The 82758-nt window shown below is 69.7% G+C and carries 77 protein-coding genes and 5 pseudogenes; 39 read left to right on the plus strand and 43 right to left on the minus strand.

Annotated features, from left to right (window positions below; genetic code table 11):
* Window positions 1-2016, minus strand: a 2016-nt coding sequence (locus tag BM085_RS44800; protein WP_483883305.1) for an nSTAND1 domain-containing NTPase, incomplete at its 3' end; no start/stop codon positions are given.
* Window positions 2017-2164: 148 nt separating this feature from the next.
* Window positions 2165-2677 (minus strand): hypothetical protein, encoded by a 513-nt coding sequence (locus tag BM085_RS31230; RefSeq protein WP_143121141.1) that lies wholly within the window; start codon window positions 2675-2677, stop codon window positions 2165-2167.
* Between the two features lie 725 nt (window positions 2678-3402).
* Here BM085_RS31230 and BM085_RS31235 point away from each other — a divergent pair.
* From BM085_RS31235 to BM085_RS45405, 7 genes and pseudogenes are all read left to right on the plus strand, one after another.
* Window positions 3403-4755 (plus strand): hypothetical protein, encoded by a 1353-nt coding sequence (locus BM085_RS31235; protein ID WP_218158872.1) that lies wholly within the window; start codon window positions 3403-3405, stop codon window positions 4753-4755.
* Between the two features lie 38 nt (window positions 4756-4793).
* The gene (locus tag BM085_RS31240; RefSeq protein ID WP_218158873.1) at window positions 4794-4976 is read left to right on the plus strand and encodes a hypothetical protein; all 183 of its coding nucleotides are present in this window, start codon (window positions 4794-4796) and stop codon (window positions 4974-4976) included.
* Window positions 4977-5082: 106 nt separating this feature from the next.
* Window positions 5083-5244 (plus strand): annotated as a pseudogene (locus tag BM085_RS31245) (alpha/beta hydrolase); the annotation flags it as partial.
* Between the two features lie 100 nt (window positions 5245-5344).
* A complete protein-coding gene (locus BM085_RS31250; RefSeq protein ID WP_143121142.1) occupies window positions 5345-6094 on the plus strand; it encodes a hypothetical protein in 750 nt (249 codons plus the stop codon).
* A complete protein-coding gene (locus tag BM085_RS31255; protein WP_093890439.1) occupies window positions 6094-7281 on the plus strand; it encodes a sensor histidine kinase in 1188 nt (395 codons plus the stop codon). The genes BM085_RS31250 and BM085_RS31255 overlap by 1 nt, the downstream gene beginning before the upstream one ends.
* Window positions 7272-7919 carry a response regulator transcription factor gene (locus BM085_RS31260; protein WP_281249885.1) on the plus strand — a complete coding sequence of 216 codons (648 nt, stop codon included), beginning with the start codon at window positions 7272-7274 and terminating at the stop codon, window positions 7917-7919. Before BM085_RS31255 ends, BM085_RS31260 begins: the two co-directional genes overlap by 10 nt.
* An 87-nt stretch (window positions 7920-8006) precedes the next feature.
* The gene (locus tag BM085_RS45405; RefSeq protein WP_218158874.1) at window positions 8007-8165 is read left to right on the plus strand and encodes a hypothetical protein; all 159 of its coding nucleotides are present in this window, start codon (window positions 8007-8009) and stop codon (window positions 8163-8165) included.
* Window positions 8166-8374: 209 nt separating this feature from the next.
* On the opposite strand, the gene BM085_RS31265 is transcribed toward BM085_RS45405, so the two are convergent.
* Window positions 8375-9256 carry a cation diffusion facilitator family transporter gene (locus tag BM085_RS31265; RefSeq protein ID WP_245789801.1) on the minus strand — a complete coding sequence of 294 codons (882 nt, stop codon included), beginning with the start codon at window positions 9254-9256 and terminating at the stop codon, window positions 8375-8377.
* Window positions 9257-9548: 292 nt separating this feature from the next.
* Between BM085_RS31265 and BM085_RS31270 the strand changes: the two genes are divergently transcribed.
* Window positions 9549-9869 carry an ArsR/SmtB family transcription factor gene (locus tag BM085_RS31270; protein WP_245789802.1) on the plus strand — a complete coding sequence of 107 codons (321 nt, stop codon included), beginning with the start codon at window positions 9549-9551 and terminating at the stop codon, window positions 9867-9869.
* 59 nt (window positions 9870-9928) lie between these two features.
* Here BM085_RS31270 and BM085_RS47005 read toward each other — a convergent pair whose 3' ends face one another.
* The 3 genes and pseudogenes from BM085_RS47005 to BM085_RS31280 form a co-directional block, all read right to left on the minus strand.
* A complete protein-coding gene (locus BM085_RS47005; RefSeq protein WP_281249887.1) occupies window positions 9929-10051 on the minus strand; it encodes a hypothetical protein in 123 nt (40 codons plus the stop codon).
* Between the two features lie 29 nt (window positions 10052-10080).
* A pseudogene (locus tag BM085_RS46300) lies at window positions 10081-10140 on the minus strand (hypothetical protein); the annotation flags it as partial.
* The gene (locus tag BM085_RS31280; protein ID WP_093890443.1) at window positions 10137-10328 is read right to left on the minus strand and encodes a hypothetical protein; all 192 of its coding nucleotides are present in this window, start codon (window positions 10326-10328) and stop codon (window positions 10137-10139) included. The pseudogene BM085_RS46300 and the gene BM085_RS31280, both read right to left, overlap by 4 nt.
* Window positions 10329-10580: 252 nt before the next feature.
* Between BM085_RS31280 and BM085_RS31285 the strand changes: the two genes are divergently transcribed.
* The gene (locus BM085_RS31285) at window positions 10581-10997 is read left to right on the plus strand and encodes a hypothetical protein (RefSeq protein ID WP_143121143.1); all 417 of its coding nucleotides are present in this window, start codon (window positions 10581-10583) and stop codon (window positions 10995-10997) included.
* Window positions 10998-12349: 1352 nt separating this feature from the next.
* On the plus strand, window positions 12350-13654 hold the full coding sequence (gene aspS, locus BM085_RS31290) for an aspartate--tRNA(Asn) ligase (protein ID WP_093890445.1): 1305 nt from the start codon (window positions 12350-12352) through the stop codon (window positions 13652-13654).
* 179 nt (window positions 13655-13833) lie between these two features.
* Here aspS and BM085_RS47010 read toward each other — a convergent pair whose 3' ends face one another.
* Window positions 13834-14061 (minus strand): ATP-binding protein, encoded by a 228-nt coding sequence (locus BM085_RS47010; RefSeq protein ID WP_281249886.1) that lies wholly within the window; start codon window positions 14059-14061, stop codon window positions 13834-13836.
* A gap of 60 nt (window positions 14062-14121) precedes the next feature.
* On the opposite strand from BM085_RS47010, the pseudogene BM085_RS47535 reads away from it, so the two are divergent.
* Window positions 14122-14949 (plus strand): annotated as a pseudogene (locus BM085_RS47535) (tyrosine-type recombinase/integrase); the annotation flags it as partial.
* Window positions 14950-15970: 1021 nt separating this feature from the next.
* The gene (locus tag BM085_RS46310; protein ID WP_245789804.1) at window positions 15971-16651 is read left to right on the plus strand and encodes a site-specific integrase; all 681 of its coding nucleotides are present in this window, start codon (window positions 15971-15973) and stop codon (window positions 16649-16651) included.
* 198 nt (window positions 16652-16849) lie between these two features.
* Here the strand turns inward: BM085_RS46310 and BM085_RS31310 are convergent, their stop codons facing one another.
* From BM085_RS31310 to BM085_RS31320, 3 genes and pseudogenes are all read right to left on the minus strand, one after another.
* Window positions 16850-17089: a helix-turn-helix domain-containing protein gene (locus tag BM085_RS31310; RefSeq protein ID WP_093890496.1), complete on the minus strand. Its 240-nt coding sequence runs from the start codon at window positions 17087-17089 to the stop codon at window positions 16850-16852.
* Window positions 17089-17676, minus strand: a complete 588-nt coding sequence (locus tag BM085_RS31315) for a DUF2975 domain-containing protein (protein ID WP_093890446.1) — start codon at window positions 17674-17676, stop codon at window positions 17089-17091. The genes BM085_RS31310 and BM085_RS31315 overlap by 1 nt, the downstream gene beginning before the upstream one ends.
* Window positions 17677-17914: 238 nt before the next feature.
* Window positions 17915-18100: pseudogene (locus BM085_RS31320) on the minus strand (ATP-binding protein); the annotation flags it as partial.
* An 84-nt stretch (window positions 18101-18184) separates the two neighbouring features.
* On the opposite strand from BM085_RS31320, the gene BM085_RS31325 reads away from it, so the two are divergent.
* The 8 genes from BM085_RS31325 (at window position 18185) to BM085_RS31355 (ending at window position 24268) form a co-directional block, all read left to right on the plus strand.
* A complete protein-coding gene (locus tag BM085_RS31325; RefSeq protein ID WP_342742911.1) occupies window positions 18185-18574 on the plus strand; it encodes a hypothetical protein in 390 nt (129 codons plus the stop codon).
* Between the two features lie 318 nt (window positions 18575-18892).
* Entirely contained in the window at window positions 18893-19285 is a 393-nt protein-coding gene (locus BM085_RS31330) for a GntR family transcriptional regulator (RefSeq protein WP_245789805.1), read from the plus strand.
* Window positions 19282-19737 carry an ATP-binding cassette domain-containing protein gene (locus tag BM085_RS47225; protein ID WP_342742909.1) on the plus strand — a complete coding sequence of 152 codons (456 nt, stop codon included), beginning with the start codon at window positions 19282-19284 and terminating at the stop codon, window positions 19735-19737. Before BM085_RS31330 ends, BM085_RS47225 begins: the two co-directional genes overlap by 4 nt.
* Complete coding sequence (locus BM085_RS47230; RefSeq protein WP_425443285.1) at window positions 19671-20171, plus strand: AAA family ATPase; 501 nt, start codon at window positions 19671-19673, stop codon at window positions 20169-20171. Before BM085_RS47225 ends, BM085_RS47230 begins: the two co-directional genes overlap by 67 nt.
* The gene (locus tag BM085_RS31340) at window positions 20168-21214 is read left to right on the plus strand and encodes an ABC-2 transporter permease (protein ID WP_093890448.1); all 1047 of its coding nucleotides are present in this window, start codon (window positions 20168-20170) and stop codon (window positions 21212-21214) included. Before BM085_RS47230 ends, BM085_RS31340 begins: the two co-directional genes overlap by 4 nt.
* Entirely contained in the window at window positions 21211-22629 is a 1419-nt protein-coding gene (locus BM085_RS31345) for a S41 family peptidase (protein WP_093890497.1), read from the plus strand. Before BM085_RS31340 ends, BM085_RS31345 begins: the two co-directional genes overlap by 4 nt.
* A gap of 12 nt (window positions 22630-22641) precedes the next feature.
* Window positions 22642-23481 (plus strand): alpha/beta hydrolase, encoded by an 840-nt coding sequence (locus BM085_RS31350; protein WP_245789806.1) that lies wholly within the window; start codon window positions 22642-22644, stop codon window positions 23479-23481.
* Between the two features lie 400 nt (window positions 23482-23881).
* Entirely contained in the window at window positions 23882-24268 is a 387-nt protein-coding gene (locus tag BM085_RS31355; protein ID WP_093890449.1) for a DUF190 domain-containing protein, read from the plus strand.
* A 61-nt stretch (window positions 24269-24329) separates the two neighbouring features.
* Here the strand turns inward: BM085_RS31355 and BM085_RS31360 are convergent, their stop codons facing one another.
* From BM085_RS31360 to BM085_RS31400, 9 genes are all read right to left on the minus strand, one after another.
* A complete protein-coding gene (locus BM085_RS31360) occupies window positions 24330-24524 on the minus strand; it encodes a hypothetical protein (protein WP_093890450.1) in 195 nt (64 codons plus the stop codon).
* Window positions 24525-24632: 108 nt separating this feature from the next.
* A complete protein-coding gene (locus BM085_RS31365) occupies window positions 24633-25196 on the minus strand; it encodes a cysteine hydrolase family protein (protein WP_093890451.1) in 564 nt (187 codons plus the stop codon).
* A 253-nt stretch (window positions 25197-25449) separates the two neighbouring features.
* On the minus strand, window positions 25450-27039 hold the full coding sequence (locus BM085_RS31370) for an AMP-binding protein (protein ID WP_093890452.1): 1590 nt from the start codon (window positions 27037-27039) through the stop codon (window positions 25450-25452).
* Window position 27040: 1 nt separating this feature from the next.
* Entirely contained in the window at window positions 27041-28399 is a 1359-nt protein-coding gene (locus BM085_RS31375) for a carboxylesterase/lipase family protein (RefSeq protein ID WP_177245366.1), read from the minus strand.
* Complete coding sequence (locus BM085_RS31380; protein WP_093890454.1) at window positions 28396-29706, minus strand: M28 family metallopeptidase; 1311 nt, start codon at window positions 29704-29706, stop codon at window positions 28396-28398. Before BM085_RS31380 ends, BM085_RS31375 begins: the two co-directional genes overlap by 4 nt.
* The gene (locus BM085_RS31385; RefSeq protein WP_093890455.1) at window positions 29703-30512 is read right to left on the minus strand and encodes a carbohydrate ABC transporter permease; all 810 of its coding nucleotides are present in this window, start codon (window positions 30510-30512) and stop codon (window positions 29703-29705) included. Before BM085_RS31385 ends, BM085_RS31380 begins: the two co-directional genes overlap by 4 nt.
* The gene (locus BM085_RS31390) at window positions 30509-31390 is read right to left on the minus strand and encodes a carbohydrate ABC transporter permease (RefSeq protein ID WP_143121144.1); all 882 of its coding nucleotides are present in this window, start codon (window positions 31388-31390) and stop codon (window positions 30509-30511) included. Before BM085_RS31390 ends, BM085_RS31385 begins: the two co-directional genes overlap by 4 nt.
* Before the next feature lie 38 nt (window positions 31391-31428).
* Window positions 31429-32682, minus strand: a complete 1254-nt coding sequence (locus BM085_RS31395) for an extracellular solute-binding protein (protein WP_093890457.1) — start codon at window positions 32680-32682, stop codon at window positions 31429-31431.
* A 10-nt stretch (window positions 32683-32692) separates the two neighbouring features.
* Window positions 32693-33550, minus strand: coding sequence for a poly(ethylene terephthalate) hydrolase family protein (locus tag BM085_RS31400; RefSeq protein WP_093890458.1), 858 nt, complete (start codon window positions 33548-33550; stop codon window positions 32693-32695).
* 66 nt (window positions 33551-33616) lie between these two features.
* On the opposite strand from BM085_RS31400, the gene BM085_RS31405 reads away from it, so the two are divergent.
* On the plus strand, window positions 33617-34303 hold the full coding sequence (locus BM085_RS31405) for a TetR/AcrR family transcriptional regulator (RefSeq protein ID WP_093890459.1): 687 nt from the start codon (window positions 33617-33619) through the stop codon (window positions 34301-34303).
* On the opposite strand, the gene BM085_RS31410 is transcribed toward BM085_RS31405, so the two are convergent.
* The 3 genes from BM085_RS31410 to BM085_RS31420 all read right to left on the minus strand — a co-directional run bounded on the left by BM085_RS31410 (window position 34273) and on the right by BM085_RS31420 (window position 38840).
* Window positions 34273-36159 (minus strand): hypothetical protein, encoded by a 1887-nt coding sequence (locus BM085_RS31410; RefSeq protein WP_218158877.1) that lies wholly within the window; start codon window positions 36157-36159, stop codon window positions 34273-34275. The genes BM085_RS31405 and BM085_RS31410 overlap by 31 nt on opposite strands.
* Before the next feature lie 20 nt (window positions 36160-36179).
* A complete protein-coding gene (locus BM085_RS31415; RefSeq protein WP_093890461.1) occupies window positions 36180-37760 on the minus strand; it encodes a hypothetical protein in 1581 nt (526 codons plus the stop codon).
* A gap of 69 nt (window positions 37761-37829) precedes the next feature.
* Window positions 37830-38840 (minus strand): LacI family DNA-binding transcriptional regulator, encoded by a 1011-nt coding sequence (locus BM085_RS31420; protein WP_093890462.1) that lies wholly within the window; start codon window positions 38838-38840, stop codon window positions 37830-37832.
* 167 nt (window positions 38841-39007) lie between these two features.
* Here BM085_RS31420 and BM085_RS31425 point away from each other — a divergent pair, with 167 nt between their 5' ends.
* From BM085_RS31425 to BM085_RS46315, 6 genes are all read left to right on the plus strand, one after another.
* On the plus strand, window positions 39008-40297 hold the full coding sequence (locus BM085_RS31425; protein WP_093890463.1) for an ABC transporter substrate-binding protein: 1290 nt from the start codon (window positions 39008-39010) through the stop codon (window positions 40295-40297).
* On the plus strand, window positions 40291-41145 hold the full coding sequence (locus BM085_RS31430; protein WP_093890464.1) for a carbohydrate ABC transporter permease: 855 nt from the start codon (window positions 40291-40293) through the stop codon (window positions 41143-41145). Before BM085_RS31425 ends, BM085_RS31430 begins: the two co-directional genes overlap by 7 nt.
* Complete coding sequence (locus BM085_RS31435; protein ID WP_093890465.1) at window positions 41142-41960, plus strand: carbohydrate ABC transporter permease; 819 nt, start codon at window positions 41142-41144, stop codon at window positions 41958-41960. The genes BM085_RS31430 and BM085_RS31435 overlap by 4 nt, the downstream gene beginning before the upstream one ends.
* Complete coding sequence (locus BM085_RS31440) at window positions 41957-42946, plus strand: serine hydrolase domain-containing protein (RefSeq protein WP_093890466.1); 990 nt, start codon at window positions 41957-41959, stop codon at window positions 42944-42946. Before BM085_RS31435 ends, BM085_RS31440 begins: the two co-directional genes overlap by 4 nt.
* Window positions 42943-45561 carry an alpha-L-rhamnosidase gene (locus tag BM085_RS31445; protein WP_143121145.1) on the plus strand — a complete coding sequence of 873 codons (2619 nt, stop codon included), beginning with the start codon at window positions 42943-42945 and terminating at the stop codon, window positions 45559-45561. Before BM085_RS31440 ends, BM085_RS31445 begins: the two co-directional genes overlap by 4 nt.
* Window positions 45562-45627: 66 nt before the next feature.
* A complete protein-coding gene (locus tag BM085_RS46315) occupies window positions 45628-45792 on the plus strand; it encodes a hypothetical protein (protein ID WP_245789807.1) in 165 nt (54 codons plus the stop codon).
* Window positions 45793-45795: 3 nt separating this feature from the next.
* On the opposite strand, the gene BM085_RS31450 is transcribed toward BM085_RS46315, so the two are convergent.
* On the minus strand, window positions 45796-46266 hold the full coding sequence (locus tag BM085_RS31450; protein ID WP_093890498.1) for a GNAT family N-acetyltransferase: 471 nt from the start codon (window positions 46264-46266) through the stop codon (window positions 45796-45798).
* Window positions 46267-46814: 548 nt separating this feature from the next.
* On the opposite strand from BM085_RS31450, the gene BM085_RS45415 reads away from it, so the two are divergent.
* Window positions 46815-48071, plus strand: coding sequence for a DUF305 domain-containing protein (locus tag BM085_RS45415; protein ID WP_218158878.1), 1257 nt, complete (start codon window positions 46815-46817; stop codon window positions 48069-48071).
* A 209-nt stretch (window positions 48072-48280) separates the two neighbouring features.
* On the opposite strand, the gene BM085_RS31465 is transcribed toward BM085_RS45415, so the two are convergent.
* Window positions 48281-48793, minus strand: coding sequence for a GtrA family protein (locus tag BM085_RS31465; RefSeq protein WP_245789808.1), 513 nt, complete (start codon window positions 48791-48793; stop codon window positions 48281-48283).
* A gap of 859 nt (window positions 48794-49652) precedes the next feature.
* Here BM085_RS31465 and BM085_RS31470 point away from each other — a divergent pair.
* The gene (locus BM085_RS31470; protein WP_093890469.1) at window positions 49653-52103 is read left to right on the plus strand and encodes a heavy metal translocating P-type ATPase; all 2451 of its coding nucleotides are present in this window, start codon (window positions 49653-49655) and stop codon (window positions 52101-52103) included.
* 78 nt (window positions 52104-52181) lie between these two features.
* Here BM085_RS31470 and BM085_RS43605 read toward each other — a convergent pair whose 3' ends face one another.
* From BM085_RS43605 to BM085_RS31510, 7 genes are all read right to left on the minus strand, one after another.
* Window positions 52182-52316, minus strand: a complete 135-nt coding sequence (locus BM085_RS43605) for an SHOCT domain-containing protein (protein ID WP_218158879.1) — start codon at window positions 52314-52316, stop codon at window positions 52182-52184.
* Window positions 52317-52541: 225 nt separating this feature from the next.
* A complete protein-coding gene (locus BM085_RS31475; RefSeq protein ID WP_218158880.1) occupies window positions 52542-52754 on the minus strand; it encodes a carboxymuconolactone decarboxylase family protein in 213 nt (70 codons plus the stop codon).
* 146 nt (window positions 52755-52900) lie between these two features.
* Window positions 52901-53251 carry a DUF3703 domain-containing protein gene (locus BM085_RS31480; protein WP_093890470.1) on the minus strand — a complete coding sequence of 117 codons (351 nt, stop codon included), beginning with the start codon at window positions 53249-53251 and terminating at the stop codon, window positions 52901-52903.
* The gene (locus tag BM085_RS31485; protein ID WP_093890471.1) at window positions 53248-53976 is read right to left on the minus strand and encodes a cation efflux transmembrane domain-containing protein; all 729 of its coding nucleotides are present in this window, start codon (window positions 53974-53976) and stop codon (window positions 53248-53250) included. Before BM085_RS31485 ends, BM085_RS31480 begins: the two co-directional genes overlap by 4 nt.
* Window positions 53973-54449, minus strand: a complete 477-nt coding sequence (locus BM085_RS31490; protein ID WP_245789809.1) for an ArsR/SmtB family transcription factor — start codon at window positions 54447-54449, stop codon at window positions 53973-53975. Before BM085_RS31490 ends, BM085_RS31485 begins: the two co-directional genes overlap by 4 nt.
* Window positions 54450-54652: 203 nt before the next feature.
* On the minus strand, window positions 54653-54787 hold the full coding sequence (locus tag BM085_RS31500; protein ID WP_245789810.1) for a MerR family DNA-binding transcriptional regulator: 135 nt from the start codon (window positions 54785-54787) through the stop codon (window positions 54653-54655).
* Window positions 54788-55294: 507 nt separating this feature from the next.
* On the minus strand, window positions 55295-58663 hold the full coding sequence (locus BM085_RS31510) for a PDZ domain-containing protein (RefSeq protein WP_093890472.1): 3369 nt from the start codon (window positions 58661-58663) through the stop codon (window positions 55295-55297).
* A gap of 106 nt (window positions 58664-58769) precedes the next feature.
* On the opposite strand from BM085_RS31510, the gene BM085_RS31515 reads away from it, so the two are divergent.
* On the plus strand, window positions 58770-60965 hold the full coding sequence (locus tag BM085_RS31515; RefSeq protein ID WP_093890473.1) for an alpha-L-fucosidase: 2196 nt from the start codon (window positions 58770-58772) through the stop codon (window positions 60963-60965).
* Window positions 60966-61354: 389 nt separating this feature from the next.
* Here BM085_RS31515 and BM085_RS31520 read toward each other — a convergent pair whose 3' ends face one another.
* Window positions 61355-62080, minus strand: a complete 726-nt coding sequence (locus BM085_RS31520) for a VOC family protein (RefSeq protein WP_245789812.1) — start codon at window positions 62078-62080, stop codon at window positions 61355-61357.
* A 266-nt stretch (window positions 62081-62346) separates the two neighbouring features.
* Between BM085_RS31520 and BM085_RS31525 the strand changes: the two genes are divergently transcribed.
* Both BM085_RS31525 and BM085_RS31530 read left to right on the plus strand, forming a co-directional pair.
* Complete coding sequence (locus BM085_RS31525; protein WP_245789813.1) at window positions 62347-63183, plus strand: alpha/beta fold hydrolase; 837 nt, start codon at window positions 62347-62349, stop codon at window positions 63181-63183.
* A gap of 9 nt (window positions 63184-63192) precedes the next feature.
* Window positions 63193-64068, plus strand: a complete 876-nt coding sequence (locus BM085_RS31530; RefSeq protein WP_245789814.1) for a helix-turn-helix domain-containing protein — start codon at window positions 63193-63195, stop codon at window positions 64066-64068.
* Window positions 64069-64292: 224 nt separating this feature from the next.
* Here the strand turns inward: BM085_RS31530 and BM085_RS31535 are convergent, their stop codons facing one another.
* Window positions 64293-64952 (minus strand): hypothetical protein, encoded by a 660-nt coding sequence (locus BM085_RS31535; RefSeq protein ID WP_143121146.1) that lies wholly within the window; start codon window positions 64950-64952, stop codon window positions 64293-64295.
* Window positions 64953-65338: 386 nt separating this feature from the next.
* On the opposite strand from BM085_RS31535, the gene BM085_RS31545 reads away from it, so the two are divergent.
* Window positions 65339-66667, plus strand: coding sequence for an SWIM zinc finger family protein (locus tag BM085_RS31545; protein ID WP_093890477.1), 1329 nt, complete (start codon window positions 65339-65341; stop codon window positions 66665-66667).
* Window positions 66664-69873 carry a DUF7824 domain-containing protein gene (locus tag BM085_RS31550; RefSeq protein WP_093890478.1) on the plus strand — a complete coding sequence of 1070 codons (3210 nt, stop codon included), beginning with the start codon at window positions 66664-66666 and terminating at the stop codon, window positions 69871-69873. The genes BM085_RS31545 and BM085_RS31550 overlap by 4 nt, the downstream gene beginning before the upstream one ends.
* On the opposite strand, the gene BM085_RS46320 is transcribed toward BM085_RS31550, so the two are convergent.
* The 6 genes from BM085_RS46320 to BM085_RS31580 form a co-directional block, all read right to left on the minus strand.
* Window positions 69843-70124, minus strand: a complete 282-nt coding sequence (locus BM085_RS46320; RefSeq protein ID WP_245789815.1) for a hypothetical protein — start codon at window positions 70122-70124, stop codon at window positions 69843-69845. The two genes, BM085_RS31550 and BM085_RS46320, sit on opposite strands and share 31 nt — an antisense overlap.
* Before the next feature lie 251 nt (window positions 70125-70375).
* Entirely contained in the window at window positions 70376-70786 is a 411-nt protein-coding gene (locus BM085_RS31560; RefSeq protein WP_093890479.1) for a RidA family protein, read from the minus strand.
* A gap of 479 nt (window positions 70787-71265) precedes the next feature.
* Complete coding sequence (locus BM085_RS31565; protein ID WP_093890480.1) at window positions 71266-71910, minus strand: TetR/AcrR family transcriptional regulator; 645 nt, start codon at window positions 71908-71910, stop codon at window positions 71266-71268.
* Between the two features lie 70 nt (window positions 71911-71980).
* Complete coding sequence (locus BM085_RS31570; RefSeq protein ID WP_093890481.1) at window positions 71981-72805, minus strand: SDR family NAD(P)-dependent oxidoreductase; 825 nt, start codon at window positions 72803-72805, stop codon at window positions 71981-71983.
* A gap of 234 nt (window positions 72806-73039) precedes the next feature.
* Window positions 73040-74701 (minus strand): SulP family inorganic anion transporter, encoded by a 1662-nt coding sequence (locus BM085_RS31575; RefSeq protein ID WP_177245370.1) that lies wholly within the window; start codon window positions 74699-74701, stop codon window positions 73040-73042.
* Between the two features lie 68 nt (window positions 74702-74769).
* A complete protein-coding gene (locus BM085_RS31580; protein ID WP_093890502.1) occupies window positions 74770-75111 on the minus strand; it encodes an ArsR/SmtB family transcription factor in 342 nt (113 codons plus the stop codon).
* 599 nt (window positions 75112-75710) lie between these two features.
* On the opposite strand from BM085_RS31580, the gene BM085_RS31590 reads away from it, so the two are divergent.
* On the plus strand, window positions 75711-76487 hold the full coding sequence (locus BM085_RS31590) for a neutral zinc metallopeptidase (protein ID WP_177245367.1): 777 nt from the start codon (window positions 75711-75713) through the stop codon (window positions 76485-76487).
* Window positions 76488-76553: 66 nt separating this feature from the next.
* A pseudogene (locus BM085_RS46325) lies at window positions 76554-76694 on the plus strand (IS5/IS1182 family transposase); the annotation flags it as partial.
* A 183-nt stretch (window positions 76695-76877) separates the two neighbouring features.
* On the opposite strand, the gene BM085_RS31595 reads toward BM085_RS46325, so the two are convergent.
* Both BM085_RS31595 and BM085_RS31600 read right to left on the minus strand, forming a co-directional pair.
* Complete coding sequence (locus tag BM085_RS31595) at window positions 76878-78212, minus strand: serine hydrolase domain-containing protein (protein WP_093890485.1); 1335 nt, start codon at window positions 78210-78212, stop codon at window positions 76878-76880.
* 205 nt (window positions 78213-78417) lie between these two features.
* Window positions 78418-78822: a hypothetical protein gene (locus BM085_RS31600; protein WP_093890486.1), complete on the minus strand. Its 405-nt coding sequence runs from the start codon at window positions 78820-78822 to the stop codon at window positions 78418-78420.
* Between the two features lie 553 nt (window positions 78823-79375).
* On the opposite strand from BM085_RS31600, the gene BM085_RS31605 reads away from it, so the two are divergent.
* On the plus strand, window positions 79376-79627 hold the full coding sequence (locus BM085_RS31605; protein WP_218158881.1) for a hypothetical protein: 252 nt from the start codon (window positions 79376-79378) through the stop codon (window positions 79625-79627).
* Window positions 79628-79701: 74 nt separating this feature from the next.
* On the opposite strand, the gene BM085_RS31610 is transcribed toward BM085_RS31605, so the two are convergent.
* The gene (locus tag BM085_RS31610) at window positions 79702-80055 is read right to left on the minus strand and encodes a beta/gamma crystallin domain-containing protein (protein WP_093890487.1); all 354 of its coding nucleotides are present in this window, start codon (window positions 80053-80055) and stop codon (window positions 79702-79704) included.
* 593 nt (window positions 80056-80648) lie between these two features.
* Between BM085_RS31610 and BM085_RS31615 the strand changes: the two genes are divergently transcribed.
* Together BM085_RS31615 and BM085_RS31620 are read left to right on the plus strand one after the other, a co-directional pair.
* Complete coding sequence (locus BM085_RS31615) at window positions 80649-81191, plus strand: RNA polymerase sigma factor (RefSeq protein ID WP_093890488.1); 543 nt, start codon at window positions 80649-80651, stop codon at window positions 81189-81191.
* Complete coding sequence (locus tag BM085_RS31620) at window positions 81188-82081, plus strand: hypothetical protein (protein ID WP_093890489.1); 894 nt, start codon at window positions 81188-81190, stop codon at window positions 82079-82081. The genes BM085_RS31615 and BM085_RS31620 overlap by 4 nt, the downstream gene beginning before the upstream one ends.
* 412 nt (window positions 82082-82493) lie before the next feature.
* Here the strand turns inward: BM085_RS31620 and BM085_RS44805 are convergent.
* Window positions 82494-82758: hypothetical protein (locus BM085_RS44805; RefSeq protein WP_177245368.1), on the minus strand; the 265-nt coding region annotated here is incomplete at its 5' end.

Below are 82758 nucleotides of genomic sequence, written 5' to 3' on the forward strand. Positions count from 1 at the left end.
GTCCCACAGCCGCACCGTCCCGGCGCGGTCACCGCTGGCCAGGGTGCGGCCGTCCGGTGCGAACGCCACCGAGGAGACCGCGCCCTGATGGCCGGTGAGCTTGCCGATTCCAGGGCGGGTGGCTGCGGCCTTAAGGGTGTAGGCGGCCTGTTGCGCGGCGGGGCTGTTATCGCTCAACGAGTCGTCGCTGATATTACTGGCGGCCATGCTCAGCAGCTTGGCCTGGACGGGGTCGCTATCGTCCGTGTTTTCGCTCTGGCTGCTGAGCAGGGCGACGATGGAGGTGTCGCGTTCGCGCACGGCGTCTTGCTGGCTGCGCTGGAGGAAGATCGTGGCGGTGGCCAGGAGCGCGACCAGCACCACCAGGAGGGTGGTGCTGGCGCGGCGGCGGCGGGTCCGGCGCTGCTGGGCGCGGGTGCCGGCGGCCAGGAAGTCGCGTTCGGCGGAGGCCAGGGGCAGGGGGAAGGCGGGGTCGGCGAGGCGTTGCGCGGCGGTTTCCAGCAGGCTGCCGGTGTACAGGTAGGACGGGTCGCGGGTGGGGGCCCATTCGGCGGCGGCGGCGCGCAGCCGGGTGTGGAGCAGGCGGTCGGCGTGGGTTTGGGCCAGCCATTGCTCTGCCAGCAGCGGCCAGGCGCGCAGCAGCACTTCGTGGCTGATCTCCACGGTGCCGGCGGCCAGGGTGAGCAGGCGTTCGGCGGCGAACGCCTCCAGCACCGCCGCCACCTCGCATACATGCTCAGGAGCTTGGCCGTCGGTCAGGGCGGCGCGGGGGACGCGGTCGGCGGTGTCGGTGCCGTCGCTGCCGGTGGTGGCCAGGCGCAGGAAGATCTGCCGGGTGAGGTCCTGCTGGGCGGGGGTGAGCCGATCGTAGACGCGTTGCGCGCTGTCGGCCACCGCGCCTTCGATGCCGCCGGTGCGCTCGTAGTCGGCCAGGGTCAGCATCCGGCCGGTGCGGTGGCGCCAAGCCTGGTCCAGCGCGTGCGACAGCAGCGGCAGCGTCCCGGCGCCGCCGGCCGCCGCGGTGGCCGACGGGCCGGTGGAGGACGAGCTGGGGGCTGCGGGCCGGCGGGTGCGGATCTCGCGCAGCAGCGTCTGGGTCAGGTCGTCCTCCACCTCCGAGCCGGCTTGGCGGGCCGGTTCGGTGATGGCCAGGCGCAGTTGCCGCTCGGTCATTCCGGTGAGCAGGTGACGGTCCTGGACCGCCTGGGCCAGCGGCGGGTAGTCGGCGCAGCGGGCCTCGAAGTCGGCCCGGACCACCAGCACCACCAGCGCCGCCGGTGCCTGGTCGGGGCCGTGCCCGACGGTGGCGGCGGCGTGCAGCGCGGTGATGAACGCGGCGCGCTGGCCGTCGTCGGCGCACTGGGTGAACAGCTGCTCGAACTGGTCGATGAGCAGGACCAGCCGCCGCTGCCCGTCCGGCTCCTGGGCGGCCGGATCTGGTGCCGGCGGGTGTGGCGCGGAGGGGGTTGGTGTTGGGGGGCCGGGTGCGGCGCCGGCGTGCAGGGCGGCCTGGCGGGCGGTCAGGGCGAACCCGGCCGGATCCTGGGTCAGGGCGTGCCGGACCGTGCCGGCGTCGGTCCCGGCCAGGGCCGCGATCCGGACCGCCAGTTCCTCCAGCGGGGTGCGGGTCGGGGTGAACAGCAGGCAGGGCCAGCGGGTCGCGTGCGGTGCGCCGTCCAGACCGCTGCCGCGCAGCCGGGGCAGGATCCCGGCGCGTAGCACCGAGGACTTGCCCGCGCCGGACACCCCGGAGACCATCAGCAGGCCGCCGGTCTCCGCCTGGCGGGACAGGCGGGCCATGAGCCGGCCGGTGACCTGCTCGCGGCCGAAGAAGTAGGCCGCGTCACGTTCCTGGAAGGCGTTCAGTCCGCGGTAGGGGGAATCGACCACGCCGCGCACGTCCGCCAGCGGCGGCACACCCGCCGAGTCGCTCCAGGTGAAGCGGCCGTAACTGTAGATGATCTGGGTGTTGCCCTCGCCGATCTGCACCCCGGTCGCGGTACGCGCGTCGACCACGTACCGCCGACCGTCCCCGGACGGCTCAGCATCCGACTCGACACCCGGCTCGGCGGTCGACTTTTCGGACGGCCCGGCGGAAGGTGTGGGCCGGTCGGGAGCGGGCTGCGGGTCCATAGGGGCCTCATGTCGGCGGAGTCAGATCGAATCAGGCGGGATCAGTGGGCGAACCGAAGACGTTGTGCTGGGTGAGGTGCTCACCGACCTGGACGCCGTGGGCCTGCCGCAGGTCCACCACGTACTTGCCGGTGCCGGTGGACGACTCATCGGTGTTACCGGGCTGGGGGGCAGGGGCGTCGGCCGGTTCGGGGACCGACCGTTCGCCTTCGGCCGCCACCTGCGGGGCCCGCTGCTCGGCTGCTGCCGTCTCGGGCGGGGCGGTACCGGCCGGGATGCGGTCGGCGCGCGTCTGCGCGCGCAACGCCATCACCGCGACCACGAACCCGGCCACGCCCAACAGCATGCCGGCGAACATGCCGATCACGCTGGCTCGCTGGTCCAAAGTGTCCAGCAGTTGCGGAGGCAGGTTCAGCGGGTCGGCGAAGAACCACAGCAGTCCCGCCGCCAGAGAGGCCGCCAGCACTACGAGCGCGATGATCGCGGCGCCGTGCCACAGCCGCGAACCCGTCACTCGCCCCGCCTCGGGCGTCGTCTTCGACATGCCTCCAGGGTGCTCCCGAACCGGCGCCAGTGGGGCCGAAAGCAGCGAAGCGTTACTTCACGACCGTCGTTTTGCGGACAGCGCCAGCAGTACTGACGGTGACCGCGTTCCCCGCCGGAACGCACCCAGGCGGCCATGAACCAACCTCGCCCGGCGGCTCTCCGAGCACCAAAGCCTTCGCCTCATCACCGCCGAGGACCGCATCCGACGGCTCATCGTCCGGCCTGACGTCCTCGACGGCCTGACGTCCTCGACCCCGATGCCCGCACACGGCTTCAGCAACTCGCCTACCAGCGACAAGACCCCTGACCGGAATGACCCTCATCGCCTACCGCGCCGGGCACCGCGACCGCCGACGCATCCGCGAGGTACTGCTCTGACCTGCGAGAAGAGGCCAAGAACCACAGATAACATCGCGGCGTGCACCGCGACGCAGAACACATCGCCGCCCCGCTGGCCGCCCACGCTGGCGGCGCCCTGGCCTCCTACGGCCTGTAGCGCGGGATGCGCAGGCGGCCGCGCTGCCGCCCGCTCCCGCTGTCCGGCACGGGCCGCCGACACCGACGAGGACGGGGTGATGGACGCGCTGGACGCGGGCGTCATCGCCGGGCTTCTCGACGAGCCCGGCCCAGGCCTCATCCGCTTTGTCCACGCCCTCGTCAGGGACACGCTCGACGTCAGCAGATTGCGTGCTACCCGGATGCACGCCCGGATCGCCGTCGCTCTTGAAGGCACCGACGACATCGCGGCGCTGGCCCACCACTACGCGCGCCGGCTCACCGAAGGCCGTCGGCTACTGCGTCCAGGCCGCCGAGCTTGCCGAGGCCCGCTACGCCCACGACGTGGCGGCCGCCCTCCTCACCGATGCCGTCACCAACTCGACCGGACCGGACGAACGCGTCGAATTGCTCGGCAGGCTGCTGCGCGCGCAGATCCGGGCGGGAGCCGTCGCAGCCGCCCGCGAAACACGACGTGAAGCCGTGGAGTACGCGGAGTCCCTGGGCCGCGACGATCTGATGGTCGCCGCATTCACCGCGTGGACAGAGCCGACCCCCTGGCAGGCCCGTACGTACGGCACGGTGGACCGGCCCATCGTCGACCGCCTGAGCCGCCTGCTGAAGCGCGACCTGAACCCTTCGGTGCGGTCCCGGCTCCTGACGGCGTACGCGCACGAACTGGTCGGCGAGGACGACCCGACGGTTGTAGAGGCAGCGCAGGAGGCACTCGACCTCGCCACCGGACCCCGGTTGCGGGCCGCGGCACTCGGGATCCTGGCCGAAGTCCACGGCGACGCCGAGCTCTGCCGGGAGCTCGTGGAGATCGGCACCGAGCACGACCTGCCGGTCTACCGCGTCACTGGACTGCTCAATCATGCCGGCGTCGCCGCCGCCGCCAATGACCCGGTGACCATGCACCAGGTGATCACCGAGGCCCTGGAACTCGCGCGTACCTACCGAATGCGCGAGGCGATCGCCGTCGCCGAGATCACGCTGGCGAGCCTGGCGCTCATCGAAGGCCGATTCGTCGACGCCGAGCTCCTCTACATCAAGGCCGACGAGGGCATGCGGCGCATCGGATCGGTGCACACGGGCTTTCTGCAACTCGCCCTGGCCACGATCTGGCTGAACGAGGGCACGCTCGGTGCGCACCTGGACGACGTTCGCGCCCTCCACGCCGTGCTTGGCCCCATGGTCTCCGACCTGCTCGCGCTCGCCCTCCACGCCAACGGCCTGGACGCCGAAGCCCCCGAGGTCCGCGCGTCACCCAGCCCGATCCGCTCCGACTTCTTCTTCACCTTCCTCACCACGTTGCGCGCGATGGCCATCGTCGCCTTGAACGACCGCGACGCCGCCGAGGAGATCTACGCGACGCTGCTTCCGCATCGCAACGGCCCCCCGGCGGGCGCCGCGAGCCTGTCGTTGGCGCTGCGCCCGGTCGCTCACACCCTCGGCGAGCTGGCCGTCTTCCTCGGCCGCACCGACGAGGCCGCCGCCCACTTCGCTCGGGCCGCCACCATCGCCGACCGGTGGAACACACCTCATTGGGCCGCCGAGGCCCGGTCGCGAACGACCACCTAGCCTCTGCCCACGGCGCCGCGCATCTGTGACACAGAACGTTGCAGCATCTCGCGCAGGCCGGACGGACCGCCCCGGAGTTGCAGGCCAAGAGCCGCCACCAGCACCTGGCCGGCCTCGGCCGCTACGTCCGCCTGGGCGAGGAGACCTCCGCGCGTATCACCGCCGAAGCCGACCCCGTGGCGCGTCACCGAGAGGGCATGGGCGCATGGTCTGGGCCCTGAGGCAGTCAGTGCAAGCTGCCGGTGGCCAATCCGTCGCGCCCGCTGCTCACGCGGTCTGCCGCCGTTCCTGATGGTCGGCACGACGTGATTCGACTACGCATCGACCGAGAGCTCCACCAGCATGATCCAGGGATCGGTGACCGTCGCCTACGACGGGCCCGGTCACGTCATGTACCTGTCGGGCAAGCAGTGCCCGATCCGGCACGCCATCACATGCCTGACCAACCTGACGCTCCCCGAGCCGGGCACCGTCTGTCCCGTCGAATGATCAGCGCTCACCCGAAAGTTACCGAGGTAGAAGAACCTCTACCCCTGATCGGTAAGCAGCCCTATCGTCAACCACCAAGGCAGCTAAGATCATCGAAGGCATGGATGCATCACTGGAAATCGTGAAGGTCGAGCGGCAACTTCGGCGGATGCGGGTTTGCCTGATCACCGCAGTGGCCGCCGCGGTCGCCACGGCGGCGATCATGGCCAACAGCGGGGAGGCCGTCGCGCAGGACGGCGGTAAGGCCAAATTCGACGAGATCGAGGTCCAGCGGATCAACGTGGTGGAGCCGGACGGCAAGCCGCGCATGGTCTTGAGCAACAAGGAGAGGTCGCCGGGCGTGGTCGTGAACGGCGTCGATCTGGGCAACGCCGGCACGCGGCCGGGTATGACGTTTTACAACGGTGAGGGGGACGAGTCCGGCGGCCTGGGTACCGACAACGGTGTCAACGACGGAAAGCCGTGGGCGGTCGGGCAGCTCTCCTTCGACCAGTACAAGCAGGACCAGACCCTCGTTCTCCGGTACATGGAACAAGAGGGCGTCCGAGGCGTCGGCCTAGCGGTCAACGACCGGCCCGAGGCGCCCCTTCCGGAGTCCTTCGAGGAGTACAAGAAGATCGAGCAGATGCCGCCCGGCCCGGCACGGGACCAGGCGATGGCCGCGTACCGGAAGAAGTACCCGAGCCCGCAACGGGTCTTCATCGGTAAGAACCCCGACAAGTCATCGGCGGTGACGCTCGCCGACGGCAAGGGCACGCCGCGCATCGTGATGCGGGTCGATCAGGACGGCAACCCCCGGATCCAGTTCCTGAACGCCAAGGGCAAGGTCACCCGGACGATCAAGGGCTGATGACGGACGTCACCTCCCTCTGGCAGTCGATCACGGGGAACCCGCTGCGGTTCCTCGGGTCGCCATGGCCCTGGCGGGCGCTCGCCTACCTGCTGACCAGTCTGCCCGGCGGCGCTGCGGTGGCCGTGGCGGCCGCCTTCGGACGGCAGACCGCGCTGCTGATCGCGATGATCACATTGTTGATCGTCGCCGTCGTGCTGAGCGGCCCGATCGCCTCTCTCGAGCGCCGGCGGCTGAGGCTGATCGACCCGGCGGCGGTCCCCACGCCGAAGCCGAGAACACCGATCTCCTTCGCGAACCCGACCGCCTGGCGCGAGATCGGCTACGTGCTGCTGTGGGCGACGATCCTGCCTGCGGTCAACGGCCTCGTCATCTCTTTGGCGGCGTTGACCGTCTTTTCCTACGCCTCGGCTCTCCCGTCTGGCGGCTCACCGCTGATGGTGTTGCCGGCCGTCGTCGTGGTGCCGGTCGGGCTGGCCGGTTGCGCGTACCTGTTCACGGTGGTGGCCGCGGCGCAGGGGGCGCTGACGCGGGGTCTGCTCGCCGCGCCCCCCGAGGAGCGGATGATCGAGTTGACCCGGTCGCGGGCCCGGTTGGTGGACGCCTTCGAAGCCGAGCGGCGGCGCATCGAACGGGATCTGCACGACGGCACTCAGCACCAGCTCACCGCCGTGCTCATGCAACTCGGCCTCGCCCAGCTGGACGTACGGGAAGACCCGGAACGTACGGCGAAAGCCATCAGCCTGGCCTACGACCACACGCAGGCCGCGCTGGACGAGTTGCGCCGCGTCATCAGAGGCATCCACCCCTCCACGCTCACCGACCGGGGGCTCGGGGTCGCCGTCACCGACCTGGCCCGCCACTGCCCCATCCCGGTGACCCTGGACCTCGACCTACCCCGCCGCCCGCCCGCGGGTGTGGAGGCGGCGGCCTACTTCTGCATCTCGGAAACCCTCACCAACGCGATCAAACACAGCAAGGCACAGAACATCACGATCAAAGCGAAGCTGTCGGACCATCTTCTCGCCCTCGACGTGCACGACGACGGGATCGGCGGAGCCGACGCGGCGAAGGGGAGCGGGCTCACCGGGCTGGCCGATCGGATCGGCGTGCTCGAGGGCACCCTGTCGCTCAGCAGCCCGCAGGGAGGGCCCACGGCGATCCGGGTGAAGCTGCCATGCGGTTGATGATCGCCGAGGATTCGGTGCTCCTGAGGGAGGGGCTGACCGGCATCTTCACCCGGTTCGGCTGCGAGGTGGTTGCCGCCGTGGGCAGCGCCGACGAGCTGCTGCGCGCCATCGCCCGAGACCTGCCCGACGTCGTCGTGGTGGACGTCCGCATGCCGCCGAGCTTCCACGACGAGGGGCTACGGGCCGCCATTCGGCTACGTGGCGAGCATCCCCGGCTCGGCATCCTCCTCCTGTCGCAGTTCGTCGAGGCGGCCGCGGCCGGGGAACTGCTGGAGGCCGGCACGCGCGGCGTCGGTTACCTGCTCAAGGACCGGATCGGCGCGATCAGCCAGTTCGTGGAGGCGGTACGTGAGGTCGCCGCCGGGGGTACGGTCATCGATCCTGACGTGGTCCACCAGCTGCTGGTCCACCATCGCGCGCACGATCCGCTGAACGCGCTCTCGCCACGCGAACGCGAGGTGCTCGCGCTGGTCGCCGAGGGTCGGTCGAACAGTGCGATCGCCCAGCGTCTGTACGTGTCGGAGGCCGCCGTGGCCAAGCACGTCACCGGCGTATACACCAAGCTGAACCTCGGCCCGGACGCCGACGACCACCGCAGAGTGCTCGCCGCGCTGACCTTTCTCCGCTCACGCTGACCTCGATCATCCCCACCGGCAGGCGCAAGGGGCAGAACCCCGGCCTGGCCGGCATCTACCGGGCGCTCGCCGAGCACTGTTCTTGAGGTGCTGGTCGAAGAAGGCCGCGACGTAGGCGCGGGTGAGCGCTGTTCCGCGTTCGGCGGCGATGGTGCCGGGAGCCGACTGGCCGGCCTTGCTCTTCGGGATGGCCAGGTCGGTGAAGCTGTTGTGCTCGGCCTGGGCGACGGTGAGCCGGCGCCGTGACCCCGAACAAGGCCGGCGCCACCGCGGCCAGCTCAGGTCCCGTCAGCACCGCCAGGAACGACAGGGTGTAGGCGCCGAGCGCGTTGAGGATGCGTACCCACACCAGCGTCCTGGCCGCCACCGGCAAAGATCTCAGCATGCGCCGTCCCCCTGAATCGCCGGCGCGTCATCCTGGCACAAGCTACCGACAAAACGACCCTTACCTGGTATTACCGGTGGGCGAGAAGAACGGCGTGGTGATCGATACCGGCCGGGCCGTCCGGGTCGGCATGCACCGTCGCCGCACGAAGCCGCGGCAGCTCGTGCATCAGCCGGTGCTCGGCCGCCACCGCCACGCCGTGCGCCTCGATGAGCGAGGCGTCATGTCGCACGCCGATCTCGACCTCGGCCCGCAGCGCGTGACCGACCCAGCGCAGCCGTACCGCCCCGACACGCTCCACACCGGGCACCGTCGCCAGGATCTCCTCCGCCTGGGTGATCAGCTTGGGGTCGACCGCGTCCATCAGCCGGTGGTAGATCTCGCGGGCGGCGTCGCGCAGCACGAAGCAGATGGCCACGCTGATCAGCAAGCCCACGATGGGATCGGCCAGCGGGAACCCGAGCGCCGCCCCACCGGCCCCCAGCAGCACCGCCAGTGAGGTGAAGCCGTCGGTGCGAGCGTGCAGACCGTCGGCCACCAGCGCGGCCGAGCCGATCTCCCTACCTACCTTGATCCGGTAGCGGGCGACCCACTCGTTGCCGAGGAACCCGACCACACCGGCGGCGGCCACCAGACCCAGCGCCTGCATGTCGGCCGGGTTGATCAGCCGATTGACCGCCTCGTAACCGGCCAGCGCCGCCGACGCTCCGATCAGCACTACGATGACGACCCCGGCCAGATCCTCCGCCCTGCCGTAGCCGTAGGTGAAGCGGCGCGTGGCCGCGCGCCGTCCCAGCGAGAAGGCGATCGCCAGCGGCACCGCGGTCAGCGCGTCGGCGAAGTTGTGCAGTGTGTCGCCCAGCAGCGCCACCGACCCGGACAGCATCACGATGACCGCCTGCACGAGGGCGGTGGCCGTCAGCGCGGCAAACGAGATGGCCAGGACACGCATGCCTCGGCTGCTGGACTCCAGCGCGGTGTCGGTCTTGTCCGCGCTGTCATGACTGTGCGGGGTGACGGCATGACGGGCTTTCGCCAGCAGCCGCCTGAACCCGCCACCCCGCCTTCCGCCATGCCCATGACCGTGTCCATGCGCATGGCCGTGCCCGTGTTCGTGCCCGTGTTCGTGGCCGTGCTGAGGGGAATTTGGATGCGCCATTCGCGTGCCTCACTTGCCTTCAACCCGTTTCGCCGGATTATATGTAGTCATGTACGCACGCGACAACGAATCAGGTGCGAGCCCTGTGCAGGAACAACCCACCGGCGCTCAGGTGGAAGCCGCGGTGGAGGCCTTTCGCATGCTCAGCGACGCCACCCGGCTACGGCTGATGTGGCTGCTGACGACCGGCGAGTTCGACGTCGGCTCACTAGCCGCCGCGGTCGGCGCGGCCAGGCCCTCGGTCTCCCAGCACCTGGCCAAACTCCGCCTGGCCGGGCTCGCGCAGACCCGGCGCGACGGCCGTCGCGTGCTGTACCGGGCCCGCGACGCACACGTCCGCGCCCTCATCGGCGAGGCGCTCTACCACGCCGATCACGAGGTCTCCGGTATCCCCCGCCACGACTGACCGGGCCGGGTGGTGCCCCCGCGGGTTCGGGCGCCCCCGCACGTCGATGTCGACCCGGGTCAGCTCGGCTCGTGGCCGCCGTCGTGAAAGGGCCGCAGGCCGCCGGCCACGTCGGCGCGGGCGAAGACGTAGCGGCCCGGGAAGTTGATGTGGTCGTATGGATCGGCGACAACCGCGCGCACATCTCATCGGTGACCGGGAAGCCCTGCTCGCGCAGGTGCTTGACGGCCGCGTCCAGATACAGGCTGTTCCACCAGATGACCGCGTTCAACGCCAGCCCCAGACTGCCCAGCTGATCCTCCGGTTTCTAGCGCCAAATCCCGGTCCGATCCTCCCCGAAGGCCTGTGCGTGAGGTTGATGAACTCGTCGACGGTCTCCTCCAGCCTCTCCCGGATGGCATAGAGGGTGCCGGCCACGTCGCCGGACAGCTCGCTGCGCTCGCCGGGCGCCTCGCGCACGTCGATCAGGTGGGCCCTCCATGCGGAACAGCCGCACGCCTCACGGGCGTCGGCGGGCAGTTCGTCGCGCGCGGCCGCCAGCGCGGCGGTGCTGACATAGGCGGCCGGCGTCTGCCCGTCGGCCCTTCCACGGGGGGAGAGTCAAGGGGCAGCTCCTCCAGCAGTCGCGCCGACACATGCTCAACACCTCCTCAACATGCGGCGGCCTACATTCCCGCTGTCAACCCTTTCAACGAGCGAGAAGAGGAGCTCATGCCACCCACCAGAAGGTTGGCTGCGGTCGTACTGACGGCCGCCATCCTAGGTATTGGCGCGCCAGCGACTGCTCACGCGGGTACGGCAGCACCGTCGATCCATGCCGCAACCGCAAACGTCGTGTCCGAGAAACCCGCCACCTCGATGGCCGTGACCGTCCTCACGACCGGATCGACTTCCAGCATCGCCGCCATGGGCACATGCAGCCGAGTCAAGGGCTGGAAGGTGCGGCTGGCCTGCGAAGCCGTGGTACGGGCAGGCGGCGCATGGGTGTGGAAGAAGCTGGAGAAGGGCGCCCGTGCGGGCTGGAGAACCTACTCGCAGATCTTCGAGAAGGACGTCCCCTCCGTCTATCGCAAGATCATCAAGAAACTCAAGCACCCCATCTACTGCAGCATTTCCCGCGCATGCTAATGACGGCATAGCCCGCTAAGGCGGGAGTGGTGGCCTGCCCGGCGCGGCAGCATGGTCAGGTGCGCTGGTCGCGCAGGGTCTGCAGCAGGTCGGCAGCCCGCGTCTCGGCGGCTTCCGCCTGCTGCCGGGCCGGCTCCGGGTCCGCCTTCCAAGGGGGCGCCGGCGTGGGGTTTTCGCCCCGGCCATATCGGCGCGGGGCGCTGATACCTAATGCCTCCGTACGGCCCCGAGTCCACCGACTCAGGGCTCACCCCACTGACGCCGCGCCTACCGGAGCGTGACTCCTCATCGCAGGCAGGCGCCGCGAGGATGAGCGGCCAGCGGGTGGTGGTCGACGGGGGCCGAGTGAACGCCTGTGCTGATACCGGACTGCGAGTCCTCTGCTAAGGCCGGGCGCCTCGGCCCCTTTCGACCACCACCCGCTGGCTGTCCTCTTTCGCCAGGATCATGACGTGAGTCAGCCGCAGGAGACACCGCTCGCATTGACCGGGGCCGTCGAGTCCTTGCGCAGCGCGCGGGCCTGCGGCCGGCTGAGGTCACGAACCGCTGATCGGATGTCGAGCCGTCGAGCTCTCTCGTCAAGGCGTGGCGTGCCCCTGTGCGACTCACCTGGGCAACGAGTGATGAAGGAGGCGCCGGTGACGGGGTGACATGCGAATCGACTGGAGCGAGAAACACCACGACGTCGCCCCTCGTCGACGAAGGCGGCAAGCCGCTGGCCAAACGACGCACTGCGGCGGGTGGCCGGCCTGGACGACTGCTGGTTGCCCTACCCTCCCGCCGTCACGGACTACGCCCGCCAACGAGCGGCCTGTTGGTTCTCGGCTTCGGCCAGAGACTGATGGGGGTGTTGGTAAGGAGCGTGTCGCCAGCCGCCAAATAGTTGATTTTGAGTGGTGGTGTGGTGGTGATAGTCCAGAATCTATGCTGGTGTCCCGTTAGGGATTGTTCACCGGGTTCCTCGGGGGCGCCGTTCGGCGGTACTGCGCCGCAAGTCAGTAGTCCCCGCCTCGCCGAAATCAGCGGCAATAATTCAGTATGAGCTGGGCGCGACCCGGGTAAGATGACGCCCAACAGCGACGACGGAGCCGAGTAGCACCTCGATCACCGGAGTTGGAGAGAGCCGCCGGCAGCTGCGAAGGCGGACTCCGACCGGGGCGTGAAGACCCTCCTGAGCTGCGGGGAAGAACGGCCTTCGGTCTAGTAGAGTCCCGCCGAATCGCCCACGTCAAGGGTTTGCAGAGGCTACGCCGCACAAATTGGTGGCGTAGTGAAGGTGTGGTGGTACCGCGAGGATCCCGCTCGCCCACGCCTCTCAGGGGACGCGTTGCGAACCAGAGGAGGCCACTACCATGCAACGCATCCTGTCCACCCAGCTGTCCGCACACGTCGGTGAGACCGTACGCATCGCGGGCTGGATTCATCGTCGCCGACTGTTGAAGTCGGTCGCTTTCCTGATTCTGCGCGACGCCGCCGGCCTGACCCAGATTGTCGTGTCCGAAAAGGCCGCCCGCGCTCAGCTGGAGACCCTGCCGGAAGAGACGACGGTCGTCGTCGTCGGCACGGTCACTGTCGAGCCGTCCGCGCCGGGCGGCGTCGAGATCACCTCGCCGGTGATCGAGGCATTGACCGACCCCGCCGAGCCGGCTCCGTTCGACCTCTACCGGCCCGACCTGCGCGCGAGCCTGCCGGCAATGCTCGACCACGCGCCGGTCGCGCTGCGCCACCCGAAGCTCGCCGCCACCCACCGCATCAGCGCGGCCGCGGTCGGCGGGTTCCGCACGGCGCTCGAAGCGATGTCGTTCGTCGAGATCCATACCCCGAAGATCGTGGGCGCGGCGACCGAAAGCGGCGCCAACGTCTTCAAGCTCGACTACTTCGGCCGTCCAGCGTACCTGGCGCAGTCCCCTCAGCTCTACAAGCAGATGATGGTCGGTGTCTTCGAGCGGGTCTACGAAGTCGGACCGGTCTTCCGCGCCGAGCCGAGCGACACCGCCCGCCACCTCGCGTCGTACACCTCTCTCGACGCCGAGATGGGCTTCATCGAAGACCACCGTGACGTCATCGCCACCTGCCACGCGACGGTCGGGGGCATGCTGGCCAACATCCACGCCTCGGCCGGTCCCTCACTTGAGCTTCTCGACGTCACCATGCCCGAGCTGACGGAGAAACCCGTGGTGGTGCACTTCGCCGACGTACTCGAGATGATCAGTATGGCGACCGGCCAGGACGTGACCGCCGAGCCTGACCTAGCGCCGGCGCATGAGCGTTGGATCGGCGAATGGGCCTTGCGCGAGCATGGCTCTGACTTCGTGTTCGTCGAGGGCTACCCGACCGCGCATCGCGCGTTCTACACACATCCGGACCCGGCACGGCCCGGCTACTCACGCGCGATCGACCTGATATTCCGTGGCCTGGAGCTGGTCAGCGGCGGCCAACGGATGCACCGGCACGCCGACTACGTGCGAACACTGACCGCACGCGGCGAAACCGACCTGTCGGCATACTCGGGATACCTCGACGCGATGCGCTACGGCATGCCGCCACACGGTGGCTTCGCCTTCGGGCTGGAACGGTTCATGGCACGCCTACTCGACGTGCCGAACGTACGCCAGGTCACGCTATTTCCCCGCGACCTGCACCGGCTCGCGCCGTGAACGAAACCGGTGAAGCCCTCGCGGATCGTTTCGCTGAAGACCCGCAGGCGCAGCGACGACTGGACACCGGCTCACGGGCGGGCATCGCTGCCACTTGGGTTGAGACCGAGGCAGGCGGTTGGCACTGACGGTGATGTTGGTGCGCTCATTCTGACCGGTTGGGTAACTGTGGTTGCCGGTCAGCTGGCGTTGGCGTCGCTGCGTGCTCGGGTCTGGGCCAGCCGGTAGGAGTCGGTGCCGGTCTCGATGATGTTGCCGGCGAAGGTGATGCGGTCAACGAGGGCGGCGCAAAGACGCGGGTCAGTGAAGGTTTTGGTCCAGCCATCTGGGGCTCGTACTTGTTTGTCTTGCGGGATTGCGGCTTGTGCCTGGGATCTTTCGTTCTTCCTCGTTTCACCGATCGTCAAGGTGTAGCCACGCTATGTTAGGTGCTGCCTTAATCCTTCAGGTGCGAGGAAGGTGTGCCGATGACGCGGTCGCGATTACAGATCGTCCAGGGCGGCGGCATCCCGCAGGAGCCGATCACTACGGACCCGTGGCAGTTCCAGGCCGAGTGCGTCGAGGCCTTCGTGGCCTCGTGGCGAGCCCGCGGGTTCAGCCCGGTGACGATCGACAACGACACCGGCCTGCTGGAGCGGACCCTGACCGCCCTGGGGCGTCTGGCCTGGGAGGTAACTCCTGAAGGCATCGACCGAATCGTCGGGGACCTGGCGGTGGCCGGCCGGGCGACCTCCGCCCGCCGCGATTACGTGCAGATCTTCAAAGGGTTCCATCGATTCCTGCAGGCCCGCAAGGCGGCCCAGATCGAAGCCGCGTTCGGGGTCCGCCTGGTCTGCCCGGTCGATGAGTTCAACGCCTCCCGCCATGTCGGCGATGATTCCCCGGCCCAGCTGCCGCCGCCGACCCCGGAGCGGGTGACGGAGTTTTTCGACTTCCTCAAGACGCGGATCGCCACCGCCCGCAAGTACGCGCCCGCGGCGCGGGACTACGCGCTGTTTCGAACGCTGTATCACGCCGGTCTGCGCTCGGAGGAATGCGCGCTGCTGGATCAAGCCGATGTGCACTTCGGCCGGGGCCCGTTCGGCAAGCTCCATGTCCGCTTCGGCAAAGGCGCCCGCACCTCCGGGCCCCGGCCCCGCTGGGTGCCGATGCTCGACCACCTGGACCTGGTGCTGCGCTGGTTCCTGGACGATGTACGCGGCAAGTTCCCCGACTCGCCGGTGCTGTTCGCCGACGAGTCCGGCGGCAGCCTGCATCCAGGAACGATCCGCAACCGGCTGCGCTATCTGATGGAGCTGGAGGGCCGCCCGGCCGTCGAGCGGTTCAGCCCGCATGCGCTGCGCCGAGCGTGCGCGATGGGCAAGCGGCAACGAGACTGCGTCGACTGCGGCGGCTCGGTCGGCCTTCGCGATCCCGATCGGCAGCACTGCAGCCGCTGTCGACGCCGACTGGCCGAGGAGGCGGCGAAGGACACCTGTCCGGGCTGCGGCAAACGGCGCATCTTGCAGGCCGGCACCGGAGTGTGCATCCGCTGCTCACGGGCGTGCACCAGGTGCGGACATCTGGTGCGGACCCAAGAGGCGCCCCTGTGTCGCGACTGCCGGCGCCGAGCCGATCGGCAAGCCGCCCAGCTCCCATGTCCGCGCTGCGGCCGGCCCGGCTATCTGCGCCAGGACACCGGCTGGTGCGGTCACTGCTCGCGCGTCCGGCAGTCCAAACAGCCGCCACGCGCCTGCGCCGGATGCGGCCAGGTCCGCCGTCATGCCGGGCTGGGACTGTGTTCGCCCTGCTGGCAACGCCACCCCGACCGGCCCGTCATCGCCGGCGACAACCTCATCGCCCGCCTGACCGAGCCACCGCCCTGGCTTGGCGACCTCATCGCGCAGCTGGCCGCCCGCTATAGCGTCGGGCGCGCCTGCACCATGATCAGCAGCCTCGGGCGACTGCTGGAAGACGAGCACCCCAACCACCCTCAGGCCCTTCTGGAGCGCGCCCGGCGTCCGGGGCGCTCCATGGGCTCCCTCGCTCGGCTCCTGGAGGACTACTTCACCGACCACGGGCTGGCGCTGCCAGCAGACCAAGCAGCGCGACTGGCCGAGGGACGGCGCAGGCGCCGCATCGACGCCGCTCCTGCGCCGCTGCGCCCGGCCGTGGAGTCCTTCGCGACCTTCCTGCTGCGCTCACGGGAACGAGCCCGCAGGGCCGGGACTCTGCCCCGCAGCGACGTCACCATCGACGCGGTGCTCTCGACCGTGCGTGACCTGGCCGGGTTCTTGAACGATGAGCGGGGCAAGCAGGACTGGGCCCTGGCCCGATGTGCACGACATCGACGCGTTCCTGGCGGTGCTGCCCAAGGGCCGGGCGCGGCGCCTGACGATCGTCGGGCAGTTCTTCCGCTTCGCCAAAGCCCACAAGATCGTGCTCGTCGACCCGGCTCGTGGCCTGTCGGCCAAGACGCCCAAGGGCTTCACCGGCCAGACCATCACCCTGGAGCAGCAGCGTGTGCTGTTTCGCCGATGGACCACCGACCCGTCGGTCCACCCGCACGAGGCCCTGCTCGGAATTCTCGCCCTACTGCACGGAGCCTCCAGCAACGAGGTCCGCCGCCTGCGCGCGACCGACATAGACCCGGTCAACCGGACGATTCGGCGGGGAGAGCGGCCCCACCCGGTGCCGGTGGACCCCGCCAGTTGGAGCATCCTGCAACGCTGTCTGGCGCACCGCGAGACTCAGCGCACCGACAACCCCCACGTGATGGTCACCAAGGGCACCAAGGCTGGACGTGGCCCGGCGTCCACCGCCTATGTCAGCCACGTCCTGGACCCGTGTGGCGTCCCGCCTCGGATGCTCCGCTCTACCCGGCTGGTCGATTTGGTCAACACCCTGGATCCCAAGCTGGTCGCTGCTGCGTTCGGCATGAACCCCGAAGGCGCCATGTTCTATCTCGCCGATCACATCGACGACGGGAGACTACCGATCAGGCTGTGGCCTGGGTGAATTCTGCTGTTCACGCCCGCGATCAGCCTCCAGAATGCTGATCAAGCGGTTCTTGGTCTGTCTCCGATGTGCGCCATGAACGAGACCTGGCGCCCATGGCCGAGGTTGCCGCTCAGGCTCGGTCTACTCTGGCCGCCTTTAGCGGCGGCTTGTCGCATGGCCGGCGCGATGGGCGAGCGGCGAGGACAACGCGGCCGCTCATCGTTCTTCCCCAGGGTGATAGCCGAGTAGGTCACCTGGCTGGCAGCCGAGGACTTCGCAGATCTTGGTCAGCGTGGTGAACCGGATGGCCTTGGCCCTGCCGTTCTTCAGGATGGACAGATTGACGACGGTCACCCCGACCCGGTTGGCCAGTTCGGTGAGCGTCATGCCGCGCTCGGCCAGGAGCCGGTCGAGATGGACGGTGATGTCGTGGGTATCCGTCTCGGCGGGCGACATCAGACGGTTCCTTCCAGATCGTCGCGCATCCGCACCCCGTCGCGCAGGATGCCCGCCAGCGCCAGCAGCCCTAGCGCGACGAGCGGCACGACCAGCGGGATCTCCCCTAGCAGGTAGTTGGCCTCGCCCACGGCCATCGTGTCCAGCAGCCTCATCCTCGCGAAGCGCTCGATTTGGGGAGCCAGGAGACCACCGACCAGCAGCCACCAGCCCAGGAGACGCACCTGACGCGCGACCTGCGGAATGTAGACGCCGCTGCGGGCGCGCCACAGCAGCCGCCACAGCAGGAAGAACGCGCCGGAGGCCACCACGAAGCCCGGGAAGGTGGTCAGAGCCTGCCAGAGGTACTGGCCGGTGTCGGGGGAACCGTCGATGAATTCGAGGCCGTTCGCCGAGGCCATGACACCTGGCCGGGCCATCTGCGTGAACGCCGGGTGATCGAGAGGGATGCCGTAGCCATTGGGCGACTGGGCCGCTATGACGGAGTAGGTCAGGCCGAAGAAACCGGCCCGGGAGTAGAGCACCATGCCGGTGATTACCCCGGTCACTAGGACGAGGACCGCGAAGACCGCGGGTTGGCGCGCCACTCGTCCGATCGTGCTGTGCGGTGTTGCCATCAGGTCGCCTCCAAGGCATATCGTTTTTCGATGTATCGATAAACGTAGCCATTGAAAATCGATATGGCAAGCGAGCCTCGACCGACGGGGCGCCCACCGAACCCGTGAGGTTTCGGCGCGACCCTGCACACGTCCATGCGAACATGTGCGCTTTGGAGAAAGACTCGTTGGAGGCGATCGTGACGCTGCTTTTCTCCTCACGCTCGGTTAGAACCTGAAACAGCAGCTCAGCGCCGTGACGATCGAGTTCCATGTATCCAAGCTCATCGATGCAGAGCAGGTCGACGCGGCCGTAGCGGTTGATGGTCTTGGTGAGTTGGCGGTCATCGGCGGCCTCGACGAGTTCGTTGGCGAGTTTGGAGGCCAGGGTGTAGCGGACTCGGTAGCCCTTCATCGCGGCCTCGGTCCCCAGGGCGATGAGGAGTTCGCCATGGTCGTCCGGCGAGCGTTCCAAGCCGAGCAGGATCCGTGGGACGGGATGGCCGCGGGCTGCCGGGCCCTGCTGGAGGCGTCCCTGGAACCCGCCGTACGCAAGCTCACCCTGGTCGAAGCGCCGGGCGCGCTCGACTGGTCCACCATGCGCAACATCCAGGCCGGGTGCAAGGAGCAGATGCGGCGCGGACTGGTCATCGCGATCGAGGCCGGATGCATCCCCGATCGGCCGCTGGAACCACTCACCTCGCTGCTGTACGGCGGGATCTGCGAGATCGCCCTGGACCTCGCCGATGCCATCGACCAGCACGCCGCCCTGGAGGACTCATCTGTTCTCCTGCCTGACGATCGAAGGCCTCGGCGGCCACGACGACCCCCGCACGGTAATCCGGCTGCGCGCCGGCATCAACGCAGCGTGCCGCGTGGCCGCGGGTGACCGGCGAACCGGCTACCACGCCACCGACGAGCGCATCACGATCGGGCTCTCCGCGCTGTCACAGTAAATGCGTACACCTCGGCCTTGGTCGCCGAGAGAAGTACTCCAGGTCAGCATGGCCGCGATCATGGGCTTGCCGCAGTAAATCCGGTGTTCACTCCGGCAGCCATTTGGCGAGGCAGAGGAAAGATCTCCCCGGTGTAGGGCTGAGCGACGGACCGCTTCGGGCGCCCCGGGCGAGGCCTGTACAGCGCTCCTTATGATCCTTTAACATCTGGGACTCTAAAGTACTAGCAGGCTAGATAAATGGAGAAGCCGGTGATCGAGTTCCATCTGGACGGCAGGTCGGGTGTTTCGCCGTACCTGCAGCTGGTCCAGCAAGTACGGCATGCGCTGCGGCTCGGCGTGCTGCGCGAGGGCGACCAGATGCCGACCGTCAAGGAGGTCGTGGCGCACTTGGCGATCAACGCCAACACCGTTCTGAAGGCCTACCGGGAGCTCGAGCACGAGGGCCTGGTCGCCGCCCGGCCGGGGGTGGGGACGTTCGTGACGGCGACGCTCACCAACGCCTCGCTGGCCGCGCACGGCCCCCTGCGGCTGGAACTGCGGCGCTGGCTGGCCAAGGCCCGCCGGGCCGGCCTCGACGACGAAAGCATCGAGGCCCTCTTCATGACCACCTTTCGGACCACCGCTCAGGAGGACATAGCGTGAACACTGTCCTGCAGGCCCAGGGACTGGGCAGGAAATACGGCAAGCGCTGGGCGCTGCGTGAGCGCACCATCGACATCCCGGCAGGCCACGTCGTGGGGTTGATGGGGCCCAACGGAGCCGGCAAGACGACGCTGCTGAAGCTGGCCAGCGGCCAGTTGGAGCCGACGGCGGGCGGCATCACCGTGCTGGGCGGCCGTCCCGCCGGCAGCCCGGCGCAGTTGGCCAGGGTGGGGTTCGTCGCCCAGGACACCCCCGTCTACGCCGGGCTGAGCGTCGCCGATCACCTGCGGCTGGGAGCGCGGCTCAACCCCCCCGCTGGGACGCCGCCATGGCGCGGGACCGGATCGCGCGACTCGGTCTCGCCCCCGCCCGGCGGGCAGGCCGGCTGTCGGGCGGCCAGCGTGCTCAGCTCGCCCTCACCCTTGGCCTGGCCAAGCGGCCCGAGCTGCTGATCCTGGACGAGCCGGTCGCCTCGCTCGACCCGCTGGCCCGCCGCGAGTTTCTGCGGGGGCTGATGGAGGCCACGGTCGAGCACGAGTTCAGCGTGGTGCTCTCCTCCCACCTGGCCTCCGACCTGGAACGGGTGTGTGACTTCCTGATCGTGCTCGTCGACTCTCGCGTCCAGGTGGCCGGGGAGGTCGACCGGCTGCTGGCCACCCATCACCGGCTCACCGGCCCGCGCCGCGATCCCGACCGGCTCCCCGCCGACCAGCACGTGGTCTGCGCGCGCCACACCGACCGGCAGAGCACGTACGTGATCCGCACCGACGCCCCGATCCACGACCCCGCCTGGACGGTCACCCAACTCACTCTGGAGGACCTCGTCCTGGCCTACATGGACAAGCACACCGCGGACCGGCGAGTCGCCCTGGAGGTGCGGCGATGATCTGGCTGACCTGGCGCCAGTTCCGCGGCTCGGCCGCGATGATGGCCGCCCTGCTCGTCATCCTCGCCGCCGCCCTGCCCCTGACCGGCCCCGGCTTGGCCTCCGACTACTCCGCCGGGATCGCAGCCTGCACCCAGGACAACACCTGCGACCGCTTCTACGACCACTTCTTCGGCGGGCACGAGACCTCGTTCACGGCCCTGACTCTCGTCGTGCTGCTCCTGCCCGCCCTCGCCGGGCTCTTCTGGGGAGCACCGTTGATCACCCGCGAGCTGGAGGCGGGCACGCACCTGATGGTGTGGAACCAGAGCATCACCCGCGGCCGCTGGCTGGCGGTCAAGCTCGGGCTCGTGGGCTTGACCGCCGTGGCCGTCGCCGGCCTGTGCGGCCTCATGGTGACCTGGTGGTCCGACCCGCTGGACAGATCAGCCGCTGAGAACCTGGCCCTGATGGCTCCCCTGGTGTTCGGCGCGCGCGGCATCGCCCCGATGGGGTATGCGGCCTTCATCTTCGTCCTCGGCGTGACCGTGGGCATGCTGGTGCGCCGCACGCTGCCCGCCATGGCCCTCACTCTGGCCGTCTTCGCCGCGTTCCAGCTCGCCATGCCGCTGCTGGTCCGGCCCCACCTGATGCCCCCGATCACCTCGACCTTCGAGCTCGGCACGACGAACGTGGACGGCATCGGCATAAACCGGGAACGAGGCGGACATGTGGAGATTCGCCTGAGGTCGGCCGTTCCCGGCCACGCGGGCGCCTGGGTCCTGTCCGCCGACCTGGTCGATCCGTCCGGACGTGCGCTCGGCACCGATGGCGGCTTCGCCGCCGTCCGGGTCTCCACCACGTCGGGCCCCTGCGCACCGTCGGCGGGCGCCGGGGACGGCTGCATGGTCGAGATCAACCGGCTCGGCTACCGGCAGCAGGCGACCTACCAGCCTCTTGAGCGCTTCTGGCCCTTCCAGTGGATCGAGACCGGGATCTACGCCCTGCTCACCCTCGGCCTGTCGTGGTTCTGCTTCTGGTGCATCCGCAGGCGCCTGTCATGACCATCATCAGGATCGCGGCCGCCGGGCTCGCCCTCGCGGCGGCGGCGGCCTGCACGGCACCGACGCCACCGCGCGGCGAGGCGAGCACGGCAGCCGGTACGGTCTGCGCAGCGCCCCAGGGAGCTCCCGGGGCGGAGACGGCCACCACGATCGACGTCATCGAGCAGGCCTACTTCTGCATCCTCGGCAACTACTACAGCGGCGCCACGCTGGACGCCCGCTCGCTGCTGAGCGCCGGATTCGTCGCCCTGACGCAGGAGCTCAACCGCAACGGCCGCGACGTGCCCGAGGCGGGCATGCCGGCGCTGACCGGCGACCGCAAGACCGACTGGACCGCCTTCGAGGCCGCCTACCGCACGACCACCGATCAGGTCCCCGACCTGCGCGACAAGCTGGCCGTCGTCACCCTCGAGGCCATCGTGGCCGGCCTCGGCGACAACCACGCCCGCTGGGCGCACGACGTCAAGCAGCCGCCCGACCACTACGACGGCGACGGCTACGGCCTGGGTCTCCAGGCGAACGTCAACGGCCCGCAGGTGGACGGCAACCCCGGCGTCGCCCTCCCCCCGCTGTTCGTCACCACCGTGCAGGGCGGCGCGGCGCAAGCGGCCGGGCTGCGCCCGGACGACATTGTCGAATCGGTCAACGGATCGGCGCCCTTCATCGACGGGAAGGCCACTCCCGCGATCGCCGCCCTCTACCCGGGGTACCCGGAGGCGCGCCCGGTCCGGTTACGGCTCCTGCGGCAGAGCACCGGCCGCCGCTGGAGCGCGACGCTCAAGCCCGGCCTCTACCGACGGGATCTGACCGCCCTGCAAGTGGTGACCTCGAAGCTGCTGGACAACGACATCGCCTATGTACGGCTGCGCGGGTTCGCTCCCGACTCCGCGGACAGGGTCTTCAAGGCGATCTCCAGACTGCGCACCGGCCGGACCCTGTCCGGCGTCGTGCTGGACCTGCGCGGCAACGGCGGCGGCAGCCCCGTGGAGGCGACCCGGCTGGTAAGCGCGTTCGGCCACGGCAAGGTCACCGCCTACCAGTGCACCGTGGACGGCAAGTGCGAGACTTCGCGGACCGACGACACCGTCGAGCTGCTCAACCTGCCGCTGATGGTGCTCACCGACCGCAGTTGCGCCTCGGCGTGCGAGCACTTCAGCTCCGCGGTCAAGGACCTGCGCCTCGGCCGGCTGGTCGGCACCAGAACCGCCGGCGTCATCTCCGGCCCGGCGCAGCCGTACCTGCTCGGCAACAACACCAGCCTGAGCTTCCCCGCCAAACACCACCTCGGGCCCAAGCGCGAGGTGATCGACCGGATCGGCGTGCCGCCCGACCACCACGTGCCCCTGACCCCGAAGGACGCGGCCGCCGGGCGCGACCCCGCGCTGGCCAAGGCCCTGACCTTGCTGGACAAGTGAATGGACCTCTCGATGAGACAGATCCTGGCAGCCGCCACGGGACTGGTCGTCCTGGCCGCGTCCGCCTGCTCCGCGCCCACGCCGCCCCGGTCCGCCGCCCCGTCGGCCACGCCGACCGGCCCCGCCACCCTGCCCGCCCCCACCGGCGCCCATCTGGTCGGCACCACCGCCCTGTATCTGAAGGACGCCTCCCGCCCCGATCCCTGGAACCTCGACGTCGACGCCAGGGAGCTCAAGGTCACCCTGTGGTATCCGACCGAGCAGCGAGGCGGGCAGCGGGCGCCGTACATGACGCCGAAGGAATCGGAGCTCACCCTGAGGCGCTTGGGGATCGGGGGCGTGCCGAACGACACGCTCAGCAAGACGCGCACCAACACCGTCAAAGACGCCGAACCCGCGGGCCGGAACCTGCCGCTGGTGGTGATCTCCCCCGGCTTCACCAATCCGATGATCACTCTCACGTCCCTGGCCGAGGACCTGGCCAGCCGCGGGTACGTGGTGGCCGGGATCGACCACACCTACGAGAGCTACGCCACGACCTTCCCCGGCGGGCGGGTCGCCGAATGCCTCGCCTGCGACAGCGACACCGACCCGGGTTTCGGCACGGGGGTGGTCGCGGGACGGGCGGCCGACGTCTCCTTTGATGGCCGGCGCCCTCGGTATCACGCCCGCCTCCAGCGTTCTGCCCGCGGCGCGCGCCGCCGAGCTCACCCGCTCCTACGTGGCAGCCTTCCTCGACCGGCACCTGAAGTCCAAGCGGCAGCCCCTCCTGGACAAGCCGTCCTCGCGCTACCCCGAGGTCGAGTTCTGCCCCGCGACCTGCGGCCAGTCCTGAGGCCCTGCGAGCCCTGACGCCATCAGGGGATGCTGACATCTTGGGCAGGGAGCTCTGAGGCCCCACCGGCCGACACCCCGGAGCGGTTCAACGCGGCTGGTGGCCCCGGCCCAAAGCAGCCGGTGAATCCGGAGAACAGCCCACCAGGCCGCACCGAAGGCGGCGCCGGCGGCCACGTCGCTGGGCCGGTGCACGCCCAGATACAGCCCGCTCGCCCCGGCCACGCCGCCGACAGCGGCCACCACGACGGGCGCCACCCGGCTCGCCCGCTATATAATCGCAGGTGAAACCCGGTTTTCCGGGCTGCGGCGGTGGGGCCCGCCGCTCCCTCCTGCGGGCGGGACAACCACGAAGGAGTCTCTTCGTCAACGGTCCCTACCAGTGGTGCTCCGTCTAGGTAGCTGGTAGGAGGCGGCCATGAAACTCCACGGCCCGGCACTACGGTTGACGATCCTGGTGTGCGAGAACGACATCTGGCACCACAAGCCCCTGTACTACGAGATCGTGCACCGCGCGCACCGCAGCGGCCTGGCCGGCGCCAGCGTGATGCGCGGCATCGAGGGCTACGGCTCCTCCTGCCGCATCCACACCGCCCGCATCCTGTCACTGTCGGACGAACTGCCGGTCACGGTCACCATCATCGACTCCGAAGAGCGGATCCGCGCCTTCCTGCCCCAGCTGGACGAGCTCATGACCGAAGGACTGGTGACCATCGAACAGGTCGAGGCGATCCACTACGTTCGCCACCCCGTCCAGCAGGCCCCACTCGACACTTCGATGGCCGACAACGCCTTCCCGCGCTAGACGGGGTTTCCGCAGTAGCCGCCTGGGCCGCCCCGGCCGGCGGAGGTTGGCGGCTGCGGGGTCAGTGGCTGCCGGTCAGCTCGCCGGACAGGGTGCCGTGCATGCGGGCGCTGGGCGGGTTGAGCCCGACGATGCGCACGCTCTTGCCGCGGGCGGCGTATTTGGCTTCGACGGCGTCCAGGGCGGCGACACGCCGACCGGCCGTCGACGACGCGTGAACGCCGCCGCGCCTTTCACCTTCTCGATCGGCCCGCACGAGCGGCGATCAGCCAGCCGGACGTATCCGCCAGACCGCCGGCCAGGCTCGCGGCGGTGAACACCGCCAGGCCCGCGGCGAAGACGCGCCGATACTCCTGCCGGCTGGTCACAGGCGGGCGGTCCACTCGTGGCTCGTGAGGACGTCAGCACCCCTGGCCGGGAAGACGCGGTTGATCAGGAAGTCGTGCACGTCCGGCTCCCCGTCGGCGCAGGCGTCGCTGAGCACGGTCAGACGGTAGTCGCGATCGGCGGCGTCGTAGAGCGTGGCGGCGACCATCGCCCCGGTCGCGACACCGGTCAGCACGATCGAGTCGATGCGCTGGGCGCGCAGGAGCAGATCGAGGTCGGTCCCCGCGAACGCGCTGGCGCGGCGCTTGAGGACGACGACCTCGCCCGGCAACGGCGCGATGCGCGGGTGCACGAGCGTCTCGGGGGATTCTTCGTGGAACAGCGTCCCCGCCCTGCGCAGGGCGGTGACCAGTGGGTTTCCCGCTGCCGCATCCAGGCCTGAGGTCCGCAGACCGGTACGTATGAAGATCACGAGGATTCCGGCGGCCCTGGCCGCCGGCAGAATTGTCTCCTCCATGACGGGCAGCATGTCGGCGACGAAGGGGTGTCCGTCGACGATGCCGGCCTGCAAGTCGCCGATGATGAGCGCGGTGGTGGTCATGGCTTCCTGTCCGGACGGCGCGCCATCCGCCGTCCTCCACGGTCGTGTCCTTGGCGTTGTTGTCGTCGATCCGGTACGACGATAGTGGGACAGGTCCGGGTACGGTTGGCGATCGGACCGGCTCCGCCGGCCGGCCGATTCGGCCGGGACGGAAACCGCTGTTGCGCGCCGCCCCGAGGGGCCGTCGCCAGACCTCGTCACACGACCTGCCGTCGCACGTCACCCCGGCCTGTCCCCACCCAACGAAGTGCTCCTAGCCGAGCCCGAGCAGGCGCACGCCCTCCTCGCGCATCTCGACCTTGCGGATCTTGCCGGTGACCGTCATCGGGAACCCGTCGACGACATGGACGTAGCGCGGGATCTTGTAGTGGGCGAGCTTGCCCGCGCAGAACTCCCTGACGGCCTCGACGGTCAGGGGTGTGCCGCCCTGGCGGATGACGACCCAGGCCATGAGCTCCTCGCCGTACTTCTCGTCGGGCACGCCGATCACCTGCACGTCGGCGATGTCGGGGTGGCGGTAGAGGAACTCCTCGACCTCGCGCGGGTAGACGTTCTCGCCGCCCCTGATGACCATGTCCTTGATCCGGCCGACCACGTTGACGTAGCCGTCGGCGTCCATGGTGGCCAGGTCTCCGGTGTGCATCCAGCCGGCGGCGTCGATGGCCTCGGCCGTGCGCTCCGGCTCGTTCCAGTAGCCGAGCATCACCGAGTAGCCGCGCGTGCACAGCTCGCCGGGCTCGCCGCGCGGCACGGTCAGCCCGGTCTCCGGGTGCGTGATCTTGACTTCGACGTGCGGCATCACCTGTCCGACGGTCTCGGTGCGGCGCTCCAGACCGTCGTCGGACCTGGTCATGGTGGAGACGGGCGAGGTCTCGGTCATGCCGTAGCAGATGGCGACCTCGGCCATGTTCATCTCGGTGACGACGCGTTTCATCACCTCGACCGGGCAGGGCGAGCCCGCCATGATGCCGGTGCGCAGGCTGGACAGGTCGTACTGCCCCGCGAGGGTGAGCTCGGCGATGAACATGGTCGGCACGCCGTACAGGGAGGTGCATCGTTCCTGCTGTACGGCCCGCAGCGTCGCCTCGGGGTCGAAGCCGGGCGCGGGGATGACCACGCACGCGCCGTGGGAGGTGGCGCCGAGGTTGCCCATCACCATGCCGAAGCAGTGGTAGAAGGGCACCGGCAGGCACACCCTGTCGTGCTCGTCGTAGTGGATGAGCTCGCCGACGAAGAACCCGTTGTTGAGGATGTTGTGGTGCGAGAGCGTGGCGCCCTTGGGGAAGCCGGTCGTGCCGGAGGTGTACTGGATGTTGATCGCGTCGTCGGCGCTCAGCGACGCCATGCGCTCGCGCAGCCGCTCCTCGGGGGCGGTCAGCGCCAGCAGCCGGTGCCAGCCGGGTTCGCCGAGGTAGACGACGTCGGCGAACCCGATCTCCTCGACCATCGCGCGGTAGTCGCTGCCCTTGTGCGTGAGCGCGCTGATGAGCAGGCGCAGGCCCGACTGCCTGACGACGTAGTCGAGCTCGTGGCCGCGGTAGGCGGGGTTGACGTTGACCAGGATCGCGCCGATCTTCGCGGTGGCGTACTGGACGATCATCCATTCGGCGCAGTTGGGCGCCCAGATGCCGATCCGGTCGCCCTTGGCGATGCCGGAGGCGAGGAGCGCGAGGGCCAGCCGGTTCACCTCGGCGTCGAGCTCGGCGTAGGTCCAGCGACGACCGGAGGGCACGTCGACGAGTGCCTCGCGGTCGCCGAAGCGCCGCACGGTCCGCTCGAAGTTGTCGCCGATGGTCTCGCCCAGCAGCGGGGTCGCCGCCACCGCGCTCGAGTAGGACTGCATGTCACAACCTCCGGTCGGTGGGTTCATTGAAGACCATGGTGTGCCCCAGTGGCCAGCCGGGATCGCCGGTGCGGGCGAAACGCACCCAGGCGGCGTGCATCGCGTCGGCCACGGCCTGCGGCGCGTCCGGCCCCGCGGTGCGTTCGACGCCGGGCGCGTCGAGCACGTCGAAGACGAAGGGCAGGTCGAGGTTGTGCACCGCGCCCACGCGTCCGCCGCCGACCGGGCTCTCGACGGGCGACTCCCACCGGAACTCGTAGGCGTAGGCGGGCCTGGCCTCGCGGATCCAGCGCGTCTCGCGGGTGAACAGGTGCTGGGTGACGGCGCGTCCGACGCGCTCGGCGGGTGTGAGGCCGGGTCCGTCGACCTGGACGCCGAGGTGGTCGAGCGCGGCCTGCGCGGCGACCTCGTCGAGGCCGGCGGCCAGGCGGCGGACGAACACGTCGGCCTCCTGGGAGGTGCAGCCGACCAGCAGCGGCAGGTGCCCGCTCGCGCCTGCGCGCAGGGCGGCCAGCGGGACGGCCGGGATCAGGTCACCGTCGACGACCGGCTTGACCGGCACCGACTCGTTCAGCCCGCCGGCGTCGCCGGTCAGCGGCGGCGGCTGTTCGGCGACGAGCGCCTCGGGGGGCAGCCCGGCGAAGGAGGACCTGGTCGGGTCGATCCCCAGCCGGGTGGCGAGCGTCTTGGCGTAGTCGCGCGCCTCCTGCTCGGTGGCGACCAGGTTGGCCGAGCCGCTCATCACGATCGCGCGCCGGAACAGCCCTTCGGCGCGGGGCATCGTCAGCAGGGTGGCGACGGCGGCGCCGCCCGCCGACTGCCCGGCGATCGTCACGTTGCCGGGGTCGCCGCCGAAGGCCGCGATGTTGTCGCGTACCCATTGCAGCGCGGCCAGCCAGTCGAGGACGCCCCGGTTGAGCGGGGCGTCCTCCAGGGCCAGGAAGCCCTCGAAGCCGAGCCGGTAGTTGACGGCCACGCAGACCACGCCGTCACGGGCGAAGCGGGTGCCCTGGTGCCAGGCCGCCCCGTTGCCGCCGATGGCGAACGCGCCGCCGTGGATCCACACCAAAACGGGCAGCCCGGCCCGGCCGGTCTCAGGGGTGCGCACGTCGAGGTTGAGGCAGTCCTCGCCGACCTCGAAGACGTCGGGCGCGTACAGGCCGATGTCCTCACCGGCCGCCTGCGGGGCGGCGGGGCCCCGCGTGACGGCGGACCGTACACCCTCCCACGCGGGTGGCGAGACGGGCGCGCCGAAGCGGTGCTCGCCGAAGGGCGGGGCGGCGTACGGCACGCCGAGGAAGGCGAGCACCCCCTCCTCGGCCCTGCCCTCGACCAGCCCGGCAGTGGTTGGCACGATCATGCGCGACGCCATCCGGCCGTCCCTTCGACGATTCTGATCGCCGCCCGGGTGAGCGGCTCAAGGCCGGCCTCGTGCACCTTGTCGAGGGTGTCGGCCGAGTCGAACAGGTACATGGGCGCCGACAGGAAGTGCACGAGCGGCACCCCCTCGGGGTGGAAGAAGGCCCCGTCGGTGGGCGGCATCGGGGAGAACACGTCCGGCGGCAGCACGAAGGAGCGCCTCAGGTCCTCCGCGACGAGGGCCGCCGCCACCAGGCTCTCCAGCTCCGGCTTCCTGGTGGTGAACCACCAGCCGGGTTCGGGGTCGCCGGTGGGCACCAGCTCGCCGTCCACGACCACGCACCGCCGGGCGGCGTGCTCCAGGTGGAGCTGGAGCACGACGTCGCCCAGCAGGCCGCGGTTCTCCTCGATGAAGGCCCGGGTGCCCGCGGCGTGCGCCATGTGACCCGCGGTCAGCAGGAAGAGAAGGTTGTGCGGCCGGTCCCGCTCGGGCACGCCCGCCCAGTACTGGGCGGCGGCCAGCACCAGCGCGATCCCCGAGGCGTCCTCGACGGCCGAGGCCCAGGGCGCGTCGTGGTGCGAGCCGATGATCACCCACTGGCCGGAGCGGCCGGGGAGCGTGCCGATCACGTTGTGCGAGAGGGCCGGGCCCGTCTCCGACTCGACGGTGAGCGTGCCCGTGCAGGGGCCCTCGTCGACCAGGTCGAGCACCCGACGCGCGTCGCCGCCCGACAGCCAGACGGCCGGAAGGTCGCGGTGCACGGCGTCGTAGGGCACGTAGTAGTCGCGGGTCTCCCACGGCACCCCGGTCAGCGCCCCCGCGAAGGCGGCGGCGCCGCCGTCCATGACGCCCTGGATGACGTCGAGGTAGTCGAGCTGGAACGGCAGCGTCTGGACCAGCTCGTCGAAGACGCCCTCGGGGTCGTGCACGGCCGTCGCCAGCTCCCTGAGGTAGGACTGCGGCAGCTCGGTGAAGGTGTACTCGGGCACGACGATCGCGCCCGGCACGACCTCGCGGCTGACCGGCGCGCGCACGGTCGCCTTCGGCGTGGTGTACGGCAGGGCGGACGCCGCCACCCGCACGACTCTCGACGGGTCGGCGTCCAGGCCCACCACCAGGGCCGCCGTCACCGGCCGCCAGACGGGCAGCTCGACCGGCGCCAGCCGTACGTCGTGCAGCCCGAACTCGGTGAAGCGCTCGGCGGCCCACGCGGCGGTCCAGTCGTCGGCCGGGTAGCCGGGACGCCTGATGCCCCGCGAGGTGACCGTCTCGATCCACTCCATCATCCTCGCGGTGTCCGGGATCATCGTTTCAGCCCTCCGAAGGTGAGTCCCGCCACGTAGTAGCGCTGCAGCGCCACCATCAGGATGAACGGCGGCACGGCGGTGACCAGTGCCGCGGTGGTGGTCAGGTGATAGGTGAAGCCGACCTCGCTCTGGAAGTTGGCCAGCCCCACCGGCAACGGCCACAGCTCCTGCTCGTTGGCCACGATCAGCGGCCAGAGCAGGTTGTCCCACTGCGCCAGGAAATGCACGAGGAACAGGGTGATGAGCGCGGGCTTGAGCAGCGGCACGGCGACGCGCGCGAAGATGCGGAACTCCCCCGCGCCGTCGACCCGCGCGGCCAGCAGCAGCTCCTTCGGGATGCCGAGGGCGAACTGCCGCACCAGGAAGACGCCGAACGCGCTGATCATGCCGGGCACCATCATGCCCTGGAAGGTGTTGACCCAGCCGAGCTCCTTCACGATGAGGAAGACGGGGATGACCAGGACCATCGGGGTGAGCGCGAGCGTGCCGACCACCAGCGCGAACAGGACGCGGCGGCCGGGGAAGGACAGCTGGGCCATCGCGTATCCGGCGGCGGCCGAGAAGATCACGTCCAGGACGCCGGTGCCGACGCACAGGATGAGGCTGTTGCGCAGGTAGGTGGGCAGGTTGCCCTCGCCGAACAGCAGCCTGATGTTGTCGGGCAGGTGGAAGCCGTTGAAGACCAGCCCGCGCAGGTCGGTGTCGTCGGGCGCCGAGGCGACGACGAGCATGGCGTAGACCGGCAGCAGCATGAACCCGACCGCGACGATCAGCCAGACGGTGCGCAGGACGGTTCCCGCTCTCATTCGTCGCCTCCCTTCAGGAACCCGAACTGCAGCGCCGAGACGATCACCATGGCGACGAGCAGCACCATGCCCATCGCGGCGGCGTAGCCCATGTGCTCGTAGGGGAAGGCGTTGGCCCAGATGTAGTACGGCAGCACCTGGGTGGCGTCGGCGGGCCCGCCGCCGGTGAGCAGGAAGGCGGGCACGAACGCCTGCATCGATCCGGCCACCGAGATGACCAGGACGAACAGCAGGGTCCTGCGCAGCAGCGGGAGCGTGATCCGGGTGAACGTGGTCACCGCCCCTGAGCCGTCGATGGCGGCGGCCTCGTACACCTCGCCGGGCAGCGCCTGCAGCCCGGCGGTCAGGATGATCACGAACAGCCCCATGCTCTTCCAGACGACCATCACGACCAGGGCCCAGATGGCCAGGTCGGAGCTGGTCAGCCAGGACTGCGGACCGATCCCGACCAGGCCGAGGAGGGTGTTGGCCAGGCCCCGGTCGGAGTAGATGATCACCCAGACCATGGACGTGGCGGCGAGCGGCATCACGGCCGGAATCATGACGAGCGCTCTGAGCCCGCGGTTGAGCCGTCCCGGCTTGCTCAGCGGCACGGCCACCAGCAGGGCCAGCACGATCGTCGGGACGACCGTGCAGACCGTGTAGACGACGGTGATCCACGCCGAGTTGAGGAAGCCGGGGTCGGCGAACATGCGCTCGTAGTTGGCCAGGCCGATCCAGTTGGGCGTCCCCGCCATCTCGTAGTCGGTGAAGCTGAGATAGATGGCGGCCAGGAACGGGACGAGCCAGAACACGACGAAGAAGACGGCCACCGGGAGGGTCAGCGCCACGCCCGCCGCGGCCTGGGGCCGGGCCCTGCCCCTGCCGAGCACGCTCACAGGGCCATGGGGCCGGGCTCTGACCCTGTCGAGCACGCTCACAGGGCCAGCCGCACGGTGGAGTCGAAGGTCGCCGCGGCCTGGGCGGGGGTCGACTTGCCGTGGGCGACGGAGTCGACGGCGCCGGCCGCGGCCTTCGCCAGTTCGAGGGTGCCGGGGATGATCGGGCCGAAGTCGACATGCGGGAGGCTGTCGGCGACGATCTTCATGATCTCGGACTTGCCGCGCGGCCCGGCGTCGCGCCAGCCCTTGGTCGGGATGATGATGCCGTTGTCGAGGTTGGCGGTCACCGACGGGGCGCCCTGCAGGTAGTTGACGAGGTGCCAGGCGGTGAACTGGTTGGGCGAGTCCTTGGCCACGCCCCAGCCCCAGGTGTAGGCGGGAACGACGGGCGGCCCGCCGGCCCAGGTGGGCATGGGCGCGACGCCGTACTGCTTGCCGAAGGTGAGCTTGTCCTTGCCCAGCTTCTCCAGCGCGGGGCCGAGGAAGGCGCCGCTGACGACCATGGCGGCCTCGCCGGAGTAGAACAGGCCGAGCGCGCCCAGCGGGTTGGAGAGCTTGGGGTTGCCGATCCCCGACATGTATGTCAGGGCGTCGATGCCCTGCTCGGTGGCCAGCGACGCCTTCGCGCCGCCGGCCGCGACGAGCTCGCCGCCCTTGCCCCGGACGAGGGCGGTCAGCGTCATGAGGGCCCACTGCGGGTCGCCGTAGAGCCACTGCAGGCCGACCCGCCTGCGGTCCTTCGAGGTCAGCCTGGCGCTGTGGTCGGCGATCTCCTCCCAGGTCGCCGGGGGCTTGTCGGGGTCGAGTCCGGCCTCCTCGAACCGGTCCTTGCGGTAGTAGAGCATGCAGGGGTTGAAGTCGACGGGCACGCCGTAGGGCACGTCCTGGTAGGTGAGCGGGGTGGTCGTGCCCGGCTCGTAGTTCTGCAGCGGCAGCGCCTTGGTGTCGACGGGCGCGAGCCGCTGCTTCTTGGCGTGCGCGGGGAAGCTCCAGTGGCCGATCTTGAAGACGTCGGGCGGGGCGCCGCCGCTGAAGGCGGTCAGCAGTTTGGCGTCGAGCTGGCCCACGGGCAGGTAGAGCAGCTTCACGTCGACCTTGAACTCGGCGATGTAGCGGTGCACGAGCTCCTGGAACTGCCGGCCGGTGTCCTGCGAGCCGTGCAGCCAGACGGTGACCTCGCCGTGCGGCCCGCCGTCCGCGGCCTGCTGCCGGGGCTGGTCCTTGCCGCATCCGGCGAGCAGGGTGAGCGCGCCGGCGGCCAGTAGCCCACGCCGCGTCAGATCCGCCATGGTGGTTCTCCTAGGTGAGGTTCTTGAGGGCCCGGTTCTGCCAGGCGGTGTTGGTGGGGAGCTCGGCGGCGCTGCCGGCGAACGCCCCGCGGGCCTGGGAGTCGACCTGGAGGCGGTACCTCAGCCAGGCGGTCACGTAGCCGAGGAAGGCCCCGCCGGTGTTCTGGATGTCGTTGTGCCCCGCGCCCTTGAGCAGCGCCCGGCCCGCTCCGGCGGTGGCCTGGTCGTAGTAGCCCTGCACGGTCGCGGCCGAGGAGATCAGCCAGTCGTTCGCGCCGCTGAGGAAGAGCACCGGGCAGGTCAGGTCGGCGACGGAGAACTCGTCTCCCGGGCCGGCCATCCACTGCGCGGGCACGGCGATCGGCACGACGGTCTTGATCAGCCCGGCGGAGTCGTTGGCCGCGTTGATGGATCCGCCCGCACCCTGGGAGTGGCCGACGGCGGCGACCTGGGCGGTGTTCAGCTTGCCGTGGAAGACGCTGGCGGGGTCGGTGTCGAGGCTGATGAGGTGCTGGGCGGCGGCGAGGATCTCGGCGCCGGTGCCCGTGGTCGTGTCGGTGGAGGCGACCACCGCGAAGCCCCACGAGGCGAGGTGGTTGAGCAGTCCCGGATAGTTGTCGGGGGTGGCCCACGAGCCGTTGCCCCAGGTGACGATCGGGTGGGTGACGCCGCCCGAGCCCAGGGTCTGCGGGTAGTAGAGCCGGTGGCCGCCCGAGGTGCCGGTGGCGACCGGCCACGGACCCGCCGCCTTGTAGATCGTCTCGATGGTGGAGGCGGCGTTGGCCTCGGTGGTCAAGGACAGGAATCCGGCCGACATGAGGCCGAGCGCCCCTGCCCGCAACGCCTGCCGGCGGGTGAAGTTCTCCATGGTCACCTCGTAGGTTATTTGGAGACGTGAACGTCTCCTAAGAGAGGGAAGTACGATCGGAGAGCGATGTCAAGACATGAACAGAAGGAAATTCCGGCGGCCCGGCCGCTCCCCAGGGGGCGGCACGGACTCTCCCCCGACACGGTGCGCAACTCCCAGCGAGAGCGCCTCGTGGAGGCCATGCTGAAGCTCGTCGCCAGACGCGGATACGCCGCCACGAGCGTGCCGGACGTGATCGCCGCCGCGCGGGTCTCGCGCAACGCCTTCTACGCCCAGTTCGCCGACAAGGAGGCGTGCTTCCTCGCCGGATGCGAGCGCGACCTGCCCGAGTTGATCGACTCGATCCGCACGGCCGCGTCGGGGGCGGGCGACCGCTGGAACGAGGCGCTCCGGCTGGGGATGACCGCCTACCTGCGGTGGTGGCAGGAGCGCCCGGAGTACGCGCAGGCGTACTTCGTGGAGTTGCCGAGGGCGGGCGAGCGGGCCGTCGAGCAGCGTGACGCCGCCTACCGGCCCTTCCTCGACATGTTCGGGGCGCTGGCCGCGCGGGCCAGGCTGGAGGATCCCTCGCTGCCGCCGCTGCGTGCCGCGGTGCCCCGCCTGATCGTCTACGGGACCACCGAGTTCATCGCCTCGGAGGTGCGTGAGGGCCGCGTCGCCACCCTGACGTCGTCGGCCGGCGACCTCTACCACTACACGGTCGCCCTGCTCGCCGGCCCCGATCACGGCATCGCGACCACCCCTTCCGCCTGAACCAGCCAGCCTTCGGGGAAGCACCCCTCGGCCGCCATGTGGGCGACGGCGGCCAGCAGGCCGCCGTTGCCCGGCAGGTAGAGGGGCAGCAGGCCGGGCCACTGGTGGTTGTGGCCGTTGGCCAGGTAGGTGTTCTTCGGGACATCCATCAGCAGCGCGTCCACGGCGGTGTCAGGCTCGCCGAGCCGGGCCGCGCACATGGCGAGCATCGGATAGTCCCAGCCCCAGGTGCTCTCCAGGTCCCAGCCGGCGAGCACGTCGTGCAGGGTGGCCCGCATGGTCTCGGGGTCGATCAGCGGGGTGGGCGGCACGAACCCGAGCGCGCCGGTCATCGAGGGATGGTCGGTCCTGATCGTGTACGGCTCCACGCCGATGGCCGCGTAGACGCCGTCGCGCACCAGCGGCCGGGCCAGGCCGTGCAGGACCCGCGCCCACTCCGGGTCGGGGTCGAGACCGAGCAGGCCCCGCCACCGCTGGGCCGTCTCCAGCCCCCACCACCAGTAGGCCAGCTCGAACGTGGGATCGCGCACCGACCGCCTGGACTCGTAGTAGGACTCCTGAGCCGGGACCAGCGGCGGCCCCAGATGCCCGCCGCCCGCGAAGGAGGCCATGAACTCGGCCGTCTCGAACACCAGGTCCCGGTAGTCCTCCAGCGCCCCCGGGCGGACCCGGCGGAGCAGCTCGGCGAAGTAGATCAGGTGCGGCTGCTGCCAGACGATGAATGCGCCGATCTCGCTCGGGCTCTCCCTGCCCTCCGGCCCCACCTGCTTGGGCCAGCGGGCACCGCGGAAACCCTGCCGGCCGGCCGTGGCCCTGGCCCGCGGCAGGATCGAGCGGTACCACGGCAGGCTCCGCTCCAGCAGCTCGGGCCTGCCCCACAGGGCGAAGTGGGCGGCATGCCACCAGTGCATCTCCAGGTGGAACTTGCCGCTCCAGGAGTTGACGGCCAATCCGGTCTCCTGCGGCGGGGTGGAGCCCGCGCAGTTGACCGCGGTGAGGTACTGCGAGAGCACGACCCGGCGTTCGAGCTCGGGCGCTCGCGGGTCGGTGCTGCCCTCGAAGCTCACCGCTCCCCCGCTCGTCCAGAACCTCTCCCAGTGGGCGGCGGCAGCCGTACGGACCTGCGAGAAGGACGGGAGGGCGGCGCCGACGGGGTGGCGCGCGAACTCGACGACGAGCTCCAGCTCCTCGCCCTGGATCAGGTACACGTGACCGCCGGGCGACGTGAGCCGCGCCGACCCCGCCCACTCGGCGGCCACGTGGTAGCGGTCCGCGTCCAGGACGCGGGTGAAGTCACAGCGCGAGCCGTACGGCGTGCGCGTGAGCGCGTGCGTGGTGGTGTGCCTGTCGGGTCCGTCCCAGTCGGCGGTGGTGTGCCAGCCGTCGCTGGCGTAGGGGAAGGCGATCCTGATCCCCGTGCCGCCCACGACGCGGATGGCCAGCAGGTCCCGCTCGGGGTGACAGACCGTCTCCACCTCGTACGGCAGGCCGCCCAGCTCGAAGGAGCTGGACAGCGCGCCGGTCCACAGGTCGAGGGTCTGCGCCGACCGGCCGAGGGGGGCGGCCTCGTCGACGTCGAGGCCGATCCGGCCCAGATGCAGGCGGTGCGGGTTCACGTGCAGCCAGCCGCCCGCCTCGGTGGCCGGATACAGGTCCGGATAGCCGGCGCCGTCGTAGTCGGTGAGCGCGTCTTCCAGCACATGGCCCTCGGGGTTGGGCATCGTGTGCCAGCCCCACTGCGCCTGCGTGCCCAGCGGTGCGAAGGTCTGCAGCCCGGTGGCGTCGGCGGTGAAGGCGAACTCCCCGTTGCCGACGGTGAGCGGACACCCGGCGTCGGCGATGGTGTGCCGACGCACGAGCGTCCTCCTGTCCATGCTCACGCACACCCCGGCGTGCCGGAGGCGCGCTGCTGGCGCATGGTGGTCACGTCGCCCGCGACGGCCGACTGGGCCATCGGGCCGAGGTCGAGCACGACGTCGGTGAAGGCGAGCGACGCCTTGCGCATCGCCGGCAGGTCGATCGCCTCGGCGCCGAACTGCGGCGAGAACAGCGTCTTGGGTGCGGCGATGGGCGAGATGACGGGCAGCAGGTGCCGGTTGTAGGGCGTGCCCTCGCCGCCGAAGCCGCAGTGGCGCGGCACCGTGGCGAGGTCGGCCGCCGACAGGCCCTTGAGGATCGCGGTGCGCCTCACGTCCCAGTACTGAATGTGGCCCTTGACCAGTTCGCGCAGCGGCGTGCTCTCGCTGACGGGGACCATCAGCAGTTCGGTGAGGGTGGGGTTGGCGACGAGCTGCTTGCCCGGCAGGCTGTTCGGCCTGGCGACCGCGTCGTAGCGCTTGGCGCCGAGGTGCTCGAGCACGACGACGGAGGAGACCCCGCCCTGGTCGTACTCGGCGTCGAGCTGGGCGGCGAGCTGACCCGCGCCGCCCTCGCGGACACCGGGGCCGGTCAGGTGCTGGTAGAGGTGGCCGGTCACGAACGCGAACTGCACGGTGCGCGGACGGCACTCCACCGGTAGCGACGACAGGTAGCGGGCCATCTCGATCATGGTGAGCGGGCCGTTGTCCCACACCGGGCTCATGCCGTCGGTGTGGCTCTCCACGACGATCTTCTGGGCGCTCCCGCCGGGAAGCGTCGCGAGCAGGGTGCGGGTCGTCGTCGGCGTCCAGGCGGCGTTCACGGTCAGCGCGGCCTGGACCGGCTGCCCGGCGGCCAGCGCGTCCTTGATCTGCTTGCCCTGGTCGGCGCCGACGTACGCGCCCGGCACGCCGTACGGCAGGCCCTCGTAGGGCGCGTACATGCCCTGGATCTGGGCGTGCGGGAGCTGGCTGATCTCGATCACGCCCACCGCGCCCGCGGCGGCGGCCGCCTTGAGGTCGGCGTCGGCCGCGGCCGGGGCCTCCATCGACTCCGAGCCGAGCATGTTGATCGTGAGGGCCGGGTCGTACATGGAGTAGCCGAGGCCGAGCGGATAGAACAGCAGGTTGGGCACGCTGGTCCAGGGCAGGTCCCTGACGACGATCTTCCCGGCGGCGTTGGCCGCGGTGATGGTCGTCCCCGCGGCCAGGTGGACGAGCGGCGCCGAGACGCCGCCCGCGCCGGTGGAGGAGGAGAACGGCACGGGGGCCGCGACCTGCACGGCCGTACCGCCGACGGTCAGGCCGGTGCCGAGGCTGTCCCAGCGGTCGATGGCGTAGGGCAGGGAGGAGAACTGGAGGCCGGGGATGGCCGCCATCTCCTCCTCCAGCCAGTCGACGTAGTCGGCGTGCGCGGTGGAGCCGGTCGGCCTGGGGCCGAACGCCTCCTGCTGCTCGGCCAGGGTGCTCAGGCGGGCCTCGGAGGCGAACGCGGCGGGGTCGACCCTGACCGGGCAGGCCAGGGCGGCCGCCTGGGCGAGGGCCGGTTGCGCGGGCGCGACCAGCGGGAGGAGAAGGGCGAGGAGAGCGAGTCGTCTCACGTGGGGGGTCCTTCCATCGAATCGTTTTAATGTGTGGTCCGCGACAGTCCCCCGACATGCGGTCGGTTCTCAGCGGCGAGGCGGTCCTGTGGTTCCGCGGACGATCAGCGTGGGCGACACCGACGACGTCACCGATCGTGAGCGTCCCTCGATGCGTTCGACGAGCAGGCGCGCGGCGGTCGCCCCGATCACCTGCCCGTCCTGGTCGACGCTGGTGAGCGAGATGCGCTTGAGCGAGGCGATGCCGATGTTGTCGTATCCGGCGACGGAGAGGTCCTCCGGCACCGACAGGCCCGCCTCGTCGGCGGCGCGCAGCACGCCGAGCGCCGCGATGTCGGCCCCGGCGAAGATCGCGGTGGGCCGCTCGTCGCGCGCGAGCAGTTCCCGCGCGCCCTCGAAGCCGCCCTCCTCGGTGAAGGAGGTGGCCAGCACGTCGTCGGCGAGTCCGTGGGCTCGCATCGCCTGGCGGTACCCTTCGGCGCGCACCGTGTGCGGCAGCCCCTGGGCGCGGGCCCGCTCCAGGTGGGTGATGTGCGCGATCCGGGTGTGCCCGAGCCCGACCAGGTGGTCGACCACGAGCCCCGCCCCCATCACGTCGTCGTCGACGACCGCGTCGTAGGCCGCGGAGCCGCCGTGCCTGCCCACCACGACGACCGGGGTGGCCGTCGCGATGGCGGCGAGTTCGGCGTCCGCCATGACCGGCGAGATCAGGATGAGCCCGTCCATGCTCCGGTCGATCATGGCGTCGGTCATCCTGGCCTGCGTCTTGGGCTCGATCCCGCCGGGTCCGAGCAGCACCTGGTACTCGGTGTCGCCCAGCCGGCCGGTGACGCCCTCGATGATGTCGGGGAAGAACGGGTTGCGGGTGTCCGAGAGCATGACGCCGAGGGTGTAGGTGCGTCCGCGCAGGGCGCGGGCCGCGGCGTGCGGGCGGTAGCCCAGCTCGTCGATGGCCTGCGTCACCTTGGCCTGCATCTCCGCGCTCACGCCGTAGGCCCCGCGCACCACCTTGGACACGGCGGCCGTGGAAACCCCGGCTCGCCTGGCCACATCGGCGATCGTCACCCGTCCGCTCGTCACACGCCGTCCTTCATAGAGTTTTCGTAGAACGAACTACATACTTTTCTGAGAGGTGAGGCTAGCCCGTCTCGGCTATCCAGGTCTACCTCTTGACGGGCGATTCTCTCGTGCCCTAACAATGGAGAACGTTCTACATAATACCCCCTAACATGAACAGGAGTACGGGCGTGAGAGCACCATCCCGTCTGCTCGGTGCGGCGATCGGCGCCGTCCTCGCCCTGTCCCTCTCCGGCTGCGGGTCCTCCGCCCCGGAGGGGACCGGTCAGGTGAAACTGACCCTCTGGCACAACAGCGCGGACCCGGCGCCGCTGCTGGAGATGTACAAGAAGTTCGAGAAGCAGTCCGGCCACAAGATCGAACTCGTGTCGATCCCGTCCGACGGCTTCGAGGACACCACCCAGACCAAATGGGCCACCGGCGACCGCCCGGACATCCTGGAATACCACGCGACGGCGAGCGGCCTGCTCGCCCTCAACCCGGCCGCGAACCTGCGCGACCTGACAGGCGAGGCGTACATCGCCAGGTCCGGCGACCTCTACCAGGCCGCCGGCTCCGTCAACGGCAAGGTCTACGCCGCCATCACCGGCTTCCCCCAGGTCTTCGGCCTCTACTACAACAAGAAGGTCTTCACCGCGGCCGGCCTGACCCCGCCCACGAACTTCGCCGAGCTCGCCGCCGCCTGCCCCAAGCTCAAGGCCGCCGGGGTCACGCCGGTCTTCGAGTCGGGCGGGTCGATCTGGCCGGTGCAGATCCTGCCCATCCTCTACCTGGCAGGCGCCAACCAGTCCAACGCGTACGGCAAGGCCATCGCGGGCCACAGCAGCACGCTGGCCGACGCGGGCTCGCCCTTCGTCTCCGGTCTGACCGCCTACGCCAAGCTGAAGGCCGACGGCTGCTTCAACAAGGACATCGTCACCGCCAAGTTCGAGGACTCCATGAAGGCCCTCGTGACCGGCAAGGCCGCCATGGTCGCCCAGCACTCCGACATGCTCCCGGCCCTCCTCGCGGCCGCCGGCGGCGACCAGAAGACCGTCGACGAATCCGTCGGCTTCGTCGGCCTGTCGAGCGACAAGCCGCTCGTGACCTACGCGCCCGGCCCGATCGGCACGTTCTACCTGCCCAAGACCGGTGACGCGGCGCGGGAGAAGGCATCGCTCGACTTCGTGCGCTTCATGACCGGCCCGGCCTACGCCGAGTACATCACCGCGTCCAAGACCTTCCCCGTGCTCAAGGACGTGCCCGACCCGCAAGGCGTCCCGGCCGTGCTGCAGGACGTCAAGAAGGCCTACGACACCGGCGCGGTCATCGCCTTCAACTCCGACATCCCCGGCATGGGCGGGCTGGCCCAGCTCATGTCCGAGCTGATCGCCGGACAGAAGGATCCGCAGAAGGCCGCGACCCAGCTACAGGGCCAGGTCGAGCAGGCGGCCAAGGCGGCAGGGCTGCCCGGATGGTGATGCGGACCAGGGCGGCCTGGCTGCCGTGGGCCCTGCCCGCGATCGTGCTGGTCACGGTCTTCTTCCTCGCCCCGTTCCTACTCAACGTCCGGTTCGCGTTCTCCTCCTGGACGAGCTTCCGGGCCGAGATCACCTGGAACGGGCTGGAGAACGTCCGCACACTGATCGACCAGGACCTCCTGGCCAACGCGGTCACCGTGACCGTGCTGTACGCCATCCTGTGCATGGCGATCCAGAACACGGTCAGCCTCTCCCTGGCCCTGGCCCTCCAGCGGACCAGCGGGATCAACACCGTCTTCCGCTCGGCGTTCTTCCTGCCGACGCTCATCTCGCCACTGGCCGCCGGATACATCTGGCGCGGGCTGCTCGCCCCCGACGGAGCGGTCAACTCCTTCCTCGGCATCGAGTGGGCGTGGCTGGGCGAACCGTCCACCGCACTGGTGGTGGTCGCCTTCATCGACGCGTGGAAGTGGAGCGGGCTGATCACCCTCGTCTACATCGCGGGCCTCAACTCCATCCCGAAGTCACTGCTGGAGTCGGCGACCGTCGACGGGGCCGGACCGTGGACCCGGTTCCGGCGGGTGGTGTTCCCGATGCTCGCCCCCGCGCTGACCTTCAACGTGGCGGTCACCCTGGTGGGCGCGCTCAGCGCCTACGACGTGATCGCCGCCACCACCGGCGGCGGACCCGGCGACCACACGCGGGCCCTGAACGTGGTGATGCGCCAGCAGTGGGGGCAGGGCTTCTTCGGCTCCGCCAGCGCGCTGGGGTTCACCGTGACACTGCTGGTGATCGCCACCGCCGTGCCCCTCGTATGGTGGCTGCGGCGCAGGGAGGTGACAGGATGAGAGCGGTCCTCAAATACACGGCGCTGACGCTCTTCTCGATCCCCTGGGTGCTCGTCCCCATCTGGCTCGTGGTCGTCAACTCGTTCAAACCCTCGGGCGAGGCCGCCGAACTGGGCCTCGGCCTGCCCAGGACATGGGCGATCGCCGAGAACTACGGCATCGTGCTCGACCGGGGCGGCTACCTGACCGGACTGCTCAACAGCCTCAAGGTGACCGTGCCGATCGTGGTGGCCGTGGTGCTCCTCGGCGCGGCGGCGGCATGGGCGTTCGGGCGCAGCCGGTCGCGGTGGCTGCAGGCGGCCTACTTCGTGATGGGGCTGTCGATCCTGCTGCCGCCGTCGATCATCCCGACCGTCTACCTGCTGCGCGCCCTGTCACTGGACGGCGGCTCGCTCGGCTACGTGCTGACGATGACCGGCTGCCGCCTGGGCATCGTGATCTTCCTGGCCACCGGATTCGTCCGGGCGTTCCCCCCCGACCTGGAGAACGCCGCCGCCATCGACGGCGCATCCCGCCCGCAGGTCTTCGTCCGCATCCTGCTGCCCCTGCTGCGGCCGGTGCTGTTCGTCGGCGGCGTGATCCTGATCATCAACGTCTGGAACGACTTCTTCTTCGCCCTCTTCCTGCTCCAGGGCAGCGCGAACGCCACACTGCCGCTGAGCCTGTTCCAGTTCGCCTCCGGCACCTTGCAGAGCCTGAACTGGAACCTCGTCTTCGCCCACGTCCTGCTCACCACACTGCCCCTCGTGGCGGTGTACATCGTCGCGCAGAAGCGCGTCCTGGCCGGACTCACGGAAGGTGCACTCAAAGGATGACCACTCACGACATCGCGCTCGACTGGGTCAGGCGCGAGATCAAGGAGGGGCGGCTGCCATGCGCGGTGTTCGGCGCCGCCACCTCCGACGGGATCCAGGTGCTGGAGGCGTTCGGCCGGCACGACGGCCGCGACACCAGGACCGACGACCACTTCGCGCTGTTCTCGGTGACCAAACCGCTGATGGGACTGGCCGCCCTGCGCCAGGTCGAGCGCGGACTGCTGTCGCTGCGCCGCCCGCTGCGGGACGTACTGCCGAACTTCGCCCGGCCCGACGTGACACTCTGGCACCTGCTCACCCACACCAGCGGCATCGCCGAGCAGACGCTCACCCCCGACGACCTGCTGGAACACCTCGTCACCGCGCCGTCCATGTTCGAGGCAGGCACACTCAGCCAGTACTCCAACCTGGCCTTCGCCGGGATCGCGGAGATGGTCCGCGACGTCACAGGCCGCGACGTGGCCGACGTGATCGACTCCGACCTGAACACGCTGGTACCGGGCGGCGGGCGGATCACGTTCGACCCGGCGTGCGACGCGGCCGAGGTCCACGGCCTCCAACTGCTCGGGCCCGGCTTCGACTTCGACACGTTCGTACGGCTCCGCCACCCGGCAGGAGCGCTGTTCTCCCGCGCCGAGGACCTCCTGGCACTGGGCGGAGCGCTGCTGCGCGGCGACCGCGGGCTGATCCACCCCACCACCCTGGCCGCCATGACGACCCCGCAGACAACGGGCCTGGTCAAGCTGCAGCCCGACCCGGTCAACGCCGGGCAGGACTGGGGCCTCACCTGGAACCTGCGCCACTCGGCCCCCGGGCTGCTCGACCGGCGGCTGTACGGCCACGGCGGCGCCTCGGGATGCCAGTGGTGGATGTACCCGGAGCAGGACGCGTGCTTCGTGCTGCTGATCAACGTGATGGCGCCGAGCCTGTCCGGCGTCGACGTCGACGGCCTGCACAACGCCTTCACCACCGGGCTCGATGCGTGAACCGGGATTCGGGGGTGCTCGAAGTGCGGATCTCAGGCGCGCAGGCGCCGTTCATCCGTCCGGCCCCACCCGGCTCACGGGCGGGCCTGACATGCGGTCTGGCGGATCCGGTAGGCGTCGACGAGCCCTCACCCCGGCTGTCGTGGAACGCCCGGCTGCTCAAGGAGGCCACCGTGGTGGTGTCCTCGGACGGGCACGAGGTGTGGCGGTCGTCCGTACCCGCCGGATCACACGGCATGGACGTGCCGGATGAGCGGCTGGCGCCGCTGACGCCGTACACATGGAGTGTGGAAGGGCACGCGACCGGCACGTTCACCACAGGCCTGCGAGCGCGCGGCGGATGGGACGCCCCCTGGCTGGCGGGCGACCCCCGGGCGGCGGTGAGCCTGCGCGGATCGTTCACATGGCGTCCCGCCCCCGGGCGCGCCTGGCTGGCCGCCACCGCACTGGGCGTCTACCGGGCACTGCTCAACGGGGTACGGCTGGGCGAGGAGGAACTGGCCCCCGGCTGGACCGACTACGGCCACCGGACGCGCTATCGGCTGCTGGAACTCACGGACCTGCTCATGCCCGGCGAGAACGAGCTGGAGCTGTGGCTCGCCCCCGGCTGGTACGCCGGTCACGTCGCCGGCGGAGGCCCGCGCCGCTACGGCGACCGGCCCGCCGCCAGCGCCCAGGTGCTCGTACGGGACGACGATGGGGTCCGCCGCGTGTTCGCCACGGACACGGCCTGGACCCGGCGGGACCTCGGCCGCCCGCGCGCCGACCTGGTGATGGGCGAGACCCTCCAGGCCCCTTCCCGGCAGGCCGGACCCGCCGAGACGACGGCCGCCTCGAAGATCCTGGTGGAGGCCGACCCCGCTCCCCCGGTACGGGTGATCGGCACGGTGCCCGCCGTGTCCGTGACCGAACCCGCGCCGGGCGTCCAGGTGGCCGACTTCGGGCGCAACGTCGTCGGGCGCGTACGACTGCGCGTCGACGCGCCAGGCCCCGTACGGATCGTGGTACGGCACGGGGAGGAGCTGACCGCGACCGGGCGGCTCTACACCGACAACCTGCGCACCGCCGACCAGCGTGACGAGTTCGCCCTCGGCCCCGGCTCGCACGTCGTGGAGCCCGCCTTCACCCTGCACGGGTTCCGCTACGCGGAGGTCACCGGCTGGCCGGGCACGCTGACGCCGAACGACCTGGAGGCGGTGCTGCTGTCCTCCGCGCTCGCCGCCACCGGCTCGCTGACCGTGAGCGATCCCGCCGTACGCCAACTCGTCGCCAACATCGGCGCGTCGGCGGACGGCAACCTGGTGAGCGTGCCGACCGACTGCCCGCAACGCGACGAGCGGACCGGCTGGACGGCCGACATCTCGGTGTTCGGCTCGACACTCAGCTTCCTGCGGCACACACAGGCGTTCCTGTCCGGCTGGGTGACGACGCTGATCGACGGGCAGCGGGCCGACGGCGCGGTCCCGCATGTCGCACCGGTCCTACCCGAATACGGATACGACTCCCCCGTATGGTCCGACGCGCTGGTCGAGGTGCCGTGGCTGCTGTGGCGGCGCTACGGCGACGACCACACGCTGCGCCGCGCCTACGACCCGATGCGGCGATGGGCCGACTACTGCCTGGCCCAGGCCGAGGACGGCATCAGAGCGGGCAGGGCCCTGGGCGACTGGCTGGCCCCCGGCACGGTCGAGACGCCCAAGAGCCTCATCGCCACCGCCGCCCTCGCCCGCAGCCTCCGCCTGGTCGCACACGTGGCCGACGTGCTCGGCGAGCCGCACGCGCCGGAGTACGGCGAGGCGTTCACCCGCGTGTCAGGCGCCTTCCAGCGAGCCTTCCTCAGCGGGCCGAGGCTGCACACCGAGACGCAGACCGGCTACGCCGTCGCCCTCGCCTGGGACCTGGTCCCACCCGAGGACCGGACCGCGTCGGCGCAGGCGCTGGCCGAGCTGGTCCGCGCCGGCGGGCACCGGCTCATGACGGGCTTCGTGGGCACTCCCCTGCTGCTGCCCGTGCTGTCGGAGACCGGCCACCACGACCTGGCATGCCGGATCTTCAACCAGGAGGGCTATCCGTCCTGGCGCTACCAGCTCCGCGCCGGGGCGACGACCATGTGGGAGCGCTGGGACGCCTGGCACCACCGGCACGGCCTGCAGACGCCGGCCATGAACTCCTTCAACCACTACGCCTACGGCTGCGTGGGCGACTGGCTGTTCCGGCACGTGGCGGGCCTGGGCGACGACCCGCGCGGGACGGGTGGCGGCTTCGGCGAGCTGCTGCTGCGTCCCGGCCCCGTCCCGCTGCTGCGCCAGGCGCACGCCCGCTACGAGAGCGCGTCGGGGACCGTCGAGTCGGGCTGGCGTGCCGGGCCCGACGGGGTCCAGTTCACGTTCGCCGTCCCGGAGGGCGTGACCGCCCGCGCGGTGCTGCCCGTACACGGCGCGTGGGACGGGATGACCGTCAACGGCACCTTCCTCATGGGCCTCAGCGAGCAGCTGCCGACCACCAGGCTGGCCGACGGGGGCTGCGCCCTGAACCTGCCGCCGGGCCGCTGGTCGTTCACGGCCCCCGCGGCGGCCACGGCCCACCTACTCCAGGAGTGGGACGACCTGGGCTAGTGCCGCGGCAGGCAACGTTCGCCGTTGTGATGTGACGCGCCGCCCCGGTGCTGTGCCGGGCGGCGCGTGCCCGTCACCCTGTCCGGGCGGCAGAACGAGTACGTGTACGCGAGATCGACGATGACGAAGGCGGACGGCTGCTTCCGAATCCGCCGCTACATCATCTGGCGGAACCGTCACGCCGACGACCGGCGCCTGCGCGCCGTCGTCGGCAGAGCAAACGTCGCCTGAGGCTCAGTCGAGTTTCTTGCGCATCTTCACCGAGGTCGCCTCGTAGCCGAGCGACTCGTAAAGGCCACGCGCGCCTGTGTTGAACCCGAAGACGCTGAGACCCAGAGTATGAGCGCCCTGCGCCCGGGCGTATTCCTCACCGAGGAGCATGGCCATTCGTCCCAGGCCCCGACCACGCTTGTCGGCGTCGATCACGATGTCCCAGATCCACCAGGCACCGGCGTCGTCGCTCGTGTCCGGCCCGATCCAGAGGTAGCCGACGGTCACCCCGGCATCGTCGACTACGTCGAAGACCACATGCCCCGGGGCCGGTATCCCGGACGGAAAGAACTGAGCCATGCTCTCGTCCGCATGCCGGTCGGCGTCCTCGGACGTTTGCCCCGAAGTGACGAGATCCTTGGCGTACGCGGCTCGACTGCGTTCGAGCCAGGCAGAGAAGTGTCGGGCGTCCAGGGGACGGAGGGTTACAGGCACCGGCCCAGCCTCCCACACCGCCGACGCCTGAGCGGTGACACCCCTGCTCAGGCGTCGCCACATCACCAACAGGGCAGACGCTGCCTGACGCGGCACTGATGAGCTGATTGTGAGGCTTGCGGTCACCCTCCATGTTGCTTTCCCTCACCGAGTGGTGACTTTGAGTGTGGCAGGTATGTGCTCCGGCGGGATGGGTGACAGCAGGCCGCTTCTGAGCGATTTCAAATGGTTTTGAACTTTAAATGATCTTGAAACCAGCCGGGCGCCTTTACAGTGTAGATCAATAAATCTGAGCTCTCCTCGCTCCTGCGTCCAGGCGCTTGCAGCCCGTCCACGGAAACCGGTTGCGCGCCTGTGCCCACCCTGTCCCTACCGAGCGGTGGGGAATGCCGCCTCCACGCCGCCGGACGCCCCCCAAACACCTCTCGAACCCGATGCCCTTGACACCCCTCCCCCGGGTGCCACCGAAATACGGCAGAAACGGGCCGCGGAGCGGAGTTCGGCCTGGTCAGCCTCTGCGGTGGAGATCGCGGCGGGCTTGCCGGCGGGTGGCCGAGGTCATCAACTCCTCCGAGGCGAACTCCCGGCAGCTGTACACCCGAGCTCGCCGGCGCCTGACCGAGGCGCGTGGTCGCTCCGATCGCCGGTTGGACCAGGCCCGCCGCCGCGACCTGGTGGAGAGCTTCCTGGCTGCCGCGCAGCAGGGGGACCTGCCGGGGTTGGAGAAGGTGCTGGCCGAGGACGTGACCGTGTGGGTGGACGGTGGCGGCAGGGTCGGCGCCGCTCGGCGGCCCATCTCCGGTGTCTCCAAGGTGGCGCGCTACTTGGTGGGGTCGTTGAGCATCGCCGGTGAGGGGGTGCGGCTGTCGGCTGCGGAGGTGAACGGCGCGCTGGGGCTGCTGGCCCGGGCCGGCGGGGAGCTGGTCGGCGTGCTGGTGCCGGAGACGTCGAACGGCCGGATCAGTGCCCGGCGGCCGCGCTCGCCCAGGCGGGCCGAGGCTTTGGAGACGTTGGTCCTTTTCCTGTGTGCCGATCGGCCCTATGCCCGCCGGCTGTGTGCGCCCACCGTGAGAGGTGAGGAACCGAACAAGCCGCCGGGAGGAAAGATGAGACGGCAGGCAGCACGGACGGCGGCGGCCGGGGCGATCCTGGTCACCACGGCGTTGACGGGCCTCAACGTCGCGGCCGCGAACGACCGGTCACAGCCGGCGCCGACTCCGGCCCCTTCCGGATGGCGGCAGACCTGCCCTCCGGAAAACCCATGGACGGGCCCGGGCATGGGGCCGGGCGGCCCGATGCCCGGCGTGAGGGTGGATGACGAGTTTGACTATCTGACGCAGATGCTGCCCCACCACCAGGAGGCCGTCGCCGCCGCCCAGCAGCTGCGCCGCTCCGAGCGGCCGCAGATGCGCCGGCTGGGGGAATCGATCGTGACGACGCAGAGCGCTGAGATCACGAAGATGAAGGCGTGGCTGGATCAGTGGTACCCGGGGCGCTCCACGGCGGTCGGCTACCGGCCGATGATGCGTGATCTGTCGACGCTGTCGGGCGACGCGCTGGATGAGGCGTTCCTGCAGGACATGATCCGCCACCACATGGGTGCGATCATGATGTCGCAGCAGTTGCTCATGCACGGGCGGGCACAGCACGAGCAGGTCGCGGCGTTCGCCCGCACGGTGCGCGACACCCAGCACGCCGAGATGTTCCAGATGCGGCGGTGGCTGGCCGACTGGTTCGGCGAGACGGGCATGCCCGGCGGCCCAGGGCCGGCGGGTGACGACCGCGGCGGAGGGTGCGGCTGGTGACCGCGAGGCCGGTTTCCGTACCGGGGGATGCGCCATGACGCGAAGACATGGAAGCCCTGAAATTCGAGATAGTCCACCCGCCGCCCGATTCTCCGGTCGCATGCCTCGGCCGACAGGGTCGTGACCGAGTTGTTCTTCGGTCGAACGACAAGCTGAGGGAGCCTCGACGCAGCGATGCGCCGCGGCTACCCGGCGAGTGGAGGGTCGGATCAGGCCGCCTCGTCCTTGGGCTTGGGAGCTGGAGCCAGTCGCACGCGGCCGGGGTGGGCCTCCTCGTCGGGGAAGACCCACTTCCGGAACGCCCAGAAACGGAAGACCATGGCGATCAGCGTGCCAATGACCTGCGCGCTCATGAAGTCGGCGATCTCCTGGGTGACCAGGCTCACCTCCGGGGTCTCCAGCAGGAACACATACCGGGAGATCCATAGCGGCACGGAGCTGAGCACCAGACCGACACCACTGACCAGGAAGAACAGCGCCGCCTCGTGATGGCGCTCGCGCCCGCCCCTGGTCCGGAACGACCATTCACGGTTCAGCACATAGGACACGATCGTCGCCACGAGCACCGCGATGACCTTCGCGGTCACCGGCTTCGGTTCCAGAACAGTGAGCTTCAGCCCATAAAATACCGCGTTGTCCACCAGGAACGATGTTCCACCCACCACCGCGAACTTCAGCAGCTCACGGTGCTTCAGGGCAAGGGCGGGCAGCGGTCCCGGCAATCCTGCGAGGACTGCTTTTGCTGTTTCGAAGCATCCCGATCTTCTCACCAGCCGGACACCCTGGTCTCAAGACTCACTGACACGGCCTTTCCGGCTCGGGCGACCGGAGCCGCACCTGTCGACATCTGGCATCGATCCTCACTCACACCACAGTCGAGTACTTCGCGGTGGAGCGCCCGTCAGGGGCCGGACCGTCTCGGTGACCGGATGAGCCACCCAGCAAACTTCAGCCCGGACACAACGTCGGGATGACTCCCCCGCCGAAAGCTGATGCTCAACACCGATCAGGCGGCCACCATACATTCGTTCCGTTGCGCCCCACCACTGATGCCGTAGCAGACGCGCGGAGAAGGTCCGTCGGAAAACCCACGACTCCTTCCCGCGTAACGAGTCCGCCGACCGGCAGCGGTTCAGACGCACAACGGATCGCCGCCTGTCGGTCTTGCCCTCCGCAGAGTCGGGACGCCCGTACTTCGCCGGAGAATATCTGGGCCGCTTCTCAGGACGGCTTCACCCCTCCCCTCCCCTCCCGCAGATGCTCGAGTAGCTCCTCCCGAACCCGCTCAGGCCTTCGCTCAGCGTGCGCGACATTCTCGGCCAACCACACCGTCACCTTCGTCGCGTCCGCGCCTGTGCAGGTGCGAAAGCCGAGGTGCGTGCGGATCTGATTGCGGTGGTACTCGTATGCGTCGGGGGTGCGTCACGTCCGCCCGGCATTGACCAGGGAAGCCACAACAAGATCAACGACGTTTGGGGCTCATACCACGTTCCTTACCAGCACCCCATCTACGATGAACGGTAGAAGCGTGATGGCTTTACCCCGTTTTTCGTCCTTCTGTTGTGAAGGAGGCCGATCGTGATGAACCACCTTCATGCTCGCCGCGGCGGCGGCAAGGAACACAGCACCGCGATCTTGGACGTCCGCGGATTGCGGTGGGCCTCGGAGCAGAACGTCGTGATGGCCGTGCTCGGCCGCCGTCCCGGGGTGCTGCAGGTGGAGGTCAACCCGGTGGCCCAGACGGCGACCGTGGTGTTCGACCCGGCCCGTACCTGTCTGGCCGAGTTGCGCACGTGGGTGATCGAGTGCGGCTATCACTGCGCCGGCCAGTCGGTGTCCTCCCACATCTGCGACCCGATGATCGAGCCCGGCCCGCCGCCCTCCGGCCCCACGGGGCCTTTGACGGCCGCTGCGGACACCGCCGCGCTACCGCAGTGGCCCGTCTGCGGCGACGGTGCGCGCGCAGGGCCCGCGCAGGACGCGGCCGGTTCCGGGACCGCCGTTCGTCGAGCGCCCGCCGATCACACCGATCACGGTGGGATGTCGATGGCCACGATGGTGGCGGACATGCGCAACCGGTTCCTGGTGGCGCTGCTGTTCTCCATCCCGATCGTGGCCTGGTCACCGATCGGTACCGAGGTGCTGGGCTTGGACCTGCCGGTGCCGTTCGGGCTGCGCCGGGACGTGTGGGCGCTGCTGCTCAGCCTGCCGGTGATCCTCTACTCTTGCTGGATCTTCTTCGACGGGGCGCTGCGCGCGCTGCGGGCTCGCACGCTGGACATGATGGTGCTGGTCGCCGTCGCGGTCGGCGCGGGCTGGCTGTATTCGGTGATCGTGACCATCACCGGCGGCGGTGAAGTCTTCTACGAGGCCGCTGCCGTGCTGGCCGCCTTCGTGCTGCTGGGGCACTGGTTTGAGATGCGCGCCCGCGGCGGCGCCAACGACGCCATCCGCACCCTGCTCGACCTGGCCCCGCCCAAGGCGACGGTCCTGCGCGACGGCGAGCCGGTCGAGGTGCCGACCGCCGAGGTTGTCGCCGGCGACCTGCTGCTGGTACGGCCCGGAGCCAAGATCCCGGCCGACGGGGTGGTCGAGGACGGCGACAGCGAGGTGGATGAATCCATGGTCACCGGCGAGAGCCTGCCGGTGCACAAGCAGCCGGGCTCGGCCGTCATCGGCGCCACGATCAACCGCAACGGCACCCTGCGGGTACGCGCCACCAGGGTCGGCGCCGACACCGCCCTGGCCCAGATCGTCCAACTGGTGCAGCAGGCCCAGAACTCCAAGGCCCCTGGGCAGCGGCTGGCCGACCGGGCCGCCTTCTGGCTGGTGCTCGTCGCACTGGTCGGCGGCGCGCTCACCTTCGCCGCCTGGTTCTTCCTCGCCGGCGCGCCGTTCGGTGTGGCGATCCTGTTCGCCATCACCGTGGTGGTCATCACCTGCCCCGACGCGCTCGGCCTGGCCACCCCGACGGCGATCATGGTCGGCACCGGGCTCGGCGCCAAGCGAGGCGTGCTGTTCAAGAACGCGATCGCGCTGGAGACCTCCGCCCGCGTCCAAGTCGTGGTCATGGACAAGACCGGCACCCTGACCAAGGGCGAACCGGAGGTCACCGACGTCATCGTCGACGGCATGGCGGAAGACGAGGTGCTGCGGCTGGTGGCCGCCGTCGAACGGGAATCCGAACATCCGCTGGCCCAGGCGATCGCCGCCCACGCCGAGGCGCGCGCCCTGCCTGTGTCGCGGGCCGAGCGGTTCGAGAACGTGCCCGGACACGGCGCCGTCGCCGATGTCGACGGACACCGGGTGGTGGTCGGCAACCGGCGGCTGCTGGAACAGGAGGGCGTCGACCTCGGCAAGCTGGCCGTCCGCCGAGACGACGTGGCCGCGGGAGGCCGTACCGCGGTCATGGTGGCGGTCGACGGCGCGGCGGCCGGGGTCATCGGCATCGCCGACGCGCCCCGCGAGACCTCGGCGGCGGCGGTGGCCGCCCTGCACGACCTTGGCGTCGAGGTGGTCATGCTCACAGGCGACAACGCCGCCACCGCGCAGCGGATCGCCCGGCATCTGGGCATCGACACCGTGATCGCCGAGGTCCTGCCCGGCGACAAGGCGGCCAGGATCGCCGAGCTGCAGGCCGGTGGCCGCAAGGTCGCCATGGTCGGCGACGGCGTCAACGACGCCCCCGCGCTCGCCCAGGCCGACCTGGGCATCGCCATCGGCGCCGGCACGGATGTGGCGATCGAGACCGCCGACGTGGTGCTCATGCGCTCCGACCCGCTGGACGTGGCAGCCACGTTGCGCATCGGCCGCGCAACCCTGCGCAAGATGCGCCAGAACCTCGGCTGGGCGATCGGCTACAACACGATCGCGCTGCCCATCGCCGCGGGCGTGTTCGCCCCTGCCTTCGGCCTGGTGCTGCGCCCGGAGATCGCCGCTCTGTCGATGTCCGGCTCCAGTGTCATCGTCGCGGTCAACGCCCTGGCCTTGAAGAGGCTGCGCCTGCCGCGCACATCCCCGGCCGAAGGGTGAGCGCCGGCGTGCTCACGCGCGCCGGCACGGCTCCCCGGCGGCGATCCAGCTTGACGATGTTCATGGCGGGCCTCCTGCTCAGGAGGGTGGCAGCGTCGTGGTGCGCGGCCCGGGATCGGTGTTCGGCGCGGTGGAGAAGGTGCGCAACGTGTTCAAGCGCTGCCGGTAGTCCTCCTCGTCGATCTCGCCGCGGGCGAACCGTTCGGCGAGCACCTGCTCGGGGGAGGGCCAGGCAGGGGGGCGCGGATAGTCCTGGGAGCGGCCCAGGGCACGGGCGGTGACGGACCCAGGCGCCCAAAGAGATCGGACTGTGCATGATGATGTCCACCCCGGCGGCGCGGGACATCGGCACGACCCGGTGCCCCCGCTCGGTCCGGGCGTCGACGACGTGGCGTCCCAGCCGCCCGGCCGCTCCCGCCACCGCGAACGTGGTGATGCTCATGCTTCATTCCTTCCTTGCTCGCTGTAGTTCTGGCCGGGGGGCATGCCGGGGATCGGCTTGGCGATGAGAGCGGCGGGGGTGAGGAAACCGATGTGGGCGATCGCCAGGATGAGCGACCACATCGCCTTGTCGTAGTGCGCCGACGCCCTGGCGTACAGCTCGTCGGGGACGCGCTCCCCGGACGGGTTCGGGGTGAGGACCGCCTCCACCAGCGCCGGCGCGGCCCGTTCGGCATCGGTGAAGCAGGCGGCGTCGTGCCAGGTGGCCTTCGCCGACTTCCGCTGTGGCCGCGGGGTTGTGTCCCTTCCACAACGGCGCCTCCGAGAGCGTCTGAACACTGCTCCGGGGAGCTGGTTCAGGCGGTTTGCAGCAGTTTGGCGAGATCGTCGGGCATGGGCATGGGCTGGGTGAGGCTAACGCGGGCGCGGCCGGTGTTGCCCTCGGGGTAGCGGCTCAAGGCGCTACCGGGCGCGGCCACGATGATCCGGATGACCTGGCCGAACGCTTCACGCCGGTCGTGCTGGGCCACGGCCAGGGCGAACATGGCGATGTGGTTGGCCGTGTGGGGCCAGGGCCAGGGCTGGGAGATGATGTGCGCGCGCTCCAGGTGCCGCCAGCGTGCCTCGGGCTCGGTCGCGGTGCGGGCGGCGCGCATCTCGGCGCGGTAGGCGGCCCGCACGCGTGCGGGCATCGGACGGCCGATCATTGCTTGTCCTCCTGCGAGTCCTTCTGCGCGGATGAGCAGCAGCCGTCCGCGCAACCGTCAACCCCGGAGACGGTGCCGGACACGCTGCCGGAGAGGGTGGCAGGGACGGCGCAGCAGGCGTCCCCACGCCAGGCTTCGCGGCCTTCCTTGACCGCGACGGCGGCGATGGCCAGGGCGGCGATCGGGTCGGCCCAGGACCAGCCGAAGGCGCTGTTGAGCGCCAACCCGACCAACAGCACGCCGGACAGGTAGGTGCACAGCAGGGTCTGCTTGGAGTCGGCGACGGCGGAGGCGGAGCCGAGTTCGCGGCCGGCGCGGCGCTGGGCGTACGACAGGAACGGCATGATCACCAGCGAGAGCGCGGCCAGGATCAGGCCGGGAGTGGAGTGCTGTGCTTCACCGACGCCGAGCAGCGCGCGTACGGCGTCGAAGGTGACGTAGGCGGCCAGCGCGAAGAACGAGATCGCGATGACGCGCAGCGCGGTCTTCTCCCGCGCCTCGTGGTCGGTGGCGGAGAACTGCCAGGCCACCGCGGCGGCGGAGGCCACCTCGACAATGGAGTCCAGGCCGAACCCGATCAGGGCGGCCGAAGAGGCGATGGTCCCGGCGGTGATGGCCACGGCCGCTTCGATCACGTTGTAGGTGATGGTGGCCGCGACCAGCAGCCGGATGCGCCGCTGCAGCAAGGCGCGCCGGTCCGGGGCGGGCAGGTTCAGCGTGGTCATGACACCGGCTTTCCTTCGCGCTCGCCTGTCTGCTGGTCGAGGTGTTCCAGGTCGTGCTCGAGTTCGGCCTGCGGCGCACGGCGCGCATCGACCGCGCCGTGCTGAGTGCCGTGCTGAGTGTCGTGGACGGGACAGAGCACCACGGCGTGGCCGGTGGCGGCCAGCAGGTGCTCGGCGGAGGCGAGCAGGTCCATCAGCTCGGGCCGGGTCAGGGAGTAGAAGGACTGGCGGCCTTCGGCGCGGTAGTCGACCAAGTCGCAGTCGCGTAGGCAGGCCAGGTGCTTGGAGACCGTGGACTGGGCCAGGCCGAGCTCACCGACCAGGTCGACCACCCGGGCCTCGCCGCGCGCAAGCCGGGCCACGATGCGCAGCCGGTTCTCATCGGCCAGGGAGTGAAACAGCGCCGCCGCCGGGGAGATGCCGGCGGCGATATCGGCGCTGACGCAGCGGCCGGCATCATTATCAATCGCCATACAGCGATGATATGCCGAATGGGGAATAATATGGCAAGAGGCGGCGGGTGCGGATATCGAGCCCCGGAACATTGCTCGGCCGGAGGATCCGCACGTCCGGATGCTGCTCGACCTGGCACTGGCCTACACCGAGCACACCGAGGCCCTGCACCCCGAGCGCGAGGGGACCACCTGATGGGCGCCGGGCACGGGTATGGGCACGGTCATGCGGCCGGGCTGCGCCGCGGTTCGGCGATCAGCCCACGCCGCTCGTAGTAGCGCAAGGTTTGCGGGTTGACTCCGGCCTGCTCGGCCACCTGCCCGCTGCACAGGTACGGCCCGTCGATGTCCTGCCTCACGCCGGTCGTCCCGCCCCACTGGTCGTGCGGCTGCCCTCGAAGGTCGGCCCGGCCTCGGCCCAGTCCTGCTTGCCTCCGGCGTAGACGCGCACGTCGGCGTATCGGCGGCCCGGGCGGCGTTGTCTGGGCTGAAGACGAGGTCCAGGCGCAGCCGGGCGCGCTCCGGCCGCGCTACGCCCTGCACCGCTTCGGCGAACAAGCGGAGTCAGGCACGCCCTGCTGCGGCCCGTCGTGGGGATCGACAACGTGGCTCACCTACTGGCCGTCGGCTGGTGGGAACGCGACGCGGAACGGTCGACCGAGCTGGTGCAGATCAATGGCGGCCCCGGGCTGCTCGTACGCGTCGACGGGGAGATCGACGGAGTGGTGGCGGTGCGCGTGGAGAACGGCTACGTCACCAGCGCCTACCACGTGCGCAATCCCGAGAAGCTGTCACGCGTGGAGCGGGAGACCGCCGGCGGGGGAAGGCAAGGCGGCCCGGAAGCCCCGGTCCGCCTTGCCGGGAACCTAGGCGCCCTGCCGTACGCTCACCCGGGTGTGGGCCACAGTGGCGTTGCCCGCCCGGTCCACCACCCGATACGTGATCCTGTACACCCGGTCCGCCCCGCCGTCCCGCTCCGCACGCAGCGCGAAGGAGGTGTCGGCCGTGCCGTACGAGGCGCCGCGGACGTCGTCCTCCACCCCGGCCGACGAGCTGGTGATCGAGACCAGGGTGACCGTGACGGGACCGGCGTCGGCCGCCTTCAGCGAGATCTCCACCGGCACCAGCCTGTGGTTCGGCGGCCACAACCGGTCGGGGCTGGGCGTGACGGTCAGCGTGGGAGCCGTCGTGTCGATCCTGACGGCGACCGACCGGGACTCCTCGACGTTGCCGGCCCGGTCGACGCTGCGGAAGGTCAGTACGCTCTCCCCTTCACGGTCCACGCGCACGGGACCGGTGTAGGCCCGCCAGGAGTCGTCGCCGAGGTGGTACTCGGTCCGCTCTACGCCGGTGCCCGCGTCGGAGGCGGTCAGTACCACCTGCACGGGCTGGGAGGACCAGCCCGAGGGCACCCCGGACGCGGTGGTCACCGGCGCCTCGCCGTCGTCGCCCCCGGGAGCAGTGTGGATCTTGAATCCGTCGACGATGAAGTAGGAGCCGTCCTTTTTCACTCCCTTGAGCGTGTGCGGCCCCGGCGCCAGGCCGGTCTTGGTGTAGACGACCTTCTGGTACTCACGGGTCGGGTTGTGGTTGTCGATGGTGGTGTCGAGCTTGCCGTCCAGGTAGAGGTCGACCTTGCCCTCGTCGGAGTTGACCTGGGCGATGTATTCGACGCCGGTGCCGTGGAAGGCCAGCTCGAAGGCGTCCCCGTCGGTCTGGGTGGCGTGCAGGTCGCCGAGGGTGGATCCGGCGCCGCCACGCTGGTCGTTCTTCCAGTCCCAGCCGGTACCGGTGTAGGTGACGCCGGAGACGTTGTCGATCGTCTCCACGCCGGCGGCCTTGGTCAGGCTCACATCCGTCAGCGCCTGGTTGCGCCAGACCTTCAGCGCCGTCGGCCGGCCGGCGGGAGTGCGGTTGTAGACCTTCCAGAAGCTGTTGCGGTCGCTCACCTTGACGTCGGCGATCTCCCTGATGACGTCGCCGGTGCGCAGCCCCTGCCGCCAGGCATGGGAGTCGGCGGGCACGGCGGCGAAGAACAGGCCGTCGTAGTCGGTGAGCCCGACGGAGGACTTCACCTCGTCGCTGTGGATCTCGGTGACCGTCGCGCCCATGAGCGGCTCGGCCAGGTTGCCGATCGTCATGCCGCTGTCCGGCTTGCGCCAGGTGAGCGGCGGCGGCGTGGGCGAGCCCGGCTTGCCGAATCCGGTCATCGCGAAGGGCTTGAAGCCCAGCGCCAGAGCCGGGGAGCCGGCCTTGAGGGAGTAGTCGAGCTTGGCCGGATCGCTGTAGGGGCTCGCCCCCTCGAACAGGGGATCGCCGATGACCGAGCGGGTGTCGAGGCCGCGGGCGCGCCAGGCGTCGGTGATGTCGGCGACGGGCTTGCCGTTGTTCCAGAAGAGGTTGTCGTCGTAGACGGTCTTGGAGGTGGACGGATCGCTCTGGATGAAGTCGTAGGGGTCGTCGGTGACGAAGATGTTCTTCTCGACGACGTCGCCGTTGTCGGCGTAGGAGACGTGGAAGTGCCCGCCGCCGTTGACGAAGACGTTGCCGCGCACCGTGCGGAAGAAGCCCTCGCGCAGCTTCACCCCACCGTTGAGCAGCAGGTTGCCGGTGACCTCATAGTTGGATGAGCCGTCGTCGAGGTCGACGTCCCAGTGGGAGGAGTGCCAGATCCGGTTGTGCCGGATCTTCGTGGTCTCCATCGCGTCAAGCTTGGCGTAACTCTTCTTCACGGCGTCATCGGCGGTCAGGGGCCAGAAGCGGTCGCGGCCCCAGGAGTTGATCGGCCCGTGGTCGGAGGTCTCCTTGACGCAGTCGAAGATGTCGTTGTCCTCGATGACGTGCCCGCCCCAGGTGCCGTCGTTGATGTCGACGCAGGCACGCGGCCCGTCGTGCACGGTGTTGCCGGAGACCGTGACCCGGCGGCTCATCGAGATCTGCACGCCGGAGGTCTGCTTCTCGAAGCGCCCGTTGCGGGTCAGGTAGTTGTCGGCGATCGTGATGTCGCGCGGGTAGTCCTCGGTCTTCGGGCCCGGCGTGGTGTCGGTGATGGTGCTCCGCATGCCGTCCCAGGTGGAGCGCTCTCGGACGGCGTCGTGGGAGCCGATGATCGCGATGTCGCTCGCCCCGGAGTCGCGGAAGTCGCCGCCGGAGACGACGTTGCCCTCGGCGTATCCGTCCATGAAGACGGCGTTGCCGCCGACCTGGTCGAAGCGGGCGTCACGGACGGTGATCCCTCTGGTGTTCTTGAGGTAGACCGCACCCGCGCGGGCGATGGCCCAGTCACCCAGCTGCAGTTTCTCGTACGGCCGGCTGAACAGCGTCCGGTGCGTCTGGGTGAAGGTGAACCCGGCGAAGGTGAGGTCGTGCACCGGCGACGCGGGAGAATCGCCCACGATGCGGATGAGCTCCTCCCGCTCGGCCGTCTCGACGCGGACCGCCGCGGGGTCGACGCCGGCGGGAGGCTGGAGGTACAGCCTGCCCGCGGCCTTGTCGTAGAACCACTCCCCCGGCGCGTCCAACTCCTCCAGGACGTTCTCGACCATGCGCTTCTGCGGGTGCAGCCCGCTGCCCCGGTTGTTGTCGCCCACCCACTGCAGCTTCGGGTCGCCGTTGCCGTCGACGCCTGTCACCTTGAAGGAGTTGCCGCCCCATTCGCCCTGGTGCAGCCCGCGCACCAAAGCGGTCGTGGGGTTCTTCCAGCCGGCCACCCGTGCCGGGGAGATCGCGTCGGCGGCGTACCCGTTGAGCACCTCGACCTTGGGATCGAAGTTCGGGTACCTGGCCAGGACCTGCCGCTTGCCGTCCAGGAAGAGTTCGTCGAAGTCGAGGTCCTTGCCGATGTCGGCGACCAGGGTGGCGCCCTGGTGGGTGGTCCAGGCGGGCGCGAGCCTGCGCCCGCCGCTGAGCACGACCGACTCGCCCGCGGCCGCCTCGTAGGTGGCACCGGAGTCGGCGGGGGTGAAGGTGAGGGGCTCGGAGAGGTAGTAGACGCCGCCCCGCACCCGCACCCGCAGCGGGCCGGTCGCGGTGGGCAGTGCCTCACGTACGGCGCGCTGGGCGCGCGTGATCGTCCTGAAGGGCGCCACCTCGGTGCCCGCGGCGTCGTCGTCGCCCTGCGTGGCCACATGGAAGACGGTGTCGGCCGCCAGGGCCGCGGTGGGGGTGAGGGCGGTCAGCCCGCTCGCGGCGACGCATGCCGCGAGGAGCAGCCGCCAGGGCTTGCCGTGACGCATAGGGGTCTCCTGTCGTGGATCACCTCATTTTTGCCACAGTCCCCTTGTGAAGGCGATCACGCCAAGGTTACGTTTCATCCGATCAATCAACGTCTGGAGTCCCCCCATGAGGCGAAAACTGCTCTTAGCTCCCGCTACTAGCCTCCTTATCGTCGGATCTATCTTCGCCACGCAACCTGTCGCGAGTGCCGACCCGCCCCCTGCGTACGAGCCCACGGTCGAGTCGCTGAACAGCCATCCGGTGCCTCAGTGGTTCAACGACGACAAGTTCGGCATCTTCATCCACTGGGGCGCCTACTCGGTGCCCGCGTGGGGACCGCGCGGCAGTTACGCCGAGTGGTACGGGAACTACATGAACTCGCCCGGCAGCGCGACGAACGCCCACCACAAGGCCACGTACGGCCAGGACTTCAACTACGACACCTTCCTGCAGCAGTGGAAGGCGGAGAAGTTCGACCCGGCCGACTGGGTCAAACTGTTCAAGGACGCCGGCGCCAAGTATTTCGTGCTGACCTCCAAGCACCACGAGGGCATGGCCCTGTGGGACAGCAAGGTCAGCGGGCGTGACAGCGTCGGCCTCGGACCCGGCCGCGACCTGGCCAAGGAGCTGTTCGACGCGGCCCGCAAGGACGAGGCCAAACTGAAGGCCGGCTTCTACTACTCGCTCTATGAGTGGCACAACCCCCTCTACACCGGACGGCCGGCGACCAACCCCTACACGGGGGCGGAGATTCCGTACACCGGAGCACCGAGCGGCGGTGACTACGTCAAGGACTACATGCTCCCGCAGATGCGCGAGCTCATCGACGGCTACGACCCCGACATCATCTGGTGCGACGGCCAGTGGGAGAAGCCGGCCTCCTACTGGAACACCGCCGGGGTGCTCGCCGACTACTACAACAAGGCGCTCAAGAGCGGCAAGGAGGTCGCGGTCGCCAACCGGTGCAAGATCCAGAGCGGCAACCTCGACAGCCCCGAACTGGACTTCCAGACCCCTGAGTACGCCGTCAAGCCGGACATCGATCCGGTCAAATGGGAGTCCAGCCGCGGCATCGCGCACTCCTACGGCTACAACCAGAACGAGCCGGAGGAGGACCACCTGACCTCCGACCAGCTCGTGGACTCGCTCGTGGACATCGTCAGCAAGAACGGCAACCTGCTGCTCGACATCGGCCCGAAGGCCGACGGCACGATCCCCGAGATCCAGCGGCAGCGGCTGCTGGACATCGGTGCCTGGCTCAAGGCCAACGGCGAGGCGATCTACGGCACCACGTACTGGAACCGGGCCGAGGAGAAGGGCGGCCCCGACGACGTCCGCTACACGGTGAAGGACGGCACCCTGTACGCCACGGCGCTGAAGTGGCCAGGCGAGCAGCTTACGCTCGGCGCCGACCTGCCGGTGGACCACAGCACCCGCATCACCATGCTCGGCTCCGGCGCGCGCCTGTCGTGGAGCCGTGACGAGCAGGGCCGCGTCGTGGTGAACACCCCGCAGGAGACGGGGAAGCACGCCTACGTCTTCAAGATCGAGACGCCGGGCGTGCGCAGCCTGCTGCGCACCTCCTCCAGCCTGGCAAAGGAGATCGCCCCTGGTCAGACGATCAGCGGCGAGCTCACGGTCACCAACCCCGGCAAGAGGCACGCCCCGGCCACCGAGCTCTCCCTCACCGTGCCCCAGGGCTGGACGGCCACGCTCGGGGCACCTCGCGTGCGCCCGCTCGGTCCCGGTGAAAGCGTGAAAGTGCCGATCAGCGTGAGCGCCCCCGAGGGTGTTGCGCCGGGCCCCTACACGCTGGGCCTGTACCAGCGCACCGGGCGCATGGGGACGACCACCGCCCTGCCCCTGGCGATCAACCGGCCCAACCTCTCGCTCGGCAAGCCGGCCACGCAGAAGAGCACCGGCTACGACGCGCCGGCCTCCCGGGCCGTCGACGGCAACACCGGCGGCGACTGGAGCGCCGCAACGACGACGCACACCGCCGAGCCGGAGAAGCAGGCCTGGTGGCAGGTCGATCTCGGCGCCTCGGCCGCGCTGGACAGCGTGGACGTCTGGAACCGGCTCGACTGCTGCGCCGATCGGCTGAAGGACTTCTGGGTGATGGCCTCCGACCAGCCGTTCACCACCGACGACCTGGACCAGGCCCGCACCGCACCCGGCGTGACCGCCGTGCACGTCGGCGAGCAGGCCGGCTCGCCGAGCAAGGTCAAGCTGCCCGAGGGCACCAGGGGCAGGTACGTCAGGATCCAGCTCGCCTCGCCGTCCAACCCGCTGTCCCTGGCCGAGGTCCAGGTCAGAGGCTAGGCGTATTGACCAGGAGCGTTGCCGACGGCAAGGCCTCATCCATAGCGGAGATCTCCGGTGCGGCGAAGGTGTCGAGTCTTCACCGCACCGGAGGTCTTCGCGCCTCACCGCGACGCCCGGCTGACGGAGCGACCGGCGCGCTTCGAGGGCCATGCGCGCGGGCCGCGATTCCGAACTCGTTTGCCTCGCGGTGGCCCAGACCCTGCTCGGTCACCACTGCGAGGTCCGCTGGTTGCGCTTCGCCCGCACGCTGTCGACGACGGGTGAAAACTGACCCCGTGGCGACGGGCGGGTTCTAGACTCGTTTCTAGATCTCGCCGCAACACTTGGTACGAAGGGCGTTGCCACGACCAAGCCGTTTGACGAGGGCGGGGCCGGCTCGGATTCCGCTAAGCAGGGGTGAGAACGCAGAACTCGTTGCCCTCCGGGTCGGCGAGGACCGTCCACGGCACGTCGCCCTGGCCCACGTCGATGCCGGTGGCGCCGAGAGCCCGCAGCCGGGCCGCCTCCGCCTCCTGATCGTCACCGGGGTACGGGCGGAGGTCGAGATGAACGCGCGGCCGAACTGCCCGGTTCCATACGGTCTTCACGTCGGGCGTGCGGTGGAACACCAGATACGGGCCGACGTCCTTGGCGGAGCGCAGCACCGCGTGATCGTCGGTTACCTCGTGCAGGGTCCAGTCCATCGCCTCGTCCCAGAATCGGGCCATGGCCCGCGGGTCCGCGCAGTCAAGCACCACCGCGGCCATCGGTCCGGTGTCCCGGTAGATCGGTCGAGGCTCCAGCACGCAGAACTCGTTGCCCTCCGGGTCGGCGAGGACCGTCCACGGCACGTCGCCCTGGCCCACGTCGGCGGGCGTCGCGCCGAGCTCCCGCAGGCGCGCGACCAGGTCTGCCTGATGGGCGGCGGAGGTCGTGGCGAGATCGATGTGCACGCGGTTCTTCACCGTTTTGGGTTGCGGGTCGGCGACGACGTCGATGCAGACGGCGGTGGCACCGGGATAGACGAAGCCCACGGGCTCGAGGTTGGTCACGCCGGGTTCCTCGCTGTCGACACCCCAGTCGAGCACCTCCGCCCAGAACCGGCCGAGCGCCGAGTCATCCCGAGCCTTCATATGAATCTGAACAAGCCGCGTCGCCATGCCGCCGATCCTATGCCCGTTTGACATCCTCCCCTTCGTGCTCGTGGCCGAGGGGGATTCCACCCCGTTCCCATGCTGAGAAGATCCTCGTTTCGGCCGGCGAGCCTGCGGGACTCATCGTCGATGCCCTTGATCAGGCCGAAGCGGCGTAGTGCGACGTGTGCTTTATACACGTCGCCTGTGAGCCCGACGACATTTGTCCAAGACTGACAGTCGGCAGCCCATGCATCGTCTGCCGCATGAGTGAGTACAACCTTGAGCAGTCGCATGGGATGCACGTGGTCCACTACGGCCCGCGGGAGGCGCCGCCGCTGTTGCTCATACACGGATCGGGGTTCTCGGGTGCTTCCTGGAACCCGGTGGTCCCGGCACTCGCCGGCCACCATCACGTCATCCGGGTCGACCTCCCGGGCTGCGGCCAGTCCCCGCCCGCGCTGTCATACGACGTGCCCGTGCAGGCGGGCCGGGTGGCGGCGCTGCTCGACGACCTCGGCCTTCGTCGCGTCACCACGGTCGGGCACTCCAGCGGCGGCTACATCGCCACCGCGCTCGCCGAACAGCGCCCCGACCTGGTGAGGTCGCTCGCGCTGATCAGCACCGGCCCGAGTCCCGATGCGCTCCTTCCGCAGCCGTTGCCCCTTCGGGTCCTGTTGGCCCCGCCTTTCGGCCCGCTCCTGTGGTCGAGGCGTTCGGACGCGGTGATCCGCAGGGGGATAAGCGCGACGTGCGCTCGCCCCGTGAATATCCCAGACGACTTGGTCGCCGATGTACGGGGCACCACGTACCGCACGTTCAGGACGGTGCTGCGCCGCAACACTGCGTATATCGCCCAGCGGAGCATGTCCGAACGTCTCGCCGCCCTCGAAGTCCCAATGCTGGTGATCTTCGGCACTGCCGACCGCCGCTGGGAGCCGTCGTCGGCGCACCAGTACGACGCGGTGCCGAACGCGCGGGTCGAACTGCTGCCCGGCGTCGGGCACATACCCATGTTCGAAGCGCCCGAGACGACCGGCGAACTGCTGCTGGGCTTCACGGCAACGGCCGCTGACAGCCCGCCGGTGATCCCTAATGCCTAGAATGGTGACGTGCTGTCGACCGGGATGCCACCCGACTGGGCATGGATGGACATCGCAGTCCCGCGCCGCTCAGGCCGGCTGCCCGGGATCAGCATGGCCGGATTCCGCCGACGTGCCTCCGCACTCGTGGACATCGCCATGGTCGCGCACCCATCCGTCACCCTGATCATCGACCTGAGCGAGGGAGAAGGCCTCGTCTACGACACCCATGGCCGACACGAACGCGGCAGTGTCGTCATCGGGCTCCTCCCCGGCGATCTTCGAGCAACCGGCCGGAGTGTCGGCGAGTGCCTCCAGATCCGGTTGGAGCCGGCCGCGGCAGCTGCGGTGTTCAGCGCAGCGACCGAGCTCAGCGGGACGGTGGTATCCCTCGAGGATGTCTGGGGCCGCGACGCCGGGCGAGCCGAGGACAGACTGCGCGCCGCCGCGTCGTGGGACGAACGGTTCACGATCGCGGTGGAAATCCTCGGCCGACGGCTGGGGGCCCGCCCACCCGTCGATCCGGAAGTCGTCCACACCTGGCGACGGACGCTCGCCAGCCGGGGGCGGGTGCGGGTCGACGGCCTGGCGGACGAGGTCGGCTGGAGCCGCAAACGCCTGTGGTCCCGCTTCCGGTCCCAGCTGGGCATCACACCCAAACGCGCCGCCCGACTGGTGCGGTTCGACCACGCCGCCCACCTTCTCGCGGCGGGTCATGCCGCCGCCGGCGTTGCCGCCGAGAGCGGCTACGTCGACCAGCCCCACCTCCATCGCGAGGTCAAGGCGTTCGCCGGGGTTACGCCCACGGCCGTAGCCGTCGCGCCGTGGCTCGCGATCGACGACGTTGCGTGGCCGGTCATCGACTCGCCGGCCGCTACCTGGCCGACGCCACCATCGGCTGCCTGATGCTCTGGCTCCGCCACGCCGAATTGTCAGACACTCTCTAGCAGAGGACTCGAAGTCCCGGTATCTGTGCAGGCGTTCACCCGGTTCCTGTCGATCACCACTCGCCGGTTTCGAACCGCAGGACCTTGAGGGACGCGTGCCTGACGGGCCGCGAGCGGATCCAGGCCCCTGCGGAGGCTCGCTGCGCGCAATCTCGGAAGGGAACTCATCTGCCGGCAGGGGCTCTACGGCAGGTCAACTTCCCCGGAGTGGTTTCGCCGCCCCCGCAGACCGAGGAAGCGGACCGCCACCACACCGATGGTCACAGCAGCTGTCGTCCACACAACCCATTGCCCGATAGTCATGATCACCTCATTCCTGCCGGGTGGCATCGCGACCATCTGGACGGCCGCGCCGACCGGCACGGTCACTTTGGCGAGCACACCGATCGCTCCCGGCCGTCTGGCGCATGACCCTATGGCACCCAAAATCGGCCCGAGCAGAACACTCGCCGCCCACCAGTAGACCGTGTCATGCCCGTAGGAGCCAAGCGGGACATCGTGGACCACCGTATCCATGGCGTAGTACGCCGCCGTGGCGGCGAGCAGGGTCACCACACCGGCAACGGCGCCCCGGGCCGGCGTCCGGGCCCCAAGGCCGCTCCGCTTGGCGCGGGTGGCAAGAAACCCCGCCAGCACCGCCAGCCCGGCCCAGGCCCAGCCGGAGTCCAGCAGCCCGCTCACGATCTCAATGATCGACCACCCGCTGGTCGTCGCTTCCCGGCTTTCCAGATCCACAGAAAGATGGGCTACGGCGTTGGCCAGGGAGGTAGCCGCACCAAACACCGCGCCGGCCGCCAGGACGCCCACCAGGCTTTTCCAGCCGGGTCGCGGGTTGTCGTTCATGGACGACATTCTGCCGAACCAGGTCGTCACGTGCGCCGTCGGAAGGAAGCCGGAGCAGGTTCCCGTCGGGGCATCAGCGGCATATGCCGGGGGCGCCGAGCAGTCCGCGGGCTCGGTGCCGCTGCAGCTCATGGACGTAAGCAATACATACGCATCCGGCAACATGTGGACCGGCGCGGCAGCCGCGGCCAGCCTACCTGCCTGACGTGCCTTAACGACCTTCACGCATCTGACCAGCTCGTTCGCTTGACAACCCCAGACAACGATCGCCACAGCCCTTGGCGTCGATGATGGGCCAGGAGCGCACCGGCTCCGTGGGTGCCATGGTCGGCGAAGGCGGCATCTGCCGCGCCGGTTTGTCGGTGGGGTGACCTAATGTCCCGGCCATGACTTCAGCGACGCAGGCGTACACATACGCCGCGCCCTCCTCTCTTGTCGACGGTCGTCTCGGATTGGCGACCTCCGGCGGGCGGGCCCTGTCCGGCCCGGCCGTGGCCCCCCGGTTCTTCAGCGGCGTGGTGACACAGGCGGCCCCCGCCGCGGCGGCCCTGCTCGGCGTCGCCGACGTGGCGCTGGCCCGCTACCACCAACCTCAGGCGCGGCCCGGCTGGGTGCGCGACCCGGTGGTGACGTGCAATGGCGACCGGTTGCGGTTCGAGTCGTTCTCGGCCTGCGGCGGCGTGTACGCCCGGCTTGATCTGCTGAACGGCGCGCTCGACGGCGAGGTGTTCGACCGGGGCACCACCAACGTCGACGTGAACGCGCCGCTCCGGGAGGCGCTGGCGCGCATCGGCGCGCGTGACCCGTTGCACCTGGGGGTCGGGCTCGACGAGCTGGTCGTGACCACGATGGACGGCGCGGTGGTGGAGAAGAAGGTGCCGCTGCCCGAGCGCTGGTTACGCGGCTTCGCCGAGGTGCAGGTCATCGCCTCGGGCATGGACCAGCGCGGTGAGCTGGCCGGCATGGCGGCGGTGCGGTTCCTGCGCGGGCTGCCCAAGAAGGGCACGGTGTGGGTGGCGCAGGCGGGGCGGGAGCTGAAGGTCTCCGACCGCCAGGTTCCGGGCTCGGTCCAGCTCGCCGGCCCCAACCGGCTCGGCACCCTCCTGCCGCTGCTGCGCTTCGCGAAGTCCCTCCGGGTGTACGGCCCGGCCGACGCCGCCTCCAGCGCCTGGGAGCTGGAGCTCCCCGGCATGCGCTACACGCTCACCCTCTCGCCCGAGCGCTGGCGCGGCTTCTCCGGTGAGGGCGCGGTGCTCGATGACCTGGCCACCGACGAGGCCGAGAACGACGCCGACGTGGTGGGCATGCTGCTCAACTTCGAACCCGAGGTCGAGATCGGCCTGCTGGCCGACCGCGCGGGCATGCCCGCCGACCGGGTGCGGGCCGCGTTGACGCAGCTCGGCGTCGCCGGCCGGGTCGGCTACGACCTGTCGGAGGCCGCCCACTTCCACCGTGAGCTGCCCTATGACAAGGACAACGTGATCCTGCTCAACCCGCGGCTGGCCAAGGCGCGCAAGCTCGTCGACGCGGGCGCCGTGCACCTCGAAGGCGAGCTGGCCACCGTCCATACCTCGGGCGGCGCGCGCCGGGTCTCGCCGGCCGACGGATCCTGCACCTGCGAGTGGTGGTGGGACCATCGCGGCTCCCGGGGGCCGTGCAAACACGTGCTGGCCGCCCGGATCGTCGCCCGCGCCGCCGTGGAGGTCTCCCGATGACCCTCTGGGCGGAGATCTGTGATCTGGTCATCCGCAACCAGGTCACCCGCCTGGCCGACCGGCTGGTCACGCTCACCGAGGAGGAGCGCGCCGAGCTGGGCGGGCGGTTGCCCGGCCTCGTCAAGGAGCTGCGCCGTGTCCGCACCGAGCAGGTGCGCGCTCATCATCCCGGCGACTTCGAGGAGATGGCCTCCTGGGAGGTCGGCGACCTGCTCGACAGCCTGGCCGGCGCGCTGCTGCTGACCGGTGTCGGCGTCATCACCGGCCCGGCGGCCGCGGTGACGTGGATGACCGGCCGCGACGTCAACCGCCGCTGGGCCGAGGACCCCGACGTCGCCCAGGTGTGCAGGGTGGCGGCCACCCGCTCCCGGGAGTGGCGTCGTGATGTCGCGGTCCGGCTGGCCCAGCGGGTGCGCCGTCCCGCCGACCGCATCGCGCCGCTGGCCGTGGCGCTGCTGCGTGAGTCCGGCGCCGTGCCGCCCGACCACGACCCGCTGGTGGCCGCCTGGCTGGCTGCGCCGAGCGTGGCCGATGACCCGCTGACCCCCGTGCTGCTGCCTCGTGTCTTCGACGCCGACGGCGCGGGCCGCGCCCTCCGTGACGAGCGGCTGGAGCCCCGGCCGACCCGCTGGCTGGCCGCCGCCGCCCGCGAGCTGCCCAGGGAGCAGGTGCTCGACGGTTGCGTGAGCCGTTTCCTGCGCGGCGGCGAGGCGCAGGACCTGCGTTTCTTCGTCCGGCTGCACACGCTCCTCGGCCCCACGCCCGCGGAGTCCGCGCCCCGCGTGCGCGACTACCTGCGGTTGTTGCCGTCGGCTCCGGGCACGGTCGCCGAGCTGGCCGCCGGGCAGGTGCGCGGGGCGATGCCGCTCGACCACGCCGACCTGGTCGAGGCGGTCGACGCGCTCACCTTCCGGGACGAGGCCAAGCTCGCCGCCACGGGTCTGCGCTGGCTCGACCAGGCGATCCGGGCCACGCCCGAGGCGGCCGCCGATTTCGTGACCGCGCTGACCACGGCGTATGCGCACAAGTCCTTCGACGTGCGCAACCGCGCGGCCGAGCTGACCCTGAAATACGCCGACCTGTTCGCCGACCACACCGGGGCGATCCTCGACGGCGTCCGCCACCTCCCCGTCGACCTGGGCGCGAAGCTGGCCGAGCAGTTCGGCGGGGAGGCTCCGGTCGAGGAACTGCTGGAGCAGAAGGAGTTCCCGCCGCTGCCCGAGCTGCCGGAGGCGCGGCGGTTCCCCGAGCCGTCGATCTCCCCCAACTATCACGAGCGCTGGATCGGCCAGGAGCGCTGGCTGGCGGCCTTCGTCGCCGGGATCGCCGGCGACCGGGCGGGACTGCGCCGCAAGCTCAAGCCCCACGTCGAGCAGGACCAGGGTTACTGGCGGTCCAGGGAGGTGCGCCTCGACCCCGACGACTGGCAGTCGGCGCTGTCCGCCGAGTTCGTCACTCCCGGGAGCGTGCCGGAGCTGCCGCCGATCGAACCGGAGAAGTTCTGGGACGGCGCGAACCACTCCGTGGGAGTACGCATCCTCACCCGTGGCGAGGAGCCCGGCCCGGAGCCGAGGCCCCGGCGGATCATGCTGGGCGGCGCCTACCGGCCTGGCCGCTACCTCGACGACGACACCCCGCTGCGCGCCTTCTTCATCACCTGGACCAGCGACGACGGCCCGGACGGGGCGGTGGCCCACGAGGGCGACCGGCAGATCCCCTTCGCCAGGGGCCGGATCCATCTGTACGACTCCCCCACCGACGTCGAGCAGCCGTCGCATTTCGGCGCCGACGACGAGGACGAGGAGATCTGCGACGACAGACTGCCGGATCGCCGCCGTCCCATGCGGACGAGGCCTGGCGTCGTGTACGACGACTCCGTGGAGGCCATGCCGTCCTCCATTCTCGACCTCGCCTACGAGCACATGGCCGAGCTCGGCGTGGACCCCGCCCGGATCGCGGCGATGCGGGCGGAGGAGCAGGTACCCCCGCCAGGCCCAAGCGAGCCGCTCGTGGAGGTGACCGTCGTCTTCGTCCCACCCCGGCTGCGTTCCTTCATGCCCAAGGAGTTGCCCGAGCACGACGAGTGGCGGCGGCGCAACCAGCTGCCCCACCCCAATCGCGTCTCCCCGCCCCACGACTTCCTGCTGCACCGCTACGCGGAACTCGCCGAGGCCCTCCGAAACGGCACCCTGCCGCCCGTACTGCTGGCCACGCCGACCTGGATGAGCGGCCACCTCGACCCCGACGTGCTGGTCGGCCGGCTGGAGACCTGCGCCGCCGCCGGAGTGGAGCCGCCCTTGGCGGACCTGGCGCAGGCGCTGCTGCGGTTGCCCCGGGGCAGCCACCAGGCCGCGGCCGACCGGGCCGCCAAGGTCGACTCGGAGGCGGCGCGCTCGGCCGCCCGCTGGCTCTCCGGTGACGGCATGGCCGACCCTGAGTGCGGCCACGTGTGGCGCCACATGGTGGACGCGTCCATGGTCGAGTTCGGCGACGGCGAACCGGAGCACTTCACCAACGTCAGACTGCAGCCGGTGTTGCGGGTGACGGCTCCGACCGGCCATCGGCTGATCGACGAGGTGCTGCTGCGTCAGCCGTTCGATTGGACGGTCGGCGAGTTCGGCGGCACGCTCCGGGCGTGGCCCGCCATGCTGCCCTCGCACCGCGAGGTCGTGGCCGTCAACCTCCTGCCCTTCCTGCTGCGCGGCCACTGGGGCGCGTGGGTGATGCCCACGGAGATCACCGGCCTGGAGATCGCCCAGGGCCCGATGGGCGAGTCCACGGCGGTGATCCTCGCCTTTCTCCTGGCCGACAGCGTGCCCGGCATGATCCCGCTGGTCCTGAGCATGGCCACCAGGGGTGAGCTGCCCGCCGAGGCGATCGGCCGCCAGCTCGCGCTGGTGCTGCGCCGCACCTGGCGGGAGACCCGCCCCGCCATCGCGGCCCTGGCCGAGCTGGCCGACGCCGGCGGCCACCACGAGGTGTGGCGCATCCTGCGCGCTCTGCTGCCCGGGATGTTGCCGGGCGAGGGGCAGCGCATCACCGTGACCCACGCCGAACTCGTCGCCTTCGCCGCCGACGTGGCACGCTGGACCGGCGCGCGCGGGGAGATCCCGGTCGTCGCCGGGTTCGCACACAGCCGCCGGACGATCCGCTTCGTCCACGAGTGCAAGCGTCTTCACGCCCAGCTCACCGGAGCCACGTCATGACCTCTGATGACATCCGTACCGAGATCAGGAATCTCGTGCTCGACCACGACGCCGAAGGGCTGGCGTTGCGGTCGCCGAAGCTCACCGCCCCGGCGGACGATGGCATTCTTGGCCTTCCCGCCGAGCGGGCGGGTGAGGCGCAAGCGGACCCAGCCGAGCTTGGGCGGCTTCGCCCGCGCCCAGCGCCGGTTGAGCCACTCGACCGTGATCTTCCCGCCCTCGGGGAAGCGGAAGCTCGGAGCGTTCCTCACCCGCGACTTCCAGCGGACCTTCCACGTGCCGCAATTCCCGTATCACCAATACAGTCGCGACAGCGACCAGCACCACAGCGAGGATCAGCAGCTCAAACCAGCCCAGCCCGAAACATGCATGCGCCTTTCGCATTCAGGGAACCCGGACGGCATCCCCGTTCAGAGCGCTAGCCGGCACCTGGCGGGCGAGGCGCATGCGTTCGCACAGCTTTCTTAGCCGTGTCCGTTCACGCCAGGTGCACGCTTACCGCTCAGGAATCAAGTACGGCGGCGATGGCTTCGATCTCAACGAGCTGGTCGGCGTAACCAAGCACGGTGACTCCCATCAAGGTGCTCGGTACGTCATGCTCACCGAACGAGTCCCGGACTATCTTCCAGGCAGCCGCCAAATCCTCTTGCCGGGCGGATGCGACGAGAACCCTTGTGCTGATGACGTCCTGCAATGACGCGCCAGAGGCAGTGAGAGCCGCCTGCATGTTCTCGATGGCTTTCGCTGCTTGGCCCGCGTAGTCCCCAATCGCCGCCGTCGAACCGTCCTCGTTCAGGGGACACGCTCCGGCGAGGAAGATGAGTCGTGACCCGGAAGGCGCCGTGGCTGCGTAAGCGTACTGGGCGACGTCGGACAGAGAAGTGGAGCGAATTAAAGTGATGGCGCTCGGCATTGTCCCTCAGTTCCTTTCACATCGGATACAAAGCGACCATCCTGACATGAACATTCTGCCTGCTGCCTCCTATTTTCGCAGACCAAGCCGCCCGTACCTCGCAGCCGGCTCATGGTCACGCCGCCGCCCAGATGCGGCACGACGATCGCCGCAGGGTCGCCGGTCGTGGTCGGGGGCGATCGAAGGTCCAGGGCTTCGTTCCTAATGACGGTGTGGGCGCGTTCCCCGATATGGGCGGGACCGGGTGCCTTGTTCGTTCCGGATCTCTGTAGATCGAAGGCCACCTGCCGCACGGTCCGGCCGGCCTGCAACAGATCCAGGACTTTCCGACGGAACTCAGGGGGATATCTCCTTGCCATGCCGACCTCTCCTGAAGGGGGTGGAGGCATGTAAGTCAACCAAAGCGACTCCACGAAAGCCGGGGTACATCAAAGTCTCCAGCAATCCCGGCGCGGTTCACGTTTGTGTGGCGGGCGATGCTAGGTGGTTTCGGTCCGTTTCGGGGCGAATGCCTGTAGGAAGGTGTCGACCGCGGCGCGCGAGAGGGCGCGCAGTTCGGTGTCGGGGAGGTGCCGGGTGCCGAGGCGTGTGCGTCTGTCCATCGGGCCGCAGAGCAGGGCGAAGAACTGTTCGGCGGCCAGGAGCGGATCGGGCGTGTGCAGGTGGCCGGCGACCGTGAGGCGCGCGAGCCGGTCGGCGAGGGTTTCGGTGATGCGGTCGGCCGCGCGGGTGTGGATGATGTCGAGCAGGTCGGGGAACTGGTTGATCTCGGCGGAAAGCAGCCGGCGTAGCGCCCAGGATCGGTCGTCGCAGTAGCACTGAAGCAGGCGCAGGCCGACCCCTTCCAAGGTCGCGCGGAGGTCGGTGCCGCGGTCGGTGAGCCGGTCGACCGCGGCGAGATTGTCGGCCAGCGCCTGGTCGGCGGAGGCGGCGACGGCCTCGCGGAGCAGGTTCTCCTTGTCGCCGAAGTGGCTGTACACGGTGGCCTTGGCCACTCCCGCCTCGGCCGCGATCACGTCCACCCCGGCCTGGGCGTATCCTGCCCGGGCGAAGACGGTGAAGGCGGCGTCCAGGATCGCCTGCCGCTTGTCGATCCGGCCCCGCGCCGCGACGGCTTGATGCATGTCCTCAGCATACGAGGCAGTCCACCAGCCCAGACTCATCGGCCCGATCGGCTGGTCTAGCGAGTCCCGGTCACCCCGCGACGGCGGCGAGCAACTCGTCGGTGAGGCCGGACAGTCGTGTCGCGTCTTTTGCGGAGAACAGTTCGGTGTGCACGTTCAACTCGGTGAACAGGTCGAACGCGGTCAACGGCGGCGTCGGCGGATCGTCGAGCAGTCGCAGAATCGGCGGAACCACGTCTGCTGCGGGTTTGGCCATCATCCGCTGCTGGTGGAGGTAGGCGGCGGCCTGCGGATCGAACTCGCCCGCATAGCTGGTCGACGTGGTGCCGGGGTGGAAGAGCACGTACCGCACCGGGCCCTCGCCGTGCCGCTCGGCGAAGGTCACACCGAGCAGATCGTTCAGGCGCCCGGTCATGAACATCGCGTGCACCAAGTCGTAGTGCCGGCTGCTCTGCAGATCGTCCCAAGCCACGGGTGTGTCATGGCCGGGTCCGGCGACGTTCACGATCACCGGCCGCTCCGCCTGCTTCAGCGGGCCGAGCAGCCCGTAACTCACCAGCAGTCGGCTGAGGTAGAACAGTGCGAAGTTGCTCTCGAACCCTTCCACGGTCACCGACCGGTAGGACCGCATGAAACGGGCGCACAACACCACGCCGTCGATGGCCGGGTACTCCTCGATGAGCATGTCGACGACGCGGCGGGTGTCTGAGACCAGGCTGAGGTCGGCCTGGATGAACGCCGCGCCGCCGGGCGCCGAGGCGGCCTCGGCCATCAGTCGTTCGCCCTTGCCCGGACTGGTCCCGATCATCACGGCCCTGTCGCCCCGGGAGAACAACGCGCGGGCCAGTGCCGCACCGATGCCGTCGGTGCCACCAGTGATCACATAGGTCTTCATCGAGTCGGCGTCCTCATCGTTGTCATGTGCGGAGACACCAAAAGCATACTGGTTCGTTCATATAACTAGACTAACCAGTCTGGTTAGGCAGCCCCGACGGACCCGCGCCTGCTGCGTATCGACGAGGTCGAACACCACGTTGCCGCCAGAGCGGGCACGCGAAAGAAGACGTCGTCGTACTGGACGTCAGCCCGCCACGACTTTCTCCACAACGGCTGACCTGCATGAACGGGCTTAGCGTACGTTTTCCTTCCGCTGCGCTACGACCCCCGAAGTGGCGGCGGGCGCGGGCAGAACTCCGGTGTGCCGGAGCCGGTCTCGGGCCGCTGCGATGGCTTCGGGGGTGGTGGCGAAGACGCGGCCGGCCTCATCGAGGCGGGCGATGATGCCGAGGGCGTGCAGGGGCTGGTGGTGGCCGGCGCGGATGCCGGAGATGTAGACGGTGATGCCGCGGCGCTGTAGGCGTTCGATGGCATCGCCCAGGACCAGAGCGCCGCTGGCGTCGATGGTGGTGACACGGGACATGCGCAAGATCACCACGGAGACGGTGGCGACCTCGGACAGCTCCAACAGGAAACGGTGGGCCGCGGCGAAGAACAGCGGCCCGTCCAGACGGTAGGCGACGATGTGCTCGGCCAGCAGGGCATGTTCTTGCTCGGTGTGGTCGCCGGGCAGATCAGGGTGAATCGGCATCGCATCCAGGCGGACGTCGCGCGCGATGGAGCGCAATGCCAGCGCGCCGGCCACGATCAGGCCGAGGATGACGGCCTGGACCAGGTCGAGCGCCAAGGTGGCGATCGCGGTCAACCCCAAGACGACGGCGTCGCCGCGGGTGGAGCCGATCATGGCTCTGACCGAGCCGACCTCTACCATCCGCACCGAGGTGGCCAGCAGCACACCGGCCAGCGCGGCCAGCGGGATCTGGGCGACCAGGCCGGCGGCGGTGAACACGATCACGGCCAGGACGCCCGCGTGAGCCAGCGCCGCCAGCCGTGATTGGGCGCCGGAGCGGACATTGACCGCGGTGCGGGCGATGGCACCGGTGGCCGGGACGCCGCCGAACAGCGGGACGATGAGGTTGGCCAGGCCCTGGCCGAACAGTTCCCGGTCGGGGTCGTGCTTGTGGTTGACGCTCATGCCGTCGGCCACGGCGGCCGACAGCAGCGACTCCAACGCGGCCAAGGCCGCGACCGCGACCGCAGGGGCGAGCAGCGAGCTCAGCGCGCTCACATCCACGAAGGCCAGGGAGGGAGCGGGCAAGGTGGCGGGCAGGTCCCCGATGCGCGCTACCGGCAGGTCGGCCAGTTGCGCCAGCAGGGTGGCGGCGGCCACGGCGAGCAGGGAGAAGGGCACGGTGGGCCGCCAGCGCGCCCCCAGCAGCATCACCGCGGCCACCGTCAAGGCGATGCCCAGGGCCCACCACCGCGGCTGGGTGAGGAAGTCCTGCGCGGCCTGCCAGGCTACGGCGAGGACCTTGTCTCCCTCTGGAGTCGGCACGCCCAGGGCGGCCGGGACCTGCTGTAGGCCGATCACGCAGGCGATGCCGATGGTGAAGCCCTCCACCACCGGGGCCGGCACCAGGGCCATGTACTTGCCCGCGCGGCCCAGCGCCAGCGCGATCAGCATCAGCCCGGCCAACACGCCGACCATCAGCACGCCGGAGGCGCCGTGCGCGTGCATGATCGGAACCAGTACCACCGTCATCGCCCCGGTCGGGCCGGACACCTGCAGGCCCGAGCCGCCGAACAGCGCCGCCAGCACTCCGGCGACCACCGCGGTGGCCAGGCCCGCTGCGGCGCCCATGCCCGAGGAGATGCCGAATCCCAGCGCCAGCGGCAATGCCACGATCGCCACCGTCAACCCGGCTAGCAGGTCACGGCGGGGACGGCGGCCCATCGCGGCCAACTCCCCGCCCTCGGGTAGCACGCTGCGCAGGCGGGCCCAGCCCGAGGAGAACGAGGGGGTCACGAGGTGCCGGCCTCCACCTGGATCAGTTCGCTCAGCAACTCGTGCTGCTCGGTGAGCTTCTGGGTCAGCAACTTGCGGGCCGCGCGTAGCAACTCGGCCACGTCCCCACCGGCCAGGGCGTAGACCACGGTGGAACCGTCGCGGTGCGCATTGACCATCCCCGAGCGGCGTAGTACGGCCAGATGCTGCGACAACCCCGTCGGCTCGACCTCGATGGCGGCCAGCAGGTCCCGCACTGGCATCGGCCCCTCCTGCAGCAGCTCCAGCACCCGGATCCGCACCGGGTGGCCCAGCAGTCGAAACAGCTCCGCCTTGGCCTCATACAACGGAACCGACATCACAGAGCCGCCCCCTCGCCCGGTTCGGCCTCACCCGAGCCGATCGGCACACCGTGCGTGCGAGCCAACCGCGCCACATGATCCCATTCCGCTTCGGCCAGCATCAGCGCGTCAACATCATCGCCACGCCGGGCCGCCTCCAACGCCGCGGCCGCCCGGCGCCCCCGTTCCCTGACCACAGCAGCGAAAGACCCGCTCACAGCATCCCCTGACCTCGATCTCACCCGACAGCACGCATATTATCATGTAGTTAATTGCGCAGATTCGCAATTCATGGAGAGACAGACAGGTCTACTACGGGCACACGGCGGAGGCCCCCAGCGACTCGGCCCGCCCGTCTTGTCATCACATCGGGGAGAAATCATGCACGCGGCGATCAACTCTCCCGGCCGACCAGCAAAGAGGCGTTTCCGTGTCGACGACGCGTGACATGAGGAGGACGCCCTTGACGTACGTTCTCGTTCCATCGCTCCGTGCGGGCCTGTCCGGTCGTCGTAGAGCCCGAATCGTGCCGAGCGTCGTGACACACTCCGGCCTTGCCAGAGGCCGTTCCGCAGATGCTTATGGCGATCTCAAGAAGATCAGTAAGGTTTGCTGCCATGCGTACCCTCCTCGTCGCCCTCATGGCCGACGCGCTGTTCAGCCTGCCCCTCACCGGGACCGCCCACGCGGTCCCCGGGACCTCGACGGTCCTCACCGGCAACCCCCTCTACAGGACCGGCACGATCCCCCAGCAGACCTGTGAGGAACCTGCCTTCACCAGCGCCAGCCATGACGGCGCACGCCTCTACGTCATCGAGATGTCCGCCTGTCTCGACCGGGTGTGGTCGGCGCAGGTGCGGAAGGCGGGCTTCACCTGGACCAAGCCCAAGGTCGTGGTGTCGCACAAGGACCGTGTCAAGACCGCCTGCGGCCCCTACTACCCCGGCGACACCTTCAGCCTGTACTGCATCGGCACCGGGACCATCTATCTCATGGTCACCGACTCGGCGCTGAGCGATGAGCTCAACCACCCGCGCATGCTGGAAAGCCTGGCGATCGGCTACTCCTATCATGTACAGCAGCTGGGCGGCATTCTCCGCGAGGAGCGGCGGGCCGAGGCGAAAATGTCGAAGAAGCAGCGATGGGCGCTGAGCGCGAAGGTCTCCCTGCAGAACCTCTGCCTCACCGGGGCCTTCCTCGGAAGTGTCTGGGACTCTCTCTCCCACACCAAGGCCTACGGCACCGACCTCATCATCGACTGGAAGTCGGTGGAAGGCGACCACAAGGAGCATGGCAAGGCCAAGAACCGGGTGTACTGGGAACAGCGCGGCTTCGACACCCTACGGCCCGGAGCGTGCAACACCTTCACCGCATCGGCGGGAAGAGTCGCCTAAGACCTGTGAGGAGTCCGGATCACGAGGTTGCGGATTCGCCTGCGCGGTGCGGTCCAGCTCTGGTAGGGCTCTGGCCTGGGCAAACACCACTATGACGTCGAGCAGACCTCCGCGCTGCCGCACGCCTTCCGCCTGCTGCGCATCCGTCGGGAGGTCCGCGCCGACATCCACGAAGCCTTCCTCAGCCTCGCCTGCGCGCTTGGCTGCCGGCGCCGCCCCGGCCCATTGCGTCAGGACCTCTTACACCGTCTCCGCTTGGTTGCCTATCCGGCCGTTCCTCGACCTGCTCGGCCCGGCGTCCGCGCCTGTGGACCGGCCACACCGAACTCAGCGAGCTCGGCGTGGCCCGGTTCGCGCTCTACCTGACGCACCACCGGAAGGGGTCCGCCCTCAAGGCGTACGGTCCGAGGTGCCCGGCCCCGTCGACTGAGCCGGCTTGGCCTCGTCAGCCGAGCCGGCCTGCCCGCCGCAGAACACCTCCTTGAGGAGCCTGTCCACCAGCTTCGGGTACACCGCTGCCGGGTCGACTGCGGCGTCCCCGGTGGTCAGCGAGGCGGTCAGGGTCTTCTTGCCGTCGGGCGAGCTGTACATCAGCGCCCCGTAGCCCTCCGGAGGACTACCGTTGTGCTGGAAGACGGTGCCGCCGCAGTTCGGGCCCAGGTCCTGCACGAACAGCCCGAAGCCGTAGCCGAGCTTGCCGTACGGCTTGCGCATCTCGGCCAGCAGCGGGGCCGGCAGGAGCTTGCCGCCCATCAGCGCGGAGATGAACGTCTGGAGATCCTGGGTGGTCGAGATCAGGGCCCCGGCGCCGGCCAGCAGCGAGAGGTTCTGGCGGGAGACGTCGACCACCTTCCACTGGCCGGCGTCCTGGTAGCGGAAGTAGCCATGGGCATGCGGCCCGGGGAGCTGCGTCCGGGCGCCCGGCACCACGGTGCCCCGCATCCCGAGCGGCCGCAGGATCCGCCGCTTCATCTCCTCGGCGTAGGATCGGCCGGTGACCTTCTCGATCAGCAGCAAGGCCAGCGTGTAGTTGGTGTTGGCGTAGTCCTGGCCCGTTCCCGGAGCGAACTTCGGCGGCTTGGACAGCGCCAGCCGTACCAGTTCCTCCGGCTGGTAAGTGTGGAACCGGTTGTCCAGCCACTCTTTGCCCTTGCCGGGGATCCCCGGCACGTACTTCCCGTCGTAGAAATCGCCGGTGTAGTTGAACAACCCGCTGGTGTGCTGCAACATCATCCGCACGGTGATCCGCCGGTCCAGCCCGAGCTCGGGCAGGTAGCCGGCCACCGGGCTGTCCAGCCCGATCTTGCCCTCGGCCACCAGTTGAAGCACCAGGGTCGCGGTGAAGGGCTTGATGACGCTACCCGTCCAGAACCGCCCGTTCGTCGGCGGCTTGGCGGCCTGACCGAGCTTGCGCACCCCGGCGCTGCCGACCCACTCGCCCCGCTCATCGTGCACACGCAGCTGCACCCCGGCGAGACCGAGATCGACGATCTCCTGAATGGCCTTCTGCAGCTCCGGGCGGTCCTGCCCGGCAGCGGCCTCCGACACGGCCGTACTGCTGTCCGCTGCGGCCCCCGCAGGTGTGCCCACCCCGGCCAGCAGCGCGGCCGCCAGCGCCGGCACCGCCACTCGCCGGAAGATCTTGCTGAGGACGACCGGGCGCTGGTGCACGCCGTCGGTGCGCGCTCTGGTCGCCGTGATCACGAATAGGGATCGGGTTTTCATGGTTCCTCGTCTCTGGTGTCGCGCTCAGGCGAAAAGCTCGCCGAGCGATTCGGGGTCGACAGGGGATGGGGGCGAGGCGGTAGGCCGGCAACCGGCACGCCGCCCTGGCCGGGCTCGACTCCTTCCCCGACCCGGCACGCCGCCGTGCCACGGGGGCCGGACAGGACCCCGGTGACCAGCTGTTGCCGCGCGGGTCGGCATGCCGTCAAGCGACGTCGAGGGCTCCGGTGATCTTGCGGATCATCTCGGCCAGGGTGGGGCTGGGCTGGCCCTGGTGGGTCCGGGCGGCTGCTTCGATGGCGACGATGACGGTACTGCGGAAGTTGTCGGCCTCGGCCGGAGCCTGCTGCTTGAGCAGGGTCATGGACGCCGTCAGGGCCGGCAACACCTGGTCGGCCAGGTCGGCTGTGGTTTTACCCCACTTCACACCCTTGGGCGCCTTGGTGAGCACGTGCCCGACCAGACCGGTCGCGGAGGTCAGGGCGATGGAGCCGTGAGTGGCGACCTTGTGGGCCGAGTCGGCGACACCAGCCGCGGACATCAGCGAGACGGCGCCCCACGCGGCGGTCCGCAGGGTGAGCTTGTCCTGGTCGGAAAGGGTGACGGACATGGTGGTGTGCTCCTCTGAAACTGTGACGAAATTCGATTGAGCGAGCGGATGGTGGAATACGGTCCTGCTGGTGCCCGGGGCATCTCGATTACTCAGGTCGGGTCGCCCGGGGGATCTCCCCCCTCAAGGCCGCAATCGCTGAACCGTTCATGGCATCCACGATCACCGACCGCTCTGATACCGGGCTGTTGCCGTCCTGACGCGGCCGCTGACACGACACCGCATGGTCGACGACGAGCGCGAGGGCCGGTCAGCTGGGTCGAGGGCTCCGGTGATCTTGCGGGCCGTCTCAGAGCCGAGCGTCCGCCCGCCCGACTTCGATGCCGACCGCCGCAAGGAACACAACACCGTCGAGCGCCGCGTCGACAAGCTGCGGCAGTTTCCACGTCGTGGCCACGCGCTTCGGCACGCGCGACGTCATCTACCAGGGCACGATCGACGTCGCGTCCATCAAGCTCTGGCTCCGCGATCCCGTCCCATGATCCACGAAACACGGCCTGACGACGGACTACCGGCGCAGGACACCAGAGGCGTGGGTCTTGGCGGGTGTTTCTTGGCTGGTCCATGCGATGCGGCGAAGACCCTGATCCCCACGTCCCGCCTCGGCGTCTCGGGACTGGCCCAGGGCGCCCGCCTGATCTCCGCCCTGCCCGCGGGACCCAGCCGCGCCCTCCTCCGCCTCACCACCAAGAGCGCACGCCTCTACAACTCCATGACCGTCGACGACTACCCGCCGTCGCCCACCGCATCAGGAGGCCGGGGCGGCCTGGCGGGCGACCCCGGAGGCGGGCTCGGGGTGGCATGAGGAGTGCCCGCCGCCGGTCACGCCTGCGGGGTGTGACCGGCCGGCGATTCCAGCGGCAGCCGGATGTCAACGTGTCACACGATCTGGATGGCGACGACCTTCGGAGGGCGGTTCGGGAAGGTGATGTCGTGCCAGCGCTCGATCTTCACCGAGTCGCCGTTGGCGTCGTAGTAGATCAGGTCGTTGTTGCCCGTGGAGATCCGGTCGACCCACCATCCGCCGAAGTCGGTCTTCCCGCCGTTGGCGTAGCAGTCGACGCTCTCGCGGCCGTCGAGGTGTGACCAGATCTTCAGGAAGTTCTCGCCGCCAACGCATTGGACGTGGTCGATGGCGAAGGCGGTGCCGCCCGGGATGGTGACGGTGAAGGCGGCGGTTGCGGCGAGCGCCACGGCCATGGAACGGGCGTTCTTCTTGCTCTTCGAGATCACAGACTCTCCTCCTGCGGAGACCGGCGCGCACGGCCCCGGCCCTGTTGGTGACGTCGCGTCCTGGCGGAACGGTGCTTCGTCCGGTCGGCAGACGGCCGGCTGCGCACCGGAGCGGCCCCTCGCGGCCGCGCCTTTCCGTGACGCGATGGGGTTGTTAGGTAACTCAAAGTAATATCACCCTCCGTCCGGCCAACACTCCGAACGCGAACTGTTGGGCCGGAGCGTCACCCGATCGTGGCGCTCACGCGCGGCCAACGAGCCGTGGGTCCACCGACATGGAGGACCACTCGATCGGCATCAAGCCGCTCGGCGGCGAACCCGATCACCTCCGCCGGAACCTTCAGCGGAGCATCCGCCAGGAACGTCCCCGGCGTCCGGGCCGTGCCCCACTGCACCGCCGCTCCATGCGCGACCAGGGGGGCGGCGTCGACGTGCCCGGTGGGCGAGGTCGGCGTGGCCGGCGGGCCGTGCAGAAGTGCACACCGGGCTCTTCGGGAGCCGAGGGATGTTCCAAACCCGCAGAACCTCATAGAAATGCCCTGAGAATTCCGGACATGGATGTAGATGACCGATGATCCAGTTAAGGAGACCGGATGGGATCCGATCCCCGTAGCCGGTTCGTGGAGCTCTACGAATCCGCCTACGAACCCATACTCGGGTACGTCCTGCGCCGCTACCCGCACCCGGAGGCCGCCGCCGACGTGGTGGCCGAGACATTCACCATCGCGTGGCGGCGCATCGAGGAGGTGCCCAAGGGCGACGAGGCGAGGCTGTGGCTGTACGGCGTGGCCCGGCGCGTGCTCGCCAACCATCGGCGCGGCGAGCGGCGCCACGAGCAGCGTACGGCGGCCCTGCGCGAGCGGCTCGCCGCCTCCCCCGCGCTGGCCCGCCCGCCGGAGGACGAGATGCCGCAGATGGGGAGGGTCTTCCGCGACCTGCCGGACGACGACCGGGAACTGCTCTCCCTGGTCGCCTGGGAGAAGCTCGACCATGGGCAGATCGCCCGCATGCTCGGCATCTCCCGCAACGCGGTGCGGATCAGGCTCCACCGCGCCCGCAAGCGTTTCGCTCGGGGCCTGGCGAAAGCCGGGATCGACCATCCTCGTGCCACCGCCCTGGAAGGGAGTTCGTTGTGAACCTCGCCGATCTCGCCCGCGTGCGCGACAAGGACCTGGCCGGAGAGGCGTCCGCGCCGGAGACGCGGGCGCTCATGCACGCGATCATGTCCGAGGAGCGGGAACCGGTCACCGTGACACGGCCCGGCCATAAGGTCCGCCGGGGGCTGGTGCTGGGCCTCGCGACCATGGCGGCGGCCGCGGCGGTCGCCGTCGGCATCGGCCTGGTCGGCGGCCCGGTGACCAGTTACGCCAACGCGGCCGTCTCCATCAAGAAGAACGATGGATACTTCAGTGTGAACATCACCGACCCCACGGCCGACCGCCGCAGCTTCGAGGAGGCGTTCCGGGCGGTGGGGCTGAACGTCACGGTCAAGGTCGTCCCGGTGGCGCCGTCCGACGTAGGGAAGCTGATCGGCCCCATCGTCCCGGGCGGCTTCAAGTGGCATGGCAGCATCGGTACTCAGACGATCAGGCCGTGCTCGTCGGCGTTCTGCGGGAAGGTGTGGATGCCGGCCGACTTCCCCGGCCGCGTGGTGTTCGGCGTCGGCCGTCCCGCCGAGCCGGGCGAGCCGTACGTCGACGAGGGTCCCCTCGCCCCGGAAGGTGATGAGGCCCTGTCCGGGTACACCAGCCACGGCAAGACGGTCGCGGACGTGCGGACCGAGCTGAGCCGGCGCGGGCTGAAGGCCGGCTACCGGCTGGTGTGGCAGTACCTCGACGGCGGCGACGGCGGCATCTCGTGGTTCGACGAGGCCGTTCCGGCGAGCCGGATCAAGAACGACTGGATCGTGGCGTCCACCCGCTTCCATAGTTCCGACACCGTCGACCTGTACGTGACCCCCGGCAAGGACGCGGGCCCCGTCCCCAGCCCCCACCCCGAACCACAGTGGTACGACATGCCGGACTGAGTCCGCAGCAGGGGGACGGCGCCCGGTTCCAGTCAGGGCGTCGTCCCTTTCCGGCCCAGCTGTTGGGTATCTCGGGCGGCACCCTCTGCAACCACATCCCCAACCTGCAGGAAGCACGTCCGGCACGGCAGCCGTCCCTTGGTCTGATAGGTCTTGCTCACGGTCCCCGTCTCCTTGCTCGGAGTGATTTGGCGATTGCCCGAGACCTACCACCAGGTAGGCCCCGAGGCGGGGACCGCCACTTCAAGTTCTACGAGCTACGGGACAACATCAGTGTCAGTAGATGCGTCATGAGAGTGTCACTGAGCGGCCCCTCGGCTCGTTCAAGGTCGGCGCCGGTGGCGAGGGAGGAGGGCCGGGCTTTCCCATGTACGGCACCCAGCGGCAACGGACCTGGTGATTCCACACGTTGTCAGTGGTGATCGATCCTGTTGACCCCTATGACTCCCCACCTCTTTGTGCCCTCGTCGTGTCGGAACACGTTCACCCCGTAGTACGAGAAGTCGATCCACCCGTCGCGGTCGTCTTTGCCTTGCACCCACTTGGTGCTCACGCCGTTGAGGTCGGCCTTCTCCGCCGCCACGTTCCCCCAGCTCCTGCTGCCGTCCCGGTACACATTCAGCCCGTCTTTGGGGAAGCTGATCCACCCGTCATCGGTGCTTCTTCCCTGCACCCAT

This window comes from Streptosporangium canum, from assembly GCF_900113865.1.
In the GTDB taxonomy this organism is placed as follows: domain Bacteria; phylum Actinomycetota; class Actinomycetes; order Streptosporangiales; family Streptosporangiaceae; genus Streptosporangium; species Streptosporangium canum.

What these genes read in the sequence shown, in the direction of transcription:
- BM085_RS31560 (WP_093890479.1), bottom strand. Translation starts at nt 70,786, where the DNA reads ATGCCGAGCGCCATCACTTTAATTCGCTCCACTTCTCTGTCCGACGTC.
- BM085_RS31325 (WP_342742911.1), top strand. Translation starts at nt 18,185, where the DNA reads ATGGCCGCGGGCTGCCGGGCCCTGCTGGAGGCGTCCCTGGAACCCGCC.
- BM085_RS31395 (WP_093890457.1), bottom strand. Translation starts at nt 32,682, where the DNA reads ATGGCGGATCTGACGCGGCGTGGGCTACTGGCCGCCGGCGCGCTCACC.
- BM085_RS31565 (WP_093890480.1), bottom strand. Translation starts at nt 71,910, where the DNA reads ATGCATCAAGCCGTCGCGGCGCGGGGCCGGATCGACAAGCGGCAGGCG.
- BM085_RS31365 (WP_093890451.1), bottom strand. Translation starts at nt 25,196, where the DNA reads ATGACCACCACCGCGCTCATCATCGGCGACTTGCAGGCCGGCATCGTC.
- BM085_RS31580 (WP_093890502.1), bottom strand. Translation starts at nt 75,111, where the DNA reads ATGTCGGTTCCGTTGTATGAGGCCAAGGCGGAGCTGTTTCGACTGCTG.
- BM085_RS31550 (WP_093890478.1), top strand. Translation starts at nt 66,664, where the DNA reads ATGACCCTCTGGGCGGAGATCTGTGATCTGGTCATCCGCAACCAGGTC.
- BM085_RS31310 (WP_093890496.1), bottom strand. Translation starts at nt 17,089, where the DNA reads ATGTCGCCCGCCGAGACGGATACCCACGACATCACCGTCCATCTCGAC.
- BM085_RS31385 (WP_093890455.1), bottom strand. Translation starts at nt 30,512, where the DNA reads ATGAGAGCGGGAACCGTCCTGCGCACCGTCTGGCTGATCGTCGCGGTC.
- BM085_RS31400 (WP_093890458.1), bottom strand. Translation starts at nt 33,550, where the DNA reads ATGGAGAACTTCACCCGCCGGCAGGCGTTGCGGGCAGGGGCGCTCGGC.
- BM085_RS31265 (WP_245789801.1), bottom strand. Translation starts at nt 9,256, where the DNA reads ATGCGTGTCCTGGCCATCTCGTTTGCCGCGCTGACGGCCACCGCCCTC.
- BM085_RS31535 (WP_143121146.1), bottom strand. Translation starts at nt 64,952, where the DNA reads ATGAACGACAACCCGCGACCCGGCTGGAAAAGCCTGGTGGGCGTCCTG.
- BM085_RS31485 (WP_093890471.1), bottom strand. Translation starts at nt 53,976, where the DNA reads ATGACCACGCTGAACCTGCCCGCCCCGGACCGGCGCGCCTTGCTGCAG.
- BM085_RS31490 (WP_245789809.1), bottom strand. Translation starts at nt 54,449, where the DNA reads ATGGCGATTGATAATGATGCCGGCCGCTGCGTCAGCGCCGATATCGCC.
- BM085_RS31375 (WP_177245366.1), bottom strand. Translation starts at nt 28,399, where the DNA reads ATGATCGTGCCAACCACTGCCGGGCTGGTCGAGGGCAGGGCCGAGGAG.
- BM085_RS31440 (WP_093890466.1), top strand. Translation starts at nt 41,957, where the DNA reads ATGACCACTCACGACATCGCGCTCGACTGGGTCAGGCGCGAGATCAAG.
- BM085_RS31615 (WP_093890488.1), top strand. Translation starts at nt 80,649, where the DNA reads ATGGGATCCGATCCCCGTAGCCGGTTCGTGGAGCTCTACGAATCCGCC.
- BM085_RS31380 (WP_093890454.1), bottom strand. Translation starts at nt 29,706, where the DNA reads ATGATCCCGGACACCGCGAGGATGATGGAGTGGATCGAGACGGTCACC.
- BM085_RS31525 (WP_245789813.1), top strand. Translation starts at nt 62,347, where the DNA reads ATGAGTGAGTACAACCTTGAGCAGTCGCATGGGATGCACGTGGTCCAC.
- BM085_RS31470 (WP_093890469.1), top strand. Translation starts at nt 49,653, where the DNA reads ATGAACCACCTTCATGCTCGCCGCGGCGGCGGCAAGGAACACAGCACC.
- BM085_RS31285 (WP_143121143.1), top strand. Translation starts at nt 10,581, where the DNA reads ATGCCACCCACCAGAAGGTTGGCTGCGGTCGTACTGACGGCCGCCATC.
- BM085_RS31515 (WP_093890473.1), top strand. Translation starts at nt 58,770, where the DNA reads ATGAGGCGAAAACTGCTCTTAGCTCCCGCTACTAGCCTCCTTATCGTC.
- BM085_RS31430 (WP_093890464.1), top strand. Translation starts at nt 40,291, where the DNA reads ATGGTGATGCGGACCAGGGCGGCCTGGCTGCCGTGGGCCCTGCCCGCG.
- BM085_RS31600 (WP_093890486.1), bottom strand. Translation starts at nt 78,822, where the DNA reads ATGTCCGTCACCCTTTCCGACCAGGACAAGCTCACCCTGCGGACCGCC.
- BM085_RS31345 (WP_093890497.1), top strand. Translation starts at nt 21,211, where the DNA reads ATGACCATCATCAGGATCGCGGCCGCCGGGCTCGCCCTCGCGGCGGCG.
- BM085_RS31355 (WP_093890449.1), top strand. Translation starts at nt 23,882, where the DNA reads ATGAAACTCCACGGCCCGGCACTACGGTTGACGATCCTGGTGTGCGAG.
- BM085_RS31595 (WP_093890485.1), bottom strand. Translation starts at nt 78,212, where the DNA reads ATGAAAACCCGATCCCTATTCGTGATCACGGCGACCAGAGCGCGCACC.
- BM085_RS31260 (WP_281249885.1), top strand. Translation starts at nt 7,272, where the DNA reads ATGCGGTTGATGATCGCCGAGGATTCGGTGCTCCTGAGGGAGGGGCTG.
- BM085_RS31230 (WP_143121141.1), bottom strand. Translation starts at nt 2,677, where the DNA reads ATGTCGAAGACGACGCCCGAGGCGGGGCGAGTGACGGGTTCGCGGCTG.
- BM085_RS31255 (WP_093890439.1), top strand. Translation starts at nt 6,094, where the DNA reads ATGACGGACGTCACCTCCCTCTGGCAGTCGATCACGGGGAACCCGCTG.
- aspS (WP_093890445.1), top strand. Translation starts at nt 12,350, where the DNA reads ATGCAACGCATCCTGTCCACCCAGCTGTCCGCACACGTCGGTGAGACC.
- BM085_RS31480 (WP_093890470.1), bottom strand. Translation starts at nt 53,251, where the DNA reads ATGATCGGCCGTCCGATGCCCGCACGCGTGCGGGCCGCCTACCGCGCC.
- BM085_RS31545 (WP_093890477.1), top strand. Translation starts at nt 65,339, where the DNA reads ATGACTTCAGCGACGCAGGCGTACACATACGCCGCGCCCTCCTCTCTT.
- BM085_RS31435 (WP_093890465.1), top strand. Translation starts at nt 41,142, where the DNA reads ATGAGAGCGGTCCTCAAATACACGGCGCTGACGCTCTTCTCGATCCCC.
- BM085_RS31590 (WP_177245367.1), top strand. Translation starts at nt 75,711, where the DNA reads ATGCGTACCCTCCTCGTCGCCCTCATGGCCGACGCGCTGTTCAGCCTG.
- BM085_RS31520 (WP_245789812.1), bottom strand. Translation starts at nt 62,080, where the DNA reads ATGAAGGCTCGGGATGACTCGGCGCTCGGCCGGTTCTGGGCGGAGGTG.
- BM085_RS31575 (WP_177245370.1), bottom strand. Translation starts at nt 74,701, where the DNA reads ATGGGCCGCCGTCCCCGCCGTGACCTGCTAGCCGGGTTGACGGTGGCG.
- BM085_RS31250 (WP_143121142.1), top strand. Translation starts at nt 5,345, where the DNA reads ATGGATGCATCACTGGAAATCGTGAAGGTCGAGCGGCAACTTCGGCGG.
- BM085_RS31350 (WP_245789806.1), top strand. Translation starts at nt 22,642, where the DNA reads ATGAGACAGATCCTGGCAGCCGCCACGGGACTGGTCGTCCTGGCCGCG.
- BM085_RS31510 (WP_093890472.1), bottom strand. Translation starts at nt 58,663, where the DNA reads ATGCGTCACGGCAAGCCCTGGCGGCTGCTCCTCGCGGCATGCGTCGCC.
- BM085_RS31340 (WP_093890448.1), top strand. Translation starts at nt 20,168, where the DNA reads ATGATCTGGCTGACCTGGCGCCAGTTCCGCGGCTCGGCCGCGATGATG.
- BM085_RS31370 (WP_093890452.1), bottom strand. Translation starts at nt 27,039, where the DNA reads ATGCAGTCCTACTCGAGCGCGGTGGCGGCGACCCCGCTGCTGGGCGAG.
- BM085_RS31405 (WP_093890459.1), top strand. Translation starts at nt 33,617, where the DNA reads ATGTCAAGACATGAACAGAAGGAAATTCCGGCGGCCCGGCCGCTCCCC.
- BM085_RS31570 (WP_093890481.1), bottom strand. Translation starts at nt 72,805, where the DNA reads ATGAAGACCTATGTGATCACTGGTGGCACCGACGGCATCGGTGCGGCA.